At 68.7% G+C, this 115,207-nt stretch carries 93 protein-coding genes and 1 pseudogene; 64 read left to right on the top strand and 30 right to left on the bottom strand.

Annotated elements, in window-relative coordinates; genetic code table 11:
- The first annotated feature begins 683 nt into the window (after positions 1 to 683).
- A complete protein-coding gene (locus CEK68_RS01010) occupies positions 684 to 1,751 on the top strand; it encodes an NAD(P)-dependent alcohol dehydrogenase (protein WP_152238258.1) in 1,068 nt (355 codons plus the stop codon).
- Positions 1,752 to 2,065: 314 nt separating this feature from the next.
- Here the strand turns inward: CEK68_RS01010 and CEK68_RS01005 are convergent, their stop codons facing one another.
- Together CEK68_RS01005 and CEK68_RS01000 are read right to left on the bottom strand one after the other, a co-directional pair.
- Positions 2,066 to 3,808 carry a M28 family metallopeptidase gene (locus CEK68_RS01005; RefSeq protein ID WP_152238257.1) on the bottom strand — a complete coding sequence of 581 codons (1,743 nt, stop codon included), beginning with the start codon at positions 3,806 to 3,808 and terminating at the stop codon, positions 2,066 to 2,068.
- 80 nt (positions 3,809 to 3,888) lie between these two features.
- The gene (locus CEK68_RS01000; protein ID WP_017908044.1) at positions 3,889 to 4,551 is read right to left on the bottom strand and encodes a hypothetical protein; all 663 of its coding nucleotides are present in this window, start codon (positions 4,549 to 4,551) and stop codon (positions 3,889 to 3,891) included.
- A gap of 187 nt (positions 4,552 to 4,738) precedes the next feature.
- On the opposite strand from CEK68_RS01000, the gene CEK68_RS00995 reads away from it, so the two are divergent.
- Positions 4,739 to 5,965 (top strand): peptidoglycan DD-metalloendopeptidase family protein, encoded by a 1,227-nt coding sequence (locus CEK68_RS00995; protein ID WP_148829642.1) that lies wholly within the window; start codon positions 4,739 to 4,741, stop codon positions 5,963 to 5,965.
- Between the two features lie 104 nt (positions 5,966 to 6,069).
- On the top strand, positions 6,070 to 7,599 hold the full coding sequence (locus CEK68_RS00990; protein WP_152238256.1) for a S41 family peptidase: 1,530 nt from the start codon (positions 6,070 to 6,072) through the stop codon (positions 7,597 to 7,599).
- Between the two features lie 63 nt (positions 7,600 to 7,662).
- Here the strand turns inward: CEK68_RS00990 and CEK68_RS00985 are convergent, their stop codons facing one another.
- From CEK68_RS00985 to CEK68_RS00975, 3 genes are read right to left on the bottom strand one after another with little or no spacing between them, the layout of a single operon-like run.
- On the bottom strand, positions 7,663 to 8,649 hold the full coding sequence (locus tag CEK68_RS00985; RefSeq protein ID WP_152238255.1) for a D-2-hydroxyacid dehydrogenase family protein: 987 nt from the start codon (positions 8,647 to 8,649) through the stop codon (positions 7,663 to 7,665).
- A gap of 4 nt (positions 8,650 to 8,653) precedes the next feature.
- Positions 8,654 to 8,974 (bottom strand): DUF1820 family protein, encoded by a 321-nt coding sequence (locus tag CEK68_RS00980; protein WP_017908048.1) that lies wholly within the window; start codon positions 8,972 to 8,974, stop codon positions 8,654 to 8,656.
- A gap of 35 nt (positions 8,975 to 9,009) precedes the next feature.
- On the bottom strand, positions 9,010 to 9,702 hold the full coding sequence (locus tag CEK68_RS00975; protein WP_017908049.1) for a rhomboid family intramembrane serine protease: 693 nt from the start codon (positions 9,700 to 9,702) through the stop codon (positions 9,010 to 9,012).
- Positions 9,703 to 9,948: 246 nt separating this feature from the next.
- On the opposite strand from CEK68_RS00975, the gene CEK68_RS00970 reads away from it, so the two are divergent.
- Positions 9,949 to 11,289, top strand: coding sequence for an outer membrane protein transport protein (locus CEK68_RS00970; protein WP_017908050.1), 1,341 nt, complete (start codon positions 9,949 to 9,951; stop codon positions 11,287 to 11,289).
- A gap of 140 nt (positions 11,290 to 11,429) precedes the next feature.
- Here the strand turns inward: CEK68_RS00970 and putA are convergent, their stop codons facing one another.
- The gene (gene putA, locus CEK68_RS00965; protein ID WP_152238262.1) at positions 11,430 to 14,624 is read right to left on the bottom strand and encodes a bifunctional proline dehydrogenase/L-glutamate gamma-semialdehyde dehydrogenase PutA; all 3,195 of its coding nucleotides are present in this window, start codon (positions 14,622 to 14,624) and stop codon (positions 11,430 to 11,432) included.
- 263 nt (positions 14,625 to 14,887) lie between these two features.
- Here putA and CEK68_RS00960 point away from each other — a divergent pair, with 263 nt between their 5' ends.
- From CEK68_RS00960 to CEK68_RS00940, 6 genes are read left to right on the top strand one after another with little or no spacing between them, the layout of a single operon-like run.
- The gene (locus CEK68_RS00960) at positions 14,888 to 15,364 is read left to right on the top strand and encodes a DUF2244 domain-containing protein (RefSeq protein ID WP_019796200.1); all 477 of its coding nucleotides are present in this window, start codon (positions 14,888 to 14,890) and stop codon (positions 15,362 to 15,364) included.
- A 20-nt stretch (positions 15,365 to 15,384) separates the two neighbouring features.
- Positions 15,385 to 16,377: a cytochrome c oxidase subunit II gene (gene coxB, locus CEK68_RS00955; protein WP_152238254.1), complete on the top strand. Its 993-nt coding sequence runs from the start codon at positions 15,385 to 15,387 to the stop codon at positions 16,375 to 16,377.
- 31 nt (positions 16,378 to 16,408) lie between these two features.
- Positions 16,409 to 18,019, top strand: a complete 1,611-nt coding sequence (ctaD, locus tag CEK68_RS00950) for a cytochrome c oxidase subunit I (protein ID WP_043094365.1) — start codon at positions 16,409 to 16,411, stop codon at positions 18,017 to 18,019.
- Positions 18,019 to 18,150, top strand: a complete 132-nt coding sequence (locus tag CEK68_RS21385; RefSeq protein ID WP_017914172.1) for a hypothetical protein — start codon at positions 18,019 to 18,021, stop codon at positions 18,148 to 18,150. The genes ctaD and CEK68_RS21385 overlap by 1 nt, the downstream gene beginning before the upstream one ends.
- Positions 18,147 to 18,737 carry a cytochrome c oxidase assembly protein gene (locus CEK68_RS00945; protein ID WP_017914171.1) on the top strand — a complete coding sequence of 197 codons (591 nt, stop codon included), beginning with the start codon at positions 18,147 to 18,149 and terminating at the stop codon, positions 18,735 to 18,737. The genes CEK68_RS21385 and CEK68_RS00945 overlap by 4 nt, the downstream gene beginning before the upstream one ends.
- 19 nt (positions 18,738 to 18,756) lie before the next feature.
- Entirely contained in the window at positions 18,757 to 19,638 is an 882-nt protein-coding gene (locus tag CEK68_RS00940; protein WP_010341611.1) for a cytochrome c oxidase subunit 3, read from the top strand.
- 102 nt (positions 19,639 to 19,740) lie between these two features.
- Here CEK68_RS00940 and CEK68_RS00935 read toward each other — a convergent pair whose 3' ends face one another.
- A complete protein-coding gene (locus CEK68_RS00935; protein ID WP_010341612.1) occupies positions 19,741 to 19,959 on the bottom strand; it encodes a twin transmembrane helix small protein in 219 nt (72 codons plus the stop codon).
- Between the two features lie 30 nt (positions 19,960 to 19,989).
- Here CEK68_RS00935 and CEK68_RS00930 point away from each other — a divergent pair, with 30 nt between their 5' ends.
- From CEK68_RS00930 to CEK68_RS00910, 5 genes are all read left to right on the top strand, one after another.
- The gene (locus CEK68_RS00930; protein WP_152238253.1) at positions 19,990 to 20,748 is read left to right on the top strand and encodes an SURF1 family protein; all 759 of its coding nucleotides are present in this window, start codon (positions 19,990 to 19,992) and stop codon (positions 20,746 to 20,748) included.
- 27 nt (positions 20,749 to 20,775) lie between these two features.
- Positions 20,776 to 21,351: a hypothetical protein gene (locus CEK68_RS00925; protein ID WP_148829646.1), complete on the top strand. Its 576-nt coding sequence runs from the start codon at positions 20,776 to 20,778 to the stop codon at positions 21,349 to 21,351.
- Between the two features lie 10 nt (positions 21,352 to 21,361).
- Positions 21,362 to 22,525 carry a COX15/CtaA family protein gene (locus tag CEK68_RS00920; RefSeq protein WP_017914359.1) on the top strand — a complete coding sequence of 388 codons (1,164 nt, stop codon included), beginning with the start codon at positions 21,362 to 21,364 and terminating at the stop codon, positions 22,523 to 22,525.
- On the top strand, positions 22,522 to 23,415 hold the full coding sequence (cyoE, locus tag CEK68_RS00915; protein ID WP_017914706.1) for a heme o synthase: 894 nt from the start codon (positions 22,522 to 22,524) through the stop codon (positions 23,413 to 23,415). Before CEK68_RS00920 ends, cyoE begins: the two co-directional genes overlap by 4 nt.
- A gap of 88 nt (positions 23,416 to 23,503) precedes the next feature.
- Positions 23,504 to 25,228 (top strand): PAS domain-containing methyl-accepting chemotaxis protein, encoded by a 1,725-nt coding sequence (locus CEK68_RS00910; RefSeq protein ID WP_152238252.1) that lies wholly within the window; start codon positions 23,504 to 23,506, stop codon positions 25,226 to 25,228.
- A gap of 168 nt (positions 25,229 to 25,396) precedes the next feature.
- Here the strand turns inward: CEK68_RS00910 and CEK68_RS00905 are convergent, their stop codons facing one another.
- Both CEK68_RS00905 and CEK68_RS00900 read right to left on the bottom strand, forming a co-directional pair.
- Entirely contained in the window at positions 25,397 to 26,983 is a 1,587-nt protein-coding gene (locus CEK68_RS00905; protein WP_152236355.1) for a thioredoxin family protein, read from the bottom strand.
- A gap of 202 nt (positions 26,984 to 27,185) precedes the next feature.
- On the bottom strand, positions 27,186 to 28,175 hold the full coding sequence (locus CEK68_RS00900) for a bile acid:sodium symporter family protein (RefSeq protein ID WP_148829649.1): 990 nt from the start codon (positions 28,173 to 28,175) through the stop codon (positions 27,186 to 27,188).
- 252 nt (positions 28,176 to 28,427) lie between these two features.
- Here CEK68_RS00900 and CEK68_RS00895 point away from each other — a divergent pair, with 252 nt between their 5' ends.
- Complete coding sequence (locus CEK68_RS00895; protein ID WP_152236354.1) at positions 28,428 to 29,642, top strand: hypothetical protein; 1,215 nt, start codon at positions 28,428 to 28,430, stop codon at positions 29,640 to 29,642.
- 85 nt (positions 29,643 to 29,727) lie between these two features.
- Here CEK68_RS00895 and dnaG read toward each other — a convergent pair whose 3' ends face one another.
- The 4 genes from dnaG to rpsU form a co-directional block, all read right to left on the bottom strand.
- Positions 29,728 to 31,470, bottom strand: coding sequence for a DNA primase (dnaG, locus tag CEK68_RS00890; RefSeq protein WP_152236353.1), 1,743 nt, complete (start codon positions 31,468 to 31,470; stop codon positions 29,728 to 29,730).
- A gap of 71 nt (positions 31,471 to 31,541) precedes the next feature.
- The gene (locus CEK68_RS00885) at positions 31,542 to 32,456 is read right to left on the bottom strand and encodes a YihY/virulence factor BrkB family protein (RefSeq protein WP_152238251.1); all 915 of its coding nucleotides are present in this window, start codon (positions 32,454 to 32,456) and stop codon (positions 31,542 to 31,544) included.
- 141 nt (positions 32,457 to 32,597) lie between these two features.
- Positions 32,598 to 33,044, bottom strand: coding sequence for a GatB/YqeY domain-containing protein (locus CEK68_RS00880; RefSeq protein WP_017912044.1), 447 nt, complete (start codon positions 33,042 to 33,044; stop codon positions 32,598 to 32,600).
- A 247-nt stretch (positions 33,045 to 33,291) separates the two neighbouring features.
- A complete protein-coding gene (rpsU, locus tag CEK68_RS00875) occupies positions 33,292 to 33,507 on the bottom strand; it encodes a 30S ribosomal protein S21 (RefSeq protein ID WP_003465342.1) in 216 nt (71 codons plus the stop codon).
- A gap of 122 nt (positions 33,508 to 33,629) precedes the next feature.
- On the opposite strand from rpsU, the gene tsaD reads away from it, so the two are divergent.
- From tsaD to CEK68_RS00835, 8 genes are all read left to right on the top strand, one after another.
- Positions 33,630 to 34,712, top strand: coding sequence for a tRNA (adenosine(37)-N6)-threonylcarbamoyltransferase complex transferase subunit TsaD (tsaD, locus tag CEK68_RS00870; protein WP_152238250.1), 1,083 nt, complete (start codon positions 33,630 to 33,632; stop codon positions 34,710 to 34,712).
- 70 nt (positions 34,713 to 34,782) lie between these two features.
- Positions 34,783 to 35,136 (top strand): dihydroneopterin aldolase, encoded by a 354-nt coding sequence (folB, locus tag CEK68_RS00865; protein WP_017912042.1) that lies wholly within the window; start codon positions 34,783 to 34,785, stop codon positions 35,134 to 35,136.
- Entirely contained in the window at positions 35,133 to 36,452 is a 1,320-nt protein-coding gene (locus CEK68_RS00860; protein ID WP_017915483.1) for a mechanosensitive ion channel domain-containing protein, read from the top strand. The genes folB and CEK68_RS00860 overlap by 4 nt, the downstream gene beginning before the upstream one ends.
- 79 nt (positions 36,453 to 36,531) lie before the next feature.
- Positions 36,532 to 37,980: a circularly permuted type 2 ATP-grasp protein gene (locus tag CEK68_RS00855; RefSeq protein ID WP_010341631.1), complete on the top strand. Its 1,449-nt coding sequence runs from the start codon at positions 36,532 to 36,534 to the stop codon at positions 37,978 to 37,980.
- Positions 37,980 to 38,921: an alpha-E domain-containing protein gene (locus CEK68_RS00850; protein ID WP_152238249.1), complete on the top strand. Its 942-nt coding sequence runs from the start codon at positions 37,980 to 37,982 to the stop codon at positions 38,919 to 38,921. Before CEK68_RS00855 ends, CEK68_RS00850 begins: the two co-directional genes overlap by 1 nt.
- A 258-nt stretch (positions 38,922 to 39,179) precedes the next feature.
- Positions 39,180 to 41,354, top strand: a complete 2,175-nt coding sequence (locus CEK68_RS00845; RefSeq protein WP_152238248.1) for a glycoside hydrolase family 3 N-terminal domain-containing protein — start codon at positions 39,180 to 39,182, stop codon at positions 41,352 to 41,354.
- Positions 41,355 to 41,808: 454 nt separating this feature from the next.
- Positions 41,809 to 42,252, top strand: coding sequence for an inner membrane protein YiaA (yiaA, locus tag CEK68_RS00840; protein WP_017908676.1), 444 nt, complete (start codon positions 41,809 to 41,811; stop codon positions 42,250 to 42,252).
- Between the two features lie 135 nt (positions 42,253 to 42,387).
- Positions 42,388 to 43,530, top strand: a complete 1,143-nt coding sequence (locus CEK68_RS00835; protein ID WP_193312587.1) for a PQQ-dependent sugar dehydrogenase — start codon at positions 42,388 to 42,390, stop codon at positions 43,528 to 43,530.
- A gap of 209 nt (positions 43,531 to 43,739) precedes the next feature.
- Here the strand turns inward: CEK68_RS00835 and CEK68_RS00830 are convergent, their stop codons facing one another.
- Positions 43,740 to 44,048: a hypothetical protein gene (locus CEK68_RS00830; RefSeq protein ID WP_017916324.1), complete on the bottom strand. Its 309-nt coding sequence runs from the start codon at positions 44,046 to 44,048 to the stop codon at positions 43,740 to 43,742.
- Positions 44,049 to 44,217: 169 nt separating this feature from the next.
- Here CEK68_RS00830 and CEK68_RS00825 point away from each other — a divergent pair, with 169 nt between their 5' ends.
- Positions 44,218 to 44,724 carry a hypothetical protein gene (locus tag CEK68_RS00825; RefSeq protein WP_152238247.1) on the top strand — a complete coding sequence of 169 codons (507 nt, stop codon included), beginning with the start codon at positions 44,218 to 44,220 and terminating at the stop codon, positions 44,722 to 44,724.
- A gap of 106 nt (positions 44,725 to 44,830) precedes the next feature.
- On the opposite strand, the gene CEK68_RS00820 is transcribed toward CEK68_RS00825, so the two are convergent.
- The 4 genes from CEK68_RS00820 to CEK68_RS00795 form a co-directional block, all read right to left on the bottom strand.
- A complete protein-coding gene (locus tag CEK68_RS00820) occupies positions 44,831 to 45,328 on the bottom strand; it encodes a hypothetical protein (RefSeq protein ID WP_152238246.1) in 498 nt (165 codons plus the stop codon).
- 87 nt (positions 45,329 to 45,415) lie between these two features.
- Complete coding sequence (locus CEK68_RS00815) at positions 45,416 to 46,711, bottom strand: APC family permease (RefSeq protein WP_017908671.1); 1,296 nt, start codon at positions 46,709 to 46,711, stop codon at positions 45,416 to 45,418.
- Positions 46,708 to 47,418, bottom strand: coding sequence for a L,D-transpeptidase family protein (locus CEK68_RS00810; RefSeq protein ID WP_226977715.1), 711 nt, complete (start codon positions 47,416 to 47,418; stop codon positions 46,708 to 46,710). Before CEK68_RS00810 ends, CEK68_RS00815 begins: the two co-directional genes overlap by 4 nt.
- Before the next feature lie 1,221 nt (positions 47,419 to 48,639).
- Positions 48,640 to 49,617 (bottom strand): LacI family DNA-binding transcriptional regulator, encoded by a 978-nt coding sequence (locus CEK68_RS00795; RefSeq protein ID WP_255424742.1) that lies wholly within the window; start codon positions 49,615 to 49,617, stop codon positions 48,640 to 48,642.
- A gap of 403 nt (positions 49,618 to 50,020) precedes the next feature.
- Between CEK68_RS00795 and CEK68_RS00790 the strand changes: the two genes are divergently transcribed.
- The 7 genes from CEK68_RS00790 to CEK68_RS00760 all read left to right on the top strand — a co-directional run bounded on the left by CEK68_RS00790 (position 50,021) and on the right by CEK68_RS00760 (position 62,083).
- On the top strand, positions 50,021 to 53,152 hold the full coding sequence (locus tag CEK68_RS00790; protein WP_152238241.1) for a TonB-dependent receptor: 3,132 nt from the start codon (positions 50,021 to 50,023) through the stop codon (positions 53,150 to 53,152).
- Between the two features lie 95 nt (positions 53,153 to 53,247).
- Entirely contained in the window at positions 53,248 to 54,006 is a 759-nt protein-coding gene (locus CEK68_RS00785; RefSeq protein ID WP_193314067.1) for a SapC family protein, read from the top strand.
- 20 nt (positions 54,007 to 54,026) lie between these two features.
- On the top strand, positions 54,027 to 55,028 hold the full coding sequence (locus CEK68_RS00780; RefSeq protein WP_152238239.1) for a cupin-like domain-containing protein: 1,002 nt from the start codon (positions 54,027 to 54,029) through the stop codon (positions 55,026 to 55,028).
- A gap of 13 nt (positions 55,029 to 55,041) precedes the next feature.
- Entirely contained in the window at positions 55,042 to 56,571 is a 1,530-nt protein-coding gene (locus CEK68_RS00775; RefSeq protein ID WP_152238238.1) for a tryptophan halogenase family protein, read from the top strand.
- Between the two features lie 54 nt (positions 56,572 to 56,625).
- Positions 56,626 to 58,128, top strand: a complete 1,503-nt coding sequence (gene xylB / locus CEK68_RS00770) for a xylulokinase (protein ID WP_152238237.1) — start codon at positions 56,626 to 56,628, stop codon at positions 58,126 to 58,128.
- Between the two features lie 44 nt (positions 58,129 to 58,172).
- Positions 58,173 to 59,507 carry a xylose isomerase gene (gene xylA, locus CEK68_RS00765; protein ID WP_152238236.1) on the top strand — a complete coding sequence of 445 codons (1,335 nt, stop codon included), beginning with the start codon at positions 58,173 to 58,175 and terminating at the stop codon, positions 59,505 to 59,507.
- A gap of 89 nt (positions 59,508 to 59,596) precedes the next feature.
- A complete protein-coding gene (locus CEK68_RS00760) occupies positions 59,597 to 62,083 on the top strand; it encodes an exo 1,3/1,4-beta-D-glucan glucohydrolase (protein WP_226977714.1) in 2,487 nt (828 codons plus the stop codon).
- Positions 62,084 to 62,097: 14 nt separating this feature from the next.
- On the opposite strand, the gene CEK68_RS00755 is transcribed toward CEK68_RS00760, so the two are convergent.
- On the bottom strand, positions 62,098 to 63,156 hold the full coding sequence (locus CEK68_RS00755; protein WP_152238234.1) for a LacI family DNA-binding transcriptional regulator: 1,059 nt from the start codon (positions 63,154 to 63,156) through the stop codon (positions 62,098 to 62,100).
- Positions 63,157 to 63,282: 126 nt separating this feature from the next.
- Between CEK68_RS00755 and CEK68_RS00750 the strand changes: the two genes are divergently transcribed.
- The 6 genes and pseudogenes from CEK68_RS00750 (at position 63,283) to CEK68_RS21150 (ending at position 74,254) form a co-directional block, all read left to right on the top strand.
- Positions 63,283 to 65,409, top strand: coding sequence for an alpha-glucuronidase family glycosyl hydrolase (locus CEK68_RS00750; RefSeq protein WP_152238261.1), 2,127 nt, complete (start codon positions 63,283 to 63,285; stop codon positions 65,407 to 65,409).
- Positions 65,406 to 67,385: a sialate O-acetylesterase gene (locus CEK68_RS00745; protein ID WP_152238233.1), complete on the top strand. Its 1,980-nt coding sequence runs from the start codon at positions 65,406 to 65,408 to the stop codon at positions 67,383 to 67,385. The genes CEK68_RS00750 and CEK68_RS00745 overlap by 4 nt, the downstream gene beginning before the upstream one ends.
- On the top strand, positions 67,385 to 69,076 hold the full coding sequence (locus CEK68_RS00740) for a glycoside hydrolase family 43 protein (protein ID WP_152238232.1): 1,692 nt from the start codon (positions 67,385 to 67,387) through the stop codon (positions 69,074 to 69,076). The genes CEK68_RS00745 and CEK68_RS00740 overlap by 1 nt, the downstream gene beginning before the upstream one ends.
- Positions 69,076 to 71,781, top strand: coding sequence for a glycoside hydrolase family 3 protein (locus tag CEK68_RS00735; RefSeq protein ID WP_226977712.1), 2,706 nt, complete (start codon positions 69,076 to 69,078; stop codon positions 71,779 to 71,781). The genes CEK68_RS00740 and CEK68_RS00735 overlap by 1 nt, the downstream gene beginning before the upstream one ends.
- A pseudogene (locus CEK68_RS21155) lies at positions 71,774 to 73,264 on the top strand (MFS transporter); the annotation flags it as partial. The gene CEK68_RS00735 and the pseudogene CEK68_RS21155, both read left to right, overlap by 8 nt.
- Positions 73,238 to 74,254, top strand: a complete 1,017-nt coding sequence (locus tag CEK68_RS21150) for a glycoside hydrolase family 43 protein (RefSeq protein WP_338420241.1) — start codon at positions 73,238 to 73,240, stop codon at positions 74,252 to 74,254. The pseudogene CEK68_RS21155 and the gene CEK68_RS21150, both read left to right, overlap by 27 nt.
- A gap of 511 nt (positions 74,255 to 74,765) precedes the next feature.
- Here CEK68_RS21150 and CEK68_RS00725 read toward each other — a convergent pair.
- Together CEK68_RS00725 and CEK68_RS00720 are read right to left on the bottom strand one after the other, a co-directional pair.
- Complete coding sequence (locus CEK68_RS00725; RefSeq protein WP_152238230.1) at positions 74,766 to 75,869, bottom strand: dipeptide epimerase; 1,104 nt, start codon at positions 75,867 to 75,869, stop codon at positions 74,766 to 74,768.
- A complete protein-coding gene (locus CEK68_RS00720) occupies positions 75,866 to 77,260 on the bottom strand; it encodes an SH3 domain-containing protein (protein WP_152238229.1) in 1,395 nt (464 codons plus the stop codon). The genes CEK68_RS00725 and CEK68_RS00720 overlap by 4 nt, the downstream gene beginning before the upstream one ends.
- Before the next feature lie 342 nt (positions 77,261 to 77,602).
- Here CEK68_RS00720 and CEK68_RS00710 point away from each other — a divergent pair, with 342 nt between their 5' ends.
- The 15 genes from CEK68_RS00710 (at position 77,603) to CEK68_RS00640 (ending at position 94,320) form a co-directional block, all read left to right on the top strand.
- Positions 77,603 to 80,389: a TonB-dependent receptor gene (locus CEK68_RS00710; protein ID WP_226977711.1), complete on the top strand. Its 2,787-nt coding sequence runs from the start codon at positions 77,603 to 77,605 to the stop codon at positions 80,387 to 80,389.
- A gap of 86 nt (positions 80,390 to 80,475) precedes the next feature.
- Entirely contained in the window at positions 80,476 to 81,276 is an 801-nt protein-coding gene (locus CEK68_RS00705; protein WP_152238227.1) for an N-acetylmuramoyl-L-alanine amidase, read from the top strand.
- Positions 81,277 to 81,389: 113 nt separating this feature from the next.
- Positions 81,390 to 82,319, top strand: coding sequence for a hypothetical protein (locus CEK68_RS00700; protein WP_152238226.1), 930 nt, complete (start codon positions 81,390 to 81,392; stop codon positions 82,317 to 82,319).
- A gap of 384 nt (positions 82,320 to 82,703) precedes the next feature.
- Entirely contained in the window at positions 82,704 to 83,486 is a 783-nt protein-coding gene (locus tag CEK68_RS00695; protein WP_017910732.1) for a hypothetical protein, read from the top strand.
- A 154-nt stretch (positions 83,487 to 83,640) separates the two neighbouring features.
- Positions 83,641 to 85,548, top strand: coding sequence for a peptidoglycan-binding protein (locus CEK68_RS00690; RefSeq protein WP_152238225.1), 1,908 nt, complete (start codon positions 83,641 to 83,643; stop codon positions 85,546 to 85,548).
- A gap of 468 nt (positions 85,549 to 86,016) precedes the next feature.
- Positions 86,017 to 86,322, top strand: coding sequence for a lysozyme inhibitor LprI family protein (locus CEK68_RS00685; RefSeq protein WP_152238224.1), 306 nt, complete (start codon positions 86,017 to 86,019; stop codon positions 86,320 to 86,322).
- A 67-nt stretch (positions 86,323 to 86,389) separates the two neighbouring features.
- Positions 86,390 to 87,754, top strand: a complete 1,365-nt coding sequence (locus tag CEK68_RS00680) for an XVIPCD domain-containing protein (RefSeq protein ID WP_152238223.1) — start codon at positions 86,390 to 86,392, stop codon at positions 87,752 to 87,754.
- Between the two features lie 196 nt (positions 87,755 to 87,950).
- Positions 87,951 to 88,640, top strand: a complete 690-nt coding sequence (locus CEK68_RS00675) for a M15 family metallopeptidase (protein ID WP_152238222.1) — start codon at positions 87,951 to 87,953, stop codon at positions 88,638 to 88,640.
- A 29-nt stretch (positions 88,641 to 88,669) separates the two neighbouring features.
- Positions 88,670 to 88,867 (top strand): CPXCG motif-containing cysteine-rich protein, encoded by a 198-nt coding sequence (locus tag CEK68_RS00670; protein WP_010340161.1) that lies wholly within the window; start codon positions 88,670 to 88,672, stop codon positions 88,865 to 88,867.
- A gap of 79 nt (positions 88,868 to 88,946) precedes the next feature.
- Positions 88,947 to 89,336 (top strand): membrane protein, encoded by a 390-nt coding sequence (locus CEK68_RS00665; RefSeq protein ID WP_017916398.1) that lies wholly within the window; start codon positions 88,947 to 88,949, stop codon positions 89,334 to 89,336.
- A gap of 226 nt (positions 89,337 to 89,562) precedes the next feature.
- Positions 89,563 to 89,940: a hypothetical protein gene (locus tag CEK68_RS00660; RefSeq protein ID WP_017910738.1), complete on the top strand. Its 378-nt coding sequence runs from the start codon at positions 89,563 to 89,565 to the stop codon at positions 89,938 to 89,940.
- 201 nt (positions 89,941 to 90,141) lie between these two features.
- Positions 90,142 to 90,900, top strand: coding sequence for an HAD family hydrolase (locus tag CEK68_RS00655; RefSeq protein WP_152238221.1), 759 nt, complete (start codon positions 90,142 to 90,144; stop codon positions 90,898 to 90,900).
- A gap of 148 nt (positions 90,901 to 91,048) precedes the next feature.
- Positions 91,049 to 91,639 (top strand): hypothetical protein, encoded by a 591-nt coding sequence (locus CEK68_RS00650; protein WP_226977710.1) that lies wholly within the window; start codon positions 91,049 to 91,051, stop codon positions 91,637 to 91,639.
- A 391-nt stretch (positions 91,640 to 92,030) separates the two neighbouring features.
- Complete coding sequence (locus tag CEK68_RS00645; RefSeq protein ID WP_152237035.1) at positions 92,031 to 93,392, top strand: VOC family protein; 1,362 nt, start codon at positions 92,031 to 92,033, stop codon at positions 93,390 to 93,392.
- A gap of 265 nt (positions 93,393 to 93,657) precedes the next feature.
- The gene (locus CEK68_RS00640; protein WP_026144719.1) at positions 93,658 to 94,320 is read left to right on the top strand and encodes an NYN domain-containing protein; all 663 of its coding nucleotides are present in this window, start codon (positions 93,658 to 93,660) and stop codon (positions 94,318 to 94,320) included.
- Between the two features lie 86 nt (positions 94,321 to 94,406).
- Here CEK68_RS00640 and CEK68_RS00635 read toward each other — a convergent pair whose 3' ends face one another.
- From CEK68_RS00635 to CEK68_RS00610, 6 genes are all read right to left on the bottom strand, one after another.
- On the bottom strand, positions 94,407 to 95,777 hold the full coding sequence (locus tag CEK68_RS00635; protein ID WP_148829544.1) for a leucyl aminopeptidase family protein: 1,371 nt from the start codon (positions 95,775 to 95,777) through the stop codon (positions 94,407 to 94,409).
- Between the two features lie 49 nt (positions 95,778 to 95,826).
- Positions 95,827 to 96,543 (bottom strand): HAD family hydrolase, encoded by a 717-nt coding sequence (locus tag CEK68_RS00630; RefSeq protein WP_017910744.1) that lies wholly within the window; start codon positions 96,541 to 96,543, stop codon positions 95,827 to 95,829.
- Positions 96,544 to 96,655: 112 nt separating this feature from the next.
- A complete protein-coding gene (locus CEK68_RS00625; RefSeq protein ID WP_152238220.1) occupies positions 96,656 to 97,768 on the bottom strand; it encodes an AI-2E family transporter in 1,113 nt (370 codons plus the stop codon).
- Between the two features lie 171 nt (positions 97,769 to 97,939).
- Entirely contained in the window at positions 97,940 to 98,434 is a 495-nt protein-coding gene (locus CEK68_RS00620; protein ID WP_152180541.1) for a hypothetical protein, read from the bottom strand.
- Complete coding sequence (locus CEK68_RS00615) at positions 98,431 to 98,907, bottom strand: hypothetical protein (RefSeq protein WP_017908931.1); 477 nt, start codon at positions 98,905 to 98,907, stop codon at positions 98,431 to 98,433. Before CEK68_RS00615 ends, CEK68_RS00620 begins: the two co-directional genes overlap by 4 nt.
- A gap of 7 nt (positions 98,908 to 98,914) precedes the next feature.
- A complete protein-coding gene (locus CEK68_RS00610; protein WP_010340149.1) occupies positions 98,915 to 99,286 on the bottom strand; it encodes a hypothetical protein in 372 nt (123 codons plus the stop codon).
- Between the two features lie 174 nt (positions 99,287 to 99,460).
- On the opposite strand from CEK68_RS00610, the gene CEK68_RS00605 reads away from it, so the two are divergent.
- A complete protein-coding gene (locus CEK68_RS00605; RefSeq protein WP_152238219.1) occupies positions 99,461 to 99,688 on the top strand; it encodes a hypothetical protein in 228 nt (75 codons plus the stop codon).
- Between the two features lie 10 nt (positions 99,689 to 99,698).
- Here the strand turns inward: CEK68_RS00605 and CEK68_RS00600 are convergent, their stop codons facing one another.
- Positions 99,699 to 101,132, bottom strand: a complete 1,434-nt coding sequence (locus tag CEK68_RS00600; protein WP_017913191.1) for a Do family serine endopeptidase — start codon at positions 101,130 to 101,132, stop codon at positions 99,699 to 99,701.
- A gap of 495 nt (positions 101,133 to 101,627) precedes the next feature.
- Between CEK68_RS00600 and CEK68_RS00595 the strand changes: the two genes are divergently transcribed.
- From CEK68_RS00595 to CEK68_RS00565, 7 genes are all read left to right on the top strand, one after another.
- Entirely contained in the window at positions 101,628 to 104,900 is a 3,273-nt protein-coding gene (locus CEK68_RS00595; RefSeq protein ID WP_152238218.1) for an LAGLIDADG family homing endonuclease, read from the top strand.
- A gap of 190 nt (positions 104,901 to 105,090) precedes the next feature.
- A complete protein-coding gene (locus CEK68_RS00590; protein ID WP_152238217.1) occupies positions 105,091 to 105,756 on the top strand; it encodes a hypothetical protein in 666 nt (221 codons plus the stop codon).
- An 87-nt stretch (positions 105,757 to 105,843) separates the two neighbouring features.
- On the top strand, positions 105,844 to 106,683 hold the full coding sequence (locus CEK68_RS00585) for an NrdJb (protein WP_019800567.1): 840 nt from the start codon (positions 105,844 to 105,846) through the stop codon (positions 106,681 to 106,683).
- Between the two features lie 70 nt (positions 106,684 to 106,753).
- Positions 106,754 to 108,256 (top strand): hypothetical protein, encoded by a 1,503-nt coding sequence (locus CEK68_RS00580; RefSeq protein WP_152238216.1) that lies wholly within the window; start codon positions 106,754 to 106,756, stop codon positions 108,254 to 108,256.
- A gap of 150 nt (positions 108,257 to 108,406) precedes the next feature.
- Positions 108,407 to 109,021 (top strand): pyridoxamine 5'-phosphate oxidase family protein, encoded by a 615-nt coding sequence (locus CEK68_RS00575; RefSeq protein ID WP_152238215.1) that lies wholly within the window; start codon positions 108,407 to 108,409, stop codon positions 109,019 to 109,021.
- Between the two features lie 174 nt (positions 109,022 to 109,195).
- Positions 109,196 to 109,858 (top strand): CPBP family intramembrane glutamic endopeptidase, encoded by a 663-nt coding sequence (locus tag CEK68_RS00570; RefSeq protein WP_152238214.1) that lies wholly within the window; start codon positions 109,196 to 109,198, stop codon positions 109,856 to 109,858.
- 383 nt (positions 109,859 to 110,241) lie between these two features.
- Positions 110,242 to 111,480: an EAL domain-containing protein gene (locus CEK68_RS00565; RefSeq protein ID WP_152238213.1), complete on the top strand. Its 1,239-nt coding sequence runs from the start codon at positions 110,242 to 110,244 to the stop codon at positions 111,478 to 111,480.
- Between the two features lie 82 nt (positions 111,481 to 111,562).
- On the opposite strand, the gene CEK68_RS00560 is transcribed toward CEK68_RS00565, so the two are convergent.
- The gene (locus CEK68_RS00560; RefSeq protein WP_226977709.1) at positions 111,563 to 111,751 is read right to left on the bottom strand and encodes a hypothetical protein; all 189 of its coding nucleotides are present in this window, start codon (positions 111,749 to 111,751) and stop codon (positions 111,563 to 111,565) included.
- Between CEK68_RS00560 and CEK68_RS00555 the strand changes: the two genes are divergently transcribed.
- The 3 genes from CEK68_RS00555 to CEK68_RS00545 all read left to right on the top strand — a co-directional run bounded on the left by CEK68_RS00555 (position 111,750) and on the right by CEK68_RS00545 (position 113,843).
- Positions 111,750 to 111,926: a hypothetical protein gene (locus CEK68_RS00555; protein ID WP_226977708.1), complete on the top strand. Its 177-nt coding sequence runs from the start codon at positions 111,750 to 111,752 to the stop codon at positions 111,924 to 111,926. The two genes, CEK68_RS00560 and CEK68_RS00555, sit on opposite strands and share 2 nt — an antisense overlap.
- Positions 111,927 to 112,026: 100 nt before the next feature.
- The gene (locus CEK68_RS00550) at positions 112,027 to 112,761 is read left to right on the top strand and encodes a hypothetical protein (RefSeq protein ID WP_193312641.1); all 735 of its coding nucleotides are present in this window, start codon (positions 112,027 to 112,029) and stop codon (positions 112,759 to 112,761) included.
- Between the two features lie 245 nt (positions 112,762 to 113,006).
- A complete protein-coding gene (locus CEK68_RS00545; RefSeq protein ID WP_152238212.1) occupies positions 113,007 to 113,843 on the top strand; it encodes a DUF6348 family protein in 837 nt (278 codons plus the stop codon).
- Positions 113,844 to 113,894: 51 nt separating this feature from the next.
- On the opposite strand, the gene CEK68_RS00540 is transcribed toward CEK68_RS00545, so the two are convergent.
- Positions 113,895 to 114,680, bottom strand: coding sequence for a lysophospholipid acyltransferase family protein (locus CEK68_RS00540; RefSeq protein WP_152238211.1), 786 nt, complete (start codon positions 114,678 to 114,680; stop codon positions 113,895 to 113,897).
- Between the last annotated feature and the right edge of the window lie 527 nt (positions 114,681 to 115,207).

Raw genomic sequence — 115,207 nt, 5'->3', positions numbered from 1 at the left:
CATGCCACCCGGGGGCTGCGCCCCGTACCCTCACCCCAACCCCTCTCCCGGCGGGAGAGGGGCTCGGTTCTTCCTTCTCCCATCGGGACCATGGCCCCCTTTGCGGGGGAAGGTGCCCCGCAGGGGCGGATGAGGGGGCGGGCGAAGCCTCGCAGTGACCGATCGGCGTGGCGCTGCGCGCGCCGTACCCTCACCCCAGCCCCTCTCCCGGCGGGAGAGGGGCTCGGTTCCTCCACGGCCTCCTGGGCGTCTGTTGTCGACAAGCGGCAACCCTGCCTACAAGCATCTGCCTGCCAAGGCCTACTGCACGATCGAACCGACTCTGCGTCCAAAGTGGACAGAGCATGTAGGCGATCCTGTGACTGGTCATTGGACGCATTGCGCGCACTTCCTGGTGCGCGTTTCTCATCGACTGCAGATCCGCTCACGTGCAATCTGCCGATGAATGCCGGTCGGCGCGTCCACATGTCACCGTCAAGTGCATTGGCGTTCAGCCGAACATGTGCGCCAGTCCGCACTCGGTGAGGCGTTTTGACGACGCGCATCGCGCCGTTCCATGTGGCGATGCGTGCCTTTCATGCCCCGCCGCTTAGACTTTTCCACCTCAGGCGACCGCGTAGGCATCGATTGCTCTACATGCGCACCGCCCTTCGGCCCCTTTCACCCACCACGAGGCCTTCCCCATGAGCCAAGCCAATGGATACGCCGCCAAGGCATCCGATCAGCCGCTGACCCCGTTCACCTTCGAGCGCCGTGCGCTCGGTGCGCACGACGTCAGCATCGAGATCCTCTACTGTGGCGTCTGCCACTCGGATCTGCACACCGCCCGCAACGAGTGGCACAACACCCAGTACCCGTCGGTGCCCGGCCATGAAATCGTCGGTCGCATCACCGCGGTGGGCGATCAGGTCAGTGCCTTCAAGGTCGGCGATCTTGCCGGTGTCGGCTGCATGGTCGACAGCTGTCGGCATTGTGCTTCCTGTGCCGATGGCGAGGAGCAGTACTGCGAGAACGGCTTCGTCGGCACCTACAACGGTCCGATGTTCGGCGGCGAGAACACGTATGGCGGCTACTCCGATCACATCGTGGTCGACGAGAAATACACGCTGCATATTCGCCACGATGCCGAGCAACTGGCGGCGGTGGCGCCGCTGCTGTGCGCCGGCATCACCACGTATTCCCCGCTGAATCACTGGAAGGTCGGCCCGGGCAAGAAGGTCGGCATCGTTGGGCTGGGCGGCCTCGGGCACATGGGCGTGAAGATTGCCCATGCGATGGGCGCGCACGTGGTGCTGTTCACCACCTCGGCCGGCAAGCGCGAGGACGCGCTGCGCCTGGGCGCGAACGAGGTGGTGGTGTCGAAGAATGCCGAGGAGATGGCGGCGCACACCAACAGCTTCGATTTCATCCTCAACACCGTCGCGGCGCCGCACGATCTGGATGCGTTCCTGACCCTGCTCAAGCGCGACGGCACCATGACCCTGGTCGGCGCGCCGGCCGAGCCGCACCCGTCGCCGACGGTGTTCAACCTGATCATGAAGCGGCGTCAGCTGGCCGGTTCGCTGATCGGTGGCATTCGCGAGACGCAGGAGATGCTGGATTTCTGCGCCAAGCACGGCATCGTGTCCGACATCGAAACGATCGAGATGGCGCAGATCAACGAGGCCTACGAGCGCATGCTCAAGGGCGACGTGAAGTACCGCTTCGTCATCGACATGGCCAGCCTGGCGCAGACCAAGCAGGCCGCCTGAGCCGACGGCGACCGTGGCGGTCAGCCGCCACGGTCACGTCATGCGGCATAGTCATCCCATGAAAGCCCGGGCAGCGCATGGCCGGGCGTTTCTATAGCGGAAGCTCTCGTCGCGGCCGAAGTGCTCTACGCGTGGGCTTCCGATCGGCATTCGAGGCGCTCGGAAGACGTCCGGCAACCGCGCACCGCTGCGTGCGGTAAGCGATCTGCACGAGGTGGTGGCAGCGACGATGCCCGGTGCGCCGCGCGACCGATGCGGGGAGAGACGACAACGGCGTCGAAGCGCCGCTGCCATGACACTAAGGAAGCCGCCGCCTACTTGCCGGCGGCAGGCTCGGCCGCGGGCAACGACGTCGGCCTGCCCATCATCTTGTCGCGTGCGGCCTTGAACGGATTGTCCGCGTACCAGTTCGGCCAGCTGTCGCCGGCGGCCAGTGCCTTGCCAACGCCGTACACCGCCTGCAGGTCGTCCATCACACCGTCGAGCTTCCAGGTCGCCGGGTCGTACTCGTCGGCTGGCGTGTGGTAGCGCTTGGCGTACTCGGCTGCCGCACGGCGTCCTGCTTCGATGCCACCGTCGACCAGGTCTTCGCCGCCGTCGATGTACAGCGCCGGCACGCCGGCCTTGGCGAAGTTGAAGTGATCCGAACGGAAGTAGAACCCGCTCTGCGGCGCGTCTTCGGCGTGCAGCACGCGGCCTTGCGCGGCCGCGATCGGCTTGAGCAGGTCTTCCAGCTGGGAGCTGCCGAACCCGTTGACCACCAGGTCCTTGGCGCGCCCGTCCACCGGCATCGCATCGAGGTTGATGACGCCGGCGATCTTGTTCAGCGGGAAGGTCGGATGCGCCACGTAGTACTTGGAACCGAGCAGCCCCGATTCCTCCAGCGTCACCGCCAGGAACACCACCGAACGCTCGGGCTTGGGCTGCTGGTGCGCGAACGCCTCGGCGATTTCGAGGATGCCGGCCACGCCGGTGGCGTTGTCGACCGCACCGTTGTAGATGTTGTCGCCGGGCTCGCCCTCGTGCTTGCCCAGGTGATCCCAGTGCGCCATGTACAGCACCGCTTCGTCGGCACGGCTGCTGCCGGGCAGCACGCCGACCACGTTGCGCGAGGTCTTTTCGGCAATGGTGCTCTTCAGGTCCACCGAGAGCTTGGCCTTTAGCGGGATGGGCTTGAAGCCGCGCTTGCTGGCGTCCTTGTAGGCCTGCGCCAGGTCCAGGCCGGCGTCGGCGAACAGTTGCTTGGCCGCCTCGGCGGTGAGCCAGCCCTGCACCGGAATGCGCGGCTCCGGATCGTCCTTCGCCGGCAGGTCGTACTGCGCGCCGGACCAGGAGTTCTTGACCACGTCCCAGCTGTAGCTGGCGCCGGGCGTGTCGTGCACGATCAATGCGGCGGCAGCGCCCTTGCGCGCGGCTTCTTCGAACTTGTAGGTCCAGCGCCCGTAGTAGGTCATGCGCTTGCCTTCGAACAGGCTGCCGTCGCCGGTGTGGAAGCCGGGGTCGTTGACGAACATCACCACGGTCTTGCCCTTCCAGTCCTGGCCGGCATAGTCGTTCCACTTCTGCTCCGGCGCGTCCACGCCGTAGCCGACGAAGACCATGTCGCTGCCATCGAGCTTGACCTCGGGCTGGCCGGTGCGCGTGCCCACCACCATGTCGGTGCCGAAGGCGAGTTGCCGTGCTGCGCCGTCGTGGGCGATGGTGAGCGTGGTGCCCGGCGCCGCGGTGGTCTCGGTCATCGCCACGTCCTGGAACCAGCTGTCGCCGTTGCCCGGTTGCAGGCCGATGCGCTGCATCTGGTCGCGGATGTAGCTGACCGTCTTGTCTTCCCCTGGCGTACCCGGACCGCGGCCTTCGAAGGCATCGGAGGACAGCGTCTTGACCAGTTCCGCGAAGTCCGCCGGTGCGATCCCGGTGGAGAACGCGTGCGAGGGCGCCGCAGCGGGCGCAGGCGCCGCGGCCGGTGGCGCGGTGTCGGCGGCCGGGGCGGGCGCTTCGCGTTTGCACGCGGTCAGCGCCGCGGCTGCGGCCAGGCACAGCACGAGCTTGCGGGACATGGGGGCTCCTGATGGCGAGGTAACCCGGATTCTATAGGCAAGCCGCACGCGCCCGGGCGGGCGCGTCGTCGCGGCACGGCTCAGTTGTTCGGCGCGGTGTCGCCGTCGAAGGGCAGCGCGGTGGCGCCGGTGATCGGCCCGGTCTTGGCGCTGCGGTGCACGTACAGGGTCACTTCGCGCTCGAAGCGCAGCGGGCCGTCCACCACCGCACGCGGGCCGACGATGACCCGCGGCTTGCGCGTCGGTTTGAACGACATGCTGAAGCTGGGCTTGTTGATCGAAATGCCACCACCGACATGCGAATCGTGGCCGACGGTGATGTCGCCGTTGACCGTCTCGATGCCCTTGTCCAATTGCGTGGCGACCAGGCCGATGCTGCCGTTGACGCTCTCGATGCCGCCGCCGACGCGGCCGCCGCGGTCGACGAAGATGCCGCCGTTGACGGTTTCGATGGAACCGGCGACCTGCGCGCGCTCGCCGAGGGTGATGCCGCCGTTGACCGTGGACAGCCCCTTGGTCTGCGCGCCGTCGGCGACCTTGACGCTGCCGTTGACCGTTTCCACGCTGCCCACCTGGGCGCCGGACTGCACGGTGATGCTGCCGTTGACCGTTTCCAGATCGCCGTACTGCTTGCCGGCGTCGGCAGTGATGCTGCCGTTGACCTTGCTGATGCCTTCGCCCGCGAACGCCGGGCCGGCCGTCAGGGCCAGCGCCAGCACAACCGCCAGATGCATGCGTTTCATCCTTCACCTCCCGGGCGCCGGCGATGCGGCCGCAATCAATCGTGGGGCGATCACAACACGCTTCGCTACAATCCACACCTGCCTGAAGTCACTGGACCCTCGCTTGCCCGCAGCCGCGCCTGTCCCATCGCATTCCGCCGCGCCCCGCGCGGCCGAGCGGCGTGCGCCCGGGCACTGGCGCGGCCTTGTGCGCCGCCTGCTGGCGCTGACGTGGCTGCTGACCGCCGGCGTAGCCGCGGCGCAGAACCCGCGCGAGGCCGAGAAGCGCCTGGAAAAGGTGCGCAGCGAGCTGAAGAGCGTGGCCGAGGAGCGCCGGCAACTGGAAGGCAAGCGCGGCGACGCCGCACGCCAGTTGCGCGAGGCCGACGAGAAGGTCGCCGTCACCGGCCGCAGTCTGGCGCAGACGCAACAGGCGCTGCAGCGGCACCAGCAGACCCTGGCCGAGCTTGAGCGCAAGCGCGATGGCCTGCGCAGCGGTTTGACGCGGCAACGCGCCGAACTGGCGCAACTGCTGCGGGCGGCCTATGCCATCGGCGGCAATGCGCCGCTGAAGCTGTTGCTGGCGCAGGACCGCGTGGCCGATGCCAACCGCCTGCTGGCTTACCACCGCTATCTGCAGCGCGAGCGCGCGCAGCGCATCGCCACGCTGACCCACGAATTGCAGGCGCTGGAACAGGTGCAGCGCGAGGTCGTCGAACAGAAGCAGCAACTGAGCGAGGCCCAGCGCCGCCAGCAGGAACAGGCCCAGGCGCTGCAGCGCGACCGCAAGCAGCGCGCCAGCGTGGTCTCGGAGCTGGACCAGCGCTACCAGGACCGCAGCGAACGCGAGAAGGCGCTGGGCCAGGATGCCAAGGCGCTGGAAACCCTGCTCGCCAACCTGCGTGCCGCCGCCGCCCGCGCCGAGGCCGAGCGCCGCGCCGCGGCCAGGCGCGAGGCGGCCGAACAGGCGGCGCAGGCCAAGGCCGCGGCGAAGGCCGGGCGTGGCGGCGGCAAGATACCGCCCAAGGTGGTCGCCTCGGCACCGCCGCTGAAGGTCGGTGGCCTGGGCTGGCCGCTGTCGGGCGACCTGATCGCGCGCTACGGCGGCAGGCTGCCCGATGGGCGTACCAGCAGCGGCGTGCTGATCGCCGCGCCCGCCGGCAGCACCGTCACCGCGGTCGCCGACGGCACGGTGGTGTTCTCCGACTGGATGACCGGCTACGGCATGATCCTGATCGTGGACCACGGCAACGGCTACATGAGCCTGTACGCGCACAACGACACCCTGCTGCGCGACGCGGGCGCCAAGGTCAAGCGCGGCGATGCGGTGGCCAAGGTCGGCAATTCCGGCGGCCAGGGCCGTCCGGCGCTGTACTTCGAACTGCGTCGCAATGGCCAGCCGGTGGATCCATCGTCGTGGCTGCAGCGCCGCTGAGCCACGCGGCTGCGGCGCGTTCAACGCGAATTTAGCTCGGCTTCGCGCATAATCCGGACAACCGCGCCGTGCACGGTGCGGGTCTTCCCCAATCGGAGTGCTTCATGCGCGTAGTCCTGTCCGCAGCCCTGTTGCTCGCTCTGGCGCCGCTGCCGTCGATGGCGCAACGCGCCGAGACGCAGACGCCCACGGCCCCGGCGGCCAGCGCCGACGATCCGGATTCCACCGAATCGGCCAGTGCCAAGGTGCCGCTGGACGAGATCCGCCGCTACGTGGCGGTCTACAACGCGGTGAAGGAAGCCTACGTCGATCCGGTCGACGACAAGAAGCTGATGCAGTCCGCCATCCGCGGCCTGCTGCTGGACCTGGATCCGCACAGCACGTATTTCAGCAAGGAAGACGCCGAAGCCTTCGACGAGCAGACCAGCGGCGCCTACGACGGCATCGGCGTGGAGCTGCTGCAGCTGCCGGACAACACGCTCAAGGTGGTGTCGCCGATCGACGACACGCCCGCCGCGCGCGCCGGCCTGCGCTCGGGCGACATCATCATCGCCATCGACGGCAAGCCGATCAGCGCGGTCAAGGCGATGGAGCCGCTGCGCGGCGAGCCGGGCAGCAAGGTCGTACTGACCATCGCCCGCGACAAGGTCGCCAAGCCGTTCGACGTGACCCTGACCCGGCAGACCATCCGCGTGGCCAGCGTGCGCAGCCGCATGCTCGAACCGGGCTACGGCTATATCCGCATCAGCACCTTCCAGGCCGACACCGGCGCCGATTTCCACAAACAGTTGCAGCAGCTGCAGGCGCAGGCCGGCGGCAAGCTGCGCGGCCTGGTGCTGGACCTGCGCAGCAATCCGGGCGGCCTGCTGACCGCGGCGGTGCAGGTGGCCGACGACGTGCTCGACAAGGGCACCATCGTCAGCACCCGCGGGCGCATCTCGGTCAGCGATTCCAAGTTCGACGCCACCCCCGGCGACCTGCTCAACGGCGCGCCGATGGTGGTGCTGGTGGATGCCGGTTCGGCCAGCGCCTCGGAAGTGCTGGCCGGTGCGCTGCGCGACAACAAGCGCGCGCGCATCGTCGGCAGCCGCACCTTCGGCAAGGGCTCGGTGCAGACCGTGCTGCCGCTGGACAACGGCGACTCGGTCAAGCTGACCACGGCGCGGTACTACACCCCCAGCGGCAAGTCGATCCAGGCCAGCGGCATCGTGCCCGACGTGGTGCTGCATCCGGAGGCCAGCGCGGACGATGCCGACAAGCCGGCGGCGATCGCCGACTACAGCGAAGCGACCCTGCCGGGCCACCTGCATGGCGACGACGAGGGCGCCGAGGGCTACACCGCCGGCGACGTGCTGCCGGGCGATGGCCCGATCGCGCAGGCGCTGGCCGAACTGAAGCAGCCCGGCGCGGTGGCGCGGGCGGCCGCGGCGGCACCGGCCGGCAAGGGCAAGGCCAAGCCGGCGCACAAGCCGGCGGGCGCGGCGCCGAAGGCCGCCCCGGCGAAGCCGCCGGCGGCGGAACCGGCCAAGCCCGAGTCCGACAAGACCGGCTCCGACAAGACCGAGCCTGCCAAGCCCGAGTCAGACAAGACCGGCTCCGACAAGACCGGGCCTGCGCCGGCCTCCGGTACCTGAGCCGACGGCGGCCCGCCTCGCCAGCGTGCGCGGCGTGGCCGCTGCGCGGTGGCGGCCAGCCGCTCAGTCGGCGACGGTGAGGACTTCGGGATTGGCCAGGCGCTGCGGCGCATCGGCGGCGAAGGCCAGCACGTTGTCGAAGGCAGCGCCGAAATACAGGTCGTAGCTGCCCTGTTCGACGTAGCCCAGGTGCGGCGTCGCCAGCACCCGCGGATGCCGCAGCAGCGGATGCTGCGGATCCAGCACCGGTTCCTGCTCGAACACGTCCAGTGCCGCCTGTCCGGGACGGCCGGCGTCCAGCGCGGCCAGCAGCGCGCCGGGCGCGATGAGTTCGGCACGGCTGGTGTTGACCAGCAGCGCATCCGGTTTCATCCGCAGCAGATCGTCCAGTCCGATCTGGTGGCGGGTGGTCGCGACCAGGCGGCGATGCAGCGTCAGCACGTCGCTCTCGGCGAACAACGCGTCGCGGCTGGCGGCGACCGCGAAGCCGTCGGCGCGCGCCTGCGCACAACTGTCCTCGCTCCCCCATACCTGCACGCGCATGCCGAAGGCGCGGCCGTAGGCGGCGACGCGGCGGCCGATCTTGCCGTAACTCCAGATGCCCAGGGTCAGCCCGTCCAGGCTGCGGCCCAGCTGCGCTTCGCCGGTGGCCTGCCAGTGCCCGGCCCGCAGCGCATCGCGGTAGGCGGGCAGGCGCCGGCTGGCGGCCATCAGCAGCGCCCAGGTCAGTTCCGCCGGTGCCACGGGCGCGCCGACGCCTTCGGCCACGGCCACACCGCGCGCGGTGCAGGCGGCCAGGTCGATGTGCTCGCCGATCCGCCCGGTCTGGCTGATCAGGCGCAGCTTCGGCAGTCGCGCCAGCAGGGCGGCGTCGATGCGGGTGCGCTCGCGGATCAGCACCAGCGCCTCGGCCTCGGCGGCGTGCCGAACGAAGGTCTCGCGGTCGGGCGCCAGCGCGGTCAGCACCCGCACGTTGTGCGCCTGCAGCCGCGCGAAGCAGGGCAGGTGGCGCACCGCATCCTGATAGTCGTCGGCGATCAGGATGCGCATCGGCTCAGCGTGGCTTGCCGGGCATCGGGAACGGCGTGACCACCTTCTCGCCGGTGGCCGCGTCGCGGATCGTCGATTGGCCCTTCTTCTCCACTTCCTCGATGCGCACGATGCTCTGCATCGGCAGATGCAGCGTCTTGGTGTCGCCGAACTCCTCGCGCAGGCGTTCCTCGGTGGGGTCGATCACCAGCCCGTCGTGCACGTCGAACACCAGCGTGCCGATCTCGGTGAAGCCCCACAGGTGGCTGCTGCCGACGTGCTGGCAATACAGCTCGTAGACCTTGCCGTGGTTGAGGAAGGTCACTTTGTACAGGTGCTTGAACATGCGCGCAGTATACGGGCGCCGTTGCCGCGGGCGGCTCAGAAGCCCTTGCGCTTGCGCAGCCGCCGCGCGATCGCCGCGCGCACGTACAGCCCGTAGACCATGCCGAAGGCGAAGCCGGCCAGGTGCGCCGACCACGCCACCATGCCGAACGCCGGGCCGATGTAGGCGAACACCACCTGCAGCGCCGCCCAGGTGCCGATCAGCAGCGAGGCCGGGGCGCGCACGAATTCCAGGAACAGCCCCAGCGGCAGCACCACGCCGAGCTTGGCTCGCGGGAACAGCGCCAGGTAGGTGCCGATCAGCGCCGAGACCGCGCCGCTGGCGCCGATGATCACCCGGTCCGGGGTGCCGACCGCGAACACCGCGGCCAGGTTGGAAATCGCCCCGCCACCCAGGAACAGCAGCAGGAACCGCCACGGCCCCAGCACGCGTTCGGCGGGCAGGCCGAAGATCAGCAGGAACACCAGGTTGCCGAGCAGGTGCGACCAGTCGGCGTGCAGGAACAGCGCGGTGAACAGGCGCAGCACGCTGCCGTCCTGCACCGTGGCCAGCCAGTCGCGCGGGCTGCCCACCCCGGCCGAGAGCGCGCCCCAGTCCAGCCAGAGGGTCGCGCGCGCCTCGTCGGGGCGGCTGATCGACCACAGGAAGGCCAGCCACATCGCCGCGAACAACAACGGCGTGGCCCAGCGCAGCGTGGTGCGTTCGCGGGAGGGGATGGAAACGAACATGCGCAGGGAACGGGGGAGCCGGAGACCGCCAGGGACGCCACGATAACGACTTCATCCGGCTGAACGCACGCCGACTCCACACGAAGCTGAACGCATCATGTCGTTATTGTTTAGTTAACGGTGCGGGGTATACTCGCATACGGCGTCGTATGTCGGGAGGGGACTCCGGCGCGCATTCCTGGACCATTCCGGCCCGGGAAGGCGCAGGCGCGAACACAGACACTCGTCTTCCGGAGAAAGCTAGCCATGCAAAACGCAACCCAGTTCGTCCGTTTCACCGCTCTGGCCGTCGGCATCGTCGGCGCGCTGGCCATGGGCCAGGCGCACGGCGCCGCGTTCCAGCTCAAGGAGAACAGCGCCAAGGGTCTGGGCCGCGCCTTCGCCGGCTCCGGTAGCGCCCCCGGCGATGCCTCGATCATCGCCGTGAACCCGGCCGGCATGCGCCAGCTCGACGGCAAGGTGTTCCAGGCCGACGTCAGCGCCATCCAGTTCTCGGCCAAGTACCAGGGCAACGGCGGCACCTACGCCAACGGCCAGCCGATCTCCGGCGGCCGTGGCGGCGACGCCGGCATGATCGCGCCGGTTCCGGCCGCGTACTTCCACATGCCGTTCGGCGAAAACAACAACATGCACTTCGGCACCTCGCTGACCGTGCCGTTCGGCTTCAAGACCGAATACGACCGCGACTGGGTCGGCCGCTACAACGGCGTGAAGACCGAACTGCAGGCGATCGACCTGAACTTCGCCTTCTCCTACGACGTCAACCCGTACGTGTCCTTCGGCGCGTCCGTGTTCGCCGAGCGCCTGAACATCGAACTGACCAACGCCATCGACTTCGGCACCGTCCTGGCCTCGCGCCGCGTGCCGGGCTTCGCGCCGGGCAGCGCCGACGGTTTCTCGCGCATCAAGGGCGACAACACCGCGGTCGGCTTCACCCTGGGCGGCCTGTTCAGCGTCGACGAGCACACCCACATCGGCTTCAGCTACCGCTCGCAGGTCGAGCACAAGATCACCGACGGCGACGCCGACTTCACCGTGCCGGGCAATGCCGCCACCGTGTTGGCCTTCGCCGCGCCGGGCACCTTCGTCGACACCAAGGGCCGCGCCACCGTCAAGCTGCCGGCCAGCGCCACCGCCAGCTTCACCCACGACATCAACGAGCAGTGGACGGTGATGGCCGACGTCACCCGCACCGCCTGGAGCAAGTTCGACAAGGTCACCGTCGACTTCGCCTCCAACCAGCCCGACAGCGTGCTGGACTTCTCGTACCGCGACACCACCTTCGTGTCGCTGGGCGCCGACTACCGCATGAGCGACACGCTGACCCTGCGTGGCGGCCTGGCCTACGACCAGACCCCGACCACCGACCAGCACCGCGACGTGCGCGTGCCGGACGCGAGCCGCAAGTGGGTCTCGCTGGGTCTGACCTGGAAGCCGTCCGAGCAGACCGAGTACAGCTTCGGCTACACCCACCTGTTCACCAACGACCCGAGCATCGCCACCACCAGCGCCACCGGCAACCGCCTGGTCGGCGACTACGACGTGAGCGGCAACGTGCTGGCGGCCTCGGTCAACTACAAGTTCTGATCGCAGGCGCTTCGCAGTTCCACGAAAAAGCCCCGCTTCGGCGGGGCTTTTTTTATGCCTGTCCGCGGCGTGCGGTGCACGCTGCGGCAGGCGGCGCGCGGCGCAGGTTCCGGGCGGAACGCTGCGCCGAAGCGGGCCGGTCAGTCGCCCAGGGTCAGCAGCGAGGCGTTGCCGCCGGCGGCGGTGGTGTTGACCGTCACCACTTTCTCGGTGGCGAAGCGCAGCAGGTAGTGGGGGCCGCCGGCCTTGGGGCCGGTGCCGGACAGGCCCTGGCCGCCGAACGGCTGCACGCCGACCACCGCGCCGATCTGGTTGCGGTTGACGTAGACGTTGCCCACCGCCACGCGCGAGGCGATGCGCTCGATGGTCTCGTCGATGCGCGAATGCACGCCCAGGGTCAGGCCGTAGCCGGTGGCGTTGATCTGGTCGATCACCGCGTCGAGCTGGTCGGCCTTCCAGCGGATCACGTGCAGCACCGGGCCGAAGATCTCGCGCTGCAGCTGCGTCAGCGACTGCAGCTCGTAGGCGCGCGGGGCGAAGAAGCTGCCGTGCGCGGTAGCGGCGTCGGTGGCGGCCACGGCGATCGCGCGCGCTTCGCGGTCCATGCGTGCGGCATGGTCGGTGAGAATCTGCAGCGCATCGGCATCGATCACCGGGCCGACGTCGGTGGACAGCAGGCCGGGGTCGCCGACCTTCAGCTCGGCCATGGCGCCGGCCAGCATGGTCATCACCTTGTCGGCGATGTCGTCCTGCACGAACAGCACGCGCGCGGCCGAGCAGCGCTGGCCGGCGGAGATGAAGGCGCTGGAGATCGCGTCCTTGACCACCGCTTCCGGCAGCGACGAGGAGTCGGCGATGAAGGCGTTCTGGCCGCCGGTCTCGGCGATCAGCACGCCGATGGCGGCATCGCGCGCGGCCAGCGCACGGTTGATCGCGCGGGCGGTGTCGGTGGAGCCGGTGAAGGCGACGCCGGCCACGCGCGGATCGCGGGTCAGCGCGGCGCCGACGGTGGCGCCGTCGCCGGGCAGGAACTGCACCACCGCCTCCGGCACGCCGGCTTCGTGCAGCAGCTTCACCGCGGCATGGCCGACCAGGTTGGTCTGCTCGGCCGGCTTGGCGATGACGCTGTTGCCGGCGGCCAGCGCCGCGGCGACCTGGCCGAGGAAGATGGCCAGCGGGAAATTCCACGGGCTGATGCACACGAACACGCCGCGGCCGTGCAGCTGCAGTTCGTTGGATTCGCCGGTCGGCCCGGGCAGGCGCTCGGGGGCGCCGAACTGCGCGCGCGCCTGGCCGGCGTAGTAGCGCAGGAAATCCACCGCCTCGCGCACTTCGGCGACGCCGTCGGGCAGGGTCTTGCCGGCTTCCTTGACGCACAGCGCCATGAACTCGGGCATGCGCGCTTCCAGCAGGTCGGCGGCGTGTTCGAGGATGGTGGCGCGGCTGGCGGCCGGGGTGCGGTTCCAGGCCGGGTAGGCGGCTGCGGCGTTGCTCAGCGCCTTCTCCACGGTGGCGGCATCGGCCGGCTTCCAGTGGCCGACGATCTGGCGATGGTCGGCCGGGTTGGCGACCGCCAGGGCGTCGCCGGCGATCACCGCGCCGGGCACCAGCGGCGCGGCCTGCCAGGGCTTGAGCGCGGTGTTGAGCTGGTCGGCCAGCGCGCGCAGATCGTTGTCGTTGGCGAGGTTGGCGCCCATGGAGTTCTTCCTGTTGTGGTTCTGGCTGCGCAGCAGATCGACCGGCAGCGGAATCTTCGGATGCGGGATGGAGGCGAACGCGGACACGGCCTCGACCGGGTCGCGGATCAGGTCTTCGATGGCCACGTCTTCGTCGGTGATGCGGTTGACGAAGCTGGAGTTGGCGCCGTTCTCCAGCAGGCGCCGCACCAGGTAGGGCAGCAGGTCCTCGTGCGAGCCCACCGGCGCATACACGCGGCAGGGCACGCCGAGGCGGTCGGCGGGGATCACCTCGGCGTAGAGGTCGTCGCCCATGCCGTGCAGCTTCTGGTGTTCGTAGTCGCGGCCGCCGGCGATGGCGCGCACCGCGGCGATGGTCTGCGCGTTGTGGGTGGCGAACATCGGATACAGCGCATCGCTGTGCGCGAACAGGCGCTTGGCGCAGGCCAGGTAGGACACGTCGGTGTTCTGCTTGCGGGTGAACACCGGATAGCCCGGGTGGCCCTCGACCTGCGCGCGCTTGATCTCCGCGTCCCAGTAGGCGCCCTTGACCAGGCGCACCGGGATGCGGCGGCCGACGCGGCGCGCCAGGTCGGCGAGGAAATCGATCGTGTACGGCGTGCGCTTCTGGTACGCCTGCACCGCCAGGCCGTAGCCCTCCCAACCGTCCAGCGAGGGATCGGAGAAGGTGGCCTCGATGATGTCCAGCGACAGTTCCAGGCGGTCGGCTTCTTCGGCGTCGACCGTGTAGCCGATGCCGTAGGACTTGGCCAGTTGCGCCAGTTCCAGCACGCCCGGCACCAGCTCGGCCATCACCCGCGCACGCTTGGCGTGCTCGTAGCGCGGATACAGCGCCGAGAGCTTGATCGAGATGCTGGGCGCGGCGAACACCGCGTCCTTGCCGCCGCCCTGCTGGCGCTGCGCGGCGAAGTGCTTGCCGATGGCGTGGATCGCCTGGCGGTAGGCATCGAGATAGCGCTGCGCGTCCTTCATGGTCAGCGCGCCTTCGCCGAGCATGTCGAACGAGTAGCGGTAGTGGGCGTTGTCGCCCTTCTTCGAGCGGGTCAGCGCCTCGCCGATGGTCCGGCCCATCACGAACTGATGGCCCATGATCTTCATCGCCTGGCGCACCGCCAGACGGATCACCGGCTCGCCGACGCGGCCGATCAGGCGCTTGAACGCGCCGGACACGTCGGCGCGGGTGAGGTCGTTGATCTGCACCAGCTTGCCGGTGAGCATCAGGCCCCAGGTCGAGGCATTGACCAGGATCGAGTCGCTCTCGCCCATGTGCTTCTTCCAGTCCGCATCGCCGAGCTTGTCGCGGATCAGCTTGTCGGCGGTGTCCTGGTCGGGGATGCGCAGCAGCGCTTCGGCCACGCACATCAGCAGCACGCCTTCCTCGCTGCCGAGGTCGTACTGGCGCATGAAGGCCTCGATCGCGCCCTGGTCCTGGGCGCGGGCGCGCACCCGGGTGACCAGGTCGGCGGCCAGCGCCTGCACCCTGGCCTGGTCGGCCGCGGGCAGGCGCGCCTGCTCGAGCAGTTCGCGTACGTGTTCGGCTTCGTCCTTGAGCCAGGCGGCGGTGATCGCCGCGCGCAGGGCCTGCGGCGCGGGCGGGAGTTCGGGGGACAGCAAGGGCGAAGGAGACGCGGACGGCATCGCCGGGACAGAGCCGGCGCCAGGCAGAGCGTTCATGCGGGAAAGGCCAGGGACAGAGCCCGCTATTTTATGTCAGCGCCTGCACGCGCAGGGGGTTGCCGGCATCGCCACGGCGATGGCGGGCGCGTCCAGGCTGAACGCACATCTTGTTGCGCTACAGCATTTTTTGTGGTGAACGCGCGCTTGCCGCCGCGCAGGCCGGGGGCTACCATCCAGGCGTGCTCGCGGCTCGGGCACGAGCGGTTCGGAAGCGGCGGTTCGACATGATCGAAATGTTTCCGTTTTCTCCGGAGGGGTCGGGTACGCAGCTGCGGCTGCGACCGCCGCGGGCGTTGAATGCCCGGCAATTCGTTCTGTTGTTCGTCGCACTGGCCGGGGCGATGTGGGCCGTGGCTGGGCTGGGGTGGCTCGCCGGCAATGTGTTCGCGCCTGCGTTCGCCCTGTTGCACAGCATCGTGGTGGCGCTCGCGCTGCATTGGTCGTGGCGTGGCGGCGAGCGCGAAGAGGATATCCGGGTGGGTCCGGCCTGCGTGGAAGTGACCCGTCCGAATGCAGGAACGCCGGCGTTCCGCGCCCACCCGCATTGGGTGCGGTTGCGGATCGAAGGCGACGACAGGGTGGTGCTGGCATCCAGCGGCAAGCAGGTCCGGGTCGGCGAATTCCTCGGCCCCGACGAACGCCGGCAACTGGCGCAGACCCTGGAAGGCTTGCTCGCGGCCGTGACCGGCCGCAACCGATGACGCTCCAAGGGGTCTAGGCAATGAAGCAACGCGGCGGGTGGGTGCAACAGGCGGTCAGGGGCGGGATGGCGTTGGCGGCGGCGATGGCCGCACCGCTGGCGTGGGCGCAATCGGCCGATCCCAAGCCGTGGCAGCTCAACATGGGCAGGGGCGTCACCCAGAGCGCGCGCAACGCCTACGACGCGCACATGGTCGCGTTGTGGGTGTGCGTGGTCATCGGCGTGCTGGTGTTCGGCGCGATGGCCTATGCGATCTTCAAGTTCCGCAAGTCCAAGGGCGCGGTGCCGGCGCAGTTCAGCCACAACACCAAGGCCGAGATCGTGTGGACGGTGATCCCGGTGCTGATCCTGATCGTGATGGCATGGCCGGCCACGGCCAAGCTGATCGCGATGTACGACACCCGCGATGCCGAGATGACGGTGAAGGTCACCGGCTACCAGTGGATGTGGCGCTACGAATACCTGGGCGAGAACGTCTCGTTCACCAGCCGCCTGGCGCGCAGTTCCGACCGCCTGCGGCAGAGCGGCGCGGTGCCGACGGCCGAGCACGACCCGCACTACCTGCTGGACGTGGACAACCGGCTGGTGCTGCCGGTGAACACCAAGGTGCGCTTTGTCATCACCGCCGACGACGTCATCCACGCCTGGTGGGTGCCGGCGCTGGGCTGGAAGCAGGACGCCATCCCCGGGATCATCAACGAGGCCTGGACCAGCATCGACACCCCCGGGGTGTACCGCGGCCAGTGCGCCGAACTGTGCGGCAAGGACCACGGCTTCATGCCGATCGTGGTCGAGGCGGTGAGCAAGCAGGACTTCCAGAAGTGGCTGGCATCGCGCAAGCCGGCGCCCGCCGCTGCGCCTGCGCCGGCCACGCCGGCGCAGGCCCCGGCTGCTGCGCCGGCCTCCGCCGAACCCGCTGCCGCGCCCGCCGACGCCCAGGCGCCGGCACCGCCGCCGCAGGCGCGGCTGTCGCGTCCTCGTTCCGACTCGCACCTGATCGTGCAAGCCGCCTGATCTCCAGCATTCCTTTTCTGAGGTAGCCGCCATGGCCCATTCGGCAGTCGATCACCACGACGAGCACGGGCATCAGCAGAGCTTCGTCGAGCGTTGGTTCTTCTCCACCAACCACAAGGACATCGGCACGCTGTACCTGCTCTTCAGCTTCACCATGTTCGTCATCGGTGCGGCGATGAGCGTGGTGATCCGCGCCGAACTGGCGCAGCCGGGCCTGCAGTTCGTCAAGCCCGAGTTCTTCAACCAGATGACCACCGTGCACGCGCTGGTGATGATCTTCGGCGGGGTGATGCCGGCCTTCGTCGGCCTGGCCAACTGGATGATCCCGCTGCAGATCGGCGCGCCGGACATGGCGCTGCCGCGCATGAACAACTGGTCGTTCTGGCTGCTGCCGGTGGCCTTCACTCTGCTGCTGCTGACCCTGTTCCTGCCCGGGGGCGCGCCGGCCGGCGGCTGGACCATGTACCCGCCGCTGATGCTGCAGGGCGGCTACAACGTCGCCTTCTCGGTATTCGCCATCCACGTCGCCGGCATCAGCTCGATCATGGGCGCGATCAACATCATCGCCACCGTGCTCAACATGCGCGCGCCGGGCATCGACCTGCTGAAGATGCCGATCTTCTGCTGGGCATGGCTGATCACCGCGTTCCTGCTGATCGCGGTGATGCCGGTGCTGGCCGGCGCGGTGACCATGCTGCTCACCGACAAGTTCTTCGGCACCTCGTTCTTCAACGCCGCCGGCGGCGGCGACCCGGTGATGTACCAGCACATCTTCTGGTTCTTCGGGCACCCCGAGGTCTACATCATGATCCTGCCGGCGTTCGGCGTGATCAGCGAAATCATCCCGACCTTCAGCCGCAAGCCGCTGTTCGGCTACCAGGCGATGGTCTACGCGATCGCGGCGATCGCGTTCCTGAGCTTCATCGTCTGGGCGCACCACATGTTCACCGTGGGCATGCCGTTGGGCGGCGAGATCTACTTCATGTTCGCCACCATGCTGATCTCCATCCCCACCGGGGTGAAGGTGTTCAACTGGGTCAGCACCATGTGGCAGGGCTCGATGACCTTCGAGTCGCCGATGCTGTGGGCCATCGCCTTCGTCATCCTGTTCACCATCGGCGGTTTCTCCGGGCTGATGCTGGCGATCGTGCCGGCCGACTTCCAGTACCACGACACCTATTTCGTGGTCGCGCACTTCCACTACGTGCTGGTCACCGGCGCGGTGTTCGCGCTGATCGCCGCGGTGTACTACTGGTGGCCGAAGTGGACCGGGCGCATGTACAACGAGTCCTGGGCCAAGTTCCACTTCTGGTGGACGATGCTGTTCGTCAACCTGCTGTTCTTCCCGCAGCACTTCCTCGGCCTGGCCGGCATGCCGCGGCGCATTCCCGACTACAACGTGGTGTTCGCCGACTGGAACCTGGTCAGCTCGATCGGCGCGTTCGGCATGTTCGTCACTCCGTTCCTGATGGCCGGCATCCTGCTGGCGTCGCTGCGCAATGGCGCGCGCGCCGAAGCGCGTTCGTGGGAAGGCGCGCGCGGCCTGGAGTGGACGGTGCCGTCGCCGGCACCGGCGCACACCTTCACCCTGCCGCCGGTGCTCAAGCCCGGTGATCTGGCCCACGACGACATCAGCCACTGATGACCGCGCAACCGCCGCTCGACGACCTGGTCCTGCGCCGCAAACGTGCGGTGCGCACCGCGCTGGTGGTCGGCGCGGTGGCGCTGGCGATCTACGTCGCCTTCGTCCTCTCGGGGGTGCTGGGCCGATGAACGCGCCAGCGCCGCGGGTGCACAGCAGCGCCGGGCTGTTCAAGCTGGTCGGCGTGGCGCTGGCGGTGTTCGTGCTGACCTTCTCGCTGGTGCCGCTGTACCGCATCGCCTGCGAGAAGGTGTTCGGTGTGCGCCTGGAGCGCGGCCCCGGCGAAGGGCCGCAGGCCGGCAAACCGCTCGCGGGCAAGCGCACGGTCACCGTGCAGTTCGATGGCGGGGTGAACTCCAAGCTGCCCTGGTCGTTCCATCCGGAGCAGCTGACCATGCAGGTGGTGCCGGGCGAACTCAACGAGGCGCTGTACTACGCGCACAACGATGGCGCGCACGCCATCGTCGGCAGTGCGGTGCCCTCGGTGGCGCCGGCGCGCGCGTCCGGCTACTTCACCAAGACCGAGTGCTTCTGCTTCACCGCGCAGACCCTGCAGGCCGGCGAGAAACGCGACATGCCGGTGCGCTTCATCGTCGATCCCAACCTGCCCAGCGACATCAGCACCATCACCCTGTCCTACACCTTCTACAAGAACGATGCGCTGAGCGCGGAACTGGGATCGCCGAAACTGGCCGGTTCCGCGCGCGCGGCTCCCTGACCCGACCGGAATGCCTGCCATGGCCCAGCCCAGCACCGACGCCACCGCCAACGCCTACTACGTGCCCAGCCAGAGCCGCTGGCCGTTCATCGGCTCGATCGCGATGTTCGTGACCATGATCGGCGTGGCCAGTTGGCTCAACGACGCGTCCTGGGGCAAGTGGACCTTCTTCACCGGCATCGCGATGCTGGTGGCGACGCTGTTCATGTGGTTCGGCGATGTGATCCGCGAATCGATCGCCGGGCACTACAACCGCCAGGTCGACGTGTCGTTCCGCATGGGCATGGTGTGGTTCATCTTCTCCGAGGTGATGTTCTTCGGCGCCTTCTTCGGCGCGCTGTTCTACACCCGTACCTTCATCCTGCCGTGGCTGGGCGGCGAGGGCGACGGGGTGATGACCAATGCGCTGCTGTGGGACGGCTACTCCGCCGCCTGGCCGACCAACGGCCCGGGCGGCATCGGCGGCCAGTTCCAGACCATCCCGGCCTGGGGCCTGCCGCTGATCAACACGCTGATCCTGCTCAGCTCCGGCGTGACCCTGACCATCGCCCACCACGCGCTCAAGGCCGGCCAGCGCACCCGGCTGATGGTGTTCCAGGCGCTGACCGTGGCGCTGGGCTGCACCTTCCTGTACTTCCAGGCCGAGGAGTACATGCACGCCTACAAGGAACTCAACCTGACCCTGGGCTCGGGCATCTACGGTTCGACCTTCTTCATGCTCACCGGCTTCCACGGCGCGCACGTGCTGCTGGGCACGATCATGCTGCTGGTGATGTTGCTGCGGATCAGCCGCGGCCACTTCAGCCGCGACAACCACTTCGCCTTCGAAGCGGCGGCGTGGTACTGGCACTTCGTCGACGTGGTGTGGCTGGCGCTGTTCCTGTTCGTCTATGTGCTTTGACTGCTGGAAATAGGGAATCGGGAATGGGGAATCGCAAGAGCGGCTTTCGCTTGCGCTCCCGCTTTGCCGATTCTCTTTTCCCGATTCCCCATTCCCGGTTTCTCAGCGGCCAAGTCCGTGAGGCTTGATCACTCCCGTGTAGATGCCCAGGATCACCAGCAGGATCAGGCACACCGATAGGCCGATGCGCCAGGTCAACGCGTTCACCGTGCGCTTGCTCTGGCCGCGGTCCACCAACAGGTAGTACAGGCCGGCGCCCAGGTTCCACAGGATGAGCAGCAGGAACGCGACGATCAGCAAAGTCTTCAGCGAGTCGTTCATGGGCGTCTCGGCGCATGGTGTGTCCGCATTATGACCCTCGCCGCTGCCTCGCGCGTGGGTGCGCGCCGGCGCATGCCGCTGTGGCTGGGCTGGAGCGTGGCGTTGGCGGTGGCGCTGTGCTTCTGCGCGCTGGGCCGCTGGCAACTGCAGCGCATGCACGAGAAGCAGGCCTTGCTGGCGCAGGCGGCGCATGTGCGCGATCGTCCGCAGACGCTGGCCGACGCGCTGCGTGCGACGCCGCCAGGCCAGTTGCGCTGGGTGCATGGTGCCGGCCGCTTCCTGCCCGGGCAGATCCTGCTCGACAACCAGCTGCGGCAGGGCCGCAGCGGGGTCAAGGTGTACCAGCCGTTCCTGGCCGACGGCGCGGCGGCGCCGCTGCTGGTGGAACTGGGCTGGCTCCCGCTGCCGGCCGATCGTGCGCTGCCCGAACCGGCGCCGTTGCAGGGCCGCTACACGCTGGTCGGCCTGCTCGGGCCGCCACCGTCGCATGGATTGACCCTGGGTCCGGCGCTGGTCGCGGCGCCGTCGCCGCAGCGCTGGCTGGCGATGCGCATCGAGCCGGCGGCGATCGGCGAGGCGCTCGGCCGCCGCGACATTTTGTCGCAGGTGCTGCGCCTGGATCCGGCCTTGCCGCTGGGTTATCCGCGCGACCTGGACCTGCTGCCGAACACGCTGCCGCCCGAGCGCCACTTGGGTTACGCGGTGCAATGGTTCGGCCTGGCGCTGGCGGTGCTGGTCACCGCGGCGCTGCTCAGCTGGCGCGCGCGCAGGGGACGGGGCGGGCGCTGAGCGCGCGCGCATGAGAAAATCCCCGGCATGAATGCTCCCACCCCGGCCCCGCGCCCGGCGGCCGCACGCGGCCGCTGGCCGCTGATCGTGTTGTTCGTCCTGTTCTTCGGCTCGATGCTGGTCGCCGGCGCGTTGCGCTTTTCCGGCTGGCAGCCGGCCGCCAGCCGCAACCACGGCGAACTGCTGCAGCCGCCGGCCGACCTGCGCGCGCTGCAGCCGCGGCTGGCCGACGGCCGCGTCTACGCCTGGGAGCCGCAGCGGCGGCTGTGGCGCATCGCGCTGGCGCCGCCGGCGGACTGCGGCAGCGCCTGCGAGGCGCTGGCGCGCGACCTGGACAAGGTCTGGCAGCTGTTCGGCCACGACGCCGACCACGTGCAGATCCTGTGGATCGGCACGCCGCCGGCCGCCGCCCAGGCCCTGCCGCAGGTGCAGGCGCTGCGCGCGGATCCGGCGCTGCTGGCGGCGCTGCCGCGGGTGCGCGATGCGGCCGGGGTGCCGGTCTACGTCATCGATCCGAACGGTTTCGTGGTGCTGCGCTATGCCCCCGGGTTCGACCCGGCCGGGTTGCGCGCGGACCTGGCGAAACTGCTGAAACTCCTGTGAGCCGCTTCCTATGACCTTGTTCGCGCGCCCGGCGCTGTTCCGGCATTTCCATCGCATGGCCTGGCTGGCGGCGCTGTTCACCGCCAGCACCATCATGTTCGGCTCGTTCGTGCGCCTGTCCGATGCGGGCATGAGCTGCCCGGATTGGCCGACCTGCTACGGCCGCATCACCTGGCCGCAGACCAGTGCCGAAGCCGATACCCACGCCGCCAGCAAGATCCGGCCGCTGGAGACGCACAAGGCGTGGCGCGAGCAGATCCACCGCTTCCTGGCCGGTGCGCTGGGCGTGGAAGTGTTGGTGCTGTCGCTGCTGGCGGCGCGGCGGCGCCGGCTCGGCATCGCCCAGATCGTCACGGCGGCGGCGCTGGTGGCGCTGTCGATCCCGCTGTACATGTCCGGCTGGCCGGGGCTGGCGATGCTGGTGGCAGTCGGCGGCGAGGCGATCCTGCTGCTGGCGGCGCTGCGCTGGTCCAACGACGACCTGGCCCGTGCCGCGGTGCTGACCCTGTCGGTGGTGATCTTCCAGGCCCTGCTGGGCATGTGGACGGTGACCCTGCTGCTCAAGCCGATCGTGGTGATGGGCCACCTGCTGGGCGGCTTGCTGATGTTCTCGCTGCTGGTGTGGATGGCCTGGCGCGCCACCCATCTGCCGATCACCCTGGCCGATGCGCCGCGCCTGAAGTGGCTGCTGCGCCTGGGCGTGGCGGTGCTGGTGCTGCAGATCGCCCTGGGCGGCTGGGTCAGCGCCAACTACGCGGCGTTGGCCTGCGGCGGCGGCAGCTGGTCGGCCGACAACTTCCCGCGCTGCGTCAGCCAGTGGTGGCCGCCGCACGATTTCCGCGAGGGCTTCACCCTGTGGCGTGGCATCGGCGTGGACTACGAAGGCGGCGTGCTCGACGGCGCGGCGCGCATCGCCATCCAGATGGCGCACCGGATGATGGCGATGGTGGTGGCGGCCTACCTGCTGTGGCTGAGCTGGCGCCTGAGCCGCACGCCGGGCATGCGCGGCTGGGCCGCGGCGCTGGCGCTGCTGCTGGTCGCGCAGGTGTGCCTGGGCATCCTCAACGTCAAGCTGGCGCTGCCCTTGCCGGTGGCGGTGCTGCACAACGCCGGCGCGGTGGCGCTGCTGTTCGTGCTGGTGTCGTTGCTGGCGCGCTTGCGGGCGCCGCAATGAGCGCGCATCGCGTCCACTGGCGCGACTACTGGGACCTGACCAAGCCCAAGGTGGTGGCGCTGATCGTGTTCACCGCCCTGGTCGGCATGTGCCTGGCGATCCCGGGGCTGCCGACCTGGGCGCAGGTGCGCACCGGCCTGCTCGGCTTCTTCGGCATCTGGCTGGCGGCCTCGGCGGCGGCGGCGATCAACCAGCTGCTGGACGCACGCATCGATGCGCAGATGGCGCGCACCTCCTGGCGTCCGCTGGTGGTGGGCAAGGTGCTGCCGTGGCAGGTGCTGCTGTTCGCTACCCTGCTGACGGCGCTGTCGATGACCGTGCTGGTGGTGTGGGTCAACGGGATCACCGCGGTGCTGACCTTCGCCTCGCTGATCGGCTATGCGGTGATCTACACGGTGTTCCTCAAGCGCACCACGCCGCAGAACATCGTCATCGGCGGCCTGGCCGGCGCGGCGCCGCCGCTGCTGGGCTGGGCCGCGATCACCGGCATGCAGGGCCAGTGGGACTGGGCCTATGCCTCGCTGTTGGTGCTGATCATCTTCGTGTGGACGCCGCCGCACTTCTGGGCATTGGCGATCTTCCGCCGCGCCGACTACGCCAAGGCCTCGATCCCGATGCTGCCGGTCACCCATGGCGTGGCGCATACCCGCCGGCAGATCCTGGTGTACACGGTGCTGCTGGTGGTGGTGACGCTGCTGCCGGTGGCGGTGGGCATGAGCGGGGTGTTCTACCTCGGCGGCACCCTGGTGCTGGACGCGGTGTTCCTCTGGTACGCCTGGCGCATGCTCGATCCGCCGGACGAGATGTTCTCGATGCGCATGTTCGGCTACTCCATCGTGTACCTGATGGCGCTGTTCGCGTTCCTGCTGGTCGATCACTGGATCGCCTGAACGGGTCGTTCAGTTTTCCGCTCAAGTGTTGCCGGTCGCGGTCGTTACCGGGCGAACGACCAAGATCGGCAAAGCCGCGGAGACATCCATGTGGGGCAAGAGCAAGCAAGACGCGGCGAAGCTGCAGGCACTGACCGAGCGCCTGCGCGAGGCCGAGGCCGAGCGTGACCGCGCCCGTGCGCAGGCCGACAGCGCCCTCGCCAATGTGGACGACATGCGCGTCCGTTTCGACCTGGTCACCAAGGCGACCACCGACGGCCTGTGGGAAATGCGGGTGATCGCCGGCGATCCGATCAACCCCGCCAACGAATTCTGGTGGTCCTCGCAGTTCCGCGCGATGCTGGGCTTCTCCTCCGAGCTCGACTTCCCCAACGTGCTCGACAGTTGGGCCTCGCGCCTGCATCCGGACGACAAGCAGGCCACGCTGGACGCGTTCGCCAAGCACCTGGGCGACCGCAGCGGCCAGACCCCGTACGACGTGGACTACCGCCTGCAGCTGAAGAACGGCCAGTACCGCTGGTTCCGCGCGATCGGTACCACCCAGCGCGACGCCCAGGGCTTACCGCTGCGGGTGGCCGGCGCGCTCACCGACATCACCGAGCGGCGCGAGCGCGAGGCGTTCCTGGACATCGTGCTGACGCGCTTCGAGCTGGGCCAGCAGATGCTCAACGACGGCCTGTGGGACATGAGCGTGACCGCCGGCGATCCGATCAATCCGGCCAACGAGTTCTGGTGGTCGCCGCAGTTCCGCGCGTTGCTGGGCTTCGCCTCCGAGGCCGAGTTCCCCAACGTGCTCGACAGTTGGTCCTCGCGCCTGCATCCGGAGGACGCGGAATTCGCGCTCAATGCCTTCGCGTCGCATATCAACGACCGCACCGGCCGGACCGGCTTCGACATTCAGTATCGGATCAAGCTGAAGAGCGGTGAGTACCGCTGGGTCCACGCGCGCGGCCTGACCAAGCGCGCCGCCGACGGCACCCCGCTGCGTGCGGTCGGCGCGTTGCTGGACATCCATGCCACGCGTCAGCTCGGCGAGGCGGCGCACACGCTGCAGACCGCGGCCGCGGAGATGGTCGAGGACAACAACGATCTGGCCCGGCGTACCGAGCAGCAGGCCGCGGCGCTGGAAGAGGCGGCCAGCTCGATGGAGGAGATCACCGGCACCGTGCAGCGCAACGTCGAGCACGTCGGTCACGCCAACCGCCTGGTGGATGGTGCCAGCGACGTCGCCCAGCGCGGTGGCGAGGTGGTGCGCGACGTGGTGCAGACCATGGCCGGCATCGAGAGCGCCTCACGCAAGATCGCCGACATCATCAGCGTGATCGACGGCATCGCCTTCCAGACCAACATCCTGGCGCTGAACGCGGCGGTGGAAGCGGCGCGTGCGGGCGAGCAGGGCCGTGGTTTCGCCGTGGTCGCCACCGAAGTGCGCAGCCTGGCGCAGCGCTGCGCCGATGCGGCCAAGGAAGTGCGCGGCCTGATCGCCAGCTCCAGCGAGCAGGTCGATCGCGGTTCGGCGCTGGTCGCACGCGCCGGTGCCACCATGGAAGAACTGCTCGGCTCGGTGCGCGAGGTGCAGCGCATCATGACCGACATCGCCGGCGCCAGCCGCGAGCAGAGTGCCGGCATCGGCCAGGTCAACCAGATCGTGGTGCAGATGGACACCGCCACGCAGCAGAACGCGGCGCTGGTCGAAAAGATGGCCGAAGCGGCGCGCGCGCTGGAAAACCAGGCCAGCGGCCTGAACGCGCATACCGCCAAGGAGCAGCAGCGCGCGGCCAACCAGGCGGCGCCGGTGCGCGTGGCGGCCTGATCGGGAGCGGCCCAGCCCACGGCGCGTCTGCCGCGTCGTGGGCGTGAGGGGGGCTGTCGCGTCCTGCGACGCGGCAGATCCGCCGGCTCGGGAGCGGACAGCTGTGCAGGCACTGGCGGTCGCCCCCGGCGTGCTGCCCTGCCGTGGTGCGTGAGGCGCCTCTCGCGCTCACCCCAGCCAATGCTGGCAGCCGTCGCCCTCCTGGCTGCCGCAGCTTTGCTGCATCTTGTGCTGCAGCCGCGCGAGCACCGCGCTGCCGTCGTGGCCCTTGCTCCAGGCCTGCAGGGTCTTGGCCAGGGTATCGAAACGCTGCCGGGTGCGCTGGTGATAGCCATCCGGCTGGCCGGCCAACTCCCCGATCACCTGGCCGGCGGCCGCCTCGATCGCGGCCGCATTGTCCGGCTGCAGCCGGACCAGCCCATCGACATAGAGCACGCCCCACTGCACGCGGGTGGCCGGGCCCTGCGCGCTCTCGTAGGCCTTTTTCAGCCAGAACAGCGCCGTCTGCTTGTCGCCGCGCGCCTCGGCCAGGCCGGCCAGTTCCGGCATGTAGTAGTACGGGGTCTTGCTGCGCTGAAGCTCGGCCAGCAGCAGTTGTTCGGCACCGGCGCTGTCGCCGGCGGCGTCCAGCAGGCTGGCGGCGTTGCTGATCGTGGACTGGCGTTCGTAGTCGGTCGTGGCGGCCTGCTCGGCCCAGTGCACGCGCTGCTGCACCTTGGCGACCACCGCCGGCGGCAGCGGCGGATGCGGACCGTCGCCGGCATCGGCCGGCTGGCCTTGCGCCAAGCGTGCCAAGGCGATGTCCGCGGCGGCGGTGTCCAGGCGATCGCTGATCGGCAGGCTGCTGTCGGCGTAGACCTGGTCCAGCGCATGGGTCAGTGCGGCGGACAGCGTGTTGCGCTCGGCGGCGTCGCTGGCCGCGGCCTGCACCAGCTCGCGCGCCGCATAGGTCAGCGTGCTGCGGTTGGCGCGCACTTCGGCAGGGTCGGCCAGCACCGTCTGCAGCAGTTCGCGGTCGGCGGCGCGGTGCTTGGCGTCCACCTTGGCAGCCTTGGCCGGATCCTGCGCGGCCAGCGCCAGCAACGCGAAACGGCGCTGCAAGGCCGGCTGCGGCGCGGCCGCGGCCAGGCGCGTGAGCATGTCGGCCGCCTGACCCGGCTTGACCAGTTGGGCCGCATCCACCGCCCAGCCGTATTCGCCGAGCAGGATCCAGTCGTCGGCGCTGAGCGTGGCCGGTGCCTTCAGCGCTTGCTGCAGCAACTGCGCCGAGGTGGTGGTGCGGGTCGCGGCCACGCGCAGGGCCTCGGCCAGACGCACGGTATCGCTGTCCCCGGCCAGGCGGGTGATCTCGCTGCGGTCCGGGCGCAGCACGATGATGGTCGGATAGCCCTTGACGCCGAAGCGTTCGCCCCAGGCCTGCGCGCCTTCCGAATCGCCGTCCAGGTGCACCGCGACGAAGGCGCGGGTGCGGGCAATGAACGCCGGGTCCTTGAACAGCGTGGCCTTGAGCCGATTGCAGGGCGGGCACCAGGCCGCGCCCCAGTACAGCAGCACCGGCTTGTCGTGTTCGCGCGCTTCGGCGAAGGCGTCGTCGACGTCGCCCTCGCGCCAGGCGATGCCGGCGCTGTCGGCGGCAGGCGCCGCTGGGGCGGCCTTGGGCGCGGCCGGCGCGGGCGGTTGCTGGCAGGCACTCAGCGCCAGCAGCGCGGCCAGGCTGGCGGAGATCGTCGCGGAACGGCGGAACATGCGGCTCATGGGGGCACCGGGAGGGGAGGGAGACACGGCGCCGGCCGTGCCGGCCGTCTACTGTACGCAGCCGTTGCCGTCATCGCTCATGCCGGCTGCGCATCTGCATATGCCGCCCGTGCAGGTGCTGCGCGGCGCATGACACGCGCTTGCGGCCCGCGTCGGCGCGGCGTGCCGGCCGGCGCCCGCGACCGCCCCTTGCCGTTCGCCGCTAGCCGGTCGCTTCTGCCTTCGCCGCGCGCGCGTAGCGTTGCGCGATCACCGCGCAGACGATCAGCTGGATCTGGTGGTAGATCATCACCGGCAACACGATCGCGCCGAGGCTGCCGCTGGCGAACAGTACCTTGGCCATCGGCACGCCGGTGGCCAGGCTCTTCTTCGAGCCGCAGAACACGATCGGAATCTCGTCCTCGCGGGAAAAGCCCAGGCGCCGTGCGCCGAAGGTGATCAACGCCATCGCCAGCGCCAGCAGCACCGCGCCGACCACGGCGACGCCGAGCAGCGCCGGCAGCGGCGTCTTGCGCCACAGGCCTTCGACCACCGCGGCGCTGAACGCGGTGTACACCACCAGCAGGATGGTGCTCTGGTCGGTGTAGCGCAGCACCGCGCGGCGGCGCTCGACCCAGCCGCCGATCCAGCGCTGCAGCAGATGGCCGGCGACGAACGGCACCAGCAGCTGCAGCATGATCTTGCCCATCGCCTCCAGCGGATTGGACATGGCGTTCTGCGCGTCGGTCAGCACGCCCATCAGCAGCGGCGTCAGGAACACCCCGAGCAGGCTCGACAGCGAGGCGCTGCACACCGCCGCCGGCACGTTGCCGCCGGCCATCGAGGTGAAGGCGATCGACGACTGCACCGTGGACGGCAGCGTGCACAGGAACAGCACACCGATGTACAGGTCCGGGGTCAGCAGCCAGTGCGACAGCGGCTTGAACAGCAGGCCCAGCAGCGGGAACAGGATGAAGGTGGCGGCGAAGATGGTCAGGTGCAGCCGCCAGTGCAGCGCGCCGGCGACGATGGCCTCGCGCGACAGCCGCGCGCCATGCAGGAAGAACAGCGCGGCGATCGCCAGATCGGTGACCACGTCCATCACCGACGCCGCGCGCCCCTGCACCGGCAGCAGCGAGGCCAGCAGCACCGTGCACAGCAGCGCCAGGGTGAAGGGTTCGATGCGCAGGCGCGCAAGCCAGGACTTGATCATCGGGGAAGGTCGAGCGGTGGGGGGAGTCGTGCATTTTAGAAAGCATGGCGCCCGCACGCGAATCCGGACGCACTGCGTAGACAACTCGCAGACATGTTGCGCTGCCGGCCGTTTCGGTCAAATGCGCGTACCGGCAGCTTGCTAGATTGCGGCCACCCGGTCGATGGGGAGCGCGCCGGGCACGCAGGCGCGTCGTGCACGCGTTTGTGCTTCCCGCTCCTCCAGGCATTGCCACGGACTCGGAGCTTGCATATGTCGTACGACCAGTATCAGACCGTTTTTGCGCTTTCGACATTGGCTAATTGGGTCAGTACCCAAAAGGGAACAGCGGTACAGCTGCAGGCCGCCTACCAAGCAGTGCTACAAAATACGCTGGCGTCGCAGCCGGCGAAGGATGCCATCGGCAGCTGGGAGTTGGTCTGGGGACCGCAGGTGTGGCAGATGGATGGTTCCGACCTTTCGGAAAATGCGATGTTCGTAGCCAAGGCGAGCGACGTGGGCGCTATCGCCGGAGACGTGTACGTCGTGGCGATCGCAGCTACCAACCCGAATTCTCTTTACGACTGGCTGATCGAGGATTTCAATGTGGTGCCGGTTGTGGACTTTTCCCACTTCAATCCACTAGACAAGAGTCCGCCGACCAGGGCCGTGTGGCCATGGGCGCCGAATGTCCCCTTTATCTCGATGGGAACTGCTCTGGGAGTATGGCATCTGCTGCAGATGGTCAGCCCGGCCAAGGCGATGGCGCCGGGTAAGAGCCTATGCGATTTCCTGCAGAGTGTGGCGCATAGCGATGCTACGGTGATCTTCGCCGGACATAGTCTTGGCGGTGCCTTGTCGCCGACTATGGCGTTCTGGCTCAAGAATGCTAACAAACTCAGTGGATACAAGGCGGTGTATTGCTATCCCACCGCTGGTGCCACGCCGGGGAATGGAGTGTTCGCGCAGGCGTATGCAAAGGCGCTTTCGGCGGAACCATCCGGTGCCACGGGATATCAGTCGTGGAATTGCGATCTGTGGAATACGCTTGATGCGGTGCCGCATGCCTGGAGAATAAACATGCTGGGCGATATCAAGACGAAGTTGTACGGAAATGTGTCGATCCCCGACGTCAATCACTTTGTCGATTTTGCGATCGCCAGTTCGTTGGCATCGCGCATTGGTTATGCGCAGATCCCCAATCAGTCGCTTCCGGGAAAGGTAAGTGGTGATAAGCCGAGCGATTTTAGATCTTTCATGAATCAGGTGAGGATTCAGCACACCGATGCGTATGAGACGTTGATTGCGGCCAAGCTTCAGCCCGTGCTGCCGCCCTCGCATGCGCTTCAGACCACAATGCGTGATAGCGAGGCGCAATTGGATGCCCTGGCCGCGCGGATGGAAGCGGAGCGCGAGGAACTGGCCGAACGTTTCTCAAAAGCGCGCGAGGCGTTGGGCGTGACCGATCCTGCAAAGTCGACGGCATAAGCGGAATCTGCGCCGATGCAACAGCGATGATCGGCACGACGGTCGCCGCCCTGCGCCGTATGCGGGCTGCAGCGCAGGTGAGTCCTCAATGCAGCCCCGCACGCGCCTTCAGCAGTTCCCGCAGCTCGTACTTGTCGGTCTCGTCCAACCCTTGCGCGCGCTGCTTGGCCTGCAGTTCGTCCAGGCGCTGCTGCAGCGTCTGCTTTTCCAGCTGCACGACCACGTCGTGCAGTTCCTGGCGCCAACTGGTGGTCTCGCCGGCGATCTCCTGCACCGCCAGCTTCTGCAGTGCGGCCAGTTCCTCGCGTTCTTGGAAGTGTTCGAGCAGGGCGCCGGTGGTGATTTCCGGGCGCGCATGCACGATCTGCAGCAGTTCGATCATCAGCTCGATGCCGGGCAGGCGCAGGCCAGCGAACGGGTAGGGCGGCGGCAGGTCCAGCGCCAGCGACGGTGCCTGCAGCAGGCGCACGATCCCCTCGCGGACCAGGCTGCGCTTGTGCGCCGGGCGCGGCGCGCGCGGCGGCGGCCGGCTCGCCGCGGCCGTGGCGACTGCCGGTGCGGCGGCGCCGATGCCGGTGAGTTCGGCCAGGCGCTGACGCATCAGGTCGCCGAAGGCGCCGTCGGGAATCTGCGCCAGCATCGGCCGCGCGCGTTCGGCCAGGCGCGCCTTGCCGTCGAGCGTGCCGAGGTTGATCTCGCGCGAGAGTTCGTCGAAGAAGAACTGCGACAGCGGCGTGGCCTGGACCAGGCGCGCGTCGAAGGCCGCGGCGCCTTCCTTGCGCACGATGGTGTCCGGATCCTCGCCGTCGGGCAGGAACAGGAAGAACGCCTGGCGTCCGTCCTTCATCCGCGGCAGCACCGATTCCAGCGCCTTCCAGCCGGCGCGGCGGCCGGCGGCGTCGCCGTCGAAGCAGAAGAACACGTCCGGCGCGTTGCGGAACAGCAGCTCGGCATGGTCCGGCGTGGTCGCGGTGCCCAGCGTCGCCACCGCCTGGGTGACGCCGAACTGGAACAGCGAGACCACGTCCATGTAGCCCTCGACCACGATCAGCCGCTCGATCTTCTGGTTGGCCTGGCGCACCTGCCACAGGCCGTACAGCTCGCGGCCCTTGTGGAACAGCGCGGTCTCCGGCGAGTTCAGGTACTTGGGGCCGTCGTCCTTGTCGAGCACGCGGCCGCCGAAGGCGATGACCCGGCCGCGGCGGTCGAAGATCGGGAACATCACCCGGTCGCGGAACTTGTCGTAGACGTGGCCGCGGTCGTTCTTGGAGAACAGCCCGGCGCGGTCGAGCAGCTTGAGCCGGCGCTCGTCGGTGCCCAGCGCGTCCTTGAGCGCGCTGTAGCCGTCCGGGGCGTAGCCGATCTGGAAGCGCGCGCGGTTTTCGGCGTCCACGCCCCGGCCGTCCAGGTAGGCGCGCGCCTTCTCGCTGCCGTCGAACTGGCGTTGGAAGAACTTGGCCGCCGCTTCCAGCGCGGAGTACAGGTCGCGATGGTCGTCGCCGGCGGCCTGCGCCGCGCCACGCTGCTGGGCGTCGCGCGGGATCTCCATGCCGGCGCGCTTGGCCAGCTCGTCGACCGCGTCGAGGAATTCGAGGCGGTCGTAATTCATCAGGAAGCTGATCGCGGTGCCGTGCGCGCCGCAGCCGAAGCAGTGGTAGAACTGCTTGGTCGGCGACACCGTGAACGAGGCCGAGCGCTCGTCGTGGAACGGGCAGCGCGCCGCGTATTCCTTGCCCTGGCGCTTCAGCGGCACGCGCGTGCCGATCACCTCGACGATGTCGGTGCGTGCGAGCAGGTCGTCGATGAATGCGTCGGGGATGCGGGCCATCCGCATAGGATGCCACGCGCGTGTGCCGTCACGCTGGCCGCGCGGCCTGCGTGTGGTTCAGTGCCGTGCGGTCAGGGCGCCGGCGGTGTCTGCGCAACGCTGCGCGGGTCGATCCCGGCGGCGACGAGCTTGCTGTGCGAGCGCAGCCGCTCGTCGATCACCGCGGTGATCAGCGCGCCGACGAAGAACACCACCGTGGCGTAGTAGATCCACACCAGCAGGATCACCAGCGCGCCCATCGAGCCGTAGGCGCTGCCGGGCGCGGCGGTGGCGATGTACAGGCCGATCGCGTAGCGCCCGGCCACGAACAGGCAGGCGGTGATCGCGCCGCCGATGATGGCCTGGCGCCATTCCACGCGGCGGTCGGGCAGGTAGTGGTAGAGCACGGCGAAGGCCAGCACGTAGATCGCCAGGGTCGAGACATAGCCGACCGCCGGCAGCACCGACGGCATTCGTGCGAACACCACCTGCAGCACGGTGGTCAGGATCATCGAGATCAGCAGCAGGAAGCCCAGCGCGAATACCACGCCGAAGGAGAACACGCGCTTCTTCAGCCAGGCCATGATGCCGTCCAGGCGCTGCTTGTCGGTGCGGAAGATCAGGTTCAGCGCGTTCTGCAACTGCGCGAACACCGCGGTAGCGCCGACGAACAGCAACAGGGTGCTCCACAGCCCCGCCAGCGAGCCCACGCTGGGCTGGTTCTTGGCGTTGTCGATCACCGTCTGCGCGACCTCGCGCGCGCCGTGCCCGGCCAGTTGCCCGATCTGCGCGATCAACGCCTCCTGCGCCTGCGGATACAGCGAGGCGGTGAGCCACAGCAGCAGCACCAGCAGCGGCGCCAGCGACAGCAGCGCGTAGAACGACAGCGAGGCCGCCTGGGTCATCACGTCGATCTCGACGAAGCGCCGCACCAGCGCGGCCGGCAGGCTCTGCTGCAGGCGGTCGAGATGTTTGTGCAGGCGGTCGGACGACAGGGGCATGGACATGGGCGCGGGACCTTCGGCGCGCGGCGTCGCAACGCCGGTCCCGCACTGCGCGCAGAAGGGGGCGCGGGCTTGCCGGCGTTGTAGCAGCCCGTCGCCGAAAGGCGGGTGAAGCCCGCCGCGCACGCTAACGCATCGGTGCGGTCAGCCGGCCAACTGCTGCTTGACCAGCACCGAGACCTGGCCCATGTCGGCCTTGCCCGCGAGCATCGGCTTGAGCACGGCCATCAGCTTGCCCATGTCGGCCGGGCTGGCGGCGCCGGTCTGCGCCTTCGCCGCCTGGATCGCGGCGACGATCTCGGCCTCGCCCATCTTGCTCGGCAGGTAGCGCTCGATCACCACGATCTCCTCGCGCTCCACCTGGGCCAGGTCGTCGCGGCCGGCGGCCTCGTACTGGCTGACCGAGTCCTTGCGCTGCTTGACCATCTTGTCCATCACCGCGATCACCGCGGCGTCGTCCATCTCCACGCGCTCGTCCACTTCCTTCTGCTTGATGGCGGCGTTGATCAGCCGGATCACGCCCAGGCTGTGCTTGTCGCCGGACTTCATCGCGGCCTTCATGTCGTCGGTGAGCTGCTGCTTGAGGGTCATGAGGGGCTCCACAGGGAAGAGAAAAAAGGGGAAGGGCATTCTAGGCAAGCGCGCTGGCGCAGGCCGTGGCCGAAGCGGCACGCGGGTGCCGAGGGACAGGGATGGTGCCGATGCCCGCGCGGGGGCGGAGCGCCAGGCCAAGACGGAAGATGCACAAAAAGCCGGCGACGCTTGCGCGTGCCGGCTTCGTGGGCTTACCGTAGCGGATGCCGAAACCGGCACATCCCGCTACCGCAGGCCGCGATCCTCAGTACAGACGCTGGCGCTTGGTGACGTCGCGCGAGGTGCGACGCAGCTGGCGCTTCACCGCGGCAGCGGCCTTGCGCTTGCGTTCCTGGGTCGGCTTTTCGTAGAACTCGCGCTTGCGGGTTTCGGCCAGCACGCCGGCCTTTTCGCAGGTGCGCTTGAAGCGACGGAGCGCAAACTCGAAGGGCTCGTTCTCGCGGACTTTAACGCTGGGCATGGAATCTCCGGGACACAATGGTGACCGGGTCAGGCCCGGCGAGCCGCACATTATAGCGACAGATTTCGCGGCTGCAAGCACCCCGTTTGGCCTGCCGCCGATTCGGCCGCACAATGCACCCCATGAACGTGCTCGGCATCGAATCCAGTTGCGACGAAACCGGCGTCGCCGTCTATGACACCACCCGCTCCGGGGCGGCCGCGCTGCGTGCGCATGCGCTGTACAGCCAGATCGCCCTGCACGCCGAGTACGGCGGGGTGGTGCCGGAGTTGGCCAGCCGCGACCACGTGCGCAAGCTGCTGCCGCTGATCCGCCAGACCCTGGCCGAGGCCGGCCTGCAGGTGCGCGACCTGGACGGGGTCGCCTACACCGCCGGCCCGGGCCTGGTCGGCGCGCTGCTGGTCGGCGCCGGCGTGGCCCGGGCCTTGGCCTGGGCGCTGGAGGTGCCGGCGATCGGCGTGCATCACATGGAAGGCCACCTGCTGGCGCCGCTGATGGAGGATCCGGACCCGGTGCACGGCGCGCCGGCGCCGCCGTTCGTGGCGCTGCTGGTCTCCGGCGGTCACACCCAGTTGATCGCGGTGGAGGCCATCGGCCGCTACCGCCTGCTCGGCGAGACCCTCGACGACGCCGCCGGCGAGGCCTTCGACAAGACCGCCAAGCTGATGGGGCTGCCGTATCCGGGCGGCCCGCAACTGGCGGCGCTGGCCACGCAGGGCACCTCGGGGCGCTTTCGCTTCGCCCGGCCGATGACCGACCGGCCCGGCCTGGACTTCAGCTTTTCCGGGCTCAAGACCCAGGTGCTGCTGGCCTGGCGCGACAGCGATCAGTCCGAGACGGTGCGCGCCGACATCGCCCGCGGCTTCGAGGACGCGGTGGTGGACACGCTGGCGATCAAGTGCGAGCGCGCGCTGGAGGCGGCCGGCAGCGACACCATCGTGGTCGCCGGCGGCGTCGGCGCCAATCTGCGCCTGCGCGCCAAGCTGCAGGCGATGGCGCAGGCCCGCGGCGGTCGTGCCTGCTTCCCGCGCCCGGCGCTGTGCACCGACAACGGCGCGATGATCGCTTTCGCTGGCGCCCTGCGCCTGCAGGCGGGCCTGCACGACGCCGCGTCCGCGGTGCAGGTGACGCCGCGCTGGGACATGGCGGACTTGCCGCCATTGGCGGCAAGTCGGGAATCGGGAATGGAGAATCGGGAATCGTGAGCGGCTCACGCGCCGCTTTTGCCTCTGCTCTTACCATTCCCCACTCCCTATTCCCCATTCCCCGCTCCCCATGGATAAAGTCTTCATCGAAGGTCTGGAAATCGACGCGCTGATCGGCATCTACGATTGGGAGCGGCGGATCCGGCAGACGCTGCGCTTCGATCTGGAAATGGGCTTCGACAACCGCAAGCCCGCGGCCAGCGACGACATCGCCGACACGCTCAACTACAAGGCGGTGAGCAAGCGCCTGGTGGAACTGGTCGAGCAGTCCGGCTACGGGCTGGTCGAGACGCTGGCCGAGCGCTGCGCGGAAGCGGTGCTGCAAGAATTCGACGTGCAGTGGCTGCGGCTGAAGCTGAGCAAGCCGGGCGCGGTGCGCGGAGCGCAGGCAGTGGGGGTCATCATCGAGCGCAGCCGCGCATGAGCACGCAGGCATCGCTGCCATTCGCCAGCGCCGCGCCGGCGGCGCTGCCCGGCGCGCGTTTCTTCGCCGACCTGCAGCACACCCTGGCGCCGTATCCCTGGGCCTACGACGCGATGGTGATCGTGGCGCTGCTGCTGGCGGCGTGGCTGGCCAACTGGGTGACCAAACGCATCCTGCTGCGCGGGCTGCGGCGGGTGCTGCGCGCCACCGTGCTCAGCGACAAGGAGGTGAAGCTGAGCGTGATCCCGCGCCTGGCCAACGTGATCCCGGCGCTGGTGCTGTCGCTGGGCATCGGCGCGGTGCCGCATCTGCCGGCGGCGATGGTCAGCGTGGTGCGCAACGTCTGCGCCGCCTTCATCGTGCTGACCGTGGCGCTGGCCCTGTCGCGGGTGCTGGATCTGCTCAACCACGTCTACGAGCGGCGCCCGGATGCGCACAACAAGCCGATCAAGGGCTACATGCAGTTGCTCAAGATCGTGCTCGGCGTGGTCGCGGCGGTGCTGATGGTGTCGGTGCTGGTCGACAAGTCGCCGGTGATCCTGCTGTCGGGCGTGGGCGCGATGATGGCGGTGCTGATCCTGGTGTTCCAGGACACCCTGCTGTCGCTGGTGGCCAGCGTCACCATCAGTTCCAACGACATGGTCCGCGTTGGCGACTGGATCGAGATGCCGCAGCAGAACGCCGACGGCGACGTGATCGACATCGCGCTGCATACGGTCAAGGTCCAGAACTGGGACAAGACCATCACCACCATCCCGACCAAGAAGCTGATCAGCGATTCGTTCAAGAACTGGCGCGGGATGAGCGAGGCCGGCGGGCGCCGGATCAAGCGCGCGCTGTACCTGGACCAGCACAGCGTGCGCTTCCTCGACGCTGCCGAGATCGAGCAGATGCGGCAGTTGACCGTGCTGCGCGAGTACATCGACCGCAAGCGCGACGAACTCGGCGCCTGGAACGGGGCGCTCGCCGAGCGTGGGGTGGCGCCGATCAACGGCCGCCGGATCACCAACCTCGGCACCTTCCGCGCCTACGTCGAACATTACCTGCGCGCCAGCCCGCACGTGCGCCAGGACATGACCCTGCTGGTGCGGCAGCTGGAACCCGGCGCCAACGGCCTGCCGCTGGAGCTGTACTGCTTCGCCAACGACACCCGCTGGGCGATGTACGAGCAGATCCAGGCGGACCTGTTCGATCACCTGCTGGCGATCCTGCCCAATTTCGACCTGCGCGTGTTCCAGGCTTCCAGCGACGCGATGTTCATGGACAGCGCGCGGATCCGCCGCGCCCCGGACGCCGTGCCGCCGCCGGCGGCTTGACGGCTGTCACGTCTGCGGGCATGTTGCGGGACAACATGCCGGCGCCTCTCGCCGCCGGCCCGCAGCAACAAGGGGCGCGATGGACTGGAGCAAGTACCGCACGGCCACCTTCGACGAGCTGATCCAGTCCGATGGGCAGCCACGTCCGGCCGCGCGCCGGGTCATCGAGTACCTGTCCAGCCTCAGTGGACGCGAATTGTCCGAACGCCAGCTCGCCGCCGACGTCGCCGCGCGGGTCATGGGCATCACCTTCACCGTCTACTCCGACGGCCGCAACGTCGACCGCACGCTGCCGTTCGACCTGATCCCGCGGGTGATCCCGCTGCACGAATGGCAGCGCACCGAGGCCGGGCTGAAGCAGCGCATGCGTGCGCTCAACCTGTTCATCGGCGACATCTACGGCGCCCAGCGCATCGTCAAGGACAAGGTGTTCCCGGCGATGCTGCTGGAGCACTCGGTCAACTTCCGCCCGCAGTGCGTGGGCATCACTCCGGCGCTGGGGGTGTGGGCGCACGTGTGCGGCTCGGACCTGGTGCGCGACGCCGACGGCACGCTGTACGCGCTGGAGGACAACCTGCGCATCCCCAGCGGCGTGTCGTACATGCTCGAGAACCGCATGGTCGCCAAGCGGGTGTTCCCGGAGCTGTTCGAGACCAGTGCGATCCTGCCGGTGGACGACTACCCGGCGCAGCTCTACGACACCCTGGCGGCGCTGTCGCCGCGCCCGGGCGACCAGCCGGTGATCGCGTTGCTGACCCCGGGCATCTTCAACAGCGCCTACTTCGAGCATGCCTACCTGGCGCAGGCGATGGGCATCGAGCTGGTCGAGGGCGACGATCTGTTCGTGGCCGACGACGACTGCACCTACATGCGCACCGTGTACGGACCGCGCCGGGTCGACGTGATCTACCGCCGGGTCGACGACCTGTTCCTGGACCCGGAGGCGTTCCGCGCCGATTCGGTGCTGGGCGTGGCCGGGCTGATCCGCAGCTGGCGCGCCGGCAAGGTGGCGCTGGCCAATGCGCCGGGCGCCGGCGTGGCCGACGACAAGGTGGTGTTCGCCTACGTGCCGAAGATGATCCGCTACTACCTGGACGAGGAGCCGATCCTGCCCAACGTGCCCAGCTACCTGTGCCACGACGACAAGGACCGCCAGTACGTGCTCGAGCACCTGGACGAACTGGTGGTGAAGCCGGCCAACGAGTCCGGCGGCTACGGCATGCTGATCGGCCCGCGCTCGACCACGCGCCAGCGCGAGCAGTTCCGCAAGCTGATCCTGGCCGACCCGCGCAACTACATGGCGCAGCCGACCCTGGGCCTGTCCACCGCGCCGATCGTGACCGAGGCCGGGCCGGCGCCGCGGCACCTGGACCTGCGCCCGTTCATCCTGTCCCGCGAGGACGTCTACGTGACCACCGGCGGGTTGACCCGGGTGGCGATGGAGGAGGGCTCGCTGGTGGTCAATTCCTCGCAGGGCGGCGGCGCCAAGGACACCTGGGTGGTGGACCTGGACGAGGAGCTGGACTGATGCTCTCGCGCGTTGCCGACAACCTCTACTGGTTCAGCCGCTACGTACGCCGCGCCGAGACCACCGCGCGGTTGGTGGGCGTGGGCAGCCTGCTGCAGCTGGACCTGCCGCGCTCGGTGCGCTTCGCCTGGCGGCCGATGATCGACACGGTCGGCGCCGGCGAGATCTTCGCGCTGTGGTTCCCCAACGCCGGCGACGACGTCGGCGACGCCGACGTGGTGCGCTTCCTGCTGCTGGACGAGCGCAATCCGTCCTCGCTGCGCAGTTCGGTGCAGTACGCGCGCGAACTGCTGCGCAGCATCCGCGACACCCTGCCGCAGGAGATCTGGGAAGCGGTCAACGACCTGCACCTGTACATCGACGCCAACGGCGAGCGCAGCGTCGGTCGCCGTTACCGCATGGAGTTCCTGGGCCACGTGACCGACGCCTGCCTGAAGGTGTCCGGGCTGCTGACCGCCAACGTCAGCCGCGACATCGGCTTCCAGTTCCTGCGCCTGGGCACGGCGATCGAGCAGGCCGACATGACCACGCGCATCATCGATGCCGGCGCCTCGGGCCTGATCACCCCGCGCAAGGCCGACGACCGCGAGGCCTACCAGGCCATGCAGTGGATGAGCGTGCTGCGTGCGCAGGCCGCCTACCAGATGTACCGCCGCCACGTGCGCCAGCGCGTCACCGGCGAGCAGGCGCTGCGCTTCCTGCTGCAGAACAACGATTTCCCGCGCAGCGTGCAGTTCTGCCTGGTCCGCGCCCAGCACATCCTGCCGACCATGCCGCCGCGGCCGCCGGTGGAGCGCGCGCTGATGCGCATCAGCGGGCTGGTGCGCAATGCCGACCCGGCGTACCTGGCGCAGCACAACCCGGCCGGGTTCATGGACGAGATCCAGACCCACCTCGGCTACCTGCACAGCGCCATCGCCGAGGCCTACTTCAGCTCCTGAGCTGAGGCGGGCGGCCTGTGCGCTGCGCCAGCGGCCGGCCGCGGCGATCCGGGATCAGCGCCGGGCTGAGCCGGGCCCGGCTCTCCCTCCAGTCCCCCTAGGCGGCGCCCCTTCGCAGGCGTATGGTGCGCGGCGGCCGGGCCGGCCCCGGTCGGTAGACAGTTTTATGAATAGGCGATTCCGGCGCCGGAACTTGCCCCATCGACTGGCCGCAGAGCTAGAATTGGCGGCTATGTAAACGTTTTCTCAAAGGACCCCATGGCTTCGGATCGTATCGAATCGCTCATCGCCCGCATGACCGTCGAGGAGAAGGTCGGCCAGCTCGGCGTCTTCGCCGACATGGTGCGCCCGTTCGCCCCCGACGTGAATCCGGAAGCCAACGTCCGCAATGCCGACGAGGTGCTGCAGCAGGTGCGCGCCGGCCGGGTCGGCTCGCTGTTCAACGGCGTCGGCGCGGAACTGGGGCGGCGCATCCAGCAGGTGGCGCTGGAGGAGAGCCGGCTGGGGATCCCGGTGATCCTGGCTGCGGACGTGATCCATGGCATGCGCACGGTGTTCCCGATCCCGCTGGGCGAGGCCGCCAGCTTCGAGCCGGAACTGGCCGAGCGCACCGCGCGCGCCACCGCGGTCGAGGCCACCGCCGCCGGCATCCACTGGACCTACGCGCCGGCGGTGGACATCGCCCGCGATCAGCGCTGGGGCCGCGGCGCCGAGGGCGCTGGCGAGGATGTGGTGCTGGGCTGCGCCTTCGCCGCCGCGCGCGTGCGCGGCTTCCACGGGCCGGACCTGCGCGCCGACGACGCCTTGCTGGCCACGCCCAAGCACTTCGCCGCCTATGGCGCGGTCGCCGCCGGCATGGAGTACGCCAGCGTCGACATCGCCCCGCAGACCCTGCGCGACGTGCATCTGCCGCCGTTCCAGGCCGCCTTCGAGGCCGGCGCGCTGAGCGTGATGACCTCCTTCAACGACATCAACGGCGTGCCGGCCAGCGCCAACCACGAACTGCTGACCGAGATCCTGCGCGGCGAATGGAAATTCCCCGGCGTGGTGATCTCCGACTACACCGCCGACATGGAGCTGATCGCGCACGGCTATGCCGCCGACGAGCGCGACGCGACCAAGAAGGCGTTCCTGGCCGGCATGGACATGAGCATGCAGAGCGGCTTCTACGCCGCGCACCTGCCGTCGCTGGTGGAGGACGGCGAGGTGCCGATGGCGCTGCTGGATGCCTCGGTGCGCCGCGTGCTGGAACTGAAGGAGGCGATCGGCCTGCTCGACGATCCGTACCGTTCGCTGGACCCGGCGCGCGAGGCCGACCTGTCGCACATCGCCGCGCACGATGCGCTGGCGCGCGACGCGGCGCGGCGCTCGATCGTGCTGCTGAAGAACGACGGCCCGGTGCTGCCGCTGCGCAAGCAGGGCCAGAAGATCGCGCTGATCGGCCCGTTCGCGCAGGACCGCGACAACATCGAGGGCTGCTGGACCCTGTTCGGCGACAAGACCCGCTATGTGACCCTGGAAGCCGGCGTGCGCGCCGCGCTGGCCGACGCGCAGGCGCTGACCGTGGTGCCCGGCTGCGGCCTGGAAGCGCCGCTGGACGGCGGCATCGAGGCGGCGGTGGCCGCCGCGCGCGCCGCCGACGTGGTGGTGCTGGCCCTGGGCGAGCCGCAGCGCTACAGCGGCGAGGCGCAGTCGCGCACCCAGATCGTGCTGCCGCCGGCGCAGCAGGCGCTGGCCGAGGCGGTCGCCGCCACCGGCACGCCGCTGGTGGTGCTGCTGCGCAACGGTCGCGCGCTGGCGCTGCAGGGCGCGGTGCGCGATGCCGCGGCGATCGCGGTGACCTGGTACCTGGGCACGCAGACCGGCCCGGCGGTGGCCGACGTGCTGTTCGGCGACTACAACCCGTCCGCGCGCCTGCCGGTGAGCTTCCCGCTCGACGCCGGGCAGCAGCCGTACTTCTACAACCACCCGCGCACCGGCCGGCCGGAACTGCCGACGATGAGCGAGTTCAAGTCGCGCTGGCGCGAGGTGCCGAACGCGCCGCTGTATCCGTTCGGCCACGGCCTCGGCTACACGCAGTTCGCCTATGGCGCGCCGCTGCTCGATCGCACCCAGGTCGGCTGGGACGACACCCTGACTGTGACCACGCGCATCGACAATGTCGGCGAGCGCGAAGGCGAGGAAGTGGTGCAGTTGTACATCCACGACCGCGTCGCCAGCCGGGTGCGCCCGGTGCGCGAGCTGAAGGCGTTCCGCAAGGTGCGGCTGGCCGCGGGCGAGGGCATGGAGGTCCGCTTCACCCTCGACCGCCACGCGCTGGCCTTCACCGGCCGCGACGGACAGTGCGCGGCCGAGCCGGGCCTGTTCGACCTGTGGGTGTGCGCGTCCTCGGCCAGCGGCGAGCCGGTGGCCTTCGAGCTGCTGCCCGGCTGAGCCGGCGCAGCGACAGCCGTCGCCGACGTGGGCGTGACGCCGATGGTGATTCGGCCGCGCGGATCGCCCTGATCCGGAGGCAGCGCCATGCCGCCCGGAGGACGCGCGCTGGCTGCTCTTGCAGCCACTTTCATGGTCTGGCGTGCCTCTATGGGGCCGCAACGGACGCCTGTCGTGGGTGCGGGCGCGTGTACTCGTCGCGTCGGCTTCCTGCCTGCGGCCTGCGTTCCCGGCCTTCCATGCAGGACGCGGCGTGACGCCGCCTGCATCTGCGGAAGCGTTCCGATGCGGCCTGCTGCAGGCGTCTACGGCGGGGCGGCGCAGCATCCACTGTGATCGGGTGCGTAACTCGCCGCTTTCCTCTACCTTATGCATTCAGGTTGCGTTGTCGGGATGCGCGCTGCGCCTCGCTCATGCGCCGATCCTGGTCTTCCCTCATCACAAGGAATTTCTCATGCAAGCTGCGCCCAAGACCTCCGCCGCCTTTATCGCTGCCTCCTGGGGGGCGTTGCTGCTGGGCACGGGCGGGTTCCTGATCGGCTTGTGGAATGCCGAAATGATGTTGAACGAGAAGGGCTATTACTTCACGGTCCTGCTGTTCGGCCTGTTCTCCGCGGTCTCGCTGCAAAAGAGCGTGCGCGACCGCGTCGAGGACATTCCGGTGAGTGGGTTGTATTACTCGATCTGCTGGTTCTCGGTGATCGCGGCGCTGGTGCTGTTGGCAGTCGGTCTGTTCAATGCAACCTTGTTGCTGAGCGAGAAAGGCTTCTATGCCATGGCCTTCGCGCTTAGCCTGTTCGGTGCAGTGGCGGTGCAGAAGAACACCCGCGATGCGGTGGGGGCCGGTCAAGGCGGCAAGCGCCACGTCGGGCAGACGCTGCCGCCTCCGCTGGAGTGATCCGGTCTGGCGCGCTGCCCCGGGCGGGCAGACCGCTGCCGTCGTGACCGCGACCACGGCTTGGCCGCGGCATGCTTGCCGTGCACGCGGGCTCTGCTAGGTTCGGGATTCGACCCCAACCGATAGGTGCACGTCATGCGAACTCCCCTGGGTTTGGCTTGCGCGCTGGCCATGGGCCTGGCGATCTCTGCGGCGCACGCCGCCCCCGCCGACACGGCCGCCGAGCGGCGTGGCGACTGGCCGTTCTCGGCGACCCCGGTCGCCACCTTCAACGAACCGTGGGCGATGAGCTTCCTGCCCGATGGCACTGCGCTGGTCAGCGAGAAGGGTGGCACGTTGAAGCGCATCGACCCGGTCAGCGGCCATACCGGCACGGTCAGCGGCGTCCCCACCGTGGCGTACGGCGGCCAGGGCGGTCTCGGCGACGTGCTGCCGCATCCGGGCTTCGCCAAGAACGGCTGGGTCTACCTGAGCTACGCCGAACCCGGCAGCGGCGATACCCGCGGCGCAGCGGTGATGCGCGCCAAGCTGACGCTCGACAACAACGGCGGCGGCAGCCTGTCCCAACAGCAGGTGATCTGGCGGCAGCAGCCCAAGGTGTCCGGCAACGGCCACTTCGGCCATCGGCTGGCGTTCGGCCCGGACGGCAAGCTGTGGATCAGTTCCAGCGAGCGGCAGAAGTTCGATCCGGCGCAGGACATGAGCGGCAACCTGGGCAAGATCGTGCGCCTCAACGACGACGGTAGCGTGCCGGCCGACAATCCGTTCGCCAACCGCGGCGGCGTCGCCGCGCAGGTGTGGTCGCTGGGCCACCGCAACGTGCTCGGCCTGGCCTTCGACGCCAACGGCCGGTTGTGGGAACACGAAATGGGCCCGGCCGGCGGCGACGAGCTGAACCTGATCCAGCGCGGCGCCAATTACGGCTACCCGATCGTGTCCAATGGCGATCATTACGACGGCCGCCCGATTCCCGATCACAGCACACGCCCGGAATTCGCCGCGCCCAAGGTGAGCTGGACGCCGGTGATCTCGCCGGCCGGCTTCGTCATCTACAACGGCAGCCGCTTCCCGCAGTGGCGCGGCAACGGCTTCATCGGCGGCCTGTCCTCGCAGTCGCTGGTGCGGATCGAATTCAACGGCGAGACCGCACGCGAGGCGGCGCGCTACGACATGGGCAAGCGCATCCGCGAGGTGGAGCAGGGGCCGGATGGCGCGCTGTGGCTGCTGGAGGATGGCGCCGGTGGGCGGTTGCTGAAGTTGCAGCCGCTGGAGAGTTGAGGAGTACACCCGGCAGCGGCGGTTGCGCCGCTGCCGGGTGAGCGGCGTGGGGCGCGTGCGCCTGCCGATGCGTCGGTGCTGGCGGCGTGGGTGCGATCAGGACATCGCCGTGCTGCCATCGTAGGCGCGGCTTCAGCCGCGACGGGCTTTACTGAGAAAGCCTGTCGCGGCTGAAGCCGCTTCTACAAGTGGGAACGTGGCACGTCGCCTTATTCGCCGTTGCCGGCACGCTCCCAGGCGCGGCGCACGGCGTGGCGGGCCTTGCTCCAGCTCAGCGTCTGTGAGCCCTTGTTGTTGTCCCAGTCGCGGTGCAACTCCGCTTCCACCTGCTCGTAGGCGCGGTTGAAGTCGCGGATGCGCGCCTCGTGGCCGGCGTGGTAGGCGGGCTCGTAGTCCTCGAAGCGCTCGCCTTCGCTGTAATAGGGCTCGTCGGCGAAACGATCGCGCCAGTACTGCGAGACGCTGTTGCGGTCCTCGTCGTTGGGCGCACGGCCGGGGATCTGATACGGAACGCTCATGATGGTTCTCCGTGGACGATGAATGCGCTCCACGCTAGCCACGCCGGCGTTAAACCCGCCCCTGCGCGGCGTGATCGCGATATGAAACATTCATGCCTTCTGGCAGGCTGCGCCGGCGCTCAGGGTGGCTTACGATCCGCCGCTACGCCCCTCTCTTCCGACAAATCCCATGGCCGCCAACGGCATCGCCTTGTTGACCCCGTACCTGGCCACGGCCGGTGTGGGCTGGCTGTATTACCGACGCATCCGCCGCTATTTCGGCCGCCAGCCCTGGCAGCCGCGGCGCACCGGCGTGCGGCTGGGGTTCCTGCTGCTGGTCGCGGCCTTGCTGGCGTGGCTGGCCGTGCACCTGCCCGCCGTGCGCCTGGGCATGGCGTTGGGGGCGGTGGGCGGGGCCGCGCTGGGCGGCTTCGCCCTGCACCACACCCGCATCGAACTGCAGGACGGCGCGCGCTGGTATACGCCAAATCCCTGGATCGGCGCCGCGCTGAGCGTGCTGTTGCTCGGGCGCCTGGCCTGGCGCTGGGCCAGTGGGGCGTTCGCCGGCGGCAGTGCCGAGACCCTGCAGAACGCCAGTCCGCTGACCATGAGCATCGCCGCGGCGCTGATCGCCTACGGGCTGGTGTATGTCGCGGGTCTGTTGGTACGCATGCGGTCGCTGACGCCAGCCGCCTGACGATGACGACGCAATGGCGGCGGGCCTTCGGGCCGTGCCGCCGCGTCAGTACGGAACTGCGCAACGGAGAACGTCTCGCGCCAGGCCTGGCCTAGCTGGCGTGATGTCAGTGCGCGGCAGCCGCCGCTTCGTAAGGCAAGGCCGTGGTGCCGACCGCGCGCATCGGCGCATCGGCGGCGTCCAGTAGCTCCGGCTCGCCTTCGATCACCACCAGGATGCGCCCGGCCTCGATTTCGTCTTCGAAGTTGCGCCGCACCGGGTCCGGCACGGTGGACCCGACCAGCGCCGAGGACCAACTGCCGACCAGGGCACCGGCGATCGCCATGACCCCGGCGCCGGCCAGGGTGATGCCCAGTGGCGGCACCGCGATCGCCGCCAGCCCGGCCAGCAGTCCGGCGGCACCGCCGCCCAGTGCGCCGCGCGCCGCGGCCGGTACGGTGTCGGTCTTGCCTTCCTTGCGGTCGTCGGGGATGGCGTCCAGCTCGATGTCGCCGCGCGCGACCAGCGACAGGTCGTCGTTGTCGAGGCCGGCGCTGCGCGCGGCCTGCAGTGCGCGCGTGGCGGTGGACAGATCCGGAGCGCTGTAGACGCGGCGTCGTTTCATGGCGGGCGGCTCTCGCTGGTGGGCATCCAGCGTCCGGGCGCCGCGGTTATCCGCGCGTGACCTGCGCGCAAGGCGGCGTGAAGGCGTTCATGCCGCGTCCTTGCGCGGGAACCGATAGAACAGCGCGCCCACCAGCAGCGCCACGCCCGCGGCGGCCAGGTTCTGCCAGCTGGCGCTGAGCAGCAGCGCCAGCGCCAGCAACAGCGCCGCCAGCGGGATCAACGGCCCGCCCGGCAGCCGCAGCGCGCCGGGCCGGTCGCGATAGCGCCGTGCCAGCACCAGCACCGCCGCGGCGGTGCCGATGTAGGCGAACAGGCGGGTGACCATCGACAGCAGCGCCAGTTGCACGAACGAGCCGGACAGGGCCAACGCCAGCGACAGCACGCCTTGCAGCAGGATCGCCGCGGCCGGCGTGCGGAAGCGCGGATGCACCCGCGCCAGGAACGCCGGGCCGTAGCCGTCCTTGGCCAGCGCGAACAGGAAGCGTGGCCCCAGCATCACCGTGTTGCTGGTGGTGCCGAGGATGGAGATGGTGGCGCCGACGGTGAGGATCAGCGCCAGCGCTTCGCCACCGAAGCCGCTGGCGGCATCGGCCAACGGCGTCGCCGATTGCGCCACGTTGGGCAGCGTGCCCTGCGCCACCACCTGCACCGCGGCATAGATCAGGGTGACGGTGACGATCATGGTGATCAGCGCGAACGGCACGTCGCGGCGCGGATTGCGGTATTCGCCCGCGGCGGCCGGGATGTTCTCGAAGCCGGCATAGGCGAACAGCAGCAGCAACGCCGCCTCACCGAGGTTGCCGACATCGTGCGGGTCCGGGGTCTTGCCCGAGAACGCCCACGACCAGTCCACGTAGAACACGCCGATCGCCACGAACAGCAGCAGCGGCACCAGCTTGCCGATCACCAGCGCCACGCCGGTGCGCGCGGCCGACTTCACCCCGATCACGTTGATCGCGGTGAGCAGGCCGAGCGAGCCGATCACGATGGCCAGGCGCGCGCCGCCCCCGGCCGCGGCCGGCCAGAAGCGCACCACCGCATCGGCCAGCCCGTTGCTCAGCGCCGCTGCCGAACTGATCCGGGTCAGCCAGATCATCCAGCCGATCTCGAAGCCGGCGAAACGGCCGAACGCCTCGCGCGCATACAGATAGCTGCCGCCGGGTTCGTCGAAGTAACTGGCCGCCTGCGCGTAACACAGCACCAGCAGCGCCACCGCCACACCGGCCAGCAACACCGCCCACAGGCTCAACGGCCCGAGCAGGGCGGCGGTGGCCGCGGGCAGCAGGTAGATGCCGCTGCCGATCACGTCGTTGATCGACAACCCGACGATCTGCCAGCGGCTGACCGCGCGGACCAGCCCGGGTGCGGGCGCCTGGCTCACGACGCCGGCTCCACGGCCGGCAGCGCCCACTCGGCCTGCAGGCGCCGGTAGGCATGGCGCGGCAGCAGCACGAACAGCGGCGCGGCGGACGGCCGCAACCACGCCAGCAGCCGCTGCATGTCGGCCGGCTGCATCGCGGTGCAGCCGGCGGTGGGCGCGCCGGGCGCGCGCCACAGGTGCGCAAAGATGCAGCTGCCGGCGCCCGGCGTGGCCTGCGCGTTGTGCTGGATCACGAAGCCTTCGCGGTAGCGCTGATCGCCGGCGTGTTGCAGGTCCAGGCGCATCGGTTCGGTGGACCCGGCCACCGCGGCGCTGCCGACCTTGTCGGCATCGACGATCTGGTTGTACAGCGGCGATCCGGGCACATCGATGCAGTAGTTGCTCTGCTGCATCGCCTGGTAGGGCATGGCGCTGTCGATGCGCGACGCATAGCCGAAGGCTTCGCCGATGGTGAACACGCCGGCCGGGCTGCGGCCATCGCCTTCGCGTTTCTGCGGGCCATCCGTCTGTGCCGGATGCAGGCCCAGGCCCCAGGCGCTGCCGTGACTGCCGAGACTCACGTCGAAGGCCTTGCCCTGCGCGCGCCAGCCTTTCGCGTCGCGCTCGAACGCCTGCAACGTGCCCTGCGGGCTGTCCCAATCAGGCGCCAGCACCAGGATCAGTTGCTGCGCGCGCTGCACGGCCGGCACGGTGGTGTCGGCGGCCATGCCGGGCGCGGCGACCAGGGCGCACAGCAGGGCCAGGCCGATGCGCCAGGCGCGGTGGCGGCTGGTGTGTTGTGGCGCGGTAGGGGACCGATGGAGCAGGGGCATGTGATCTCCGGGGGCGGCTTGGGCGCGAGGGCGCTTTGGGTGCAAGGTAGCGCAGTTGCGAGGCGGATGGCGCGCGCTGGTGCGGCGATCTTGTCGACGACCTGGTCGATGCAGTGGGTGGCGAGTGGTCTATGTGTTGGTGACGTGTGGGCGGCGGTATGGGTGTTGTGTCGTGAGTGTCCGCGCTGCGCCAGAGCAAGCTGATCCACGCCGTTGCCGTTGCCGTTGCCGTTGCTGTAGCTGTCGCTGTTGCTCCTGCTCCTGCTCTTGCTCTTGCTCTTGCTTCTGTTGTTGCTGTTGTTCTGGCTTTTGACTTACCGGGTTCCCTTCCGAAGCGGCGAACCAGGCGGGAAAAACCCGAAGGGCGGCGCACAGGGATGTGCGCCGTCCGCGGCAGGGGCAGGATGCCCCTTCCGCGGATCCCGTCTGGTTCGCGGACCCGGAGCGCGCAGCGCGGAGGGCGCGTAGGCAGGGCGCGCTTTCTTTTGGTTACCTTTTCTTTGCGCGAGCAAAGAAAAGTAACTCGCCCGCAAGGGCGAAAGCCTTTAAAGCCTTTGCTGTTGCTGCTGCCGTTGCTTGAAGTTTGTCTGTCGGACGAGAAGATCTGTAAGAGCGGCTTCAGCCGCGACAGCGAGAGTCCGTTGTGTCTGTTGTGTCTGTCGCGGCTGAAGCCGCTCCTGTAATTCAGCTACGGCGGCAGCATCTTCAAGAGCAAAGCTTTCGCCTGGCGGCGAGTTACTTTTCTTTGCTTGTGCAAAGAAAAGTAACCAAAAGAAAGCACACCCTGCCTCGCGCCCTCCGCGCTAACGCGCTCCGGGTCCGCGTCCATCGCGGGGATCCGCGGAAGGGGCATCCTGCCCCTGCCGCGGACGGCGCACGTCCATGTGCGCCGCCCCTTCGGGGTTTTTCCCCGTGATGGCCGCCGCTTCGGAAGGGGACCCGGCAAGTCAAAAGCCAAAGCCACTGCAAGAGCAACAGCAACAGCAACAGCAACAGCAACAGCAACAGCAACAGCAACAGCAACAGTAGTACTCGCTGACGGTGCAGTTGTGCGACGCGCATGAGGCACGGACGTTCCTCGACGTTCTCCCCCAGTCCGCGCCCGACGATAGGAAGCTAGCGACCCAGCAGCGGCCGCGAGACGGAATCGCGCGTGACCAGTCGGTGCGGCACAACATGATCGACATAGGCGCGCTCGGAACCAGCCCCTTGCCGGATGTCCCGCAACAATAGATCGATGGCCGCATCCGTCATGTCCGCCACCGGCTGATGGATGGTGGTCAGCTCCGGCCACACCATCGTCGATGCCGACGTGTCGTCGAATCCCACCACCGACAGATCCTCCGGTACCTTCAGGCGGCGACGATGCGCCACCGACACCACCGCCGAGGCCATGTCGTCGTTGCTCGCGAAAATCGCACTGGGGCGTGCCCGCAACCCCAACAGTCGCTCGGCGGCCTCGAGTCCGGCGCGATAGGTGAAGTCGCCCGGCTGCACGAGCGCGGCGTCGTAGTCGATGCCCGCATCCGCCAGGGCATCGCGGTAACCCTGCCAGCGGTGCGCACTGGCGGTCTGGTTCGGGTCGCCGGTGATGTAGCCGATGCGCGTATGCCCGTGCGCGATCAGGTGCGAGACCATGTCATGGCTGGCGCGGCGGTCGTCGATGTGCACGCAGGACAGCCTGTCGCTGAACCGGCTCGACGCAATGGAGACGACGGGAATCCCGGCGTCGACGAACACGGCGACGATGGCTTTCGATTCGCACAAGGGCGCGGGGAGAATCACGCCGGCCACGCTGCTGCAGAGCGTGCGTGCGGCCTCGCGGCGTGCCCGCGGACCCAGTCCGTCCCACGTGGCGATCACCAGTTGCGCCGCCACGCGGGTCGAACCACGCAGCGCGCCGACCAGCAGTTCGCGCAGATAGCTGGAGCTGGGGTTGGTGTAGATCAACGCGATGCAGGTGTGCTGCGCGGCGGCGAGCGCGCTGGCGGCCGGGTTGGGCCGGTAGTCCAGTGCGCGCACGCTGCGCATCACCCGCTCGCGCGTGCTCTCGCGCACGCCGGCGTGACCGTGGGTGACGCGCGAGACGGTCATCGGCGAGACGCCCGCATGCGCCGCGACGTCGTCGATGGTGATGGCGTTCCCTCTTCGACGCGTCGTTTTGGGGGTGTTCTTCAAGGAATGCGGTCCTTTGTTGCGACGCATGATGACAAGCGATGTCCCGGGTGCGTAGTCTGCGCCGTGACGCGATGATAGCGCTATCAATCAGCGGCAGTCGGGCTCGGGGGGAGCCTTTATCGCGCGTCGTCTGGCAATCCTGAAACGGAGTTTTGAGTCGCAGCGAACGCAGAGCGCGCTGCGATGTTCGGCGTGGAAGACGGGCATCGCCCGTGCGTGCCTCTTAGGGGAGGGGCGGTACATCCATCGATCGCATGTCAGAGGGGAGAGTCATGAGCGCTTCTATGTTTCGTCGTAGCCCAGACCTGGGGGCTCGTCCATGAGCCGCACGCTGGCGAAGTTCAAATCCAGGGCCATGTTCACCTTCGTCGGTGGCGTCCTGGTCATCAATCCCGCATTCGCACAGGACGCGTCGACGCCCGCGCCGGCGGCAGAGCAACAGGCGCAGAGCAGCCCGACGCAGCTGGACACGGTCCAGGTCACCGGCCTGCGCAACAGCCTCAGCCAGGCGATGGACATCAAGCGCGACGCCGCGGGCGTGGTGGATGCCATCAGTGCCGAAGACATCGGCAAGTTCCCCGATACCAACCTGGCCGAGTCGCTGCAGCGTATCACCGGCATCTCCATCGAACGGCGCGATGGCGAAGGCGCGCAGGTCACCGCGCGCGGCTTCGGCCCGCAGTTCAACATGGTGACGCTCAACGGGCGGCAGATGCCGGGCGCCGATGCGTTCGGCGCTGCCGGCCAGGTCGCCATCGGCGGCGTCGACGGCGGCACCCGTGCCTTCAACTTCGCCCAGCTGGCTGCCGAAGCGATCAATGGCATCGAGGTCTACAAGACCAGCCAGGCCAACATGCCCAGCGGCGGCATCGGCGCCACCATCAACATCCTGACCGCGCGCCCGTTCGACCACCAGGGCATCGTCGCCAGTGCCGGCGCCAAGGCCGTCTCCGACCGCAGCCAGCCGTTCGACAACGACATCACCCCGGAACTGTCGGGCATCTTCAGCTACAGCAATCCGGACAAGACCTTCGGCGTCGGCGTGAGCGCGAGCTACCAGAAGCGCAAGGGCGGCTCGGTACAGGCCACCGAGAACTATTGGAACGTGCAGCCGTGGACGGGCTCGATGCCCGGCAATCCGACCGTGGTCAATGCGCCGCAGATCGGCGCGCTGTACGCCCGGCCGAACGACCTGCGCTATGCGTTCTCCGAGTTCGAACGCGAGCGCGTCAACGGCCAGGCGGTGCTGCAGTTCGCGCCCACCGACAGCCTGACCCTGACCCTGGACTACACCTACTCGACCAACGAGATCACCGAGAATCGTGGCGAGCAGGGCATGTGGCTGCAGAACAGCAACTACACCGATGTGACGTTCGATACCAGCGGCGCGGTGGCCGTGCCGACCTACATCCGCGAAATCGCCGGCACCAAGGATTTCGGCCTTGAGCAGCAGCGCAGCATGCAGAAGTACAAGCTGGGCTCGCTCGGCCTGAATGCGGTGTGGAACGTGACCGACCGGCTCAAGCTCAGCTTCGACGCGCACGACTCGAAGAACGAAAGCCGTCCCAACGATCCGTTGACCGGTGGCGGCTCGCTGTTCATGAGCATCGCCGGCACCAACAACTGCACCACCGGGCCGCACTGCGGCGGCTCCTGGGTGCAGGAGCTGAACTTCAACAATGGCCTGCCGATCGGCACCCAGGTCTGGTATCCGAGCGACGCCGCTGCCGCGGCCAAGGCCAATGGCGTGGTCAATCCGGGCTTCGTGCCCGGCGAGATCGGTTCGCAGGTGCTGCGGGTCAATTCGCAGAGCCAGATCAGCCAGATCAAGCAGGCACGTGTGGACGGCGAATGGAGCTTCGACCAGGGCCGCTTCCAGTTCGGCGTGGATACCAACAAGTCGACCACCCACCGCATCCAGGCGGCCGAGGCGTATTCCACCCTGGGCGACTGGGGCGTGGCCAACGTCGACCGGGATACCGCCGGCGGCCTGATGAACCTGATGCAGCCGGTCAACATCATTGGCCTGTTCCATGACTACAGCGGGACGAGTTGGCCGGCGTGGCGCGGCGATGCCGGCCGGCTGGCGGAATGGGCGGCCAGCCAGTACGGCGTCGGCCTGGGCGTGAGCCCGCAGCGCGCCGCCGACAACTTCGTGGAGGAGAAGACCCGTTCGGCGTATTTCCAGGTGGAACTGGATGGCGAGTTGGCCGGTCGGCGCACCAATACCCGGCTGGGCGTGCGCTACGAAACCACCGACGTGGTGTCGACCTCGATCATCGCCACGCCCGAGGCGATCGAGTGGCAGTCCAACAACGACTTCCGCGTGGTGCTGTCCAACGAGCAGCAGCCGTTCAGCGAGAAGACCACGTACAGCTACATCCTGCCCAACCTCGATTTCAGCATCGACCTCACCGACACGCTGAAAGGCCGCGTCTCCTTCGGCAAGAGCATCGCACGCGCGCCGATCGGCAATCTGTATGCCGGCCCCGGGGCACAGCAGCCGTTCGGCTCGGTGCTGATCGATCCTTCCTCGCGTGCCAGCGGCACGGCGCAGAATCCGTCGCTGAAGCCGCTGGAATCCGACAACCTCGACCTGGCGCTGGAGTGGTACTTCGCCGATGCGAGCTACCTGTCGGTGACGTACTGGAACAAGTCGGTCAACAACTTCATCGGCAACACCGTGGTGCAGGAGAATCTGTATGGCCTGCGCGATCCCACCTCGGGTCCGGACGCGAAGTCGGCGCTGGCGTTCCTCACCAGCGGTGCCTGCCTCGCCCAGGTCGGCCCGGCCAATGCGGCGGCCTGCTCGGCCAACGACACTTCGCTGTTCACCGCGCTGGCCCTGCTGCGCAACAACCCGGCCGGCCTGGCCGCCTACAACGGCACCGGCGCGCAGGTGCTGGCGACCGAAGCGGCCTACGATCTCTACGGCGAGGCCGACGATCCGCTGTACGAGTTCAACGTCAACCGTCCGATCAACCAGAACCAGGCCAAGCTGCACGGCTGGGAGCTCGGCGGGCAGTACTTCCTCGGCGACACCGGGTTCGGCATCCTCGCCAACTACACCATCGTCAAGGGCGACGTCGGTTACGACAATGGTGGCGACCCGGGCATCGACCAGTTCGCGCTCACCGGCCTGAGCGACACCGCCAACGCGGTGCTGATGTACGAGAAGTACGGCTGGTCGGTGCGCCTGGCCTGGAACTGGCGCGACCAGTACCTGATCCTGGCCAACCAGGGCACCAGCCGCAACCCGTACTATGTGGAACCCTACGAGCAGTGGGATCTCAGCGTGAACTACACGTTGAACGATCACTGGTCGTTCGGGCTGGAGGCGATCAACCTGACCGGCGAGGACGTACGCTGGCGCTCGCGCACCTCGAAGATGATCGTGAAGCTGGCCGACCAGAGCCCGCGTTATATGCTGGGCGTTCGCTATAAGTTCTGAACAAGGCGGAGAGGTTCTCTTCGCATGTCGCCACGGGCGCCGCTGCGATTGCGGCGGCGCCCCGTGCCGGACTCCAGAGGGGAGTGCGCACCACCATGCCGCGTTACGAAATGCTCAACAACATCGCCCATCGCGACCTGCGCGTGGCCACCGACTTCGGGCCGGAGTTCGGCGACGCGGTGGGCATGGTGCCGGCCTACCCCAGCGAGTACGCCGAGCTGCAGCGGGAATATCCGATCTTCCTGCGCAAGGATCCAGCGACGGGGGAGTGGCAGTCCGTTGCGTTGCTGGGGTTCGAGCAGCACGAGAACCTGTTCCTGCAGGACCGGCGCTGGATGGCCTCCTATCTCCCGGGAGCGGCGGCCAAGGGGCCGTTCCTGATCGGCTTCCAGGAGCAGCGCATCGATGGCGTGCTGACCCAGGACGCGGTGCTGCACGTGGACATGGAGCATCCGCGGGTGACGGCGATGCAGGGCGAGCCGGTATTCCTGCCGCAGGGCGGCAACACGCCCTATCTCGACCACATCGCCGGCGTGCTGCGCGGCATCCACGAAGGCAATGCATTCGGCGCGGAGATGTTTGCCGCGCTCGATGCACACGGCTTGATCCAGCCGGTGGCGCTCGACGTTCAGCTCGATGCGCAGCATCGCGTCGGCGTGAACGGCCTGCACGCGATCGACCGTGAGCGCCTGGCCCAACTGGACGGCGCCGCGCTGGCCGCGCTCAACCGCGCCGGCTATCTGGAAGGCGCGTATCTGATGCTGGCCTCGCTGCACAACATGCGCCGCCTGATCGCCGAGAAGCAGCGACGCCTGCGCCTGCAGGATGCCGCTGGCGCGGCAGGCAGGAACTGAGCGTGCCGGACGGCGCAGCCATGCGGACACTGGAAGACGTGCAGCCCACCGCGCTGCCACTGCAGGACCTGGTGGCGGCGGGGGAGCCGGTGGTGTTGCGCGGCATCGTGCGCGATTGGGGGCTGGTGCAGGCCGGGCTGCGCTCCACGCAGGACGCAATGGCCTACCTGCGCAGCTTCGAGACGGGCGTGCCCGTTCCGTATTCCTTCGGCGAACCCGGGATCGAAGGACGCCCGTTCTACAACGCCGATTTCACCCAGTTGAATTTCGAGGTCCGCCGCGGAACGCTCACGCAGGTGCTGGACGCGATCGCCGCGACCTTCGAGGATCCGCGGCCGCCCACCTACTATGTCGCGTCGCTGCCGATCGAGCGGGCGCTGCCGGGGTTCGCGCAGGCCAACGACGCCGGCCTGGCCGGGCAGGGCGTCGATGCGCCGCCGAGCATCTGGATCGGCAACCGGGTCACGGCGTCTTGCCATTTCGACACGCCGGACAACCTGGCCTGCTGTGCGGTGGGCCGGCGCCGCGTCACCCTGTTTCCGCCGGAGCAGATCGACAACCTGTATCCGGGGCCGCTGGAGCCGACGCCGGGCGGCCAGGTGGTCAGCGTGGTGGATGTCGACCGCCCCGACTTCGCGCGCTATCCGCGTTTCCGCGATGCGCTGGCCAGCGCGCGGCACGTCGAGCTGGAGCCGGGCGATGCGCTGTTCATCCCCAGCATGTGGTGGCACCACGTACGCAGCCTCGCGCCGTTCAACGTGCTGGTGAACTACTGGTGGCGTAGTGCGCCGGCCTTCCTGCCCTCGCCGCTGACGGCGCTGCAGCACGCGATGTGGGCGTTGCGCGATCTGCCGGCGCGCGAGAAACAGGCCTGGGCCAAGCTCTTCGATTACTACGTGTTCGGCCCCGGCGAATGTGCAGGCCAGCACCTGCCCGAGGCCGCGCGGGGCGAACTGGCGCCATTCGACGAGGCACGGGCGCGCCGCGCGCGCGCGCAGTTGCTGGCGCGGCTGAATCGCTGATGGGAGCATCACCTTGAACCTTGCCACCACAACGGACGGACGCATCCGCAAGGTCGTCATCGCCGGCGGCGGCACCGCGGGCTGGCTGGCCGGCTGCGCGCTGGCCCACCAGTTCCGCGATCGCCTGGACATCACCCTGGTGGAGTCCGAGCAGATCGGCACGGTGGGCGTCGGCGAGTCGACCGTGCCGCCGATCCGCACCTTCCACCGCTTCCTGCAGATCGACGAGCAGGAGTTCCTGCGCGCCGTCGCCGGCACGTTCAAGCTGTCGATCTCGTTCGAGCACTGGCGCCGCCCCGGCGATCGCTTCATCCATCCGTTCGGCACGATCGGGCAGGGCACCTGGGCCACGCCGTTCCATCATTTCTGGCTGGACAGCCTGCGCCGCGGCATGCCGTCGGACCTGGGCGACTTCTGCCTGGAAAGCGTCGCCTCGCGTGCGGACCGGTTCTCGCTGGAGACCCAGCCGCAGGTCAACTACGCCTATCACTTCGATGCCGCGCTCTATGCCAAGTTCCTGCGCAAGAAGGCCGAAGGCCATGGCCTGCGCCGGGTGGAAGGGCAGATCCGCGAGGTGCGGCAGCATGCGCACGACGGCTCCGTCGCCTCGCTGCTGCTGGAAGATGGGCAGCTCATCGAGGGCGATCTGTTCATCGACTGCACCGGCTTCCGTGGCCTGCTGACCGAGCAGACCCTGCATACCGGCTACGAGGACTGGCGCGAGTGGTTGCCCAGCGATCGCGCCGTCGCGGTGCAGACCGAGGCGGTCGCGCCGCCGGTGCCGTATACCCGTGCCATCGCGCACGAGGCCGGGTGGCGCTGGCATATCGCGCTGCAGCACCGGGTCGGCTGCGGACTGGTGTTCTCCAGCCGGCACCTGTCCGACGACGAGGCGCACGCCAAGCTGCTGCGCGACGTCGACGGCCCGCCGCTGCGCGACCCGTGGCTGGTGCCGTTCCGCAGCGGGCGCAGGCTGCAGGCCTGGAACAAAAACGTGGTGGCGCTGGGCCTGGCCAGCGGCTTCATCGAGCCGCTGGAATCGACCAGCATCCACCTGACCATCAGTGCGGTGGTGCGCCTGATCCAGCTGTTTCCGCACGAGGGCATCAGCCCGGCGCTGGTGGAGCTGTACAACACGGTCAGCCGCCAGGAGATGGAGCACGTGCGCGACTTCATCATCCTGCATTACCACGCCACCCAGCGCGACGAGCCGATGTGGAAAGCGTGCCGCGAGATGGCGCTGCCCGAGTCGCTGGCGATTCGGCTGCGCGCCTGGCGCGAGCGGGCGCACGCCTGGCAGGACCCGGGCGAACTGTTCCGCGTGGACTCCTGGACCAGCGTGTTGCTGGGGCAGGGCATCCAGCCGGGACCGCCGCATCCGCTGGCCGCCGCCATCGGCGATGCGGATCTGCGCACGCTGCTGACGCGGATCCGGCAGCCGCTGCAGCAGGCCAGCGCGGCGATGCCGTCGCAGGCGGAGTTCATCGAACGCTACTGCAAGGCGACCCCGGACGTCTGGCAGCGGAGCGTATCCCTGGCGTAACGGCACACACGCTGTCGTCCAAAAATGATAGCGCTAACGAAAAGGCGGTACGACGTGGAAGAAAGGGAACTGGTAGCCGGAATCGATGCGGGAACGCAGAGCCTGAAGGTCGTGGTCTACGACCCGGTCGGGCGCAGCGTCGTGGCCAGCAGCAGCGCGCCGCTGGAGTTGCATTCCGCCGCCGATGGCAGCCGTGAACAACATCCGGCCGACTGGGTCGCGGCCCTGCAGGCCTGCTTCCAGGCCATCGATCCTGCGCTGCGCTCGCGCCTCGGCGCGCTGGCAGTCTCGGGCCAGCAGCATGGCTTCGTGCCGGTCGATGCGGCAGGCGAGGTGCTGGCACCGGCCAAGCTGTGGTGCGACACCAGCACCTCGGCCGAGTGCGTGCAGATCATGGACGCGCTCGGCGGCGCGGCACGCACCATCGCACTGGCGGGTAATCCGATCCTCACCGGTTACACCGCCTCCAAGCTGCCGTGGACCAAGACGCACCGGCCCGACGCCTACGCGCGCCTCGCCACCATTCTGCTGCCGCACGACTACCTCAACTTCGTGCTGACCGGCCAGCGCTTCTGCGAATACGGCGATGCGTCGGGCACGGGCTGGCTGGACGTGCGCACGCGCACCTGGTCGACCGAGCTGCTGCGCGCCACCGATCCGCAGCGCGACCTGGCGGACTGCCTGCCGCGTTTGGCCGCACCCGATGCCCTGTTCGACATCGACCCGGCCGCGGCCAACTTGCTCGGTGTGCCGGCGACGCTGAAGGTCGCCGTCGGTGGCGGCGACAACATGATGGCGGCCATCGGTACCGGCTGCGTCGTGCCCGGTCGCCTGGCGATGAGCCTGGGCACCTCCGGCACCCTGTTCGCCTACTCCGACACACCGGTGGTCGACCCGGACGGTGCGTGGGCCGCGTTCTGCTCCTCCACCGGCGGCTGGCTGCCGCTGATCTGCACGATGAACTGCACCGTGGCGACCGAACAGGTCGCCGCCGCGTTCGGCTTCAGCACCCGCGACGGCGATGCGCATCTGCACGCCACCGCGCCCGGTGCCGACGGCCTGGTGATGCTGCCGTTCCTCAACGGCGAGCGCACGCCCGACCTGCCGCTGGGCAAGGGGGTGCTGGCGGGCCTGGACACGCACAACATGACCCCGGCCCACCTCTATCGCGCGGCGATGGAAGGGGCGACATACAGCCTGAAGTACGGCTTCGACGCATTCGTGCGCGCCGGCATGCACTTCGAGCGCATCGTGCTGACCGGCGGCGGCAGCAACAGCGGCGCGTGGCGGCAGCTGGTGGCCGATGTGTTCGGCCTGCCGGTGGACGTGCCCATGCAGCCGGAAGGCGCGGCATTCGGCTCCGCCTTGCAGGCGCTGTGGGCCGTGGGCCTGGCACGCGGCGATGCCGCTTCCATTGCCGACATCGCGCAACAGCATGTGGCGGTCGATCCGCAGCTGTCCGCCCGTCCGGATCCGGCGCGCACCCAGGCCTATGCCGCGGCCTATGCGCGCTTCCTGCGCCATCTCGACGCCTGCCTGCCGCTGTTCCGCGGCTGATTCCCCGTTTCGCACGCCCTCCCACCACGACAGGAACCCGCACCATGCACACCCAGCCCTTCATCGGCGCCAAGGAATACTTCCCCGGCATCGGCCGCATCCCCTTCGAGGGCCGTGGCTCGGACAACCCGCTGGCCTTCAAGGTCTATGAGGCCAACAAGGTCATCGGCGGCAAGACCATGCAGGACCATCTGCGCTTCGCGGTCTGCTACTGGCACACCTTCTGCAACGCAGGGCAGGATCCGTTCGGCCCGGGCACGCGCCACTTCCCCTGGGAAGTCGGTGCGCCGATGGCCAGCGCCGAGGCGAAAGTGGATGCGGCGTTCGAGTTCTTCACCAAGCTCGGCGTGCCGTACTGGTGCTTCCACGACATCGACCTGGCGCCGGACGCCGACGATGCCGCGCAGTACGAGAAGAACCTCAAGCACATGGTCGGCCTGGCCAAGGCGCGCCAGGACGCGACCGGCATGAAGCTGCTGTGGGGCACGGCGAATCTGTTCTCGCATCCGCGCTACATGAACGGTGCCGCGACCAATCCCGATTTCGCCGTGGTGGCGCGCGCCGCCGTGCAGGTGAAGGCGGCGCTGGAAGCGACGGTGGAACTGGGCGGCGAGCATTACGTGTTCTGGGGCGGCCGCGAAGGCTATGCCTCGCTGGTCAACACGCAGATGAAACGCGAACTGGAGCACTTCGCGCGCTTCCTGACCATGGCGCGCGACTACGGCCGCAGCATCGGCCTGAAAGGCAACTTCCTGATCGAGCCCAAGCCGATGGAGCCGATGAAGCACCAGTACGACTTCGACAGCGCTACGGTGGCGGGCTTCCTCAAGCAGCATGGGCTGGACAAGGACTTCAAGCTCAACATCGAGGCCAACCACGCCACGCTGTCTGGCCACACCTTCGAACACGACCTGCAGGTCGCTTCCGACCACGGCCTGCTGGGCAGCATCGACGCCAACCGCGGCAACGCGCAGAACGGCTGGGATACCGACCAGTTCCCCACCGACCTGTACGACACCGTCGGCGCCATGCTGGTGGTGCTGCGCCAGGGCGGCCTGGAGGGCGGCCTGAACTTCGACGCCAAGGTGCGCCGCGAGTCCACCGAACTCGAGGATCTGTTCATTGCCCACATCGGCGGCATGGATGCCTTCGCCCGCGGGCTGGAAGTGGCCCACGCGCTGCTCACCGACTCGCCCTGGGAACAGTGGCGCCGGGAGCGCTATGCCAGCTTCGACAGCGGCGCCGGCCAGGACTTCGCCCGCGGCGCGCTCGGCCTCGCCGAACTCGCCGCATTGGGCGCGAAGGGCGGCGAGCCACGGCAGATCAGCGGCCGCCAGGAGCGCTACGAGAACCTGATCAACCAGTACCTGCTGCGCTGAGCGCGGCGGCAAGGAGCAGCGCCGTGACCGACACCGATTCCACCCGCCACGGCGGCGCGTTGCTGGCCGCGCTGCTGCTCGCGCTTGCCGTGTGCAAGGGCGACGTCCAGGCCGCGGCGCCCGCCCGCGCGCATGCCAGCCCCTGGCCCAGCGTGACCTGGCCGCTGCCCGAGGATCCCGCGCTGGAACAGCGCCTCACCGACCTGATCGCCACCATGACGGTGGAGGAGAAGGTCGGCCAGCTGGTGCAGGGCGATATCGGCAGCCTCACCCCGGAGGACGTACGCACCTATCGCCTGGGGTCGATCCTGGCCGGCGGCAATTCCGATCCCGGCGGCCGCTACGATGCCGCACCGGCCGAATGGCTGGCGCTGGCCGATGCGTTCTATGCGGCGTCGATGGACACCTCGCACGGCGGCAAGGCGATTCCGGTGCTGTTCGGCATCGATGCCGTGCACGGGCAGAGCAACATCGTCGGCGCCACGCTGTTCCCGCACAACATCGGCCTGGGCGCGACCCGCAACCCGGCGCTGCTGCGCCGGATCGGCGAAATCACCGCGCTGGAAACCCGCGCCACCGGCATGGAGTGGACCTTCGCGCCGACCGTGGCGGTGCCGCAGGACGACCGCTGGGGACGCACCTACGAGGGCTATTCGGAATCGCCCGAGGTGGTGGCCAGCTACGCCGGTGCGATGGTCGAGGGGCTGCAGGGCAAGGTGGGTACGCCGGACTTCCTCGATGGCCGCCATGTGATCGCCTCGGTCAAGCACTTCCTGGGCGATGGCGGCACCACCGACGGCCGCGACCAGGGCGACACCAAAATCGGCGAAGCCGAGCTGGTCCGCATCCACGCCGCGGGCTATCCCCCGGCCATCGCCGCCGGCGCGCAGACCGCGATGGCCTCGTTCAACAGCGTCAACGGCGAAAAGATGCACGGTCACAAGACCTACCTGACCGACGCGCTGAAGGGGCGCATGCACTTCGGCGGCTTCGTCGTCGGCGACTGGAACGGTCACGGACAGGTCAAGGGCTGCACGCCCACCGACTGCCCCGCCACCATCAACGCCGGCCTGGACATGGCCATGGCCTCGGACAGTTGGAAGGGCTTCTACACCACCACGCTGGCGGCGGCGAAGAACGGCACCATCTCGCAACAGCGCCTGGACGATGCGGTGCGCCGGATCCTGCGCGTCAAGATGCGGCTGGGCCTGTTCGAGGCGGGCAAGCCGTCGGCGCGCGCGGTCGGTGGCCAGTTCGCGCTGATCGGTGCGCCGGCGCATCGCGCGGTGGCACGGCAGGCGGTGCGCGAGTCGCTGGTGCTGCTGAAGAACCAGGGCGGCGTGCTGCCGCTGTCGCCGAAGCAGCGCATCCTGGTGGCCGGCGACGGCGCCAACGACGTCGGCAAGCAGGCGGGCGGCTGGACGCTGAACTGGCAGGGCACCGGCACCACCCGCAAGGACTTCCCGAATGCGGACACCATCTACGAAGGTTTCGCGCAGCAGGCCAAGGCCGCGGGCGGCGAGGCCGTGCTTTCGGTCGACGGCACGTACGCCACCAAGCCGGACGTCGCGGTGGTGGTGTTCGGCGAGAACCCCTATGCGGAGTTCCAGGGCGATCGGCCGACCCTGGCCTACAAGCCGGGCGACGACACCGACCTGGCGCTGATCAAGCGGCTCAAGGCCGATGGCATTCCGGTGGTCGCGGTGTTTTTCAGCGGGCGACCGCTGTGGGTCAACCGCGAACTCAACGCGGCCGATGCCTTCGTGGCGGCGTGGCTGCCCGGCTCGGAAGGCGCGGGTATCGCCGACGTGTTGCTGCGCACCGCGCAGGGCGGCGTGCAGCACGACTTCAAGGGCAAGTTGAGTTTCAGTTGGCCGCGCACGGCCACGCAATACGCCAACAACGTGGGGCAGAAGGGCTACGACCCACTGTTCGCCTTCGGCTACGGCCTGCGCTATGCCGACAATGGCAACCTGGCCAGGTTGCCGGAAGTCTCCGGCCTCACCGGCAACGAAGCTGCGGCCGGCGTGTTCTTCGCCCGCGGCGCGGCCGGCCCGGGCATGGCCTTGCGCCTGGAAGGGGCCAATGGACAGGGCGTGACCGTCACCCGCGTGCCGGAATCGCTTGATGGCGCGCTGCTCAAGGTCACGGGCGTGGACCACCTGGCGCAGGAGGATGGCCGCCGCCTCGCCTGGTCGGGTGGACGCGAGGCGGTGGTCGCGCTGCAGTCGCATACGCCGCTGGACCTGCAGCGCGAGAGCAACGGCGACCTGATGCTGGTGACCACGCTGCGCGTGGATGCCGCCCCGCAGGCCGAGGCGTGGCTGGCGGTCGGCTGCGGCAGCGGCTGCGCGGCGCGGGTGGCGATCGGATCGACGCTGACAGCCCTGCCGGTCGGCCAGTGGAAGCGCGTGGGCGTGCCGCTCAAGTGCCTGGCGGCGGCCGGCGCGGATCTGAGCAAGCTGGATCGTCCGTGGGCATTGACCACGGCGGGCGCGATGACGCTGTCGGTGTCGCGGGTCGCGCTCGGCGCATTGAACGAAGCGGAGAGCACTGTCGCATGCCCGAGCGCGTGAGCCTGCGTGCTGCGCTAGCGCCCCTTGGGCGGGCTGGCGACCGAACCGCGCAGCACCAGCCGGTGCGGGACCACGTGGTCACTGGACATGCGTGCGTCGTCGCGCTTGCGGCGGATGCTGCGCAGCAGGATGTCGATGGCGGCATCGGCCATCGAGGCGATCGGTTGGTGGATGGTGGTGAGCTCCGGCCACACGGTGGTGGCGGCCGAGGTGTCGTCGAAGCCGACCACCGACAGGTCGCGCGGCACTTCCAGGCCGCGCCGGTGCGCGACGGAGATCGCCGCCGCGCCCATGTCGTCGTTGCTGGCGAAGATCGCGGTCGGCGGCCGCCGGTGCGACAGCAGCTTTTCGGCGGCGGCCAACCCCGAGCGGTAGGTGTAGTCGCCCTGCTGGACCAGGCCGGGTTCGACCTTCAGCCCGGCCTCCTGCAGCGCGGTGACGAAGCCCTCGTAGCGCCGCGCACTGGCGCTGAGGTCCTGGCGCCCACGGATGAAGCCGATGCGCCGGTGGCCGTGCTGGATCAGGTGTTCGGCCATCTCCTTGCCGGCATGGAAGTCGTCGATGCGCACGCAGGAGATCGCGTCGCTGAGGCGCCCGGCGGCGATCGCGATCACCGGGATGCCGGCCTTCACCAGTTCGCTCACCGCCGCCTGCGATTCGCACAACGGCGGCGGCAGGATCACGCCATCCACGCGCCCGCCCAGGGCACGCGCGGCCTTGCGCTCGGCATCGGGGTCCAGGTCTTCCCAGTAGTGGATGACCAACTGGATGGCGGCGTTGGAGGCGACGCGCAGCAGGCCGACCAGCAGCTCGCGCAGGTAGGCGCCGCTGGGATTGGTGTAGATCAGGGCGATGCGGGTGTGCTGCGCGGCGGCCAGCGAACTGGCCGCCAGGTTGGGCGTGTAGCCCAGTTCGCGCACCGCGCGCATCACGCGCTCGCGGGTGGCATCGCGTACCTTGCCCTGGTTGATCGCGCGCGACACGGTCATCGGCGAAACCCCGGCCAAGGCCGCCACCTCGTCGATCGTCACCCCGCTGGTCTTGCGGCGGACCGCTTTCTTCGGCTTGTCCAAAACGCGTTCCCTTTGTTGTTCCTGACGCTGCTGCGCCGCGGGTACGCCGTCAGCTTACAAGGTTTGCTGGCGGCGCTTGGGTGCCGTCCGCATGTCATGCGGTGTCAGTGGGTGGCATGCGCTGCCATGGTGCTGATGGTCTGCGCGGGCAGCCTGCGCGCGGAGGACGGCGCAGCGCTGTGGCTGCGTTACCTGCCCTCGCAAGGCGCCGCACGTGCGGATGGCGCCGCCCGCCTGGACGAGGTGGTGGCGCCGGCGCGGACGCCGACGCAGCGTGTGGCGCGAGACGAACTGGTGCGTGGCCTCACCGGCCTGCTGGGGCGTGCCCCGGCGACGCGTGCGGCCGCAAGCGGCGATCACGCGGTGGTGCTGGGCACGCCGCAGTCGTCGCCAGCGCTCGCGCCGTTCCGCGAGGAGATCGCGTCGTTGGGCGAGGAGGGTTACCTGCTCAAGCGCACCCGCATCGACGGGCACGCGGTGGTGCTGGTGGCGGCACGCCAGGACATCGGTGTGCTGTATGGCGTGTTCCATCTGCTGCGCCTGCTGCAGACCGGCGCGTCGCTCGACGCGCTCGCGGTGCGCGAGTCGCCACGGATCCGGCTGCGCGTGCTCGACCATTGGGACGACCTGGACGGCCACGTCGAGCGCGGCTATGCGGGCCGCTCGCTGTGGGACTGGCAGAGCCTGCCGGAATGGCGCGACCCGCGTTACACCGACTACGCGCGCGCCAATGCCTCGATCGGCATCAACGGCACCGTGCTCAACAATGTCAACGCGAATGCGCAGAGCCTGGCGCCGGCCTACCTCGACAAGGCGGCGGCGCTGGCGGACGTGTTCCGGCCCTACGGCATCCGCGTCTACCTGAGCGCACGCTTCAGCGCGCCCATCGAACTGGGGGGATTGAACACCGCCGATCCACGCGACCCGGCCGTGCAGCGCTGGTGGCGCGATAAGGCCGACGAGATCTATGCGCGCATTCCGGATTTCGGCGGCTTCCTGGTCAAGGCCAATTCGGAAGGTCAGCCCGGCCCGCAGGACTATGGCCGCTCGCATGCCGACGGCGCCAACCTGCTGGCCGATGCGCTGGCGCCGCACGGCGGCGTGGTGATGTGGCGGGCCTTCGTCTACGCCCACGACGTGCCGGTGGACCGCGCCATGCAGGCCTACACCGAGTTCGTCGGCCTCGACGGCGCCTTCCGCCCGAACGTGATCGTGCAGGTCAAGAACGGGCCCATCGATTTCCAGCCGCGCGAGCCCTTCCATCCGCTGTTCGGCGCCATGCCGCGCACGCCGCTGATGCTGGAAGTGCAGATCACCAAGGAGTATCTGGGCTTCGCCACGCACCTGGTCTACCTGGGGCCGCTGTACGAGGAAGTGCTGCAGTCCGACACCCATGCCCGCGGCGCGGGATCCACGGTGGCGGACGTGGTGGATGGCACATTGGAAGGCCATGTCCTGACCGGCATCGCCGGCGTCGCCAACATCGGCAACGACCGCACCTGGAGCGGCTCGCACTTCGACCAGGCCAACTGGTACGCCTTCGGCCGCCTGGCCTGGAATCCGCACCAATCCGCCCGCGCCATCGCCGAGGACTGGGCGGCAATGACGTTCTCGCCGGCGCCCGAGGTGGTGCAGCCCATCGTCGGGATGATGATGGGCTCGCGCGAGGCGGCGGTGAACTACATGACCCCGCTGGGCCTGCACCACCTGATGGCGCGCGGCCACCACTACGGCCCCGGCCCCTGGGTGGACGGCGGCCCGCGCGCGGACTGGACGGCGGTGTACTACCACCGCGCCGACCGCGATGGCATCGGTTTCGATCGCACTGCGCATGGCAGCAATGCGGTGAGCCAGTACGCGCCGGACGTGGCGGCCGTGTATGGCGACCCGGCGCGGGTGCCCGAGTCGCTGCTGCTGTGGTTCCACCACGTGCCGTGGGACCACCGCATGGCCTCCGGACGACCGTTGTGGGACGAACTGGTCGGCCGCTATACGCAAGGCGTGCGTCAGGTGCAGGCCATGCAGGCCACCTGGGATGGGCTGCGCGGCAAGGTGGATGCCGAGCGGCACGCGCAGGTGGCGGCGTTCCTGCGCATCCAGCTGCGCGAAGCGCAGTGGTGGCGCGATGCCAGCGTGGCGTATTTCCAGTCGCTGAGCGGGCGGCCGTTGCCTGCAGGCGAAGCCGCGCCACCGCACCCGTTGGCCTGGTACCAGGCCCTGCAGTTTCCCTCCGCACCGGGAGATGGACGATGAAGCCGACCACGTGGACGGGCTGGTTGCTGGCGGCGGCCTTGGGGTGCAGCGCCACGCCCTGCGTGGCGCAGGACGCGGTGCCGCCGCTGTTGCATGCGCTGTTTCAGGATCACGCCGTGCTGCAGCGCGACCGGCCGATGCCGGTGTGGGGGAACGCCGCACCGGGTGCCACGGTGTCGGTGACCTTCGCCCGGCAGACCGTCAGCGCACGCGCCGATGCTGGCGGCCACTGGCGTGCCATGCTGAAGCCGGTCGCCGCGGGCGGTCCTTACGACATGACGGTGCGCGCGGGACAGGCGCGGCAGGTCGTGCGCGATGTGCTGGTGGGCGATGTGTGGCTGTGTTCCGGGCAGTCGAACATGGAGCTGCCGGTATGGCGCGCGCTGGATGCGAGCCGCGAACTGGCCGCGGCCGCCCAGCCCAGCATCCGTCTGTTCACCGTGCCCAAGGCCGCGGCGGTCGCGCCGCAGGATGCGTTCCCTGCTGCGGTCGCATGGCAACCCGCGGCACCGGACACGGTGCGGGAATTTTCGGCCGCGTGCTTCTACTTCGCGCGGGAGCTGCAGAAGACGGTCAAGGTGCCGATGGGGCTGATCCAGGCGGCCTGGGGCGGTGCGCGGATCGAGGCCTGGACCAGCGCCGACGCCCTGCGTGCGCAGGGTGGCATGGACGAGGCGCTGGACGTGCTGGCGCTGTCTGCCGCCGACCGCATCGCGGCGAGCGCGCGCTGGGGCCGGCACTGGCAGCAGTGGTGGACCACGCGCGCCGGTGCCAAGCCGGCCGATACGCCGTGGCAGCCCGGTGCGGACCGCACCGGGTGGCAGGACGCGCCGGCGGCACTCGGCGCATGGGAGCGCTGGGGCGTGCCCGCGCTCGCCGACTACAACGGCATGGTCTGGTACCGCACGCAGGTCACCCTGACCGCCGCGCAGGCGGCGCAGGGCGCACGGCTGGTGCTGGGGCCGGTCGACGAGACCGACATGACCTGGGTCAACGGCGTGGCCGTGGGCAGCCAGAACGCGCCGAGCGATCCACGCCGGTATGCGCTTGCGCCCGGCCTGTTGAAGGCGGGCAGCAACACGGTGGTCGTCAACGTGCTGGACACCTACGGCGAGGGCGGACTGGCAGGCCCCGCCAGTGCGCATGCCGTCGAATTGGCCGATGGCACGCGCGTCGTCCTGGATCGGCATTGGCAGTACCGGGTCGCGCCCGATCCGCAGTCACCGCCGCTGGCGCCGTGGCATGCGGCCTCCGGTATGTCGACGCTGTACAACGGCATGATCGCGCCGCTGGGGCGTTACGGGCTGCGCGGCATGCTGTGGTACCAGGGCGAATCCAACACCGGCGACGGCGCGGCCTATGCGATGCGGTTGCGTGGCTTGCGCGACGACTGGCGCCGGCAATTCGGTGCAAAGATGCCGCTGCTGGTGGTGCAGCTCGCCGGTTACGGCCTGCCGCCGCAGGCCCCGATGGAAAGCGGCTGGGCGCAGGTGCGCGAGGCGCAGCGCCGCGTGGCGGCCGAAGACCCGCACAGCGGCATCGCGGTGGCCATCGACATCGGCGATGCCTACGACATCCATCCGCCGAACAAGCAGGAACTGGGACGGCGCCTGGCGCGGGCGGCGCGCCACGTGGTCTACGGCGAACGCGCGCTGGCGCCGTCCGGCCCGATCCCCCGCACGGCAACGCGCACGCAGGGCGGAGTGCGCATCGTGTTCGACGACGTCGACGGCAGCCTGGTCACGACCGGGGCGAGCGGCCCCATCGGCTTCGAGCTCTGCGATGCCCAGGCGCAGCGCTGTACCTATGCCGATGCCGCGCTGGACGGGCGCGCCGTCGTCCTGCGCAGTCCCCAGGCCGTCGCCGCTGCGCGCGTGCGCTACTGCTGGGCCGATGGCCCGATCTGCACGCTGCGCGACCGTTCCGGTGCGCCGGCAGGACCGTTCGAACTCGCACTGTCCGAAGGAGTTCCCTGATGCGCCCGTTGCTCGCCACGGCCGTCCTGCTGTTGTCCGCTGCGCTGCAACCGCTGTGGGCGGCACCTGCGCCACCGGTCTACTTCGACTGGTTCGACTACGCCGGGCGCGACGCGGCCTTCGAGGCGCCCTTGCCTGCCGGGCATTACCGCAACCCGATCCTGGCCGGCTTCCACGCCGACCCGAGCATCGTCCGCGCGAACGGGCGGTTCTATCTGGTCAATTCCAGCTTCACCTACTTCCCGGGCATCCCGGTGTTCGAGAGCGTCGATCTGGTGCACTGGAAACAGATCGGCAACGTGATCGACCGGCCGACGCAACTGGATTTCGATGGCCTGAGCGTGTCGCGCGGCATCTTCGCGCCGGCCATTTCCTATCACGACGGGGTGTTCTACGTGGTCACCACCGCCGTGGACAGCGGCGGCAACTTCATCGCCACCGCGCGCGATCCCGCAGGGCCCTGGTCGGACCCGCACTGGTTGCCGGGCATCGGCGGCATCGATCCGTCGCTGTTCTTCGATGCCGACGGCCGCGTCTACCTGCTCAACAACGACGCGCCGCCCGGCGCGCCGCGCTACGAGGGCCACCGCGCGATCTGGATGCAGCAACTCGACCTGGCGAGCTTCACCCCGGTGGGGCCGCGCAAGGTGCTGATCGATGGCGGCGTCGAGCCGGCAAAGAATCCGATCTGGATCGAGGGGCCGCATCTGTATCGACGGGACGGCTGGTACTACCTGTCCGATGCCGAGGGCGGCACCGGACCGCAGCATTCGCAGGTGGTGCTGCGCAGCCGCGACGTGTGGGGGCCTTACCAGCCGTATGCGGGCAATCCGATCCTCACCCAGCGCGACCTGCCTAATGCTCGGCCGCTGCCGATCGCCAATGCCGGGCATGCGGACCTGGTGGAAGGGCCCGACGGTTCCTGGTGGGCGGTGTTCCTGGCCAGCCGCACCTACGACGTGCGCCACTACAACACCGGGCGCGAGACCTACCTCCTGCCGGTGCAGTGGCGCGACGGCTGGCCGGTGATTCTGCCGGCCGGGCAGGCCATTCCCTATGCGGTCAAGGCGCCGTCGTGGATGCAGGGCGAGGCGTCGCAGGCGCCGTCCACCGGCAACTTCGTCGAGCGCGATGAGTTCGATGCGCCGACGCTTGGCCGCGGCTGGTTGCGCGTGCGCGTGCCCAGGCAGGACTGGGCGGACCTGCGCACGCGTCCGGGCAGCCTGGCCGTGCATCCGCTGCCGGAGAATCTGGACACCTTGCGCAACCCCGCGTTCCTGGGGCGCCGCCAGCAGCATTTGCGGTTCGAGGCCAGCACCGCGCTGACCCGGCCGGCGGCGGGCGCGGCGGCGGGGCTTGCGGCGTTCCAGAACGAGGATTGGTGGTACTTCCTTGGCGTGCGCCGCGTGGGCCGCGATCGCGTGGCGGTCTTCCTCGAAGCGCGCGCGGGCAAGGGCGCAACCAGGACGCTGGTCAGCCGCGAGCTGGACGCGTCCAGCGCGCTGCGCCTGAAGATCTCCGGTGACGAAGGGAAATATGCGTTCGCCTTCGACACCGGCACGGGGCAAGGCTGGCAGACCCTCGCCGACGACGTCGACGGGACGGTATTGAGTACGGATCGTGCAGGCGGCTTCGTGGGCGCCCTGCTCGGTCCTTTCGCGCGCGACGAGCGCGCCTTGAGGAGCAAATGATGACGCGCAGGTCTTCCTTTCGCAGCGGTGTTCGTGGCCGCCTGTTCCGTACGCTGGCCCTGTGCGCCGCCACCGCGCTGGCCGGTGTGGGCCATGCCGCCGACGCCGTCGACGCCAAGCCGTGGCAGGATACCTCGGCCAGCTTCGAGGCCCGGGCGGCGGCGCTGGTCGCGCAGATGACGCTGGAGGAAAAAGCGGCGCAGATGCAGAACGCCGCGCCGGCGATCGAGCGCCTGGGCGTGCCGGCCTACGACTGGTGGAACGAGGCGCTGCACGGTGTGGCGCGAGCGGGGCAGGCCACCGTGTTTCCGCAGGCCATCGGGCTGGCCGCCACCTTCGACGTGCCGTTGATGGGGCAGGTGGCCAGCACCATCAGCGACGAGGCGCGCGCCAAGCACCACCAGTTCCTGCGCGAAGGCGCGCATGGCCGTTACCAGGGGCTGACCTTCTGGTCGCCGAACATCAACATCTTCCGCGACCCGCGCTGGGGCCGCGGCCAGGAAACCTACGGCGAGGATCCCTACCTCACCGCGCGCATGGGCGTGGCCTTCGTGCAGGGATTGCAGGGCGACGACCCGGTGTACCGCAAGCTCGATGCCACCGCCAAGCATTTCGCCGTGCACAGCGGCCCGGAGGCCGACCGTCACCACTTCGACGCGCGCCCCAGCAAGCGCGACCTCTACGACACCTACCTGCCGGCGTTCGAGGCGCTGGTGAAGGAGGGCCAGGTGGATGCGGTGATGGGCGCCTACAACCGGGTGTACGGCGAGTCCGCCAGCGCCAGCCAGTTCCTGTTGCGCGACGTGCTGCGCCGCGACTGGGGCTTCACCGGCTACGTGGTGTCGGACTGCTGGGCCATCGTCGATATCTGGAAGCATCACCATCTTGCGCCCAGCCGCGAGGCCGCCGCGGCGCTCGCGGTCAGGAACGGCACCGAACTGGAGTGCGGCCAGGAGTACGCCACGCTGCCGGCGGCGGTACGCCAGGGGCTGATCGGCGAAGCGGAGATCGACGATGCGGTGACGCGCCTGTTCGCCGCGCGCATGCGACTGGGCATGTTCGACCCGCCCGAGCGCGTGCGCTGGGCGCGGATTCCGGCGTCGGTGAACCAGGCGCCCGCGCACGATGCGCTGGCCCTGCAGGCCGCGCAGGAATCGCTGGTGCTGCTGAAGAACGATGGCGTGCTGCCGCTCTCGCGCAAGCTCAAGCGCATCGCCGTGGTCGGCCCGACCGCCGACGACACCATGGCCTTGCTCGGCAACTACTTCGGCACGCCGGCGGCGCCGGTGACGATCCTGCAGGGCATCCGCGACGCGGCCAAGGGCATCGAGGTGCGCTATGCGCGCGGCGTGGATCTGGTCGAAGGGCGCGACGATCCGGGCGCCACGCCGCTGATCGAGCCGACGTATCTGCGGCCCTCGGCGGATTCGCCGGAACGCGGCCTGCGCGGCGAATATTTCCGCACGCCCGATCTATCGGGGACGCCGGCGCTGGTGCGCACCGACGCGCAGATCGGCTTCCGCTGGGATCGCGGCTCGCCGACCGACAACCTGCTGGCGCGTGGCGAAGCGGGGCCGGGGCAGGGCATTCCCAACGATCATTTCAGCATCCGCTGGAGCGGCCAGCTGCTGCCGCCGGTCTCGGGCCGCTACCGGATCGAGGCGGCCGCCGACGATGGCTTCCGCCTCTATCTGGACGGCAAACTGGTGCTGGATCACTGGACCGACAGCGACCGCATGCGCGCCGACGGCGTGGACCTGGCGCTGCAGGCGGGCCGCGCCTATGCGGTGAAGCTGGAGTACTACGACGCCGAGCGCGACGCGGGCGTGCGCCTGGGCTGGCGCATGCCCGGGGCGAAGCCGCCGTTCGACGAGGCACTGGATGCCGCGCGCAACGCCGATGTGGTGGTGTTCGTCGGCGGGCTGACCGGCGATGTCGAGGGCGAAGAGATGAAGGTGGACTACCCGGGCTTCGCCGGCGGCGACCGCACCGACCTGCGCCTGCCCGCGCCGCAGCGCGCCTTGCTGGAAGCGCTGCACGCCACCGGCAAGCCGGTGGTAATGGTGCTGACCGGCGGCTCGGCGCTGGCGGTGGAGTGGGCGCAGGCGCATCTGCCGGCGATCCTGATGAGCTGGTATCCGGGGCAGCGCGGCGGCACCGCGGTGGGCCAGGCGCTGTTCGGCGAGGTCAATCCCGCGGGTCGCCTGCCGGTGACGTTCTACAGGGCGGATCAGGCGCTGCCGGCCTTCGACGATTACGCGATGGAAGGCCGCACCTACCGCTACTTCCGCGGCACGCCGCTGTATCCGTTCGGCCACGGGCTGTCGTATACGCGCTTCGACTACGGCAAGCTGCGCGTGGATGCGCCGCGCATCGCCGACGACGGACGCCTCAAGGTGCAGGTGGAGGTGGCCAACACCGGCAAGCGCGCCGGCGACGAAGTCGCGCAGCTGTACGTGCGGCGGCTGGCGGCCGCGCCGGGCGATGCGCAGCAAACGCTGCGCGGTTTCCAGCGTGTGCACCTCGCCCCTGGCGAACGCCGGACCCTGACGTTCGAACTGGACGCACAGCAGGCGCTGCGCCAGTACGACGAGGCGCGCGGCACCTACGTCGTGCCGGCAGGAAGCTACGAAGTACGGATCGGCGGTTCAAGCGCCGATGCCCGCGTGCGTGCGCGCTTCACCGTGGAGGCGCGCCGTGACTGAGGCCCGCAGTGCGGAGACCGCCGCGCACACGCTATCGGTGCGGGAGAAGCTGGGCTACAGCCTGGGCGACCTGGCGGCGAACCTGATCTTCCAGACGCTGATCACCTACCTGGCGTTCTTCTACACGGACGTGTATCGATTGCCGGCCGCCACGGCGGCGACGATCATCTTCGTGATCGGCCTGCTGGGCGCGTTCGTGTTCACCCCGCTGATCGGCATCGCCGCCGATCGCACGGCCACCCGCTGGGGCAAGTTCCGACCCTGGATCCTGTGGACGGCGATCCCGTTCGGCGTGCTGTCGCTGCTCGCCTTCAGCACGCCGGAGCTGGGAGCACGCGGCAAGGTCGTCTACGCGTTGACCACCTATGGCCTGCTGATGCTGGTGTACGCGGCCAACAACCTGCCGTACTCGGCGCTCAGCGGCGTGCTCACCGGCAACATGGCTCAGCGCAACAGCCTGTCGGCCTACCGCTTCGTGGCGGTGATGATCGCGCAGTTCATCATCCAGGCGCTGCTGTTGCCGCTGGTGCTGATCCTGGGTGACGGCGACAACGTGCGCGGCTTCGAGCGCCTGATGACGGTGTTCGCGGTGTTGGGCACGCTGTTCTTCCTGATCACCTTCGCTACCACCCGCGAGCGCATCGTCCCGGCCAAGGAACAGAGCGCCGGCGTGCTGCAGGACCTGACCGACCTGCTGCACAACCGGCCGTGGAAGGTGATGCTGGCGCTGACCGTGCTGGTCTTCGTCAACCTGGCGCTGAAGGGCGGCACCTACATCTACTACTTCCAGTACTACCTGAGCGAGGCCGCGCTGGCGGGCTTTCTCGAAACCTCCGGCTTCAACGGCTTCATCGGCGGTGTGAATGCGCTGCTCGGCGGCTGGGGATTGTCCGGCTTCACCTGGCCGCAGGATGCTGCGACCTCGGCGTTCAGCCTGTTCAATGCGTGCGGCATCCTGTGCATGATCCTGGGCATCGGCTTCTCGCGGCGACTGGCCGACCGCTTCGGCAAGCGCGATGCCTTTGGCGGCGCGCTGCTGGTCTCCACTCTGTTTCTGCTGGTGTTCTACGTCCTGCCGCCCACTGCGATCGGCGTGGCCTTCGGCGCCTTCATGCTGCACGGCTTCTGCTACGGCATCACCATCCCCTTGCTGTGGGCGATGATCGCCGACGTCGCCGACTACTCCGAGTGGAAAAACCATCGCCGCGCCACCGCGATCATCTTCTCGGCGATGCTGTGCGGGCTGAAGATCGGACTCAGCATCGGCGGCGCGCTGGTCGCCGGCATCCTCGCGCACCACGGCTACCAGGCGGGCGCGCCGCAGCAGCCGCAGGCGGTGGTGGACGGCATCCGCCTGACCGTGAGCGTCTACAGCGCCCTCCCGTTCCTGGTCGCGGTGGCGCTGCTGTGCTTTTACCGGATCGACAAGCGCATGGAACGTCGCATCGAACACGACCTGCAGGCGCGGCGCCAGGGCAGCGACCTCGACCATCTCGCGGCGCACGCCGTCTCGCAACCGCTGGTCACCCACATCTACACGGCCGATCCGTCGGCCCATGTGTTCGAGGGGCGCCTGTACATCTATCCATCGCACGACATCGACAGCGGCGCGCCGTTCGACGACGAAGGCGGCCACTTCGGCATGGAGGACTACCACGTGCTGCGTATGGACACGCCCGACGGAGCGGCCACCGACTGCGGCGTCGCCCTGCATGTGCGCGACGTGCCTTGGGCCAGCCGGCAGATGTGGGCGCCGGACGCGGCCAGCCGCGACGGTCGCTATTACCTGTACTTCCCCGCCAAGGACGCGCACGGCCTGTTCCGCATCGGCGTGGCGGTAGCCGATCGTCCGGAAGGCCCGTTCGCCGCCGAACCCGAGCCGATCGCGGGCACCTATTCGATCGACCCGGCCGTGTTCGAGGACGACGACGGCGCGCACTACCTGTGCTTCGGCGGCATCTGGGGCGGGCAGTTGCAGAAGTACCGCGACGACCGCTTCGATGCGACGCACGTCGAGCCTGAGGGCGATGCGCCGGCACTGGGTCCGCGCATCGCCCGGCTGGACGCGGGCATGACCCAGCTGGCGGAGCGCACACGCGAAATCGTCATCCTCGACGAGCACGGCCGGCCGCTGCGTGCCGACGACCACGCGCGCCGCTTCTTCGAGGGACCGTGGCTGCACAAGGACCAGGGCCGGTATTACCTGTCGTATTCCACCGGCGACACGCATCTGCTGTGCTATGCCACCGGCGACAGTCCGTATGGCCCGTTCACCTATCGCGGCGTGCTGTTGAAGCCGGTAGTGGGTTGGACCACGCACCACTCCGTCTGCAGGTTTGAAGGCCGGTGGTACCTGTTCTATCACGATGCCCTGTTGTCCGGCGGCGTGACTCACCTGCGCTCGGTCAAGTGCACGCCGCTGCACGTCGAGCCGGACGGGAGCATTCGCACGGTCGATCCCTATGGTGGCTGAAAGGCCGTGGTCTAGTGACACTGCGCCGCCTGCGGAGTTGGCGGGCGGCGCATTGGCCTCCTCTAGGCGTCGGCTGTCATGCAGCCGAGGCGAGCGAAGTGCTATGCGTTCCGATGGCGCGATGCGTCGGGACTGAAGTCCCTCCCACAGTGCACTCGATGGGTTCCCCGCGAGCCCCTGTGGGAGCGACTTCGGTCGCGACGAGTGAAGCCATCCAATAACAGATTGCGACAGCAGTCGGGACTGAAGTCCCTCCCACCGTGCACCCGGCAGGCTCGCCGTAAGCCCCTGTGGGAGCGACTTCGGTCGCAACGAGTGAAGCCATCCAATAACAGATTGCGACAGCAGTCGGGACTGAAGTCCCTCCCACCGTGCACCCGGCAGGCTCCCCGCAAGCTCCTGTGGGAGCGACTTCGGTCGCGACGAGTGAAGTCATCCAATCACCGATTGCAACGGCAGTCGGGACTGAAGTCCCTCCCACAATTGCGACAGCCAGCCATGCGCGGCGCCATTACACCGATCGCGGCAACAGCTCCAACCCGTGGATCTCGCGAATCCCCAGCCCCGGCGCCTCGCCGATGCGGATCTGCGCCTCATCGAACTGCACCCCGCCCACCACCGGGTCGAACGCGCCCAGCGACGGCCCGTCCAGGTCCACCTTGGTGATGACGTCCGCGCGGGCCACCGCCAGGTGCGCCGCTGCGGCCACACCGATGCTCGATTCGAGCATGCAGCCGATCATGCATGGCACCCCATACACCGCGGCGATGTCGGCGATGCGCAGCGCGTTGGACAGGCCGCCGGCCTTGACCAGCTTGATGTTGACGATGTCCGCCGCGCGCTGCTGCAGCAACGCGATCGCCTGCGCCGGCGAGAACACGCTTTCGTCGGCCATTACCGGGGTCTGCACGCGCTCGGTCACGTACTGCAGGCCGTCCACGTCGCCGGCCTTGACCGGCTGCTCCAGCAGTTCCAGCGTGACCCCGGCATGTTCCAGTGCGTGCATCGCCTGCACCGCCTGCTTCGGCGTCCAGCCCTGGTTGGCGTCCAGCCGCAGTTGCGCGCGATCGCCGACCGCGGCATGGATCGCCTTGACCCGTGCGATGTCCTCGGCGAGATCGGTGCCGATCTTGATCTTCAGTGCCACGAAGCCGCGCGCCAGCGCCGACAGTGCGTCGGCCACCATCGTGTCCACGGCATTCACGCTGATGGTGAGGTCGGTGGTGAGGTGTGGCGTGCCACCGCCAAGCAGCTGGTACAGCGGCGCACCATGCAGCTGCGCCCACAGGTCGTGCACGGCGACCTCCAGCGCCGCCTTGGCGCTGCTGTTGTGTTCCAGCGCGCCCTGGATCAGGCCGCGCAGGCGCTGCAGGTCGGCGATGTCCTCGCCGATCAGGCGCGGTGCCAGGCAGCGCTCGATCGCCGCGATGATCGCTCCATGGGTGTCGCCGGTGATCGGCGGCGTGGCCGGGGCGCTGCCATGGCCGATCCGGCCATCGTCGGTGTGGACCATGACCACCACGTCCTCGATCGCCTGCACGGTGCGCAGCGCGGTCTTGAACGGGGTCTTTAGCGGCACGCGCAGCATGCCCAGGCGGATCTCGGTGATCTTCATTCGGCGGTCGGCGCGCGCAGGCGCTGGATGCGGGTGATGCGGTCGATGAAGGGCGTGCCGTCGCCGAGCAGCAGCGGTTCCAGCGGGGTCACCGACACACCGTTGAGGCGCACGCGCTGCACCTGCCCGGCGGCGTCGCGGTAGCTGGCGCCGGCCACATCGTGGATCACCCAGGTCTGGCCGTCTTCGTGGCCGATCACCAGCATCACGTGGCCGGGGATGTAGACCAGGTCGCCGACGCGCAGTTGCGCCAATGCCTGCCGTCGCTGCGGCAGCGGGTCGGTCACGGTGTAGGGCACGGGTGCAAGCGCCGGGCTGCGCGCCTGGTCGCCGGTGTTGCGCGGCAGGTCGATGCCGAGGCTGCGGTGCAGGTCGACGACGAAGCCGCTGCAATCGCGCGCGTCGTAACTGTTGCCCCAGCCGTAGCGCTCGCCGAGAAACTTGAACGCCTGCTGCAGCAGCATCTGCGGCGTGGCCGGCAGCGGCGCCTCGGCGACGTCGGCGCTGCGCGGTATCAGCGCCGGCACCAGTTGCAGGCGTCCGTCGCGGTCGCGCAGCGGCAGCTGCACCACGTAGGCGGCCAGCGGCGATTGGCCGTTGACCACGTTCTGCGGCGGCCAGTCGCGCAGCAACGGCAGCGCGCTGCCCATGTCCAGTGCCACCTGCGAGGCGGCCGGCAGGTCCGGGGTGAACACGGTGGCCACGCGCGCACCGGTGACCAGCAGCCGCGGCGTGCGCTGCGCGTACGCCAGCACGCTGGCGCGGTCGCTCTCGGCCACGCGGTCGCGGGCGATCCAGGCAGCGTAGTTGTTCGCCAGCACGAACAGCCACTGGCCATCGGCACTGGCGTGCAGGATCGCCACCGGGCTGCCTGGATACAGCGCCGATTCCTGGAAGCGGTCGATGTCGCGATCGGCGCGGTCGCTGAACACGCGCTCGGCGGTCGGGAAGCGCCGCAGGTCGGCGCGTTGCACCACCAGCGCGTAACGCGGCTGTACCTGCGCAGGCAGCGCGTCCAGCGCCAGCGCGCGCTGCAGCGCCTGCAATCGCGCGGCGTCCAGTACGCCGCCCTGGCTGTCGTAGAGCGTACGCGTCGGTGGCGCCGACAGCGCCAGGATCTGCGCGCGCACCTGCGCGGCGGGCAGTTGCGTCGGCAGCGCCGTCAGGTCGTGCATCGACGGGTCGTCGCGCAGCAGTCGGGCGTTGAACGCGGCGCGCTGCGTCGCCTCCAGCAGCGGCGGCGACGCCGCCGGCAGCCGCGCGATCCAGTGCGCGGCCTGCAACTGCGCCGGTTGTGCCTGCAGCGGCATGGCCTCGGTGGCGCGTGCCGTGGCGATGGCGCCGCTCGCCGCCGCGGCGAGCAACAGGCACAGGCCGCGCATCGTGATCATGGGAACCCACTGTCTGGAAAGAAGGTCGGCGGATGTCACGCGCCGACGCCAGGATCTTCGATTCCCGGTTTTTTCCTGTCAAGGCGCTGCGTTGACAGGTTTTGCGAGCGCGTGTTACACCCGACTGCACAGGGGGCGCGTGGCGATGGCGCTGGGGAACGTGCACGCACCGCACGGCAGCGCCGCTTCCGCTCGGCAAGATGCAGGAACCCGCAACACGATGGCCGCGTGCCGCGCACGGGTCATCGCCGTGTGCGTGGACGCCAGGGACAGGCGCTCGGCCGTGGCCGCGCCCGCGGCGTTCGCGCCATCCACCCGCGCCAGCAGGAGAGCCGCGTGCCCATGCGAATCGTTCGTCGTCCTTTTCCCTTGCGGCCCGTGCGCGTGGCGCTGGCCGCGCTGACGACGCTGGTCGCGGCCTTGCCGGCCGCGGCGCAGGAACAGGCGGCGACGCCGCGCGATCTCGATGCGGTGCTGGTCACCGGCTCGCGCATCGCTCGCGCGCAGGTGGAAGGCCCGGCGCCGGTCACCGTCATCACCGCCGAGGACATCCGCAAGCAGGGCTTCGCCACGGTGTGGGAATCGCTGGGCACGCTGACCCAGTTCAGCGGTAGCACGTTCAACGAGAGCGACCAGACCGGCAGTTCGCCCAACGGCCAGTACCTCAACCTGCGCGGGCTGGGGCCGGGCTACCAGCTGATCCTGCTCAACGGCAAGCGCATGGCCGATTATCCGCAGTCCTACGGCGCCAACGGCACCGCGGTCAGCCTGGGCAGCATTCCGGCGGCGGCGGTGGAGCGCATCGAAGTGATGAGCGGCGGCGCCTCGGCCATCTACGGCTCCGACGCGGTCGCCGGCGTGGTCAACATCATCACCAAGCGCGATTTCCAGGGCGACAGCCTGCGCGTGCGTGCCGGCACCACCACCCGCGGCGGCGGCGATAGCGGGCAACTGCAGTGGACCGGCGGGCGCCGCGGCGACGGCTGGAGTGTCACCTACGCCTTCGAGCGGCTGGATCGCGAACCCATCGTCGCCCGCCAGCGCGACTTCATGGATTCCTACGACGACCATCCGGCCAACAAGGCCGATCCCAGCTCGCCCAACGTGTCCATCTCCGGCGTGTATCTGCGCCGCGGCACCACCTATCTGTGGCCGCAGGCGGGCACGCTGTCGACCTCGCCGCAGGCGCTGGCCGCGGCCTGCGCCGCGACCAATCCGGCGTTCCGTCCGTACCGCACCAGCGACAGCCTGGCCGCGCCCAACCGCTGCGGCGCGTTCGACTACTACGCCGGGCGCTCGGTGCAGAACGGCTACGGCAAGACCTCGGCCTACCTGGCCGGCGATGCCGAACTCGGCCACGACGTGGTCGCCTATGCGCAACTGCTGGCCAACCGCTCGCAGGACAAGAGTTCCAGCCAGACCCACTACTACATCGGCGAAGGCGCGTTCACCGCCTACGATCCGGACCTGGGGCTGGTCACCGCGCAGCGCATCTTCCTGCCGGACGAGGTCGGCGGCATCAAGACCATCGACTACGACGAGCGCAGCTGGAACCTCAACGCTGGCGTGCGCGGCAAGGCCTTCGGCGGGCGCTTCGACTGGGATGCCAGCGTGTCGCTGTCGCGCTACGACATCACCACGCGGCGCCCGCGCTTCCTGACTAACGCGGTGCGCGATTACTACTTCGGGCCGGTGCTGGGCTATCGGCCGGACGGCACCGAAATCCGCCGTGTGCGCCCGGACCGGCTGTTTGCGCCCGGCAGCCCGGTGCTGTACCAGCAGCTCACCACCGAGGTGGTCAGCCGCGGCGAATCGGCCACCGACCAGGCGCAGTTCGTGGTCAGCGGCGACCTGTTCGAGCTGCCGGCGGGCATGGTGCAGATCGCCGCCGTGCTGGAAGCGGCGCGACAGACCTACGACCTGCAGCCCGACCCGCGCACCACCGTCGACTACACCGGCAGCGAGCGCATCTACAACCTCACCCAGACCCCCGGCGGCGGCCCGCGCAAGCGCTACGCGGCCGGCCTGGAGCTGCGCGTGCCGATCGCCAGCCGGCTCAGCGCCACCCTGGCCGCGCGCTACGACGCCTACGACGACATCACCGCGGTCGATGGCGCGGCCACCTGGCAGGCCGGCCTGGAGTGGCGCCCGTTCGACACCCTGCTGCTGCGCGGCAGCCACGCCACCAGCTTCCGCGCGCCTGACCTGCTGTGGATCTACGCCGGCACCAGCGCCAACAATCCCACCGTGGTCGACGAATACCTGTGCCGCCGCGACGGTCTGGATCCGTTGTCGGCGGCCTGCGCGAGCGCGCACGAGTATCAGACCTTCTCCACCCAGGCCTCCAACCCGCTGCTGCGCGAGGAGACCGGCAAGTCGACCACGCTCGGCGCGGTGTGGGATGCGCTGCCGGCGCTGTCGCTGAGCGTCGATTACTACCGCATCGAACTCAAGGGCCGGGTCGAGGCCATTTCCAGCGAAACCCTGCTGGAAAACAACGCCAACTGCCTGCTCGGCCGCGACCGCGCCGGCGCCGCGGTGGACACCGCCTCGGCGGCCTGCCGCTTCTACCTGGACGCGGTCACACGCAGCCCCGGCACCGACCTGACCAGCGAAGGCCAGATCACCGCGTTCAAGACCTTCCCCATCAACCAGTCGCTGATGCGCACCGACGGCATCGACGCCAGCCTGCGCTACGACCTCGACCTCGGCGCCTGGGGCACGCTCGGCCTGCAGGGCGGCCTGACCCGGGTGCTGCGGATGGAGGTGGCTCAGTTCGCCGGCGCGCGCCCGGTGGACGTGATGAACGACGTCGACTACCTGGCGTTCCGCACGCGCAGCAACTGGCGTGCGAACTGGAACCGCGGCGACTGGTCGGCCAGCGTGTACGGCTACCGCTACGGCTCGCGGCCCGACTACGCCGAGCGCGGCCGGGTGGCACCCTACCTGGTGTGGAACCTTGACCTCGCCAAGCAGATCACCGACAAGGCGACCATCGGCCTGAGCGTGCTCAACGTGTTCGACGCGCTGCACCCGCGCGACGACACCTACACCACCTGGCCGTACTTCCCGCGGGTGTACAGCGCGATCGGCCGGCAGTGGTACGTCAACTTCAACTACCGCTTCTGAGTGCGCGCCGGTGAGCGTCGGCCGTCCCTGCACGCCGTCGCCGCGCCGATTGCGTACGCTTGTGCGTCGCCGACCAGGATGTGTCCATGACCCGCGTTCCCGTGCCGTCCCCATCCGCCGTGCGCCGGCTGCTGCTGCTGGGCGCGCTGGCCTTGCTCGGGGCCTGCGCGCACGCGCCGCAGCGCAATCCGCTGGCCACCTGGGTGCCGTCGCCGAACTACGACGCGCGCCGGCCGATCCTGATCGTCATCCATTACACCGACCAGCACTCGGTGCAGCAGAGCCTGGACACGCTGCGCTCGCACAACAGCAAGGGCAAGGTCAGCGCCCACTACCTGATCGGCCGCGACGGCACGCGCTACCAACTGGTCGCCGACCAGGACCGCGCCTGGCACGGCGGCGCCGGGCGCTGGGGCACCATCACCGACATCAACTCCGCCTCGATCGGCATCGAACTGGACAACGACGGCAAGACCCCGTTCGCACCGCAACAGATCGACAGCCTGCTGGTGCTGCTCGAGGACCTGTGCACGCGCCTGCGCATCCCGCGCACCCAGGTGGTCGGCCACGAGGACTTCGCGCCCTCGCGCAAGGTCGACCCAGGCCCGCTGTTTCCGTGGAAGCGACTGGCCGACGCCGGCTTCGGCCGCTGGCCGGCCGCCGACACGCCGCCGGCCCCGCCCGGCTTCGATCCGTGGCAGGCGCTGGCGCTGATCGGCTATCCGGTCGACGACCGGGCGGCGACCCTGCGCGCCTTCCACCACCACTACCGCGGCAACGACGCCACCGCCTTCGACGCCGAAGACCTGCGCATCCTGTACGCGCTGACCCAGCCGCTGCTGGCGCGCCCGCAGCCGGTGCCGGCGATGGAGCCGGACGCGCCCTGAGCCGGGGCGCTGCGGCCTGGGCGCCGGTCCCGGCGGCGTGCACGCCTGTCACTTGGCGTCGCCGCGGTTCTTGGTAGCATCGCGCGCCAACGGACTCCAAAGGACGCAGTGCGATGAGGCGAGGAACCACGGCCCTGTGGGCGGCAACCTTCCTGCTGTTGGGCGGGTGCAAGGACAAGGCCGCCGATGCGCCGGCCGCGGCGCAGACCCCGGCGACGGCGAGCGCGCCCGCATCCGCCGCACCCGCCGACGCGAGCGCCGCGGCGCAGCCGGCCGCCGCCGAGGTGCCGGCGCCGGGCCAGGTGCTGGCCGACATCTACGGCGCCAAGGGCGACGGCTCGGCGTCTTACGCCATCGACAACGGCGCGGTGGCCAGCTTCTGGTACGGCTATCGCTTCGACCTCGGCGGCAAGCAGTACTACACCGGTTTCGCCAATGCCACCGGCGGCAAGTACGCCAAGCCCGGGGACCCGGCCGGCGACCAGGACCTGCCCGACCCGGCCGCGACCGTCAGCATCAGCCAGGCCACCTACGTGCTCGACAGCGCCGGCGGCAAGCCGGCCTGGACCCTGTTCCACGCGCAGCGCTGGGCCGGCGACTTCGGCTCCGACGGCAAGGCCGACACCCTGGACGAGCAGCGCAAGCCGCAGAGCACCGAGACCAAGGATGGCCACCTGCTGCTGGCGCTGCCGACCACCCGCTTTGCCGACGGCATCACCAGTGCCGGCTTCGCGGTGTTCACCTTCGACCCGAACAAGAACGATCTCGGCGACTACAAGGGCTGGGTCTACCTGGGCACGGTCGCCGCCGGCGAGGACAACAGTGCCGCGTGCGACGACCAGGGCACCATGAGATGCGCCACCAGCACCGGCACGCTGAGCTTCGTGCCGCCGGCCAGCGGCAATGTGCCGTCGCTGCGGATCGCCCTGCAGGGCACGGCGGTGGAAGGGCCGGGCAAGGTGCGCACGCTGGGCCCCGCCGACGCCGTCACCTACACCTACGACGCCGCCAAGCAGCACTACACCCCGCCGCTGGACCGCTGAACGGACGGCGCGCGGATGTGACGCGGCGCGCGCGGCAGCGGTGGTTTCGGGCGTAGGACCTGGTTTAAGATGCGCCCCACGGGGCCTGATGATCAGGCGAGTCATTCGCGAGCGGCATGGGATGCTGCACTCGCCCGAAATGCCGGCGTGGATTGCCGGCGTGCGGTTCGCCATGCGCGACCGCCATCACCGCCCCTGCTCGGGGCCGGCGTGCACGTCACCTTGTTCCGTCCGAAGCTGCGCCTGCGGGGAGTGTGCTCTCCGTGCAGCGCGCCGCGTCCGCGTCGTGCGCCGCCTGCGTCACGCCGGCCGCGGTAGCGGGGCGCATCGGAATGTGCAGGTGGGTTCTTCCGGCTTCTTCACCGAATACAGGATGTTCTGGACATGTCGAACGACAACAAGCGCGCCGCTCCCGAAGTGCCACCCGATGCGGGCAGCGTGCTGTACCTGATCTACGGCTGGGACGGCGATGGCGCCGTGTCCTACGAGATCGACAACGGTGCCGTGGTGAATTTCTGGGGCGGCCGGCATTTCGAGCTGGACGGCAAGCAGTACTACACCGGTTTCAGTTACGCCACGCCGGGCCGGTACGGCATCGACGATGCGGAAACCTTCCCGAACCCCGGCGAGGGCGTCTCGCTCGGTGCCGCGACCTTCCAGCTGACCACCCCGGGCGGCGAGCGGCCGTGGATGGTGCTGCATGCGCAGCGTTACGTCGGCAGCTTCGGCGCCTACGCGCGCGCCGATGCGTTCGATACCACCCGCGCGCCGCAGCAGCATGCGCTGGGCGATGGCCGGTTGCTGCTGGCCGTGCCGACCACCCGCTTCGAAAACGGCATCACCGAAGCCGGTTTCGCCATGTTCGTGTTCGATCCGAACCGGCACGACCTCGGCGATTACCGCAGCTGGGTCTACTGCGGCACGGTGGCGGCCGGCGAGGACAACGAGGCGGCCAGCGACCCGGACGGCGTGGTGCCGCACGTGTCCAGCACCGGCGCTCTGGAATTCCAGGCGGTGCCCGGCCAGCACATGCCGGCGCTGCGGGTGGCGCTGCACGGCACCGCGATCGCCGGTCCCGGCCGCGCGCGCCTGCTCGATGGCAGCGACGTCCTGCAGTACGCCTACGACCCGGACAGCGGCCAGTATCAGCCGACGCCCGTCGCATGACTCCACGGCGCGCGGCGGCGCGCCGGTGACGCAGCACCCGATGTTCCGCAGTACGCAATCGTTCTGTTGACCGCGCACTAACAAGCTCATGGACGAGCTCGGTTGACCCAGGCGGCCGCGATGGCCGTACCTCAACCTCAAGGAGTTACACGAGATGGCACGCGATACCACCAAGGCAGAGAATCTCGACATCATCGAGCGGGAAGCCAGGCAGCGGCAGATTCCGGTCGACGATTTCATGCGTTTCGCCTACATCGAAACCGGCGGCCGCTTCGACGAGCAGGCCAGCCGCGGTCCCAACAGCGCCAAGGGCCTGTTCCAGTTCACGCCCGGCGCCGCCAGCGCCTACGGCATCCGCGGCCGCGAGCTCGACGCGGTGGCCAACACCGATGCCGCCGCGCGCATGTACCAGGACAACCGCAACAGCCTGACCCGCCAGCACGAGCGCGACGGCCGCGCCTACCTGTCCGGCAAGGCGCAGCCCGACGGCCTGGACATGTACATGGCGCACCAGCAGGGCGCCGGCGGCTATCGCTCGATCCAGGCCGCGATCGCCACCGGCCACTTCGAGCTGAAGGGCACCCGCGCCAACATCCTCAACAACGTCCCCGGCGAAAAGGATGCGCAGGGCGCGCGCCAGTTCCAGGCCTACACCGGCACCTCGCTGGCCGACTTCAAGAAGCTGTCCGACCAGGACATGGCCAAGGCCTTCGTGAAGTACTGGGACGCCAAGTACGACCACATCGCGATCCCGGAAAAGGGCATCAAGCCGCTCGCCGAGGGCCAGGCCGCCCAGGCGCCCGCGCGCACGCCGGCACCGGCCGGCGGCAAGCAAGGCGGCCACGACGGCATCGCGCTGACCGCCGCCTACGACCTGGGCGTCAAGCACGACGACGTGAAGTACGCGATCAACGTCAAGAGCAGCAAGTACTACCACCCCGGCGTGGACGGCAAGCATCTGTCGCAGGGCTACATCGACTGTTCCGGCTGGGTCACCGAGCTGCAGAACGCGACGATGAACGAGATCAACCGCAAGGCCGGTCGCGACGTGTTCACCCAGAAGGACATGCTGGTGCAGGGCATGACCGGCTCCGGCGAGATCGTCAAGAAGGCCTACGACAGCTCCGGCGTGCTGCTGCAGGGCAAGGACGTGTTCAAGCCCGGCGCGCTGAAGGAAGGCATGGTCATCGGCGTGGATTCGGGCAAGACCGCGCACGAGCACTGGAAGGGCATCGACCACATCATGATGGTCGTGCGCGATCCCAAGAGCGGCGAACTGCTGGTCAGCCAGTCCACCGGCAGCAAGGGCGTCAACACCATGCCGCTGGACGACTACCTGGCCACGCATCAGAACGCCAAGCTGTTCGCCTCCGATCCGCTGGCCAAGGGCCGCGACCTGCTGCAGGACCGCCAGCAGACCCAGGCGCAGACGCAGGGCGGGCAGGAGCCGCGCACGGCGCTGAAGCCGGGCGAGCAGGGCGCCGACGTCAAGGCGATGCAGCAGCGCCTGATCGAACTGGGCGTCAAGGACGACCAGGGCAAGCTGCTCAGCGGCACCGGCTACTACGGCGATCGCACCAAGGAAGTGGTCGCCAACCTGCAACGCGAGAAGGGCCTGGCGCCGACCGGCATCGCCGATAAGGCCACCCTGGAGGCGATCGCCAAGCAGCCGGCGCAGGCCAAGTCCGACGCGGCGGCGCTGGCCGACAACCCGCTGTACAAGCAGGCCATGGACCACCTGCAGAAGCAGGGACCCAACGGCGGCTTCAAGAGCGCCGAAGAGATGCAGCGCGCCGCCGGCCAGGTCGCGTTCGAGGCCAAGGTCAGCGGCATGAACCGCATCGACGACCTGGTGCTCAGCGGCGACCGCCGCGGCCTGATCGCCGTGCAGCGCAATCCCGACAATCCGCACGACGTCAATCGTGCCTACGTGGACAGGCAGCAGGCCGCGGCGGTGCCGCTGGAGCGCAGCCAGCAGCAGCTGGCCGCCGAAACCCAGCGGCAGGCGCAAGAGCAGCAGCAGCCGGATCCGCAGCGCGAGAAGACCCAGGCGCCGCGCTGATCGGTCTCGCGGCAATGGCCGCCGTCGCGCGTTGCGCGGCGGTGGTCGTGCGTGGAGATGTCGAGCGCTGCGCAAGACCGCCGCGCATGCGCCGGCGCGACATTGCCCAACGCCGGCCAAACACGATCGCCTGCCATCGCGGCGTGCGATGGACAGTGTGCACGACGATCGATTAGAACCTCGCCTTCCCGCTCGCGCAAACGACAAGGACGCATTCCGACCATGGCCATCGCCAAGGCGTTCCAACACTCCTCCCTGCTGCTGTTGTGCGTGGCCGCCGCCGCGTGCAGTGCGCCGTCTTCCACCCCCAGCCAGACGCAGGCACCGGCCGCTCCGGTGGCGGACACTGCGGCCGCCGCGTCCCCTGCCGCCGCGCACGATGCCGGTACCCAGGGCGATGCGGGCGCGGCTACGCCGGCTGCACCGGCTGCGGCGCCCACCCCTTCCACCGCTTCAGGAGATTCCCCCGTGCTGCGACCGTCCTACGACACCTGCATCACCGCCGCCGGCGGCGCGACCCCGGCGATGCTGGACTGCATTTCCGACGAACACGCCTACCAGGACCAGCGCCTCAACACCGCCTACAAGGCGGCGATGGCCAAGCTCGGCGAGGCCGAGCAGCACGCGCTGCGCGAGCGGCAGCGCAAGTGGATCGCCGAGCGCGACGAGAAGTGCGTCGCCGATCCGGATGGCGGCCAGGCCGAGCGCGTGGATGCGGCCGAATGCCGGCTGGAAATGACCGCGCACCGCGCCGACGAACTCGAAGCGCACTGATTTCACCCCTGTATCGAACCCGACGCGCGGCGCTTTCCACGCCGCGCGTCCTGCCAAGGAGAACGCGATGAGCGACAAGGATTGGGAACTGGGACAGACCTCCAAACACTACGAGACCGGCGGCCGCGGCGCGTCGACCGTGTCCTCCGGCGTCGACGACCCGGGCGGCGTGTCCTACGGCTCGTACCAGATGACCTCGCAGACGACGACCCGTGAGGGCAAGGTCATCAACGGCGGCACCGTCGCCGCGTTCGTCAAGGACAGCAAGTACAGCGACGACTTCGCCGGCCTCAAGCCGGGTTCGGACGCGTTCAGCGCCAAGTGGAAGGAACTGGCCAAGAACGACCCCGGCTTCGGCCAGGAACAGCACGACTACATCAAGCGCACCCACTTCGACAAACTGGTCGACCGGCTCAAGGACAAGGGCATGGACCTGTCCGACCGCGGCCCGGCGGTGCAGGACGCGATGTGGAGCACCGCGGTCCAGTACGGTCCGGGCAGCGACAAGAAGCCGGGCGGGTCCGGCGTGTTCCTGCGCGCCATGGAAGAGAAGTTCGGCAAGCAGGCGGATCTGTCCAAGATTTCCGACAAGGAGATCGTCAGCGCGGTGCAGGACTACAAGGCCGAGCACGTCAAGGAGCTGTTCCCGCGCGTGCACAAGCAGAAGACCCTGGACTCGCTGGAGAACCGCGCCGAGAACGAGAAGGCCGACCTGCTCAAGCTGGCCGACCTCGGCAAGACCGTGGCCAAGCCCGGCGAGCAGCGCGACGGGCACACCGCGCCGAAGCCGCACGACGGCCATCGCGAGCCGGCCGCGCACAACGGCGTGCTGGCGCGCAATGCGCAGGGCGAGGCGGTGAAAGGCCTGCAGGAGAAACTGGCCACGCTCGGCTACCTGGAGGCCAAGGATGCGATCGGCACCTACGGCCCGAAGACCGAAGCGGCGGTGGAGAAGTTCCAGCAGGACCAGCACCTGAAGGGTGTGGACGGCAAGGCCGGCCCGGAGACGCTGGGCGCGATCGACCGCAGCGTGCAGCGGCAGCAGGGCGTGGAGCAGTTGCGGCGTGACAGTCCGCTGTTCGACCAGGCGGTCGCGCAGCTGGAAAAGCAGGGGCGCAACGGTGGCTACGGCGACCGCGAGTCCATGCAGCGTGCGGCCGGACAGTTGGCGTTCGAGGCCAAGGTCAGCGGCATGTCGCGCATCGACGACCTGGTCGCCAGCACCGATGGCCGCGGCATGATCGCGGTGCAGCGCAATCCGGAGAACGCGCACGACGTGCATCGCGCGTATGTCGACCGTCAGCAGGCGGCGACCGTGCCGCTGGAGCAGAGCCAGCAGCAACTGGCGGCCGAGACCCAGCGCCAGGCGCAGGAGCGGCAGGTGCAGGACCAGCAGCGCACCCAGACCCAGTCGCAAGCCCCCGGGCGCTGAGTCGCCCCGCGCAGGGCGGTCATCGGCACGCGCCGCTGGCCGCCCTGCCTTGCGCAGTTCGCATCGCGCGTCGTTGCAGGCGCGCGGCAGGACAGCGGCCGCGGCCATGGCCTATGCTGCACACATGCCGCATGACCGCTTCTGCCGCCACCTTTCTCCGTCGCGCCCCGGGCGCCGGGCTGGCGCGCTGCGCGCAGTGGGCCTGACGCTCGCGTTCGCCGTCGTGCCTGCTACGTTCGCGGTGGAACCGACCACCTCACCGGCGACCACGCCGGAACAGGCGGGACTGGTCGACGTGCACACGCTGGCGCCGGACATCGCGATGGACATCCGCTACGCCGGCCACGACAACTTCACCGGTCGCCCGGTGCCCGGCTACCACGCGCCCAAGTGCTATCTGCTGGCGCCGGTGGCCAAGGCCCTGGCGCAGGTGCAACGCGACCTGCAGGCCAAGGGCTACCGCCTGCAGGTGTTCGACTGCTATCGGCCGCAGCGCTCGGTCCGCGCCTTCGTCGCCTGGGCGCGCGATCCGCAGGATCAGGTCGCCAAGGCGCGCTACTACCCCAAGCTCGACAAGGGCGTGCTGCTCGGCGACTACATCGCCGAACACTCCGGCCACAGCCGTGGCGCCACCGTCGATCTGGGTCTGCTGGACTGCCGCCAGGGCGCTTGCCGCGCAGTGGACATGGGCACCGGCTTCGACTTCTTCGACCCCAGCGCGCACACCGACACGCCGGCCATCGACGCCACCCAGCGCGGGCATCGTCAGCAGCTCCTGAAGGCGATGGCCGCGCGCGGCTTCGTCAACTATCCGATGGAATGGTGGCACTACACCTTCCAGCCCGAGCCCAGCCCCGGCGTCGCCTTCGACGTGCCGGTGCGCTAGCGCCTCCTCGTCTTCGCCACGGACCACCCATGACCGGCACGCACCAGTTCGTCGACCTGCAATGCCCTTACTGCGGCGAATGGATCGACGTCGCCCTGGATCCGTCGGTGGACGTGCAGCAGTACGTGGAGGACTGCCAGGTGTGCTGCAAGCCGATGCTGATGACGGTGCGCTGGGACGAGGACGGCGCGCCGGTGGTGAGCGCGATCGCCGAAAACGCCAGTTGATCCGCGCGCCGGCGCGGTGCCTCGTACGCCGATGCGCGACAGCCTCTAGACTTGCGGCCTTGCCGACCGAGGACACCCGATGAACCTGCCGCTGCACTTCGGCCTGCTGGGCTCGCTGGAAGCCGGGCTGATCGCCTTGGCGGTCGGCTTCCTGGTGTATGCGCTGTGGCAATGGCTGGGCCGGCGGCTGGGCTGGTCCGAGGGCCAGCAACTCGGCGGCGCCTGCCTGATCGCGGTGGCGGTGTCGGCCGGGATCGACTGCTGGAACCTGTTCTACACCAGCATCGTGCGCCTGGAGTCGCCGCTGTACGCGCGCATCGCCTTGGCCAGCATCCACGATCCGGACGAACTGGGCTCGCGGGTGGTGCTGGAAGTGGCCGGCGCCCTCTCCGGCGTGGCCCTGGCGTGGGTTGTATTCAGGGCGCGTTCAAGCGAAAACGCCGGCGACGGCGGTCACGAAACACGCTGAAACAGACGTTTTCTTTCTGCAATCCAAACGTCTTGAATGGTCGCCTTACCGCGTGCTCACCGATCCCTAACCGGCGCAGTAGCGTGCTGCGCGCACGCCGTGGTTAACGAAGCGTTTTGCGGCGAATTTCGACAGGGAATGGATTCAGTCTGAGACCGGCACGGTAGCGCCGTGTTCCGGAATCGACCGGACATGCCACACCGAGAGAGCCAAGGAGAATCCACCCATGAACATTCGCACCCGCACCCCGCTGATCGGTACCGCCGCCCTTCTCGCCGCCGCGCTGGCCCTGCCGGCGTTCGCCCAGGACGCGCAGGCCGATGCCGCCGCGCAGGCGCAGACGCAGTCGTCCACCAGCGCCACCGGCCAGAGCGGGCAGGCCGGCGCGGCCTCCGGCGGCGCCCAGACCTGGGCCGACGTGGACGCCGACAAGGACGGCGCCATCAGCAAGCAGGAGGCGCAGGTCAACGCCGGCCTCAGCCAGATCTTCGCGCAGGCCGACGCCAACCACGACGGCAAGCTGACCCCGGACGAGTACAAGGCCTACGTCGCCAAGCAGCAGGGCGGCGCGGCGACCGGCAGCGACAGCAACGGCGGCCAGTAACCGGAGCGGTACCGGCACGGCGGTCGCGCGGCGATGAGGACGCGCGCCGCCTGGCCGGGGCCGACCCTGGTGCACCACGAGCCTCGTGGTGCACGCTGACGCTTCACCACGACGGCGGCCTTGGGCCGCCGTCGTGCGTTGTGCTGCAGGGCAGTGCCTGTCGTCTATTGGTCGGCGACCCGCTGCTATGCTTGGCGGATGATGCCGACACCTACCGCCTTGCGTTCCTCTCCCATCGCCCTGGTCGGCTTCGACGGCGACGACACCCTGTGGAAGAGCGAGGACTATTACCGCGACGCCGAGGCCGCGTTCGAAGCCATCCTCGGCCAGTACCTGGACCTGCAGGACGCCGGCACCCTGCAGCATCTGCTGGCGGTGGAGCGCCGCAATCTCAAGGTCTTCGGGTATGGCGTGAAGGGCATGACCCTGTCGATGATCGAAGCGGCGATCGAGCTGACCGAGGCGCGCATTTCCGCGCACGACATCGGGCGCATCGTCGAGATCGGCCGCGCCACCCTGCAGCATCCGGTGGAGGTGATCGCCGGCGTGCGCGATGCGGTGGCGGCGATCGCGGCCGAGTTCGAGATCGTGCTGATCACCAAGGGCGACCTGTTCCATCAGGAAGCCAAGATCGCGCAGTCCGGCCTGGGCGAGCTGTTCCCGCGTATCGAGGTGGTGTCGGAGAAGGATCCCAAGACCTACGCCAAGGTGCTGTCCGAGTTCGGTATCGGCGCCGAGCGCTTCGTGATGATCGGCAACTCGCTGCGCTCGGACGTGGAGCCGGTGATCGCGCTCGGCGGCTGGGGCATCCATACGCCGTACACCACCACCTGGGCGCACGAGGCCGAGCACGGGCTGTCGGCCGACGAACCGCGCCTGCGCGAAGTGGCCGCGGCCGCGGACTGGCCGCAGGCGGTGGCCGATCTCAACCGGCATGCGGCGAGCCTGCAGCGGGGCTGAGCCGCTGCCGCGTCAGGCGGCGTGGCGTACCGGCCTCTGGCCTTGTCGCGTAGGAGGGGCTTCAGCCGCGACACCGCCGAGCCTGCGGTGCACATCCCTGCCAGCTTGCCGCGCTGACAGCGCCCACTGCCTCCGGCAGAATCGACGCATGCCTCCGCTTCCGTCTCCTGCCGGTCTGTTCCTGTGCGCTGCCCTGTTGGCTGTCGGCCCGGCCATGGCGCAGGGGACGGTAGCGCCCGCGCGCGCCCCTGCCTTCGAGAGCGGGGAAACGGCACCGGTCGAGGTGCCCGGTACCGACGATGCCTGGATCGATCGGCAGTTGCTGGACATCGACCGCTACGCCGCGCGCTACCCCGACAGCTTCCTGGACGAGGTGGCGCGCTACGCGCAGATGCCGCGAGGCTATGCCGAGGTGCTGCTGCGCGAGCGGCGCTGGCCGCCGCGCGATGTCTATGTCGCCGCGTTCCTGGCCAAGGCCGCGGGACGGCCTTACCGCGAGGTGGTGCGCGCCCGCACCGCGGCCGGCGTCCCTGCCGGCTGGGCAGTGGTGGCGAGCGACATGGACGCGCCGCCCGGCTCGCTGGCCTACCGCGCGCTGCGCCATGCCATCGTCGCCAGCTACGACCACTGGGATCGGCCGATCGTGCTGGACGCGCTGTTGCGCCGGCAACTGGGCGACCGCGCCGCACGCGATCGCGCCGCGGCACAGCCGCAGGACGGATCCACGCGTACGCAATAAGCGCGGTGCAGCACAACGACACAGAGCGGCCGCCTGCACGTGCGCCCATGTCGTTGCGCGAACGTCCCGTTGCCCTGCACGGCATGCAGGCACCGGTATGCATCAACGTCAGCGCACACAAGCCCCTCTCCCCCCGGGAGAGGGGTTGGGGTGAGGGTCGGGGCGCGCAGCGCCCCAGGCAGTTTGGGTGCACAAGGCTGCGCCCGGATCCTCATCCGCCCCTGCGGGGCACCTTCTCCCGGCGGGAGAAGGAGACAGCGGTGCCGGCCACTCGCGTGCCGCACCGGTACGCGCCGCGCATTCATCCGCACTGGCCGCGCCGCCGCCACAGCGCGAGAATAGGCGTTCTGCCGGTCCTGCCGCCGGCGCCACCGCCGTCCCGGACCGCCCGATGACCAATGCCTTCGTTTCGCCCGACGCTATCCGCAGCCTGTTCGCGCAGGCCATGTCCGACATGTACCGCACCGAGGTGCCGCTGTACGGCACGCTGATGGAGCTGGTGGCGCAGGTCAATGCGCAGACCCTGGCCGCGGACCCGGCACTGGAGGCGCAGCTGCAGCGCAACGACGAACGCGCGCGCCTGGACCAGGAGCGGCACGGCGCGATCCGCGTCGGCACCGCCGAGGAACTGGCCACGCTGCGCCGCCTGTTCGCGGTGATGGGCATGGCGCCGGTCGGCTATTACGACCTGTCGGTGGCCGGCGTGCCGGTGCACTCCACCGCGTTCCGCCCGCTGGAGGCGGCGGCGCTGGCGCGCAATCCGTTCCGCGTGTTCACCTCGCTGCTGCGGCTGGAGCTGATCGAAGACCCGGCGCTGCGCGAGCAGGCGGCGCAGATCCTCGCCAAGCGGCGCATCTTCACCGACGGCGCGCTCGCGTTGATCGCGCAGTGCGAACGCGACGGCGGCCTGGCCGACGCCGACGCGCAGCGCTTCGTCGCCGAGGCGCTGGAAACCTTCCGCTGGCACAGCGACGCGACCGTGAGCCTGCCGACCTACCGCGCGCTGAGCGAGGCGCACAAGTTGATCGCCGACGTGGTCAGCTTCCATGGCCCGCACATCAACCACCTGACCCCGCGTACCCTGGACATCGACGCGGCGCAGGCGGAAATGCTGCGCCGGGGCATCGATGCCAAGGCGGTGATCGAAGGCCCGCCGCGTCGCGCCTGCCCGATCCTGCTGCGCCAGACCAGCTTCAAGGCCCTGGAGGAAACCGTGCGCTTCCCCGCCGGCGCGGACGACGCCGAGGCCGGCACCCACACCGCGCGGTTCGGCGAGATCGAGCAGCGCGGGCTGGCCCTGACGCCGAAGGGCCGCGCGCTGTACGACGCGTTGCTGGAACGCGCACGCGCCGCCGACGGCAGCGCCGGTGCCGACTACGCCACGCGCCTGCAGGCGGCCTTCGCCGATTTCCCGGACGATTACGCCACCCTGCGCCGCGAGGGCCTGGGCTACTTCCGCTACGCACTGACCGACGCCGGTCGCGCCGCCGGCGCCGAGGCCCTGGCCGGAAAGCCGGCCGAAGCGCTGATCGCCGACGGCCTGGCCAGCGCCGACCCGATCGTCTATGAGGACTTCCTGCCGGTCAGCGCCGCCGGCATCTTCCAGTCCAACCTCGGCGGCGGCGAACAGCGCGCCTACGCCGCGCACGCCAACCGCGCCGCGTTCGAGCAGGCGCTGGGCGCGACGGTGCACGACGAGTTCGCCATCTACGCCGGTATCGAGCGCGATTCGCTGGAGGCGTTGGCGGGTTGACAGCTGTGTTCCTGTTGTCAACGGCGGTAAGACAAGGACGATGTCCGACGTCGTGGCTACTTGTCTCTGGATGTCCGAGGTTTGGTTGCACCACCAATGATGTCGCCTGATTTGAAACTGCCGGCGTCACTGGTAAGGGTTTCACTTGACGGTACCGTCGATTGGTATCAGTATTTGAACCGAAAACCGGCCGTTTGCAGGTGACATATAAGCGGGGCTTGCCCCCCACCTGCATCCGGCCATCTTATTGCCTAGGGAGATGGGCATGCATCGGCGCTTTGCCGTCCTGCTGGATGCGGGATTCGTCAAAAGAAAATTGAAGTCAAGCGGTGAAGTTTCCGCCAACCGCATACAGCAACTTGTAGAGGCAATTCGCAAGCACGAATGCCTTCAGGATTGCCTTCTGCATCGCGTCTACTACTACGACGCTGCGCCACTTGGAAGATCGGTTGAGCAGCCTGTCACTGGCGAGGTCATCGAGTACGACAAGACGCCTGTGTTCCAATCCAACGTGGCCTTGGTGAGGGATGTTGCCAAGCTTCCCCATTTTGCGCTTCGTCAGGGCGAATGCAGCCACGATGGTTGGATGGCAAAGTTCAAGTCGCTGAAGAGCGCGGGGAACTACGATGCCGGGTCTGACACGTTGAAGCTGAAAAGCTCGGACCTGAAACCGGTCATCAAGCAAAAAGGCGTGGACATGCGTATCGGCATGGATATCGCTGCCTTGACTCTAAAAAAGCATGTGGAAGTCATCGTACTTGTCACGGCAGACAGTGACTTCATTCCTGCAATGAAGTTTGCGCGTCGGGAAGGCGCGCAACTCTATTTGTTCAGTCTCGGCCATGGAACAAAAGAGGATGTGGTCGAGAACGCAGATCTTATGATTGTGTCGACAGCTAAATCTCTGATGGACGCGCTGGCGGCATGACCGGTTCCGCGCCTCGGAATTCGAAACGGATGGCGCGAGGTGCTGTGCTCGACAAGATCTAGGTCGCGCGCCGCGCTCCCGCCGGATTAACCCGCGTAACGCGCCTTCAGCATGGCATACGCCGAACGCAGCGCCAGTGCTTCGCCACCCGCCGGGCGGCCGGGGCGGTCGCTGTCGTTCCAGGCGTACACGTCCAGGTGTGCCCAGGCCTGCCGCGCCGGCACGAAACGCTCCAGATACAGGGCGGCGGTCACCGCGCCGGCCATGCGCGAGCCGGCGTTGGCCAGGTCGGCGACCGAGCTGGTGAGGTAGCGCAGATAAGGACGCCACAGCGGCATGCGCCAGACCGGGTCGCGGGTGCGCTCGCCGGCGGCGATCCAGGCCTGCGCCAGCGTGTCGTCGTTGCAGAACAGTGCCGGCAGATCCGGACCCAGGGCGATGCGCGCCGCGCCGGTCAGCGTGGCGAAATCCAGGATCGCGTCGGGGCGCTGCTCGCCGGCGTAGGCCAGCGCATCGCACAGCACCAGGCGGCCTTCGGCGTCGGTGTTGTCGATCTCCACGCTGGTGCCCTGACGGGTGGCGATCACCTCGCCCGGGCGGAAGGCGTTCGGGCCGACGGCGTTTTCCACCGCCGGCAACAGCACGGTCAGCCGCAGCGGCAGGCGCTGCGCCATCACCAGCCCGGCCAGCGCCAGCGCGTGTGCGGCGCCGCCCATGTCCTTCTTCATGTTGCGCATGCCGTCGGCCGGCTTCAGGTCCAGGCCGCCGGTGTCGAAGCACACGCCCTTGCCGACCAGCGCCACGTGCGGATGCGCCTCTTCGCCCCAGCGCAGCACCAGCAGGCGCGGCGCGCGGTGCGAGGCGCGGCCGACCGCGTGGATCGCCGGGAAGTTCTGCTCCAGCAGCGCGTCGCCGACGATGCTCTCGAACTGCGCGCCGTGTTCCTGCGCGATCGCGCGTGCGGCCTCTTCCAGTTGCTCCGGCCCCATGTGCTCGGTCGGCGTGTTGACCCAGTCGCGCACGCGCAGGCTGGCCGCGATCAGGTCGCACACTTCGGCCTGCGGCGTGGCCAGCAACTGTGCCGGCAGCCGCGGCGGTTGCTTGTAGCGGGCGAAGCGGTAGCTGCCCAGGCCCCAGCCCAGGTGCAGGGTCGCCAGCGTGTCGGCGTCCAGCGCGCTGTCCACGCGCCAGGTGCTGCCGGCCGGCAGCGCGAACGGCGCATGCGCGTAGGCATACGCATCGCCGCGATCGCCAACGCCCAGCACCGCGGCCGCCACGCCGTCGGCACCCGGCAGCAGCAGCACGCTGCCCGGCGCGGCCATGAACTGCTGGGTGTCCATCCACGCCACCCACGCGGGCGATTGCGCCGCGCGCCATTCGGCCAGGTGCTCGCGGTCGAGCACGTACAGCGGCAGCGCATGGGTGGAGGCGTCGGTGAAGCCGGTCGGCAGGGACATCAGCGGATCCTTGGAAGAGGGAGAAGACCGGTGGGCGAGAGGGCGCGGATCAGGCGCGCGCCGCGTCGGCCGGCTGGGTCGCGTCCAGCCAGTCGGCCAGGCCGGTGAGGGTGTCGAAGTGCAGATCGGGTGGGGTCGGCGGATGCCAGGCCTGCGCCTCGCGGTTGATCCAGCAACCGCGCAGGCCGGCCTGCATCGCACCGACCACGTCGATCTCGATATGGTCGCCCACGTGCAGCACCTGTGCGCAGGGCAGGCCCAGGCGCGCGCAGGCGGCGCGGAAGATGCCCGGGTCCGGCTTGGCCGCGCCGTGTTCGCGGGCACTGAGCTGGAAGGCGAAATGGTGGTCCAGGCCGATCGTGGCCAGGTCGGCGTTGCCGTTGCTCAGCGCCACCACCGGCACGCGCGCGGCGATGCGCTCCAGCGCGGCGATGCTGTCCGGGTAGCACTCCACCTGATTGCGCGCGGCATGGAACACCGCATACGCAGGTTCCAGCAACGCTTCATCGGCGCCGCTGTCCTGCAGCGCACGGCGCAGGGTCAGCCGACGCAGTTCGCTGAGGTCGTGGTGCAGGTGCGGATGCGCGGCGAACACCGCTTCGCGCAGCTGCCGCATCGCCGCGACCGGGAAGCGCGCGGCGGTGGCCGGGCTGTGCTGCAGCAGCCAGTCGTGCAGCACCTGCTCGATGCGCGCGCCGATCGGTGCGAACGGCCACAGGGTGTCGTCCAGATCCAGCGTGATCGCGCGGACGGGGAAGGAGGGCATGGAAGTCACCGGCGCATTTTACGCCAAGCGTCGCCGCCGCCGCGGGCCGGGCCCGGTAGACAGCACTCGCGCGCTTCCGCCAATCCCCAATCCCGACTCCCCAAACCCGGCTTCACTCCAGCAGCCGCGCCCAACGCTGCATGCCTTCGACCCGCGCCAGCACCATTTTGATGCACACCAGCAGCGGCACCGCCAGCAGCAGGCCGATCATGCCCCACAGCCAGCCGAACAGCATCAGCGCCAGGATCAGCATCAGCGGCGAGATCGCCATGCGCCGGCCGAGCACGATCGGCGTCACCACCTGGCCTTCCAGGGTGTGCAGCGCCAGGTACAGGATCGCCGGCAGCGCCGCGCTCAGCGGTTCGCGGAAGGCGACGAAGCCCATCAGCAGCATCAGCACCGCGCCGATCAGTGGCCCCACGTAGGGCGCGAAATTCAGCAGCGCCACCACCGTGCCCCACAGCAGCGCTTCCTGTGGCGGAATGCCCAGCAGGATCAGAATGCCGGCGAAGATCAGGCCGACCAGCGTATTGATCACGGTGATGGTCAGGACGTAGCGCGAGACCTCGCGTTCGATCGAGCGCAGGATCTCGGTAGTGAATTTCTGTTGCTGGCGGCTGGGCAGCAGCGCGATCGCATGGCGCTGCAGGTTTTCGCCGAACACCATGAAGAAGAACGTCAGCAACACCACCGCCAGCGCGGAGGCGGCCACCCGCGGGGTCCGCACCAGCGCCTTGTACGGGTCGTCCATCTGCGTACGGATCACCTGCACGCGGCGTCCGCTCTCGCCGCCTGCGGCGCGGGCGAAGTTCTCCGCGGCCTGGTTGGCCTGCTGCATCGGCTTGGTCAGGTCGCGCACCTGGGTGGCCAGATGGCGCAGCTGTGCCGGCGCCTGCTGCGCCCACTCGGCGGCGGGGCCGGCCAGTTGCACGGTCAGCGTCGTCGCCATTGCCATGCCCGACAGCAGCACCAGCAGCGCGGCCAGGAAGCGCGGCAGGTACAGCCGTTGCAGCATGCGCAGGATCGGGTTGCCGACCAGGGCGAAGAAGGCGGCGAGCAGGATCGGCAGGATCACGTCCTGCGCGGCCCACAGCGTGTAGCAGACCGCCAGGGTGGCCAGCACCACCAGCGAGATCGGTCCGCGCGGGCGTGGAGCGGGCGGCGGCGGCAGGGGGCCGTGCGGGGCGTCGTCGGCGACGACCGCGGGATCGGGAACTGTGCTCATCGGACCTGCGATGCGGTGGCCGCGGCGCGCGCCGCAGTGCACGCGCCGAACGGCGTCGAAAAGGAAGCGAAGTGTAGGCCGGATCGTGGCCGGCGCGATATCAAGGCGGCGTGGCCGCCGCGTGCGCGCGGCGTGGCGGCCCAGGCCAGCCACGCGCCGATCCCAGGAACGTCAGTCCTTGCCCTGGCGCTCGGACAGGTCGGTGGCCGCTTCGGCCGCGGCGGGTTGCCCGGGGCGCGAGGCCATCGGCGGCCGCGGCGGCTGCGGGCGGACAGCGGATGGGGGAACGGGTGCAACGGGAGGCGGGGCCTGGGTGGCGGCATCCACGGCCGCATCCTGTGCGGTGTCCGCCGCTTCCTCGGCATCGTCGGAGGCGCGCTCGGCGTCATCGGACGCGCTCTTGGCGGTGGTGGCGTTGATCAGGCTGGAGAGCGCGCTGAGCATCTGCAGCCAGCGCGCGCCGCCGAGCTTGCCGACCACCGCCGCCGGTTCGGCGCGACCGACCAGGAAGCCGGTGCCGAGGCCGACGATCACGATCCGCCACGGCGTCCAGCCTTCGCGCCAGACCTGCTGCAGGGTCGTCCAGTGCGTGCGCACCTGCTCCTGGCGTCCCTCCAGCACCGCTTCGGCGCGGGCGATGCGGTGCTGCAATTGCCGCAGGGTCATGGCGTGGCCTCACGCTTGGCGACATCCTCGTCGCCGTCCTCGTCGTCGCCGCCAATGCCCAGCTTGGCCAACTGGCGGCGGGTGGCGTCGAGCTTGCTCATGTCGAAGTAGCGCAGCGCCTGCCAAGCGCCGAGCGCGGTGACCACCAGGCTGAAGGCGGCGGTCGCCGAGATCGACGCCAGCCACGACCAGCCCATGCGCTGCAGCAGGGCGATCATCGCGCCCATCAGCAGCATCCACGCCGACGCGCCGAACGCCACCGACACGGTCAGCCACACCAGCGCCCGCGCCAGGGCGGCACGGGCCAGGGCGAAGTCCGCGGCCACCAGCTTGCGCAGCGCGCGGCCGGTGTCCAGGGTGGCATTGAGTCCTTCGCGCCCGGCCGTGCCGAGCGCGCGGAAGGATTCCTCCAGCGACGGTGCGGCCGCGGCGTCTGCCGCGGCGCCGTCGGTGCGGGCCTGCTCCTCGCTCACGCGCGGCTTACTTGTCGCCGCCGCTGCGCGCCAGCTTGGCGATGATCCAGCCGGTGGCGAAGGCCACGCCGAACGAGGCCAGCGGACGCTCGCGGATCAGTTCGGCCGCGCTGTCGATCAGGTCGCGGCCCTTGTCCAGCAGCACGTCCACCTGCTCCTTCGCCGCCGCACCGCCGAACTCGGCCGCCGCCAACCCGGACAGCGCGCTGTCGGACAGCTCGGCCTTGACGTTGGCCTTGCCCAGCTTCAGTTCTTCGCCGGCGGCACCGGCAGCGCCCTTGATCGCGTCGCCGGCGTAGCTGGCCGCGGACTTCAGGTGCGCGCCGGCTTCGCTCAGGTTGTCCTTGAGGTTCTCGGTATTGGTCGGGCTGGCATTCATGGGCATGTCTCCTCTGGGGTTTGGGGGCCTGCCGTCCGCCGATGCGGACGCTGCGCAGAACGGGGCGACACCAATACCATCGGCGGGGTGTACGGGGTGTTAGCTCGTCGCCGCAGGCAGTGCGCCATAGTGTCGGCGCTCGCCGCCGAGCGGCCAAGTCCCGGAGTGACTGTCATGCACGCGTACGGCAACCGGAGCGGCCATGCCGGGGTGGTCGCCTACGACAGCGGCCCGGACTGGATCGTGCTGCGCTTCGCCGACGGCGCCACCTACCGCTACGACCGTCAGCATCCCGGCCTGCTCCAGGTCATGGAGATGCAGCGCCTGGCCGCCGCCGGGCGCGGTCTCACCACCTACTTGAGCCAGCACGTGCGCGACGATTACGCCGCGCGCCTGGACTGAGCGCGCCGGCTCACTGCATGACCAGGTCGGCCTGCGCGCCGCCACGCACCACGCGCAGCACCAGTTGCGCCGGCTTGCGCGCGAAATTGGCGCGGTAGCTGGCCAGGTCGGCGAACTCGCCGACCGAGGCGGCCACCACGATGTCGCCGCTGGCCAGGCCGTTGCGCGCCGCACGGCTGCCCCGCGCCACGTTGCCGATCAGCACGCCGGAGATGCCGGACTGGCGCAGCGATTCGGGCAGGTCGGCGAAGGTGGCGCCGCTCAGCCGCGGATCCAGCGACTCGCCGCTGATCGCGCGCGGCTGTTCCTTGAGCGTGGCCTTGAGCTGCAGCGGCTTGCCGTCGCGGCGCACGTCCAGGGTGACCGTGCTGCCCACCGGCTGCAGGCCCTCGTAGTTGTGCAGCGCCTCGGCACTGTCCAGGCGCTCGCCGTTGGCGCCGGTGATCACATCGCCCGGCTGCAGCCCGGCGGCCGCGGCCGCCGAGCCGGCCAGCACCCGCGTCACCAGCGCCCCGCGCGGCGCCGACAGGCCCAGGCCCTGCGCCATCTGCGTGGTCAGGTTCTGCGTCTCGATGCCGAAGGTGCCGCGGATCATCACCCCGTTGTTCTTGATCAACTGGTCGACCACCGCGCGCGCCAGGTTCGACGGGATCGCCAGGCCCAGGCCGATGTTGCCGGCCATGCTGCCCTGCGGGTTGAAGCTGGCGGTGTTGATGCCGACCAGTTCGCCGCGCAGGTCCACCAGTGCGCCGCCGGAGTTGCCGGGGTTGATCGAGGCGTCGGTCTGGATGAAGTTCTGGTAGCCCAGGCCGCGGATGCCGTTGCGGCCCATCGCCGAGACGATGCCGGAGGTGACGGTCTGGGTGAAGCCGAACGGGTTGCCGATGGCCGCGACGAAATCGCCCACGCGCAGCTTGTCGCTGTCGCCCAGGCGGATCTCGGTGAGGTTGTCGGCCTTGATCCGGATCAGCGCGATGTCGGTGTCCGCGTCCGAGCCCATGAACTCGGCCTTGAAGCTGCGCCCGTCGGCCAGGGTCACCTGCACGTCGTCGGCGTTCTCCACCACGTGGTGGTTGGTCAGCACGTAGCCGTTCTTCGCGTCGATGATCACACCCGAACCCAGCGACTCGTTGATGCGCTCCTGCGGGATGTCCGGGAACAGGCGGCGCAGGATCGGGTCGTTGAAGAACGGATTGCGCACCCGCACGACTTGCTTGGTGTTGATGCTCACCACCGCCGGCATCACCTTCTGCAGCATCGGCGCCAGCGACGGCAGCGGCTCGCCGGCCACCGCGGACGGCAGGCGCGCGGCCCCGGACAGCGGCGGCGCCGCGACCGGCGCGGCCTCGGCGCGGTTGTCCAGTTGCGCATTGATGGCGGTGGCGGCGAAACCGCCGAAGGCAGCGGCGGCGGTCAGGGTCAGCAGCGTGGGCAGCGGTCGCATGGGGTCGGTTTCCGGGGAACACGGGAGACGTGGGGCAGATGGGCGCGCGTGCGCGTAAATCAAGATGAACGCGCGGCGTTTAACCGCCAGTGAAAGCGTTCCGACGCCGCCTGCGCAAGGCCGCCACGGCACCCCGCGTGCACACCCGCTCGACGGCACGTGATCGGCGCGCGACGACGTTGACAGTCGGCCTGCCCGGCGTTAGCGTTCACGCTTGCATTAGCCACTACATGTAGCGGTATCGATTCGGTACGGCACTAGAACTAGGGTTTTCTTCACCAGGACTTCACATCCAGGGGCGCGCTCGGCGGTGCATGACGGGACGGTGACAGGGGACGTCGCGGAATCAGGGGATTTTTGATCGGTCGAGGGCAGGCGCCGCGTGCGCTGCCGCGGCCGTCGCTGCCGTGCAGCGCAAGTGCGATATAGACAAGACACACGGCGGATGACCACCCATCCGCCCCATCGGGACAGGTTCGAGGAGAACACAGCAGAATGAGTACGGTGCGCCTGGAAGTCGTCCAGACCGGATCCAAGCACGACCCCATCCCGATGCAGCCGGCGTCGCAGGACATCTGGGACAAGAAGTATCGGCTCAAGACCAAGCAGGGCGATCCGCTGGATGCCGACATCGACGGCACCTACCTGCGCGTGGCCCGCGCGCTGGCCGACGCCGAGGTCGGCGAGGAGCAGCGCGCCTACTGGTTCGAGCGCTTCGCCTGGGCGCTGCGCCGCGGCGCGATCCCGGCCGGGCGCATCACCTCCAATGCCGGCGCGCAGGAACACAAGCCGGCCACCAGCACCATCAACTGCACCGTGTCGGGCACCATCACCGACTCGATGGACGGCATCCTGGAGAAGGTCCACGAGGCCGGGCTGACCCTCAAGGCCGGCTGCGGCATCGGCTACGAGTTCAGCACGCTGCGCCCGCGCGGCGCGTTCGTGGCCGGCGCCGGCGCCTACACCTCCGGGCCGATGTCGTTCATGGATATCTTCGACAAGATGTGCTTCACCGTGTCCTCGGCCGGCGGCCGCCGCGGCGCGCAGATGGGCACCTTCGACGTGTCCCACCCGGACGTGAAGGATTTCATCCGCGCCAAGCGCGAGGACGGGCGCTTACGCCAGTTCAACCTGTCGCTGCTGATCACCGACGGCTTCATGCAGGCGGTGGAGCAGGACGCCGACTGGCCGCTGGTATTCCCGGTGAACCGCAAGGAAGAGGCCGACGTCGACCTGGCCGACGCCAGCGCCGTGGTGTGGCGCGACTGGCCCACCCACAAGGACTACATCGTGCGCGACGACGGCCTGGTCGCGTGCAAGGTGTACGGGCACATCCGCGCCCGCCACCTGTGGGACATGATCATGGTCTCCACCTACGACTACGCCGAGCCGGGCTTCATCCTGATCGACCGCGTCAACGAAATGAACAACAACTGGTGGTGCGAGAACATCCGCGCGACCAACCCTTGCGTGACCGCCGATACCTGGGTGCAGACCGCCGAGGGGCCGCGTCAGGTCGCCGATCTGCTGGGAACGCCGTTCCTGGCGCGGGTCGATGGCGGCGACCATGCCACCGGTGCGGAGGGTTTCTTCAAGACCGCGCACAAGCAGGTGGTGCGACTGCAGACGCAGGAAGGTTACGCGCTGCGTCTGACCGCAGACCACCGCGTGCGGCGCGTGGTGCGGCAGACCCGCTGGTCGCTGGACACCCAATGGTGCCAGGCGGACCAACTGGTCGCAGGCGACCGGGTGCTGCTCAACAATCACCGTGCCGGTGCGGAGTGGGGCGGCGCACGCAGCTATGAGGAGGGTTTCCTCCTCGGCATGCTGGTGGGCGACGGCACGCTCAAGCAGGACGCCGCCGTGTTGTCTGTCTGGCCGCAGGCCGCCGCCGTCAATGCGGCGCCGCTGGCACCGATGGCGCTGATGGACGAAGCCCTGCGCTGCGCGCGCAGCCTGCCGCACCGTGCCGACTTCGCCGGCTGGAGCGAGGTGCGCGACCGTGGCGAGTACCGCCTGAAGTCGGCCGCCTTGCGCGATCTGGCGCTGGAGCTGGGCCTGCGTCCGGGCGACAAGGCGATCACCCCGGCCGTCGAGAAGACCTCCAGCGATTTCCATCGCGGCTTCCTGCGTGGCCTGTTCGACACCGACGGCTCGGTGCAGGGCAGCCAGGAGAAGGGCGTCAGCGTGCGCCTGGCACAGTCCGACCTGGCGCGGCTGGAGGCAGCGCAGCGCATGCTGTTGCGGCTGGGCATCGCCTCGCAGATCTATCGCGACCGGCGCCCCGCCGGCACCGCGTTGCTGCCCGACGGGCACGGCGGCACGCGTGCCTCCGCCACCAAGGCGCAGCACGAACTGGTCGTCAGCGGCGACAACCTCGATGCCTTCGCCCAACGGGTGGGCTTTGCCGACACCGCCAAGGCCAACCGCCTCAAGGCGCTGCTTTCCGGCTACCGTCGCCAGTTGAACCGCGAGCGCTTCGTGGCGACCGTGCAGTCAGTGGCCGCCGATGGCATCGAAGACGTCTACGACGTGCAGGTCCCCGGCATCAACACCTTCGACGGCAACGGTCTGCACGCCCACAATTGCGGCGAGCAACCATTGCCGCCCTACGGCGCCTGCCTGCTCGGCTCGATCAACCTCACCACCTTCGTGCGCGAGCCGTTCACCGAGCGCGCCCGCTTCGACTGGGAGGAATACAAGGAAGTGGTGCGGGTGTTCACCCGCATGCTCGACAACGTGGTCGAGGTCAACGGCCTGCCGCTGCAGCAGCAGCGCGACGAGATCATGCGCAAGCGCCGCCACGGCATGGGCTTCCTCGGCCTGGGCTCGACCATGACCATGCTGCGCATGAAGTACGGCAGCGCCGAGTCGTGCGAGTTCACCGAGTCCATCGCCCGCGAGATGGCCGTGGCCGGCTGGGAGACCGCGCTGTCGCTGGCCAAGGAGAAGGGCCCGGCGCCGATCATGCAGGAGACCTTCGAGGTCACCGCGGCGATGCTGCGGCAGCGCCCGGAGATGGTCCGCGACGGCTGGCGCGTCGGTGAGCGCATCGAGGGCCGGCTGCTGCACGCCAGGTACAGCCGCTACATGCAGCGCATCGCCGAGGTGGCGCCGGCGCTGGTCGAGGAACTGGCCGAAGTGGGCGCGCGCTTCACCCACCACAGTTCCATCGCCCCCACCGGCACCATCTCGCTGAGTCTGGCCAACAACGCCTCCAACGGCATCGAGCCGAGCTTCGCCCACCACTACAGCCGCAACGTGATCCGCGAGGGCAAGAAGAGCAAGGAGAAGGTGGACGTGTTCTCCTTCGAGCTGCTGGCCTACCGCCACCTGGTCAACGCCAAGGCGATGCCGTTCGCCGAGGACGCCGCCGCGCGCCTGCCGGACTACTTCATCGCCGCCGACGACATCCACCCCAAGGAACACGTGGACGTGCAGGCCGCCGCGCAGAAGTGGGTGGACAGCTCCATCTCCAAGACCGCCAACGTCCCCACCGACTATCCCTACGAGCAGTTCAAGGACATCTACCGCTACGCCCACCAGCAGGGGCTGAAGGGCTGCACCACGTTCCGCTTCAACCCGGCCGCCTTCCAGGGCGTGCTGGTGAAGGAGGCGGACCTGGAGAACACCACCTACCGCTTCGAGCTGGAAGACGGCAGCGTGGTCGAGGTCAAGGGCAACGAACAGATCGAATACGACGGCGAGATGCACACCGCCGCCAACCTGTTCGATGCGCTGAAAGAAGGGTATTACGGCAAGTTCTGACGCCGTCCCGTCTCCCCTTCGCGCCGGCGGAGGGGAGGGCGGCGGTGGAAGCCCTGGAGCGCGGCACGCCGCGCTTCCCCAACGCTTCCCCACCGTCCGCCGAATGTCGCCGTTTCCGGCTCCCCGCTTCGCTGCAATCGGTATAGCATCGCCCGCGTGACATAAACACTGACACCCTGAGGAGGGTTTTATGAGCAATGGGAATGGCGTCACGGCGACGCTGACGCAGGTCGCCGAGAACGTGAAAGAAACCGCCACCAACGTCGGCGAGACCATCGCCGCCACCGCCAGCGAGGCCGTCGCCAGCGTCAAGCAGACCGCCGAGACCGTGCAGAAGCGCGTGCAGGACCAGGTCGCCAAGACCCGCAAGGCGGTAAAGAAGGCCGAAAAGGCCGTGGCCAAGCGCGCCGAGAAGGCCGGCAAGGCGGTCAAGAAGACCGTCGCCAGCGCGCGCAAGAAGCTGGAAGCGGCCAAGGCCAGCGCCCAGGCCGAAGCCGCCGCGCTGAAGAAGAGCGCCAAGAAGACCGCCAAGAAGGCGGCAGCGAAGAAGGCGCCGGCGAAGAAGGCCGCTGCCAAGAAGGCCGTTGCGAAGAAGGCTCCCGCCAAGAAAGTGACCGCCAAGAAGGCCGCCGCCAAGAAGGCCGTTGCCAAGAAGGCCGTTGCCAAGAAGGCAGTGAAGAAAGCGGCGAAGAAGGTTGCAGCGAAGAAGGCCGTCGCCAAGAAAGCGGTGAAGAAGGTCGCCAAGGCGGTCAAGAAGAGCACCGCCAAGGTCGCCAAGAAGAGCGCCGCCGTGAAGAAGACCGCCGTGCGCAAGGCCGCCGGCAAGAAGGCCGCGGCCACCCGCGCCAAGAAGTAAGCCGTCCCGTCGCACCCTCTCTCCCGTGCGCGGGAGAGAGGCCGGGCCCACGCCCGTCCCGCTCCGCCTTCCAGGAACGCACGCCTCATGGCCATCAAGATCGACCAGAAAATCAAGGGCTACGCCGTCGTCACCCCCGAGGACAAGGCGCGCGACGCCGCCGCCGCGGTGCCCGCCTCGTCGATCGACCGTGCCACCGCCGAGGCCGAGGCGCCTGCCGACAACATCATCCACATGCACGAGCGCATCGAGCGCCCGGACGTGCTGATCGGCAGCACCTACAAGATCAAATCGCCGTTGGTGGAACACGCCATGTACGTGACCCTCAACGACATCGTGCTCAATGCCGGCACCGAGCACGAACTGCGCCGCCCGTTCGAAATCTTCGTCAACTCCAAGTCCATGGAGCACTTCCAGTGGATCGTGGCGCTGACCCGCATCATGTCCGCCGTGTTCCGCAAGGGCGGCGACGTCACCTTCCTGGTCGACGAGATGAAGGCCGTGTTCGACCCCAAGGGCGGCTACTTCAAGGCTGGCGGCGTGTACATGCCGTCGCTGGTCGCCGAACTGGGCAGCATCGTCGAAGAGCACATGAAGTCGATCGGCCTGCTGCACGACCCGGAGATGAGCGACCACCAGCGCGCGCTGATCGCCGAGAAGCGCAAGCAGTACGAAGAACGCTCAAAAAAAAACAGTGAAGTGAGCAAGGCGGTTCCTTCTCCTGCGGGAGAAGGTGCCCGCAGGGCGGATGAGGGTGCGGTGTCCGCCGACTCCACCGCCGACCACGAAGAGGACATCGCCGTCACCGGCGACGGCGCGAGTTTCCCGCCGTCGGCCACGATGTGCCACAAGTGCAATACCAAGGCGCTGGTCATCATGGACGGGTGTGCGACTTGTTTGAATTGTGGGTATAGCAAGTGCGGCTAATTTAAGGTTCGAACTTTATTTTCAGGCTGTCAAGGAATTGCCGCAATTTCTGCGTTAGGAAAGGATTTATATGTGTGCCTGGTATGTAGATCTTTCTGATAAAGAACTCTTTGGTAATGAAATGGCTGAAGATGAAGAGGAGCGACTATTTGCTTCTTACGCATATGAGCGCGAAGAGTTTGGCGCGTTTATAGATTCTTCGACAAAATTAAAGGTTGTTCGCGCCTATAAAGGTGAGGGAAAGTCCGCTTTGCTGCGGTGGACATTTTTGCAGCTTCGCAGGTTCAGTAATGTTGTAGTGCATAATGCATATGCTAATTCAATTTCTCCTGCGGCTTCCAATGAGCAGACTGAGTATATTAGAGCTTGGAAGGAATCGTTTATTAGGGTTGCTGCAGCTGCTATTGGTGCAAAGATCGAATTTAAATTTAGCGATGACGTTCTGTCATTGAGAGAAGAGGCTGAGAGGGGTGGATACTCTGAGCGCGGCTTTATAGGGGCAGTCATCGCTCGCTTAAAGGCGCTTCCTGGCGTTCCTGCGCTCGCCGGGGCTGCAGATCCTGCTGCTGCTATTAAAAGGGTGGCGGGAGCGAATGATCTTCAAGTATGGATGATCATTGATGATCTTGATGAGAATTTTCGTGACGTGGACACGGATTGCCTGAAGGTAACATCTGCTCTGATTGCTATGCGGCAGCTCAGTAATGAGATTCGTGAATTAAGATTTAGAACGTCTATTCGTCCAAGCACTTGGGCAATAGTTAAAAGGAAATATGAGGCGCTCTCTAAGGTCGAGCCATATATGGTGGATCTGCAGTGGTCGCAGCCTCAGCTTGAACAAATGCTCGCAAACAGAGTTAGATCGTACTTGCAAAGGAACAGTGGCTTGGCTGCATCTAGTGGGACTTTAGGTGCGATGAGCTCTAGAGAGTTAGTTTCCAAAGCTTTCGATGATCCTATGCCTTGGGGGAAAAAGGATGTCGAAAAAGGCATGCTGGATGTTATTGATAGTGATAACTCTGAGCACAAAATGCGCTCTCCTTCAGTAGTTGTGGCTAGTCTTTCTCGTTATCGCCCACGGTGGATGGTTGAGCTCTGTAAACTCGCATCTAATAACGCGGTGAAACATGCGCGTAAAAAAATTGGATTGGATGATCTTACTGCCCCGCTCGAAAATTTTGGCAAGACCCGCATCGATGACTTGATTGCCGAATTTAGGGCGCAATGTGAGAAGATTGAGCTATTGATTCAGTCATTTAAGGGTAGGCCGGAAATATTCAAAACAGATGCGCTCGTGAGGCATGTTAAAAATAACCTTGGTGGCCGAGATATTAGGATTGCTGGTATATCGGGGCGTCCCTCTGACGCAGAGATCATTAGGTTTCTATTTCAGATTGGATTTTTAACGGCTCGGCGAGATCTCTCAAATGGAGAGTATCGTCATTATTCTTTTTTTGACGAGCCTGGACTTCTTTCTGATGGAACAAATGACCTGGGAGTTTCCTGGGAGATCCCGTCTTGTTTTCGTCAGGCGTTACAGTTGGCGAATGCGCCTAGACGAATGCCGAGGTAGGAATCGATATCGAGATCAGAATCTTGGTGTTACGCGTTTTTCTTGAGTGCCGGGGTCAGGTAAAAATTTTGAATATCAGCCTCCAGTCCTGACAGCGGGCATAGATGGATCATCGCCGCCGCCACGCGGGCCCAGGGATAGGACGCCAATATGGACTACCGAATCACCACTATCGACGCCCTCGAAACCCTTTACGGCCAACCCGCCGAGCGCGCCGTACGCAAGCAACTCGACCACTTGAACGCCGACTATCAGGCGTTCGTGCATGCGTCGCCGTTCGTGGTGCTTGCCTCGGCCGGGGCGGAGGGACTGGATTGCTCGCCGCGCGGCGATGCGCCGGGATTCGTGCAGGTGCTGGATGCGCGCACGCTGGCGTTGCCGGACCGGCCGGGCAACAACCGCGTCGATACGCTGCGCAATCTGCTGCAGGACCCGCGCCTGTCGCTGTTGTTCCTGATCCCCGGCATCGGCGAAACCCTGCGCGTGAACGGTCGCGCCGAGATCCGGGTCGATCCGGAGCTGCTGGCGCGGTTTGCGGTCGGCGAGCGCTTGCCGCGCAGCGTGATCGTGGTGCACATCGAGGCGGTGTACTTCCACTGCGCCAAGGCGATCGTGCGTTCGCAGCTATGGGATCCGACGCGGCATCTGCCGCGCGATCGCCTGCCCAGCCCCGGCACCCTGCACGCGCATCTGGCCGATGGCGCGTTCGACGCCGACACCTACGATCGGGAATTGCCGCAGCGCACCCGCGACGCGTTGTACTAGCGCGACCGGATCGGATGTGCCGGCAGCGCGTCTGCGCCGCCGCGCGGCGTTGAGCGGCATGCCGCCGGATTCGGCCATCGATGTCCCCGGTCACGTCGCCCTGCTACGGTGCGCCTTGGTTGCAAGGCGGCGACGCCCTTTTCCGGGCACTTGGCGAACGACAGGGGAACGTGGATGCGGGAACGTGGGGCGCCATCGGGCGGTTGGGGCGAACTGCTGCTGGTGGTAGCGGTGGCGTTCGGGTTGCCGATCTATGGGAGTGTGCAGGCGGTGATGGCGCCGGTGGTGGAGCCCGCGTTTTCCGACGCGAGCCTGTGGGGCATGGTGTTCTACGAGTTGCTGGTGCTGGCGTTGTTGCTGCCGACGCTGTGGTTCCGCGGCTGGACGCCACAGGCATTGGGGCTGCAGTGGCGGGCGCGCGACCTCGGCGTGGGCCTGGCGCTGCTGGCGGCCTGCCTGGTGGCGACCTATCCGTTGAATCTGTTGAACGCCAGCGTGGCGGCCGAGGTGAATCCGTCGATGGACGCGATGGTGGCCGGGCCGCTGTCGGCGGGCGTGGTCGTGCTGGTCTCGCTGCTCAATCCGATCTTCGAAGAGGTGTTCGTCTGCGCCTACGTGATCCGTGCGCTGGAACGGCGGCACAGTCCGGCGTTCGCGGTGAACGTGAGCGTGGCGATCCGCGCGTCGTACCACCTGTACCAGGGACCGGTCGGCACCATCGCCATCCTGGTGGTGGGGCTGATCCTGGGCTGGTGGGTGGCGCGCACCGGGCGGCTGTGGCCGGCGATCGTGGCGCATGCCGCGCTGGATTTGCTGGGATTGATGGTCTACGTCTGATGCGCTGGGCGCGCGCGCCGGCAGGGTGACGTGCACCGCCTGGTCGCAGCGTCGGCATGCGCGAGCCCGGCCGCCCATTCCATCGACGACACGGCGTCGGCCACCATGCCTGATCACTCCAGCGCCGGTGGTCGCCCGCCCGTTGGCTGGATTCGCGGCGGCGGACTCACCGAAGCGGTCGCTGCCGTAGACAGCTTGATTCCTGAACGGGCCTGCGCTTTCGCGGCTGTACGTCACGCTTTAGAGTCGAACGACAAGGACGTGTCGCCCGCTGGACAACGGGGGAAGGTCCGGGTTCCCGCTGCTCGATCACCTCGCCCACGGCGCAGCGCCGTGCGCGGCGCGCGGCGCGCGGGTCGCAACGCTCTCAGGGGAGAAGCGGGATGGCGTCGACCGAGGATCTGCCAGAACCTCATCCATTGTTCGAGCTGCTGTCGGGCGAGATCAGCGACCGCGAACTGCGTCGCTGCCTGCGCGTGGTGCGCCTGCACCTGGGCATGGACGTGGCGTTCCTGTCGCGCTTCCGCGAGACCGATCGCGTGCTGGATCACGTGGACGGGCCGCCCGATGGGCCGATTCATGAAGGCCAGATCCTGCCGTTCGCCGATGGCTACTGCATGCGCGTGGTGCAGGGCGAGTTGCCGCAACTCATTCCGGATACCTCCCTGGTGCCGGCGGCGCAGTGCATCCCGGCGACGTGGCAGATTCCGATCGGCTCGCACATGAGCGTGCCGATCCAGGTGGGCGGGCGGATCTACGGCACGTTGTGCTGCTTCAGTTTCCTGCCGCGGCACGATCTGGGCGAGCGCGACATCGGCATGTTGCGTGCGTTCGCCGAGATCTTCGCGCTGCGCCTGCACGAGGTGGAAGCGCACAAGCTGGAACGGCAGGCGATGATCGACGAGATCGACGGCGCGCTGGCGGCGGGCGCGCCGCGCATCGTGTTCCAGCCGGTGTTCGCGCTGCAGGGGCTGCGCCTGCATGGGTTCGAGTGCCTGTCGCGTTTCGACGTCGTGCCGCAGCGTGGGCCTGCGCAGTGGTTCCAGCAGGCCGAGCTGGCCGGCGTCGGCATCCGCCTGGAGTTGCACGTGCTGGCCAAGGCGCTGGCGTATCTGCGGCGCTTCCCGCCGCAGTACCGGCTCAGCGTGAACATGTCGCCGGAACTGATCATGTCCGCGTCCCTGGCGGGGCTGCTTGGCGACGACACCGAGGTGACGCGCCTGACCCTGGAGATCACCGAGCATGCCATCGTGCGCAACTATCAAGCGCTGGCGCAGGCGCTGGCGCCGCTGCGCGAGCGCGGCGCGCAGGTGGCGGTGGACGATGCCGGCGCCGGCTACGCCAGCATGCGTCACATCCTGCAGTTGCAGCCGGACGTCATCAAGCTCGACATGAGCATCACCCAGTGCATCCATTGCGACCGCAGCCGCCGCGCGCTGGCCAAGGGGCTGACCAACTTCGCCCACGAGATCGGCACGCGGGTGGTGGCCGAAGGTGTGGAGACGGCGCAGGAACTGGACGCGCTGCGCGAGCTGCAGGTCGATCTGGTGCAGGGGTATTTCCTGTCACGGCCGCTGTCGGAGGATGCGGCGCTGGCCCTGGCGCTGTCCGACGCCGGCTGAGCCGCGGTTCGTCCTTGCAGGCGCGGCGCGATCGATCGAAAGCTTCGCCGATGCAGGCCTGCGGCCGATCACGCGGCGTCCTCTACCACGGCACCACGCGGCCCAGGTAATCCAGGTAGTGCAGGCCGCCGCGGCCGTGGGCGGCATCGATGGTGTCGAGCAGGGGCAAGATGCTGTCGTCGATGGACAGGCGCGCCTGCGGCCCGCCCATGTCGGTGCGCACCCAGCCGCGCGGCTCGGACTTGATCGCATTGGTGCCGGCCTCGTTCATGGCGGCGCAGCCCGACATGCTGCGCGAGCCTGCTTGCAGGTTCGCGCTGCCGGTGGTCACCGAGCCCATCACCGTATCGATGCTGTGGCATCCGCGCCTGGAGCACGATGCGGCGCACCGGTGGCTCCGCGGCCTGTTTCTGTCCGAGTTCCGCTCGCGCGTGCCGCTGCGCTGAGTCGCACAGGCCGTTGCTGTCGGGATGCGATATCGGTACTGGTCCGCCGCCGCGGCGATGCCGCACACTTGCCGGCTCTGATCGAAGGCAGGAACAGGCGATGGCACGGCGATACGGATGGAGCGCGATGCTGGTGGGGCTGGTGGCGTTCACCGCGGCGGCGGCCGGCCCGACCCCCGGCGAATACAGCACCAAGGAAGGCTGGGGCAGCATGCGGGTCACCGACAAGGGTGGGGCGCGCCAGTTCGACCTGTTGTCGGTCGGCGCCAACGGCCACACCTGCTCGCTGTCGGGCACGCTGCAGGGCGACAAGGCGGAGGTGAACGATGCCGGCGACGTGCCGTGCAAGCTCGCCTTCAAGCCGGTGCCGGGCGGGTTCAACGTGGCCGCGCTGACCGAGGAAAGCTGCCGCGACTACTGCGGCATGCGCGCCAGCTTCGAGGGCGACTACCTGCAGTTGCCGGCCGGCTGCACCGCCGCGGCCAGCAGCCGGCGGCGCGAGGCCTATCTGCAGGACTACCGCGGCAAGCGCTACGACAAGGCGCTGGCCGGCATGCAGGCGTTCGCAGGCGAGTGTGGCGGCTTCCTCAACTGGCTCGATCGCGACCGCTTCGCCAACGACCGCGCCATCACGTTGCTGCGCCTGGGCCGGCCGCAGGAATGCCTGGCGACGCTGGACGGCACCCTGGCCGGCCGCAGCCACGACGAGGCCTCGTTCCAGGCGGAACTGGAAAAGCAGAGCACCATGCTGCCGCCCAGCGACTGGGACGCCTACCTGCCGATCGCCAAGTCCACCTGGTTCAACCGCAAGCTGTGCGAGGCGGCCAGGCGCTGACAGACGCTGTGTCGGTGCGGCGCGCCGATGGCCGCTGCACCGGGGGCCGTCCGCCGCTGCGAGACGCGGCGCGGTGACCATGGATGTGCTGCGGTTGGCGTGCGACGCGAGAGACGCCCAGGCCCCTGGCGCCGTCCCATGGCCCGCTGGTCGCCGGGGCGGCGTGGCGTCGCCGGTTGCCGTGGCCGCGGGCGACTGCGCATACTTCCGGCGATCAATGGCGCGTTGGACGCCCTGGAGCAAGGATGATCGATCGACTGCGACGCCTGTTGTCCCGCACCTCGCCACGCGGGGCCGATACCACCCACGAGGCTGCAGCGCCGGAGCCCGCGCCCGAGGCGCAGCCGCGCCATGCACTGCAGCAGCTCTTGCTGCAGGTGCTCCAGCGCGAGGGGCATGCGGCGACCCTGCACGACGAGGTGGTCGTGCTCGGCAACGGCCTGCAACTGCTCACCGAATTGGTGGATCTGGCCGAGCTGCGCAAGGGCGTGCGCACGGCCAGCTGCATTCGCGTGCATCACCGCAGCCTGTTCCCCGACGGGATCGTCGAGTTCCAGCATTCCATCGGCGAGGACACCGACGCGAGCCTGGCTTCGGGCTTCACAACCTGGGCGCGCACCGATCTGGTGGCGCTGTCGGAGGCGGTGGCCGCGCCGGCCGATGCGCGCTGCATGACGTTGCAGATGGAGTTCCCCGCCTCGGCCACGACCGAGTCGGCGCTGCGGCGCACGGTGGTGCTGGGGCCGGTGGCGCACATGAATGGCGACGCCGCGCGGGCCGCGGCGGGCGAGGACACCGAACACGCGTTCTGCCCGTGCTGCCTGTTCACCAACAGCCTGGACGCCTTGATGCCGTTGCTGCAGCGGGATCAGCGCATGCTCGGCATCCGCCTGTTCGCCTCGCGCGACGCCGACGGCGAGGTGGCGGCCGACTGCCGGGTCAATGGCGAGGACTTTTCCGACGGCGTGGCCTGCCTGCGCCGTTACGCCGAGAGTTGGCCAGCGCTGGGCGCCATGGAGTTCCGCAAGCAGTACGCGGTGGTGCGCCTGCCGGAGCCGGTGGCGCCGGACACCGCGCACTGACGCGTCATCGCGCGTCGCCGGAGCGCGTGCGCAGTGTTGGGCAGCGGCGGTTTAGGCCGCCGCAGCGGCATCCGCCGGCGCGCTGGGCAGCGCCGACGCCACGATGCCGTGCAACTGCGCAGCCAGCGCCTTGCGGTCGCTGCCCGGCGCCACCGCGAGCGGTGCGTGGAAGGTCACCCTGACCACCGCACCGGACAGGCGCAGGAAGTGCGCGACGTGCGCACCGGCCTGCATCTCGCCGTAGAAAGCGTAGGCATCGCGATCGCCGCCTTGCGCGATGGGGTGCCCGTCGACGCTGCGCACGTCCAGCGTGAACGGCTGCAGCGTCCACTGCCGCGCGCCCGGGTCGGCGCTGAGGAACAGCGAGAACAGGCTGGACTTGAACGGCGCCACCCGCTCGCCGGAGGAGGTGGTGCCCTCGGCGAACAGCACCACGTCGTGATCCGGGCGCAGTTGCGCCGCCACGGCGGCGGCCACCGCGGCCGCATCCTGGCGGCGCCGGCTGATGAACACGGTCTGCGCCAGCGCGCCGATGTGGCGCATGCCCGGCCAGCGTTCCATATCGTTCTTGGCGATGAAGCGCGCGCGCAGCAGGCTGCCCAGCACCACGATGTCGAAGTGGGAGATGTGGTTGCCGACGAACAGCGTCCCGCCCGCGTCGCGCGGCGTGCCCACCACCTCGACGCGAATGCCCAACGCGCGCCGCAGGCAGCCGAACCACAGCCGCGGCAGCACGAACGCGGCGCGGCCGCGGGTGAAGCGCATCAGCAGCCACTGCGTGGGGATCAGCAGCACGCTGGCCGCGATGCAGACGGCGAGTCGGACGATGGCGCGCACGCGGCCAGTCGGGGCGTCTGCAGCATGTCGAGGCGAAGCGGAAGGCATCGGGATCGCAGGTGAGGGCACGGTCGGCACGCGCGGCGGCGCGCCCGCGGCGATGGTAGCCGAGGCGTGTGTACTTGAGCATCCACGGGTGGCCTGCTGGCGGTCCGGCGTGCTGTCTGCTCCGCGCGTCGCGGCTGAAGCCGCTCCCACAGGGACTGGCGATGTGCTGGCTGGGGGCACTGTGGGGGGACTTCAGTCCCGACTGCTTTCAGGAACGGATGGCTGGCCTGCTTCGTTCGTCGCGGCTGAAGCCGCTCCTTGTATCTGGACATGTCGCCCCTAAACAGGCGTCATGTCTTCCGACTGATCATCGGAGGAGGTGCGGGAGGTCCAGTCGCTCCTAAAGCTTCGAGCTTGCATCGCAGATCGGCTCCGCCCTCCACATGCTGGCCCTTGTGTGTCCGAACGGTATCCAGAGTCCGCCCCCGGGCGTGAACTCGCATCGACAAGGCAGGACCGGGCCCAGCGCCGATCATGAC

It is taken from the genome of Xanthomonas sp. LMG 12461 (assembly GCF_009192935.1).
GTDB classification, from domain to species: domain Bacteria; phylum Pseudomonadota; class Gammaproteobacteria; order Xanthomonadales; family Xanthomonadaceae; genus Xanthomonas_A; species Xanthomonas_A sontii.
Note: the sequence above shows the minus strand (reverse complement) of the source record. Positions and strands in the feature narration are given on the sequence as shown.

Coding starts and splice junctions, on each gene's coding strand:
- CEK68_RS00655 (WP_152238221.1), top strand. CDS start 90,142: ATGCCGACACCTACCGCCTTGCGTTCCTCTCCCATCGCCCTGGTCGGC.
- CEK68_RS01010 (WP_152238258.1), top strand. CDS start 684: ATGAGCCAAGCCAATGGATACGCCGCCAAGGCATCCGATCAGCCGCTG.
- coxB (WP_152238254.1), top strand. CDS start 15,385: ATGAAGCAACGCGGCGGGTGGGTGCAACAGGCGGTCAGGGGCGGGATG.
- CEK68_RS00960 (WP_019796200.1), top strand. CDS start 14,888: ATGATCGAAATGTTTCCGTTTTCTCCGGAGGGGTCGGGTACGCAGCTG.
- CEK68_RS00970 (WP_017908050.1), top strand. CDS start 9,949: ATGCAAAACGCAACCCAGTTCGTCCGTTTCACCGCTCTGGCCGTCGGC.
- yiaA (WP_017908676.1), top strand. CDS start 41,809: ATGCAAGCTGCGCCCAAGACCTCCGCCGCCTTTATCGCTGCCTCCTGG.
- CEK68_RS00905 (WP_152236355.1), bottom strand. CDS start 26,983: ATGAGCCGCATGTTCCGCCGTTCCGCGACGATCTCCGCCAGCCTGGCC.
- CEK68_RS00935 (WP_010341612.1), bottom strand. CDS start 19,959: ATGAACGACTCGCTGAAGACTTTGCTGATCGTCGCGTTCCTGCTGCTC.
- rpsU (WP_003465342.1), bottom strand. CDS start 33,507: ATGCCCAGCGTTAAAGTCCGCGAGAACGAGCCCTTCGAGTTTGCGCTC.
- CEK68_RS00700 (WP_152238226.1), top strand. CDS start 81,390: ATGAGGCGAGGAACCACGGCCCTGTGGGCGGCAACCTTCCTGCTGTTG.
- CEK68_RS00705 (WP_152238227.1), top strand. CDS start 80,476: ATGACCCGCGTTCCCGTGCCGTCCCCATCCGCCGTGCGCCGGCTGCTG.
- ctaD (WP_043094365.1), top strand. CDS start 16,409: ATGGCCCATTCGGCAGTCGATCACCACGACGAGCACGGGCATCAGCAG.
- CEK68_RS00925 (WP_148829646.1), top strand. CDS start 20,776: ATGAATGCTCCCACCCCGGCCCCGCGCCCGGCGGCCGCACGCGGCCGC.
- folB (WP_017912042.1), top strand. CDS start 34,783: ATGGATAAAGTCTTCATCGAAGGTCTGGAAATCGACGCGCTGATCGGC.
- CEK68_RS00735 (WP_226977712.1), top strand. CDS start 69,076: ATGACGCGCAGGTCTTCCTTTCGCAGCGGTGTTCGTGGCCGCCTGTTC.
- CEK68_RS00940 (WP_010341611.1), top strand. CDS start 18,757: ATGGCCCAGCCCAGCACCGACGCCACCGCCAACGCCTACTACGTGCCC.
- CEK68_RS00850 (WP_152238249.1), top strand. CDS start 37,980: ATGCTCTCGCGCGTTGCCGACAACCTCTACTGGTTCAGCCGCTACGTA.
- CEK68_RS00620 (WP_152180541.1), bottom strand. CDS start 98,434: ATGACCCTGCGGCAATTGCAGCACCGCATCGCCCGCGCCGAAGCGGTG.
- CEK68_RS00545 (WP_152238212.1), top strand. CDS start 113,007: ATGATCGATCGACTGCGACGCCTGTTGTCCCGCACCTCGCCACGCGGG.
- CEK68_RS00780 (WP_152238239.1), top strand. CDS start 54,027: ATGCGGACACTGGAAGACGTGCAGCCCACCGCGCTGCCACTGCAGGAC.
- CEK68_RS00690 (WP_152238225.1), top strand. CDS start 83,641: ATGGCACGCGATACCACCAAGGCAGAGAATCTCGACATCATCGAGCGG.
- CEK68_RS00725 (WP_152238230.1), bottom strand. CDS start 75,869: ATGAAGATCACCGAGATCCGCCTGGGCATGCTGCGCGTGCCGCTAAAG.
- CEK68_RS00920 (WP_017914359.1), top strand. CDS start 21,362: ATGACCTTGTTCGCGCGCCCGGCGCTGTTCCGGCATTTCCATCGCATG.
- CEK68_RS00820 (WP_152238246.1), bottom strand. CDS start 45,328: ATGAAACGACGCCGCGTCTACAGCGCTCCGGATCTGTCCACCGCCACG.
- tsaD (WP_152238250.1), top strand. CDS start 33,630: ATGAACGTGCTCGGCATCGAATCCAGTTGCGACGAAACCGGCGTCGCC.
- CEK68_RS00565 (WP_152238213.1), top strand. CDS start 110,242: ATGGCGTCGACCGAGGATCTGCCAGAACCTCATCCATTGTTCGAGCTG.
- CEK68_RS00575 (WP_152238215.1), top strand. CDS start 108,407: ATGGACTACCGAATCACCACTATCGACGCCCTCGAAACCCTTTACGGC.
- CEK68_RS00590 (WP_152238217.1), top strand. CDS start 105,091: ATGAGCAATGGGAATGGCGTCACGGCGACGCTGACGCAGGTCGCCGAG.
- CEK68_RS00980 (WP_017908048.1), bottom strand. CDS start 8,974: ATGTTCAAGCACCTGTACAAAGTGACCTTCCTCAACCACGGCAAGGTC.
- CEK68_RS01005 (WP_152238257.1), bottom strand. CDS start 3,808: ATGTCCCGCAAGCTCGTGCTGTGCCTGGCCGCAGCCGCGGCGCTGACC.
- CEK68_RS00860 (WP_017915483.1), top strand. CDS start 35,133: ATGAGCACGCAGGCATCGCTGCCATTCGCCAGCGCCGCGCCGGCGGCG.
- CEK68_RS00990 (WP_152238256.1), top strand. CDS start 6,070: ATGCGCGTAGTCCTGTCCGCAGCCCTGTTGCTCGCTCTGGCGCCGCTG.
- CEK68_RS00555 (WP_226977708.1), top strand. CDS start 111,750: ATGGCGGCGCAGCCCGACATGCTGCGCGAGCCTGCTTGCAGGTTCGCG.
- CEK68_RS00975 (WP_017908049.1), bottom strand. CDS start 9,702: ATGTTCGTTTCCATCCCCTCCCGCGAACGCACCACGCTGCGCTGGGCC.
- CEK68_RS00680 (WP_152238223.1), top strand. CDS start 86,390: ATGAGCGACAAGGATTGGGAACTGGGACAGACCTCCAAACACTACGAG.
- CEK68_RS00985 (WP_152238255.1), bottom strand. CDS start 8,649: ATGCGCATCCTGATCGCCGACGACTATCAGGATGCGGTGCGCCACCTG.
- CEK68_RS00710 (WP_226977711.1), top strand. CDS start 77,603: ATGCGAATCGTTCGTCGTCCTTTTCCCTTGCGGCCCGTGCGCGTGGCG.
- CEK68_RS00640 (WP_026144719.1), top strand. CDS start 93,658: ATGCATCGGCGCTTTGCCGTCCTGCTGGATGCGGGATTCGTCAAAAGA.
- CEK68_RS00750 (WP_152238261.1), top strand. CDS start 63,283: ATGGTGCTGATGGTCTGCGCGGGCAGCCTGCGCGCGGAGGACGGCGCA.
- cyoE (WP_017914706.1), top strand. CDS start 22,522: ATGAGCGCGCATCGCGTCCACTGGCGCGACTACTGGGACCTGACCAAG.
- CEK68_RS00745 (WP_152238233.1), top strand. CDS start 65,406: ATGAAGCCGACCACGTGGACGGGCTGGTTGCTGGCGGCGGCCTTGGGG.
- CEK68_RS00910 (WP_152238252.1), top strand. CDS start 23,504: ATGTGGGGCAAGAGCAAGCAAGACGCGGCGAAGCTGCAGGCACTGACC.
- CEK68_RS00930 (WP_152238253.1), top strand. CDS start 19,990: ATGACCCTCGCCGCTGCCTCGCGCGTGGGTGCGCGCCGGCGCATGCCG.
- CEK68_RS00600 (WP_017913191.1), bottom strand. CDS start 101,132: ATGCGACCGCTGCCCACGCTGCTGACCCTGACCGCCGCCGCTGCCTTC.
- CEK68_RS21385 (WP_017914172.1), top strand. CDS start 18,019: ATGACCGCGCAACCGCCGCTCGACGACCTGGTCCTGCGCCGCAAACGT.
- CEK68_RS00825 (WP_152238247.1), top strand. CDS start 44,218: ATGGCCGCCAACGGCATCGCCTTGTTGACCCCGTACCTGGCCACGGCC.
- CEK68_RS00795 (WP_255424742.1), bottom strand. CDS start 49,617: ATGACCGTCTCGCGCGTCACCCACGGTCACGCCGGCGTGCGCGAGAGC.
- CEK68_RS00585 (WP_019800567.1), top strand. CDS start 105,844: ATGGCCATCAAGATCGACCAGAAAATCAAGGGCTACGCCGTCGTCACC.
- CEK68_RS00550 (WP_193312641.1), top strand. CDS start 112,027: ATGGCACGGCGATACGGATGGAGCGCGATGCTGGTGGGGCTGGTGGCG.
- CEK68_RS00900 (WP_148829649.1), bottom strand. CDS start 28,175: ATGATCAAGTCCTGGCTTGCGCGCCTGCGCATCGAACCCTTCACCCTG.
- putA (WP_152238262.1), bottom strand. CDS start 14,624: ATGCCGTCCGCGTCTCCTTCGCCCTTGCTGTCCCCCGAACTCCCGCCC.
- CEK68_RS00560 (WP_226977709.1), bottom strand. CDS start 111,751: ATGAACGAGGCCGGCACCAATGCGATCAAGTCCGAGCCGCGCGGCTGG.
- dnaG (WP_152236353.1), bottom strand. CDS start 31,470: ATGGCCCGCATCCCCGACGCATTCATCGACGACCTGCTCGCACGCACC.
- CEK68_RS00580 (WP_152238216.1), top strand. CDS start 106,754: ATGTGTGCCTGGTATGTAGATCTTTCTGATAAAGAACTCTTTGGTAAT.
- CEK68_RS00785 (WP_193314067.1), top strand. CDS start 53,248: ATGCCGCGTTACGAAATGCTCAACAACATCGCCCATCGCGACCTGCGC.
- CEK68_RS00635 (WP_148829544.1), bottom strand. CDS start 95,777: ATGTCCCTGCCGACCGGCTTCACCGACGCCTCCACCCATGCGCTGCCG.
- CEK68_RS00610 (WP_010340149.1), bottom strand. CDS start 99,286: ATGAATGCCAGCCCGACCAATACCGAGAACCTCAAGGACAACCTGAGC.
- CEK68_RS00630 (WP_017910744.1), bottom strand. CDS start 96,543: ATGCCCTCCTTCCCCGTCCGCGCGATCACGCTGGATCTGGACGACACC.
- CEK68_RS01000 (WP_017908044.1), bottom strand. CDS start 4,551: ATGAAACGCATGCATCTGGCGGTTGTGCTGGCGCTGGCCCTGACGGCC.
- CEK68_RS00665 (WP_017916398.1), top strand. CDS start 88,947: ATGAACCTGCCGCTGCACTTCGGCCTGCTGGGCTCGCTGGAAGCCGGG.
- CEK68_RS00885 (WP_152238251.1), bottom strand. CDS start 32,456: ATGTCCATGCCCCTGTCGTCCGACCGCCTGCACAAACATCTCGACCGC.
- CEK68_RS00670 (WP_010340161.1), top strand. CDS start 88,670: ATGACCGGCACGCACCAGTTCGTCGACCTGCAATGCCCTTACTGCGGC.
- CEK68_RS00570 (WP_152238214.1), top strand. CDS start 109,196: ATGCGGGAACGTGGGGCGCCATCGGGCGGTTGGGGCGAACTGCTGCTG.
- CEK68_RS00845 (WP_152238248.1), top strand. CDS start 39,180: ATGGCTTCGGATCGTATCGAATCGCTCATCGCCCGCATGACCGTCGAG.
- CEK68_RS00740 (WP_152238232.1), top strand. CDS start 67,385: ATGCGCCCGTTGCTCGCCACGGCCGTCCTGCTGTTGTCCGCTGCGCTG.
- CEK68_RS00595 (WP_152238218.1), top strand. CDS start 101,628: ATGAGTACGGTGCGCCTGGAAGTCGTCCAGACCGGATCCAAGCACGAC.
- CEK68_RS00810 (WP_226977715.1), bottom strand. CDS start 47,418: ATGGCCGCCGACACCACCGTGCCGGCCGTGCAGCGCGCGCAGCAACTG.
- CEK68_RS00945 (WP_017914171.1), top strand. CDS start 18,147: ATGAACGCGCCAGCGCCGCGGGTGCACAGCAGCGCCGGGCTGTTCAAG.
- CEK68_RS00855 (WP_010341631.1), top strand. CDS start 36,532: ATGGACTGGAGCAAGTACCGCACGGCCACCTTCGACGAGCTGATCCAG.
- CEK68_RS00645 (WP_152237035.1), top strand. CDS start 92,031: ATGACCAATGCCTTCGTTTCGCCCGACGCTATCCGCAGCCTGTTCGCG.
- CEK68_RS00880 (WP_017912044.1), bottom strand. CDS start 33,044: ATGACCCTCAAGCAGCAGCTCACCGACGACATGAAGGCCGCGATGAAG.
- CEK68_RS00695 (WP_017910732.1), top strand. CDS start 82,704: ATGTCGAACGACAACAAGCGCGCCGCTCCCGAAGTGCCACCCGATGCG.
- CEK68_RS00895 (WP_152236354.1), top strand. CDS start 28,428: ATGTCGTACGACCAGTATCAGACCGTTTTTGCGCTTTCGACATTGGCT.
- CEK68_RS00605 (WP_152238219.1), top strand. CDS start 99,461: ATGCACGCGTACGGCAACCGGAGCGGCCATGCCGGGGTGGTCGCCTAC.
- CEK68_RS00625 (WP_152238220.1), bottom strand. CDS start 97,768: ATGAGCACAGTTCCCGATCCCGCGGTCGTCGCCGACGACGCCCCGCAC.
- CEK68_RS00790 (WP_152238241.1), top strand. CDS start 50,021: ATGAGCCGCACGCTGGCGAAGTTCAAATCCAGGGCCATGTTCACCTTC.
- CEK68_RS00660 (WP_017910738.1), top strand. CDS start 89,563: ATGAACATTCGCACCCGCACCCCGCTGATCGGTACCGCCGCCCTTCTC.
- CEK68_RS00835 (WP_193312587.1), top strand. CDS start 42,388: ATGCGAACTCCCCTGGGTTTGGCTTGCGCGCTGGCCATGGGCCTGGCG.
- xylA (WP_152238236.1), top strand. CDS start 58,173: ATGCACACCCAGCCCTTCATCGGCGCCAAGGAATACTTCCCCGGCATC.
- CEK68_RS00720 (WP_152238229.1), bottom strand. CDS start 77,260: ATGATCACGATGCGCGGCCTGTGCCTGTTGCTCGCCGCGGCGGCGAGC.
- CEK68_RS00650 (WP_226977710.1), top strand. CDS start 91,049: ATGCCTCCGCTTCCGTCTCCTGCCGGTCTGTTCCTGTGCGCTGCCCTG.
- CEK68_RS00830 (WP_017916324.1), bottom strand. CDS start 44,048: ATGAGCGTTCCGTATCAGATCCCCGGCCGTGCGCCCAACGACGAGGAC.